We start from the raw sequence: 81,071 nt of genomic DNA, 5'->3' as shown, positions 1-81,071 counted from the left end.
CCTGGCGGGCCGCGTGGATTGATAAGGGGGCCGCGGCGGCTCCCTTATCCCGTTCACGTGTTCTGAACGAATTATTTTCTGCGGGTATTAAGGTGAACGGGACACTCCACCGTGCTTAACTGACAAGCATTACAACCTGCGTTGCTGTTTTGCTGTTTATCACGCGTTCTCTTTCAGCCAGTTCAACACCACGTCGTGGTGATTGCTGGTTTTGAAGTCATCAAACACATGCTCAACTTTACCGTCAGCGTCGACCAGGAAGCTGATGCGATGAATACCGTCATAGGTTTTACCCATAAAGGTTTTCTCGCCCCAGACACCAAACTGCTCGCACACCTGGTGCTCTTCGTCGGAAAGCAGCGTGAAGTTCAGCAGCTCTTTCTCAGCAAAACGTGACAGTTTTTCTGGTTTGTCGGTGCTGATCCCCAGCACTTCCACACCGACTTTTTTCAACTCGTCCATGTTGTCGCGTATACCGCAGGCCTGTACGGTACAGCCCGGCGTCATGGCTTTCGGGTAGAAATAGACCAGAACACGCTGTCCCTGGAAGTCGGTTAAATTTACTTGCTCGCCGTCTTGATCCGGCAGGCTAAATTTCGGTGCGATGTCACCGGCTTTCAGTGGATTCATTAATCAACTCCATCTTGTTCATGCTGCGAATAATTGACGACGCTTATACTGCCTTGCGCGTTTAATTCTGTACAGAGGGCTTTAAACGCTTGCTCGATATTTGACGCATCCTGCGAGGCAGGGCAGTGCGCGGTAATCTGAATAAACAGCATTGGAAGTGCGCTGTCATCGCCGGTCTGGGTACGGGAAACCAGCTCAGCAATGTTCATCTGATGGCTGTCAAAAAGCGCGGTAAAGCGTTCAATAAGATGCGGTGAGTCAGGGACTTCAACCTGCACCCACACGGTTGCAGGCATAGCAGGACGCGGGCGAGCCGTGGTGCGTTTCATCACGATCAATAAATCCAGCTCCGCGCCTTTTAGCGGCAGGGTGGATTCAATCAGCGTAATGGCGTTCCATGTCCCGGAAAGCAACATAATAAATGTGAACTCTTCGCCCAGCATCGCCAGGCGGCTGTCTTCAATATTACAGCCGCAACTGCTTACGTGGCGGGTGATGGTGTTCACGATACCCGGCCTGTCAGCACCCAGCGCAGTGATAACCAGGTAATGTTGTGATGAGGTTGTCAAACCCGTTCTTCCTTTGCTTGGTTAAGTCTTCCTAAGGAAAGCATAAAAAAAACATGCATACAACCGCCTGAGAGCCTCAGGTCGCTTGCTTTTATTACAGTTCCAAACGTAACATTGAGGCTCTTGTTCGCACAGAGGATGGCCCATGTTCACGGGAAGTATTGTCGCGCTTGTTACACCGATGGATGAAAAAGGTAATGTCTGCCGGTCAAGCATGAAGAAGCTCATTGATTACCATGTCGCCAATGGAACCTCGGCGATCGTTTCGGTAGGGACTACCGGTGAATCTGCAACGCTGAGCCATGAAGAGCACGGCGATGTGGTTATGCTGACCCTGGAGCTGGCCGATGGACGTATTCCGGTCATCGCAGGAACGGGCGCTAATGCAACCGCAGAAGCTATCAGCCTGACCAAACGTTTTAACGACAGCGGTATTGTTGGCTGTCTGACGGTAACGCCATATTACAACCGTCCTACTCAGGAAGGTTTGTTCCAGCATTTCAAAGCCATCGCTGAACATACTGACTTGCCACAAATTCTGTATAATGTGCCGTCCCGTACCGGGTGCGATATGCTGCCGGAAACAGTTGGCCGCCTCTCGAAAGTAAAAAATATTATCGGGATTAAAGAAGCGACAGGGAACTTAAGTCGTGTTCACCAGATCAAAGAGCTGGTTTCAGATGACTTTATCCTGCTGAGCGGTGATGATGCGACCTCGCTGGACTTTATGCAGCTGGGTGGCCATGGCGTGATTTCCGTAACTGCTAACGTTGCGGCACGTGATATGGCCGAAATGTGCAAACTGGCTGCGGCCGGTCATTTCGATGAAGCTCGCGTGATTAACCAGCGTCTGATGCCGTTGCACAATAAATTATTTGTCGAACCCAATCCGATCCCAGTGAAATGGGCTTGTAAGGAATTGGGACTTGTAGCGACCGACACGTTGCGTCTGCCAATGACACCGATTACCGACCACGGTCGCGAAATCGTTGCAGCAGCGCTGAAACATGCCGGTTTGCTGTAAAGTTTAGGGAGATTTGATGGCTTATTCAGTACAGAAGTCGCGCCTGGCGAAGGTTGCGAGTGTTTCGCTTGTTATGCTGCTCGCTGCCTGTAGCTCAGATTCACGCTACAAGCGCCAGGTGAGCGGTGATGAATCCTATCTGGAAGCGACACCGCTTGCTGAACTTCACGCACCCGCGGGAATGATCCTGCCGATCCAGAACGGCGATTATAATATCCCCGTGACCAACGGGAGTGGCCAGGTCGGTAAAGCGCTCGATATTCGTCCGCCAGCTCAGCCTCTGGCTCTGGTAAGCGGGGCTCGTACCCAGTTTACCGGTGATACGGCTTCTCTGATGGTTGAAAACGGTCGTAACAATACGTTGTGGCCGCAGGTTGTTAGCGTGATTCAGTCGAAGAACTACGCGATTGCGAAACGCGATGACGCCAGTCAGACGTTAACCACTGACTGGGTTGACTGGAACCGTCTGGATGAAGATCAGCAGTACCGTGGTCGTTATCAAGTCTCCGTTAAACCTCAGGGTTACCAGCAGGCTGTTACCGTTAAACTGCTGAACCTGGAGCAGGCTGGTAAGCCGGTTGCCGATCCTTCCTCAATGCAGCGTTACAGCACCGAAATGCTGAACGTTATCGCGTCAGGGCTGGACAAAAATGCGACTGATGCCGCTAACGCCGCACAGAGCCGCAACGGTGCAACCTTCGACGTTCAAAGCGCCGCAGATGATACCGGTCTGCCAATGCTGGTGGTGCGTGCACCGTTTAACCAGACCTGGCAGCGCCTGCCAGCAACACTTGAAAAAGTGGGCATGAAAGTGACCGACAGCACCCGCTCAACGGGTAGCATGACGGCAACCTACAAGCCGCTGTCCGATAGCGCATGGCAGGAACTGGGCGCACACGATCCAGATCTGGCCTCGGGCGACTACAAAATTCAGGTAGGTGACCTCGATAACCGCAGTAGCTTGCAGTTTATTGATCCGAAAGGTCACACGCTGACCCAGTCGCAGAATGATGCGCTGGTCGCAGTCTTCCAGGCTGCATTCAGCAAATAAAAAAGAGGGCTGGTTAATCCAGCCCTTTTTATTTTAGTGCTACGCAAACGTGTGCGTGGCATAATATCCCCAGTTTTGAACACAAATCATCACACCAGGAGTAATGAAGATGCAGAAGCAAGCTGAGTTGTATCGTGGCAAAGCGAAAACCGTATACAGCACGGAAAACCCGGATCTGTTGGTGCTCGAATTCCGCAATGATACGTCAGCAGGGGATGGCGCGCGCATTGAGCAGTTCGACCGTAAAGGTATGGTGAACAACAAGTTCAACCATTTCATTATGACCAAACTGGCCGAAGCGGGCATTCCGACTCAGATGGAAGCGTTGCTGTCCGACACGGAATGTCTGGTGAAAAAACTGGATATGGTGCCGGTTGAGTGTGTTGTGCGTAACCGTGCCGCGGGCTCCCTGGTGAAGCGTCTTGGCATTGAAGAAGGTATCGAGTTGAACCCGCCGTTGTTCGACCTGTTCCTGAAAAACGATGCAATGCACGACCCGATGGTCAACGACTCTTACTGCGAAACCTTCGGCTGGGTGAACAAAGAGAACCTGGCGCGCATGAAAGAGCTGACCTACAAAGCCAACGACGTGCTGAAAAAACTGTTTGATGATGCTGGCCTGATCCTGGTCGACTTCAAACTGGAATTCGGTCTGTTCAAAGGCGAAGTGGTGCTCGGCGATGAATTCTCTCCGGACGGCAGCCGTCTGTGGGACAAAGAAACGCTGGATAAAATGGACAAAGACCGCTTCCGTCAGAGCCTGGGTGGCCTGATTGAAGCCTATGAAGCGGTTGCTCATCGTTTAGGCGTTAAGCTCGACTAATACCTGCCTCTGCCAAAGGATGTACGTATCCTTTGGCGTCTTACCTTTGTTTCCTATGGTAATCTTGCCGTTAACCGCCTACGATCATAGCTATTGTTAATGGAATAGTTCGAGGTGGTTATGCGCTGGCAAGGGCGTCGTGAAAGTGACAATGTAGAAGACAGGCGCAGCGGCGGCGGCGGTGGCCCGATGATGGGTGGCCCCGGTTTCCGTTTACCTGGCGGGAAGGGCGGCATTATTTTGCTGGTCATCGTGCTGGTTGCGGGCTACTACGGCGTCGATCTTACCGGTTTAATGACCGGAGAACCGCTACAACAGCAACAACAAACTCAGCGCTCCATCAGCCCGAATGAAGATGAAGCCGCTAAATTCACCTCTGTTATTCTGGCGACCACGGAAGATACCTGGGGCCAGCTTTTTGACAAGATGGGGCGTACCTATCAACAGCCAAAACTGGTGATGTACCGCGGTGCGACACGCACCGGATGCGGCACCGGCCAGTCGGTGATGGGACCTTTCTATTGCCCGGCTGACAGCACCGTCTATATCGACCTCTCTTTCTACGATGACATGAAACGCAAGCTGGGCGCCGATGGTGATTTTGCCCAGGGCTATGTCATTGCCCACGAAGTGGGACATCACGTGCAAAAGCTGCTGGGAATTGAACCGAAAGTCCGCCAGCTGCAACAAAATGCCTCTCAGGCGGAAGTGAACCGCCTCTCCGTGCGTATGGAATTGCAGGCAGACTGCTTTGCGGGTGTCTGGGGCCACAGTATGCAGCAGCAAGGTGTGCTGGAGGCCGGTGATTTAGAAGAGGCGTTAAACGCCGCGCAGGCCATTGGCGACGATCGTCTCCAGCAGCAAAGCCAGGGCCGCGTCGTGCCGGACAGCTTCACGCACGGAACATCCGAACAACGCTACACCTGGTTTAAACGCGGTTTCGCCAGCGGTGACCCGGCGCAATGCAATACCTTCGGCAAAGCACTGTAAGACATGCCTTTTGAACGTCTGACTGGCCAGTTACAGCGCAGAGGGCATCGTCATCTGGTGGTGTTGAGCGGTGATGAACACTGGGCGAATGAGCAGGCGCTGGCCTTACGCGAACAGCTGCGGGGAGACTGGCTGTGGGTGGGGCAACATGCGCCGGTTGAGCCGTACAGCGCGCCTGATGCGTTAAGCGGGCTGCTGGGGCGGGAGTTCCTTCATGCCATTTTTGATGCCCGCAGCGGCTTTGACGTATCGGCTTTTGCCGCGCTGAGCGGCACGTTACGTGCCGGTAGCCTGCTGGTATTGCTGCTTCCGCCGCTTTCCTCCTGGGCAGAGCGGCCAGACGCCGACTCTCTGCGCTGGAGCGACAGCGCAGAACCCATCGCCACCCCGCATTTTGTCCACCATTTTAGCCGGGTTATCGCGGCCGACCCGGATGTGGTGTTATGGCAGCAGCACTCGGCATTGCATCTTGAGTCGCTTCCCCCATCGCACGACTGGCTTCCGGCTAACGGTGAGCCACAGCGTGAACAGGCTGCGATCCTGACACAACTTCTGGCTATGCAAGAGGGCGTTGCTGCCGTCACGGCAGCGCGTGGGCGCGGGAAATCTGCGCTTGCGGGGATGCTACTGAACAGCATAGCCGGTAGCGCCGTTGTGACCGCGCCCGCCAAAGGGGCTACGGATGTCATTGCCCGTTTTGCCGGTGAAAACTATCGCTTTATGGCCCCGGATGCACTGCTGGCCTCCAGCGTTCAGGCCGACTGGCTGATTGTTGATGAAGCGGCTGCCATCCCTGGCCCACTCCTTGAAAAGCTGGTGCGACGTTTCCCCCGTGTATTGCTCACCACCACCGTTCAGGGCTATGAAGGGACGGGCAGGGGCTTTTTACTGAAATTTTGCGCCCGGTTTAGCGGGTTGCAGCGCTTTACGTTATCCACCCCGATCCGCTGGGCGGCAGGCTGCCCGCTAGAGCGAGTCGTCGCAAAAGCCTTGCTGTTTGATGACGCGCTTATTGATAGTGTTCCCAAAAGCGCGGTACGCATCAGGGCGTTAGAGCCTCAGGCGTGGGAAAGCCACCCGGAATTAACCGCCAGCGTGTATGAGCTGTTATGCGCGGCACATTATCGTACCTCTCCGCTTGATTTACGCCGCATGATGGACGCGCCGGGCCAGCATTTTACAGTGGCAGAAACCGATGATGCCATCGCCGGGGCATTGTGGCTGGTGGATGAGGGAGGGTTAACGACCGGGCTTAGCCTGGCCGTCTGGGCGGGATTTCGGCGCCCACGCGGTAACCTTGTCGCCCAGTCTCTTGCCGCACACGGCGGCTCTCCTCTCGCTGCCACCCTCACGGGCAGACGGGTCACCCGAATTGCCGTCCACCCTGCTCGCCAGCGCGAAGGTATCGGACACGCGCTTATTCACAGCGCAAAACAGCACGCGCATCAGGATTACCTGTCGGTCAGTTTTGGCTACACCGATGAACTTTGGCATTTCTGGCAGCAGTGCGGTTTTGTGCTGGTACGAATGGGCAGTCACCGAGAGGCCAGCAGCGGTTGTTATACGGCGATGGCATTACTGCCATTAAGCGACGCGGGGCATCAGCTCTGTGCGCAGGCGCATCAGCGGCTTTGCCGGGATGCGCGCGTGCTGTCGGCCTGGAATGCGGAACAGATCCCAGTGGAAGATGGCTGGGAAGCTACCCTTAATCATGACGACTGGCTGGAACTGGCAGGGTTTGCCTTTGCACATCGGCCCTTTTCCACATCAGTGGCCGCCTTAACACGTCTGTTGCTGACGGTGGAAGCTCCGCTCCCGGCACTGCGCGGCAAAATCGAAGGACAAAAGGATGATGTCACGCTCAGTGCTGAACTGGCGCTCAGCGGGCGAAAAGCGCTTCTGGCCATGCTTCGCGCTGAAACGGCGCAGATGCTGGAATATCTGGATGCCGACCGCTGCCAGCGGCTGAAGCACGACATTTTGCAATGGCAATTTTTTCAATGACTTCTTCAGTAAAGTGGCATGGTCATTACCCCCGAGAGGCGTAGAATCCAGGTCATCAATTAAGGAGACCGCCATGAAACACGACCATTTTGTTGTTCGACGTCCTGACAAACCGGCTAAACAGTTACTGCTTCTGTTTCATGGTGTTGGTGATAATGCCGCCAATATGGGTCAGATTGGCAGCTGGTTCGCGCCGCTTTTCCCGGACGCGATGATTATCAGTGTCGGCGGTGTGGAGCCGTGCGGTCCGAACGGACGGCAATGGTTCTCCGTGCAGGGCGTGACCGAGGAGAATCGTCAGGCGCGTATTGATGCCATTATGCCAACCTTTATTGAAACGGTTCGCTACTGGCAGCAAGAGAGCGGCGTGGGCGCTGAGGCCACTGCGCTTATCGGTTTCTCCCAGGGGTCGATTATGTCCCTTGAAAGCGTCAAAGCGCAGCTAGGACTGGTATCCCGCGTAATCGCCTTTAACGGCCGCTTTGCCACCTTACCGCAAAGCGCCACCACGCAGACCACTATCCACCTTATTCACGGGGGTGAAGACCGGGTGATTGAGCTTTCTCATGCGGTTGCCGCGCAGGAAGCCCTGATCCGCGGTGGTGGTGATGTGACGCTGGATATTGTTGATGATTTGGGCCACGCCATTGACGATCGCAGTATGCAGTTTGCGCTCGATCATTTGCGCTATACCGTACCGAAGCACTACTTCGATGAAGCGCTGAGCGGTGGTAAGCCGAATGACGATAATATTGTCGAATTTATGTGATGAAACTCAACGCTCTCCCCACAGGGGAGAGCGTTGAGATAGAGAGGATTACTTCTTCTGGTCTTTGTTCGGCCAGTTGTCGTCATCATCCCATTTGTCGTTAAAATCACGGTGTGGCGGGAGTTCCGGCTTGTTAGCAAGGAACTTTTTATGGTCAACACGTTTCAGATCTTTAATGACGTTGAGCAACACGCCGACCAAAAAAACCAACACCAGGATCCACCAATATTTTGCCAGCCAGTCCATTCGCTATTCCTTCTCAGAGCAATCGTCAGGCGACGAGTTGCTCCATGATACGTTGATACATGCGGGCCAACAGCTGCAAATCTGCCGCATTCACACATTCATTAATTTTATGAATGGTGGCATTCACCGGGCCCAGTTCTACAACCTGCGCACCCATCCGAGCGATAAAGCGCCCGTCTGATGTTCCGCCGGTCGTCAACAGTTGTGGCTTTATTTCATTATAGTGCGCGATAGCGTTCACCACCGCATCCACCAGTTTCCCGCGTTGCGTCAGGAATGGCTGACCCGAAAGCCACCAGTCAACCGTGTAGCGCAGTGAATATTTTTCCAGCAGCGCCACGACGCGGGCTTTGATCATCTTGTCGGTCAACTCGGTGCTGAAGCGGAAGTTGAACTGCACGTAAAAATCACCCGGAATGACGTTGTTGCTGCCCGTGCCAGCCTGCACGTTGGCAATTTGCATACTGGTCGGCGGGAAGAATTCATTGCCTTTATCCCACTCAATCGCGACCAGCTCATTCAGCATTGGTGCGGCACGGTGAACAGGGTTGTCGGCAAGGTGCGGATAAGCAACGTGCCCCTGTACGCCATGAATGGTCAGATTACAGGTCAGCGAACCACGACGGCCATTTTTCACCACATCACCGACCACTTCGGTGCTGGATGGCTCACCCACCAGGCAGTAATCCAGGCGCTCGTTACGCGCCATCAGCGCTTCAACGACCTTCACGGTACCATTGTGCGCGCTGGCTTCTTCATCAGAGGTGATCAGAAACGCGAGGCGGTTTTTATGGTCTGGATGCTGGGCGACAAAGCGTTCCGCTGCAACGACCATTGCCGCCAGCGAGCCTTTCATGTCTGCCGCGCCACGGCCAAACAGCATTCCGTCGCGGATAGTCGGTTCGAACGGTGGGTTGATCCAGCGGTCTGCATCCCCGGCGGGAACCACATCGGTATGCCCGGCAAAGGCCAGCGTTTCACCCTGGCCGCGCCAGGCCCAGAAGTTCTGCGTATCGCCAAAATCCATACGTTCGACGGTAAAACCGATCGCACGCAGGCGCTCAATCATTAATGCCTGACAACCTGCGTCGTCCGGGCTGAGGGAAGGACGGCGAATAAGCTGCTGAGTCAGCTCAATGACCGGGCATGACATAGACTACACCTCAACGAAAAAAGTCTGATAAAGAGAATCACTAAAGCCCAGCAGCATAGGCTGCCCGGGCGCACAGAGCAATGGGCGTTTGATAATTGCTGGCATTTCCAGCATCAGTTTAACCGCGCTGCTCGCGTCGTTGATACTGGCACGCAGCGATTCGTCCAGTTTTCTCCAGGTCGTGCCCCGGGTATTCAGCAGTGCTTCCCAGCCCAGTTCAGCGATAGCGGTATGCAGAAATTCTGCATCAAGACCGTCGGTGCGGTAATCATGAAAACGATACTCCACACCGTGCGTTTCCAGCCAGCGGCGTGCTTTTTTGATGGTGTCACAATTTTTAATGCCGTACATCACAACCATGTTGAATCCTTTTGTTCTTATGATGGTTAAACGTTCAATTATTTCGAGGATATATCCTTAAGTGGAATATAACACATTCAGAATATCGCTGATTTACAATTCTTCTTAATTCAACTCACACCTGTAAGCTGAATATTCTTTCATCATTTAAGCATAGATGTCCATATTGTTTAAATTCCTAATAAAGTCAGCGATTAATTTAATTCTCACCCGCGCGTATGGTTATTTCAAAATATTGCTATTGGTCACATAAAATTTAGGGTTCTGCGCTCATATTTAGCCTAAGTCCTGATGAGACGCGGGGCTTATCACAGTAATTGGTTAAAATGTCTTCACAGTGATGATGGGTTTACGTAGAATGCGCATAATAATAAGAGAGGTAGTTATGATTGAACGTGAACTGGGGAACTGGAAAGATTTTATCGAAGGTATGCTTCGTAAATGACTTTCAGCAGAAAATGCAAGAGCACTAAAATAACTAAAATAACCATAGTGTGAATTAATCACACAATAAAAAGGCGGCCTTAAGAGCCGCCTTTTTTATACCCGTTATGCGTTATTCCGGACGTGGCTTCAGCGGGAAGCGGCGACGTACCAGAACAAAGAACAGCGGAACAAAATAGATGGCCAGGATGGTGGCTGAAATCATGCCGCCCATCACGCCTGTCCCTACCGCATGTTGGCTGCTTGAACCTGCGCCTGAGCTGGTCGCCATCGGCAAGACGCCGAACACAAACGCCAGTGAGGTCATCAGGATCGGGCGTAAACGCTGACGGCAGGCGTGCAGTGTGGCCGACATCAGATCGTGACCCTTCGCATTCATCTCGTTGGCAAACTCAACAATCAGAATGGCGTTTTTCGCAGACAAGCCAATTACGGTGAGCAACCCAACCTGGAAGTAAACATCGTTTTCCAGCCCGCGCATCCAGGTCGCCAGCAGTGCGCCAATTACGCCAAGCGGTACAACCAGCATGACGGAGAACGGTACAGACCAGCTTTCATAAAGCGCAGCCAGGCAGAGGAAGACCACCAGCAACGAGAGTGCATAAAGGGCAGGGGCCTGGGCACCAGACAGCCGTTCCTGGTAAGACATAGCCGTCCACTCAAGACCAAACCCGCTCGGGAGCTGCTGCACCAGTTTTTCCATGGTGTCCATCGCGGTCCCTGTACTGACACCCGGTGCGGCTTCACCGACGATTTCTACCGCAGAATAGCCATCGTAACGCTCCAGGCGCGGAGAGCCACTTTCCCAGTGCGAGCTGGAGAACGCAGAGAAGGGCACCATGCTGCCGGCATTGTTACGCACAAACCAGCGGTTGATATCATCCGGTAACATTCGGAACTGGGCATCGGACTGGACGTAAACCTTTTTCACACGCCCCCTGTCCATAAAGTCGTTCACGTAGCTGGAGCCCCACGCCGTTTGCAGCGTGTCGTTAATATCGTCGATGGAAACACCCAACGCCTGCGCCTTACGCTGGTCAATATCGACCTGTAGCTGTGGGCTGTCATCAAGGCCGTTATGGCGAACTCGGGTCAGGGTTGTGTCTTTGCCTGCCAGTTCAAGCAACTGGTCACGCGCCGCCATTAACGCCGTGTGTCCTGCACCGGCATGGTCCTGAAGCTCCATATCAAACCCGGCGGAGCTACCCAGCCCGCTGATGGCCGGTGGGCTGCTGGCAAAGACGCGCGCTTCCTTAATTTTGTTAAACGCTTTGGTGGCGCGTTCGATAATGGCAAACGACGTGCCCGTTTTCGTGTCACGCTCATCCCAGTCTTTCAGGCGCACGAACATGCGCGCCACGTTTTGACCGTTGCCGCCAGGCCCGGAGCCAACGGTTGAAAACACCGACACCACGTTGTCTTTCTCTTTGGTGAAGAAGTAGTGCTCAACCTTTTCGACCACTTTCAGCGTCTGCTGTTGCGTTGCCCCACTCGGGAGCTGCACAGACGTGGTGAACATACCGCGGTCTTCCATCGGCAGGAATGACGTAGGAAGATGCAGGAACAGCCAGACCATGCCGCCCAGAAGCACCACGTAAATCATCATCCAGCGCAGGCTTCGGTGCAGCACACGGCCAACACCCGCTTCATAACGCGCCGCGTTACGATTAAACATGCGGTTAAACCAGCCGAAGAAACCTTTCTGGCCGTGATGTTCACCTTTATGCAGCGGTTTGAGGATCGTGGAACATAAGGCCGGGGTGAGGATCATCGCCACCAGCACCGAAAGCACCATTGCCGACACAATGGTGATGGAGAACTGGCGATAGATTGCACCGGTTGTGCCGCCAAAGAACGCCATCGGAATGAATACCGCCGAGAGCACCATCGCGATACCCACCAGCGCGCCCTGAATTTGCCCCATCGATTTACGCGTGGCGTCACGCGGCGAGAGCCCTTCCTCGCTCATGATTCGCTCGACGTTTTCGACCACCACGATGGCGTCATCCACCAGCAGGCCTATCGCCAGCACCATCGCAAACATGGTCAGGGTGTTGATACTGTAGCCAAACGTGTAAAGCACCGCGAAGGTACCCAGCAGCACCACCGGCACCGCAATGGTCGGGATAAGCGTGGCGCGGAAGTTTTGCAGGAACAGATACATCACCAGGAACACCAGCGCGATGGCTTCGAGCAGGGTTTTCACCACGTCCTCAATTGAGGCCTTCACGAAGGAGGTGGTTTCGTAGGCGACTTTGTATTCCAGCCCGTGCGGGAAATACTGCGAAAGCTCGTCCAGACGATCTAACACCAGCTTCGCGGTGGCCATTTCGTTCGCCCCGGAGGCCAGTTTAATCCCCAGACCGGACGCCTGATTGCCGTTAAAGCGGCTCAGGTAATCATATTTTTCCGCCCCCATTTCTACCGTGGCGACATCTCCCAGGCGCACTTCAGAGCCGTCCTGATTCACGCGCAGCGTAATATTGCGGAACTGGTCAGGCGTTTGCAGTAGCGACTGTGAGTTGATGGTGGCGTTCAGCGCCTGCTTATCAACGGAAGGGGTACCGCCCAGTTGCCCGACGGCGATTTGGGCGTTCTGGGATTTGATGGCGTCAGTGACGTCTGTCGCGGTCATCTGGAAGCTGTTCAGCTTGTTGGGATCCAGCCAGATGCGCATGGAATATTGCGAGCCATAGGCATCGATATCGCCGACACCGTTGATACGGCTAATAGGATCCTGAATATTACTGGCAACGTAGTCCGCAATATCCTGCTTATCCATTGAACCATCGGTGGAAACAAACGCAATGGTCAGAATGTTGGTATCGCCGGTTTTACGCACCGTGACGCCCTGGTTCTGGACCGCCTGAGGCAGCTTACGCATGGCCGATTGCAGCTGGTTTTGCACCTGCTGGACGGCTTCATCCGGGTCAGTACCGGCGGTAAAGCTCAGGGTAACCGTCGCCTGCCCGGTGGCGCTACTTTGCGAGGACATGTACATCAGGTTATCGAGCCCGGTCATGTTCTGCTCGACGACCTGCGTCACGGTATTTTCCAGCGTCTGTGCCGACGCACCAGGATAGTTTGCCGTGATACGTACGTTTGGCGGTGCCAGATCGGGATATTGCTCAACAGGAAGTGAAGTAATTGCCAGGACGCCAGTCAGACACAAAATAATTGCTAGCACCCAGGCAAAAATGGGGCGATCGATAAAGAAATTCGCCATGAAAATGTGACCTCTTTTTGCAGCACGTCATTATTGTATATTGCCCGCATCACTCTAGCGGTAAGGCGAGAGCCAAACGTGGAGAAATAAAGGAGATATTGTAAATTATCATGCCCTTTTACAGCGTTCCTCCCCGAAGGCGTAACGGCAAGTATCACGCATGACAGTGGCGTGATGGTGACAATAGTCTTTAATTTACCGTTATTTACCCGCAAGGCTCATCGGCGTTCTGAATGTTACGCTGACCTGGGTTCCGCCATTCGGTGGCTGAGAAAAGTGCAGGGTGCCGCCCAGCCTGCCAGCGCGCTCACGCATAATGTTCAGACCGTAGTGTCCTGGTGGCTCGCTTGCCTCGCCAATACCAATCCCGTTATCGCGAATATTGACGCTGTGCGTCCCGTCAGTGGAGGTCACACAGCTAACGGTTATCTCGCTCGCCTGGGCATGTTTAATGGCATTCAGCACCGCCTCACGGACTATCTGTAACAGGTGCACCTGTTTTTGCGCATCCAGCGCCAGCGAAGACAGACGGCAGTCGAGGATCAGTCTGGCCTGTGTCTGGCTTTGTAGGCTATCCAGCGACTCCTGTAACGCCCCCGGCAGGTTGGCGTGGTTGAGCGTCAGGCGGAAGGTGGTAAGCAGCTCGCGCAGCTGATGCCACGCATTGTTAAGCTCGCGGGAAAAGTCAGAAATAATGGTTTGTGCCGGGGCGTTTTCTTCCGGCACAGCATGCCTGAGCAACGTCAGCTGGATACGTAAATACGAGAGTACCTGCGCCAGCGAATCGTGCAGCTCGCGAGCGATGGTGGCGCGCTCCTCCATTAACAGCAGCTGTTGATAATGTTTTTGTGCCTGGTTGAAGTAAAGCCCGCGGCCCAGCATCGTGGCCACGCTTTTCATCAGAGGAACCGGAACCGTCCCGGTTTCGCTTTGCCAGCGCAGCTCGCCGTAAAGCGTATCCTGCATCAGTACCGGCAGGTTTTGCATCTTTAGTGCCTCCTGCTCACTGCCTTCGCAAAGCTGCCAGTCGTCGCTGGTGCGCAGCTCCAGGTAACTCATCTGCGTGTACTCATGCACAATCTGCAAAATATGGCGGAAGCAGTGGCTGTCTATCTGGCCGGTATTCAGCGCCTGCGAGCACTTGAATAACATTTCGAGCTGCTGATGAGCTTCATTCAGATGTTGGGTTTTTTCCGCAACCGAGTGTTCCAGAGAGCGATACAGCGAATGTAGCTCTGCCGACATATGATTGAACGCGCGGGATAATTGGCCCAGTTCATTAGTCAGGTGGGTATTCGGGACAGGGGTACTAAAATCGCCCTGTTCGATACGTTCACTCGCCTCAACCAGATGGTTCAGCGGTGCCACAACCTGACGGCGGATGCCCCGCAGGGTAATGAGGGCGAGCAGTAAAATACCCAGCCCACCGGCGAGTGAAATCAGGATAACCAGCTGGATCTTGTGTTCCGTATAGTGCTGAAGCGCCAGCACGAAGGCGTCGATACGGCCGACAAAGTCCTGAATATGCGTCTGATACCAGGCCGTGTCCCCTTTTGCTATCTGTCTGTCCATCTCTTGCCAGCCAAGATGCAGCTGCTGGTAGCGCTGTTTAACGTTGTCCGGCACATACCAGCGGTCGAGCTTTTGCAGCGCGGGCGCACTCAGGGTCTGCTGCCAGGACTGGCGGTGTTTTTGCAGCTCCGGGCTTGCCCGCTGCATTTCGTAGCCCAGTCGATAGCTCTGCATTCGCAGAGAACCCGCAATGTTAATGGCCTCGGCGTCACGCTGGCTGCTGGCAAGCGTCAGCAGCGCGATGGCGCAGGTGAAAACGGACAGCAACACTATCGAAAAAAAAGCCCGAGCCAGGCTTCTGGAAACAGGTCGTTTAACGGTCACAAAACAGCTTCCTGAAAATAAAGGTAATCAGATGAAACGCAATTTCATCCCGAATGAAATAAATTGATCTTCCACAGGTTCACTGTAAATAGTTTGGCTTCCTGGGCATTTGAACATTGCCTGATAACACTGCACTCGGTAAATACAATATTCATATAAAGAATAAGGTTATTGAAGCCAAAACAGGTGTAGTTATGAATCGTTTTATTATGGCCAACAGCCAGCAATGTATCGGATGTCGTGCTTGCGAAGTCGCCTGTGTTATGGCGCACAACGACGAGCAGCATGTCCTGAGCGAGCGCCATTTTCATCCCCGCATTACGGTACTCCGGTCCGGCGCCAGAAAAAGCCCCGTTACCTGTCATCATTGTGAGAATGCACCCTGCGCGCAGAGCTGTCCTAACGGCGCTATCAGTAAAAACCATGACAGCGTACAGGTGAATCAACAAAAATGCATTGGTTGCAAAGCCTGCGTGGTGGCCTGCCCGTTTGGCACGATGGAAATCATCGTTACGCCGCTGAACAACGGTAGCGTGAAGGCCACGGCCCACAAGTGCGACCTCTGCGTGCAACGTCCGCAAGGCCCGGCCTGCATCGAAAATTGCCCGGCGGATGTCCTGACGCTCGCCACGCCTGGCGTGCTGGATAACCTGGCGAAATCGCGTCGCCAGCGCACCGCAAGGCTCGAAGCGCAGCCCTGGCATAGCGAGGCGGCACAGCGCCAAACGCCACCCACAAAATTGCAGCAGATGCAGGCCCTGGTACCCCGCGGCGAGCCGGACAAGCTTAGCCCTGAAGCACGCGCCTGCCATTTTAACGAGATCTACCTGCCATTCCGGGCAGAGCAGGCGCATCGCGAGGCCTCACGCTGCCTGAAATGCGGCGAACACAGTATCTGCGAATGGACATGCCCGCTGCATAACCACATCCCTCAGTGGATTGAACGCGTAAAGGAAGGAGACATCACCGGTGCGGTGGCGCTCTCTCATCAGACCAACTGTTTACCTGAAATTACCGGCCGGGTCTGCCCGCAGGACCGATTATGTGAAGGCGCCTGCACGGTGCGGGATGAATCTGGCGCGGTGACGATTGGCAATATCGAACGCTATATCTCCGATCAGGCGCTGGCCATGGGCTGGACTCCGGACATGACCGGGGTTGTCCCGGTAGATAAACGCATCGCCATTATTGGCGCTGGCCCCGCCGGGCTTGCCTGTGCAGACGTGCTGGTGCGCCACGGGGTGAACGTCACCGTGTATGACCGACACCCGGAAATCGGCGGATTACTGACCTTCGGCATCCCGGCCTTCAAGCTGGACAAATCGCTGCTGGCACGCCGCCGGGAGATCTTTACCGCCATGGGGATCCACTTCGAGTTGAACTGCGAAGTGGGCAAAGACGTGTCGATGTCTCAGTTGTTGAGTGACTACGACGCCCTGTTTATCGGCGTTGGCACCTATCGTTCGATGAAAGCGGGTATTCCTCACGAGGATGCGCCTGGTGTGTACGATGCGCTGCCGTTTTTAGTGGCCAACACGCGTCAGGTGATGGGGCTTGAACCGACAGCCGCCGAGCCGTACATCAACACACAGGGTCTGAACGTGGTGGTGCTGGGCGGGGGCGATACGGCGATGGACTGCGTGCGTACTGCATTACGCCATGGCGCGGCGAAAGTGACCTGCGCCTACCGCCGCGATGAGGCCAATATGCCGGGCTCGAAAAAAGAGGTGAAAAACGCGAAGGAAGAGGGTGCCGAGTTTGAATTTAACGTGCAGCCGGTTGAGCTGACGCTGGCGAAGAACGGGCAGGTGAACGGGATCCGAATGCTGCGCACTGAACTGGGCGAGCCTGATGCTCAGGGACGGCGGCGGCCGGTTCCGGTGGCGGGCAGTGAGTTCGTGATGCCTGCGGATGCGGTCATCATGGCATTTGGCTTTAACCCGCACGCCATGCCGTGGTTACAGGCCCAGGGGGTTAACACCGACGACTGGGGACGGATTGTGGCCTCAGTTGACAGCCCTTATCGCTACCAGACAACCAACCCGCAAATTTTCGCCGGTGGTGATGCGGTGCGCGGTGCGGATCTGGTGGTTACCGCGATGGCGGAAGGACGTCATGCGGCGCAGGGCATGATGGACTGGCTTGGGGTTCGCGCGCCAAAAACGCACTAAATCAGGCGGGCGACAAAGCGGGTTTCGCGGCGTAGTATAAGCACATTCATTGCGCCGTGGAGCCCGTATGACCCTGAAAATAGACGTTATCAAAGACAAAATCCTTTCTGAAAATTACTTTGTCCTGCGTAACATCACCTATGATTTAACACGTAAAAACGGTGAGGTTATCCGTCACAAGCGTGAGGTCTACGATCGCGGTAACGGCGCGACCATCCTGCTGTATAACCGTGAAAAACAGAGCGTGGTGTTAATTCGCCAGTTCCGGGTTGCGACATGGGTAAACGGTAATCTGGACGGACGGCTCATTGAAACCTGTGCCGGTCTGCTTGATGACGACGAGCCGGAAGTCTGTATCCGCAAAGAGGCCATTGAAGAGACAGGCTTTGAAGTGGGCGAAGTGAAAAAAGTCTTTGAGTTATTTATGTCGCCAGGCGGCGTCACGGAATTAGTGCACTTCTTTATTGCAGAATACAGCGATGCGCAGCGCACTCACCGGGGCGGCGGTGTGGATGACGAAGATATCGAAGTACTGGAAATCCCTTTTTCTCAGGCATTAACAATGCTGCGTTCAGGGGAGATCAAGGACGGTAAAGCGGTGATCTTATTGCAGTATTTGCAAACAACCGGGTTAATGAGCGGCGCTTTCGAACGGTAGTCTGATGAGTTTCGGATAAATCTATCCGATAAATCCGATTGAGCCCGCCTGGTTGTAACACGAAGATACTGCCCAGATTTGCGTTTTTGTTTCCGGGATTGTGCCATCCATGCGCTACTGCGTTTTTATTCTCTCGTTATGTTGCGTGCTACGCGCGCCTTTGGTGTGGGCAGCGCCTGCACAGCAGTCTTTTTCTGACTGGCAGGTGACCTGTAACAACCAAAACTTTTGTGTTGCACGCAATACCGGTGAACATCATGGGCTGGTGATGACGCTCAGCCGCAGTGCTGGCGCGAAAACAGATGCCACGCTGCGTATCGACCTGGGAGGGCTTGATTCCCCGTCGGTTAAAGAGCCTGACATCGCGCCGCGCCTGCTTCTGGATAACATCCCATTAAAGCTGGAACCTCTGCACTGGCAGGTGACTCCGTGGCATTTAATGACGGATGACGCCACAACTATTACCGCCTTTTTGAAAAGCATTCAGGAAGGCAAAGCGCTGACCCTGAAAGGGGGAAGACAGATTATCTCTCTGGACGGGCTGAAGGCCGCTCTGCTGTTTATTGATGCCCAGCAAAAGCGCGTGGGGAGCGAAACCGCGTGGATTAAAAAAGGCGGAGAGCCGCCGCTGAGCGTGCCGCCTGCGCCCGCCCTGAAAGAAGTGGCGGTCGTGAACCCCACGCCGACACCGCTTTCCCATGATGAACTCAACGATCTGCTGGATTATGGCACCTGGCGGATGAACAACAGCCAGTGCTCACTTGATCCTAATCGCCGGGAAGTGCGGGTGACGGCATTAACCGACGACAAAGCGCTGTTGATGGTAAGCTGTGAAGCCGGGGCCTACAACACCGTCGACCTCGCCTGGCTGGTATCACGTAAAAAGCCCTTTGCCGCCAGAAGCGTCAGGCTGCGACTGCCGTTTACGCCATCGAGCGACAGCAGTGAAATGGAGCTGATGAACGCCAGTTTTGACGAGAAAACCCGTGAGCTGAGCACGCTGTCGTTAGGGCGGGGGATTGCGGATTGTGGCATTCAGACCCGCTGGCGTTTTGACGGCCAGCGTTTTCGCCTGGTGCGGTATGCCGAAGAGCCAAGCTGCGATAACTGGCATGGGCCAGATGCCTGGCCCACGCTCTGGATCACGCGTTAATCTTTACGGAAAAAGTCGTTATACAGCATGTACAGATGCGCCGCGCTCCACGAAAAGTTAGGTGCGCCTTGCTGCGCTCCGGTCAGTGGATTGTAGTTTTCCTGAATCGGGCCGTCGGACGTGAGCCCTTTCGCATGATTAAAGAACGCCTGTGCCAGATGCTGTGCTTGCTGGCGATAACCGTAACGCTCCATTCCTTTTAAGCCAAACCAGAACTGATCTACCCAGACGCGGCCACGCCAGTAAATATCCGGGCCGAACGCCGGGTTTGTCAGCGCGGCAGTCCCGAGCGGCACGTAAGTGTTGAACTCTTTTTCATCCAGCATCACTTTCACCACGGCATCCGCCTGTTGCTGCGTGGCTGCGCCGTTAAACAGCGGTGACCAGCCTTCCGGCCCTTTACCACGCTCGACGATGGGTTTCCCCGAGCAGCCGTTTGCCAGCGGTTTGTCTTCGATACGAATGTCATAGTAAAAGCCGCTTGCGGCGTCGAACATGCAGGTATTGATATAGTTCGCGAGCTTATCTGCCAACTGGCGATAGTGGGTTGCGTCCTGGGTTTTGCCCAGCACAGTCGCCATTTGCGCCAGATAGTGATTGTCGCTGTACATATAGCTCGCCTGATCGACAGACTCCTGCAACAGTGAATAGCCCAGTAGAGTCCCTTCTTTACTGCGGTTCTCTGCGAATTTCACCGTCCAGTCGCTGCGTTTCCCGCCGTTTTTCACATATGCATCCAGCTGTTCTTTATCAATAAAGCCGAATACGGCGGCGTCATCGCGCCCGGATTCCCAGGAGGCGGCCACCTGCGCCGGAATTTCAAGGCTGTCGTAATGGCCATTGCTGACCACACTTTCGTACTTATCAAGGCCTGAAAGCGACTCTTCTTTTTCGCCTTTTTTGACCATAAACAGCATCTCACCGCCCGGGGTGTTATGGGCTTTGTCCCGGGTTGCGCCATATTCCGGCACGCCGTTGCCGTTATGATCCCGGTTACGCAGCCACCAGTCATGATACGCCGTCAGTTTTGGGTACATCTCGGCAAGCCAGGCTTTATCATGCGTGACGTTGTACACCTCCATCACCGACCATGCCGCCAGGCTCGGTTTGGTATTGCGTTCGTTCCAGTTGCCGCCATCGCCGCCGCGTTCCGGGCTCAGGTTCCAGGCAATGAGATCGGGCACAAAACCGGCGTCCTGTGGGCGCACCGGATCGTCGGGTTTGATTTGCCAGGAGAAGACCGCGCGGATGTTCTCTTTGGCGATATCCGGGTTGAAGTGCGACATGGCAAAGGCCTGCTTCCAGGTATCCCACGGCCAGGTCTGGTTGCCAGAGAACCAGCGCCCGGTCACGGACGGTGTGACCGTGTTGTAGTGCACTGCGCCGCCCGGTGAGCGCCAGTTACCGTTGAGGGTTTCAATGGCTTTAACCGCCACACGAGTCTGCTCTGGCGTGGCGTTCGGATTGCTTAACCCCTTTTGCAGATACGCTTCCCAGCGCGTTTTTGCGGCGCTCATAAAGACGGCGGGGCGCGCCAGAATATCGCGGATTTGTGGTTGTTCGCGTTGTACTTCATCGGCATTCAGCAAATGGGAGTAGGTGGTGTAAAGCGTGGTGCTGCCGGAAATGTGCGCCTTGCTGATAAAGCGGTGGCCATTCACGCTGGTCTGCGTGGCTATCGATTTATGGATCTGATATTCCGAACTGCCGGAGGTGAGCAGATCCCAGGTGGAACGCACTTTGCCGAAGGTGACTTTCAGCCCATCGCGGGTCGGCACAATCTGGCGATGATAATCCGGGAACGCGCCGTCAATGGTTTTATCTGAGAGCGGCTTGCCACTTTTGGCTTCCAGTTTTTCCAGCAGTTCGCCGTCCCACACCAGGTCGAGCGGGGTGCTGCTGGTGATTCGGGTTTCCAGCAGTGAGGTACGCGAAGAGGCGAAGCGCAGCGTCATCTCAATCTGCACATCTTTGGCGGTGAGTTTTTGCACCAGCGCGCCGGGGAGGCTGTAAGCCTCAAGCGTAAAGTCCACTTTTTTACCGTTTTGCCAGACGCTCAGGCGGTCAAAATTGGTCGCCATAAAGTTAATGTACTCTTCGGTGAGTAGCGCTACGCCGGGAAATCCCCCCTGGGTCTGCGGCCCGTCCGGCAACAGATGACCATGCCAGGCACCCAAATCGAAAAAGGGGTTAAAGCGCTGGTGGTCGTCATCATCGAAATCGTGCATGTATGCCGGTGCGCCGGTACGGTTTATGACATTTTTAAACGCGTCGGCCGTGGCGGCGTGCGCGGAGAAACTCAACGCGAGCGCGCAGGCCAGCGGGGTCAGACAGGTCGATATTTTCATTGGCGGCGGTTCCCTTTTTACCAGTAGAAATATTGCATCAGGAAGACCCGGTCGCTCGGATCGCCAGAGGCATTTTTCATATAGAAGCGGCTATCGGCAGCGGTGGCGAAACGCCCCCCGCCGTATTCGTACCAGATACCAAACTGCATAAACGAGGTGGTTTCGTCGGCAGCGTTGTCCGGGCGATGCCGTGCGTAGCTGTAGGCGGTGGAGAGATAGACACCCTTAAGCGCCTCTACCATGGCGCTGACCATGTACCCCGATTCCGTGCCGGAGGTGTCCTTGCCGCTCGCTCGTCCGGTATGGTGCCAGGCGCGAGCTGCCAGGTTAGGGGACAGAATGCCGGTCAGAAAGAGTTGGCCTGTACCATCGGTAAGTTCCAGTCCGTTCATCCAGGTGACGTCTTTAACGATGTCATACTGGATATAGCCGTTCGCCATTGCCGGGTAGGTGTACTTATCGTCATAGCGGTCGTACTTGCCAAAATGCAGCCAGGCCTTGCTTTCGTCATGGTGCCCCGCAGGCGTGGCGGTCACGCTGTAGCGCAGATTACCCGAGCGATTCTGCACCTTGAGGGCGTACATGATGTCGCGGGTATTGGGGATCACATATCCCATGTCCGGCGTGAAATCGCCCCACCATTGCAGGTCATCAAGCGAGGAGTCCTGTCGCACGCTGAGCATGATTTCGGTGTCGTTATTGGTTTTATAACCGCCGTATAAACGGTTAAGCCCGCCTTCAAAACCGCCCCAGCTGTGATCGGGGACCCAGGCATTGCCCTGGCTGTCGGCCTGCACCGTCCAGCCTTCGCCGTAAATCAGCCCAAACCAGTTGCCCTGTTTTATTTCCAGACCGCCCTCAATATAAGTCCCGTCACTGTATTTGTGTTTTTCCTTACCTTCCAGATCCATATATCCGCCGACACCCAGTTCGCCATAAAAGCGGTATGACGGAGAACTGATCTGCGGTGTTTTGGTGTCATCGTGCTCTGCCGGTCGCGCGTCCTCTGCGGCAAATGACGGGCAGCAGAAAGAGAGGGCAGCGAGTGCCCCAGCATAATTTGCTTTAATTTTCATAAACTCATCCCAAAGAAATAAAAAACCTGCCTGCTGTATCAAGTAATATTTGAGGCGGGTGATGCTTCAACTTCTTGTTGTTCTTTTGATAATCCCTTTACGTATTTGCTGTATTTCCACCAGGCAAAGCCGAGGAATAAAACAATACCGCCGACGTTATAGAAAATAATGGTCAGAATATTGCCGCCGGTCGGGAAGGTTGAGGCGACAAAGCCGATGGCGAAAATAACAATCAGCATCGACACCACCACCATGCCCGTGATGCGTGAGCCCATTTTGAAATCGCGCGGCAGATGATCGAGCTTACGGCGCAGGTTCAGGTACGCCAGCATGATGAACAGCGGTGGCAGCATAGAGGCCGCGGCGGTCATATTAATGACGGTGTTCATCAGATCCTGCGCGGTGTTTGAGCCCATAGTCGGGATAATCATCAGCGGGATGACAATCAGAAACTGTATCCAGGCCGCGCGTGCCGGTACGCCATTCTGGTTCAGGGCCACGGTTTTCGGGCCAAAAATACCGGTTGGGATTTCCGAGAAGAAGATTTTAACCGGTGTTGCCGTCCACATTAGCAGCGAGCCAAACATCGCGGTAAAGGAGACCAGGCCCACAAAACGGTTCATCAGCACTTCTGGCAGACCAAACCAGACCGCCAGGCCGTGAAACACCTGTACCGAACCACCGGTAAATTTCAGCTCCTTGCTGCTGATAAAGACGTTAATCAGCACCGAAGAGATGGAGTACAGCACGCCGATAAAGATCCCCGCCAGGATGATGACCTTAACGAAAGATTTTGAGCCGCCCTTCACGTCGTTAACGTATACCGCCACGGACTCCGCGCCACCGGCGGCCATAAAGATCCAGGTGGTAATACCGAGGAATGCCCAGTTGAAATGCGGGATCATCGCATCGACGGTAATCGGGTCGGCGGGTTGCACGCCGCCCATCAGCGCAGCACCGGCCAGCAGGATATAAGAGAGCGTCAGCAGCAGCATCAGCGTTGAGGTTACAGAAGTAATGGGCCCCAGCATTTTCGCCCCGTTGGTGGACACCCAGGTTGAGAAGGCAAAAAGCACCATGCTCAGTACCGTGGTGGCAAACGGCGTAAGAATGTACTCATAGCCCAGAAAGGCGTAAGAGGCGTAGGCGATAACGCGTGGTAATAATGAGGTGAAAAAGAACAGGTTAACAAACCAGTAGGTATAGGCGGTGATAAATGCCCAGCGCCCGCCAAGTGAACTTTTCACCCAGGCATAAACCCCGGCTTCGGAGTTTTTATTCAGCGACACAAACTCCGCGATGATTAAACAAAACGGAATGAAGTAGAACAGCGTCGCTAAAAAGAACATCGGGGCCGAAGCGAGCCCCAGTTCGATATTATTATTGATAACGTTGTTAAAACTAAAAACGGCGGCAAACGTCAGCGACAGCAGGCCGAATTTGCCGATGGTATTACGCTTGATTGTTTCAGACATAACGTTTCTCCGGGTACGAGGAGGATAGCGGTGCTGCGTTGGCACCGCTCGTGTTTTTTATTTGTTATGGAAGTAACCGTCTTCAATGGTCACATTGAGGACGACTTTTTTTACCGGCTCTTCACTGATGAAGCGGTAGGCTTCATGGTTTTCACAGATGACGAGTTGTCCTTCGTGCACCTGTTGGGTCTTGCCGACACCTTTCAGGTACTCGCGGTCAGTGTCGTCGCGATAACATTCAACGGGCTGGAGTTCCTGCCGGGGGGCATACTCAATCTTTTGTCTCCCTTGCAGGTAGTAATGCACCTCGAAATAGCGACGATGCCTCACGAACAATGCGTCCGTGGTGGTATCGCGGGTCACACGGTAGGCCAGCGAATCCCCAATCGAGTGGGCAACGCCTGCCGGGATGTTGTCGATGTTATTAATGGCTTCCACGCAGCGTTGCCATTTGCGGCCTGCGCGATAAAGCTGCTGAAACTGTTCCAGGCTATCGAGAACGATCATTGGTCTGCCTCGCTGTGCGAATTCGTCGAAAAGAAACCTGCGCCAAACTGATGCTGCGCCAGTATGCGTGACGCGCTTTGCCCGCCCTCCAGCGGCAGCAGGGTAAATCCGTAGCTAAACGGCCTGAACCAGACGCGCCAGGAGTCCAGCACTTCGCTGCCCCAGGAATTTGAACCTAACCCCAACAGCTGGTGGTCAAGATTCAGGGTGATGTCATCGCTGCGTTGCAGTTCATTGCAGTGCTGCGCCGCGTGAATGTTCTCCGGGGTGTAGTGCCACGCGCTGAAGTGAATAGGCTGCTCGGGAACGACCAGCACTCCGCTGCCCTGACGGTTCGCCAGGGATGCCCAGCGCACCTGCTGGCGGTTGCCGTTGTTCTGCGGGAGGGGATAATTTTCAAACATCTCATCCACCGTGGTGTGCCACAGATCGATGGTGCTGGCCTGCTGGCTGTCCGGGTAGTTTTCGCCCGGCCCGCGGCCATAGTAGGTCACCTGGTCGAACGCTCCGTTGATACCGAGGGTGACGCCGATGCAAGGAATAATGTGCGGGTAGTCGCCGTAACGCTCGCCGCTCAGCTCGACGTTGATCTGCCCGTCAGCCGCCACCCGCCAGCGATAGGTGCAGCGCATCCCAAAATCGAATACCGGCGGTGCAATTAGCGTGCGGGTGGTGATCACCACTTCGCTGTCGCAGGCTTCTGTCTCAAAGCCGCGAAGATGCTCCTGTAAGATGTGCAGATGATTGGGCTGCCACAGTCCTTCGAACTCTTGTTTGTGGTTATCAATCATCGGCTTGAAGAAATTAATCTTCGGATCGCGGGTCAGTTTTTCTTCCCCGTTCACCTGCCAGGCGCTGAGCTTTCCGGTCAGTTTTGAGAAGCTCACGCGGAAGTTATGGCCGGTAACCGTGCAGCTCAGACGATCCTCTTCAAGCTTCAGCGGGGTGGCGTTGCGATCGATAAATGGCGTTGCGCTGGCGGTACGCGCTTTTAGCGGGAACTGGTAGGTAGCGATTTCATGCCCGGCCTCGCTGTACAGCGTGCGGCTGTTCTTGCGAACGTGAGCGGTGAGAAAAGCTTCCCGTTCATCCAGCTCCGGCAACGCGACGGCAAGGGTGTGCGTGCTGTTCGGGGTAATCCCGGCCAGGCTCAACTGCTGGCTGTGCAGCGTTTCCCCCTCTGCGCGCACCTCGAGATGCAGGCTGTAGTCATCCAGGGTGGTGAACCACAGTTTGTTTTCAACCCGCAGCGCGCTGTTGTGCCAGGCCAGTTTCACCGGCGCGATAACTTGTTTGTACTCGCGCAGGCCCGGCCCCGGGGTTTGATCTGAATAGATAAGCCCGTCGAGGCAGAAATTGTAGTTGTTCGGGTAATCGCCAAAGTCGCCACCGTAGGCGTAGAACGTCCTGCCGCTGGCATCGGTTGTCTGAATACCGTGGTCGCACCACTCCCAGACATAGTGCCCCTGAATACAATCGTGGCGATCGAACACGTTCTGGTATTCGGTTAACCCGCCAGGACCGTTACCCATTGCATGTGCGTATTCGCAGATGATGCGGGGTTTCGGGTGCGGGTATTCGCCAAACAGATTCATCAGCGGCACGCGGGTGTACATGGTGGAAATAATATCCACCACTTCGGCATCGCGATCTTCCTCGTAATGAAGCAGGCGGGTATCGTCCAGCGCTTTCGCTGCACGCGCCATCGCGCGGATATTACAGCCATAGCCGGACTCGTTGCCGAGCGACCAGATGATGATGGACGGATGGTTTTTCTGGGCGTGAATGTGGCGCACGATGCGCTCGACGTAAACATGCTCCCATACCGGATCGTCAGTGATGCGGCTCAAATCACCTACGTTGGCAAAACCGTGGGATTCAACATCCGTTTCTGCCATGACGAACAGGCCGTAGATATCGCACAGCTCATAGAAGCGAGGATCGTTCGGGTAGTGGGCGGTTCGCACCGAGTTGATGTTGTGCTGCTTCATCAGGACGATATCGCGCTCGACGCGATCCATCCCCACGGCGCGGCCTTTCTGATGATCGTTGTCGTGGCGGTTGACGCCGTGCAGCTTCAGGTAGTGGTTGTTGACGTAAAACAGGCCATTTCGCACGGCGATATCACGAAAACCGATGCGCTGAGGGATCACTTCCAGCGTTTGCCCCTGCTCATCTTTCAGCGTGATCACCAGGTGATACAGGTAGGGTGATTCCGCTGACCACTGATGCGGCTGCTTAACCGCGATGCTAAACCCGGTTTCCTCTGTGCGGGTGAGCGTAAGGCTGCGGGTTGAGCCCTGATGCAAGACCACATCACCGTCATAGAGGGTATATTCCAGCGTCACATTAACCGGCTGCATGGCGAGGTTTTCCAGCGCAAGCTGGCAGGAGAGGGTTGCATCCTGGTAGTCTTCATCAAACGTCGTTTTGACCGTGAAGTCCTGCACGTGTGCCGGATTTTTGCCGACCAGATAGACGTCGCGGAAAATGCCCGCCGTCCACCACATATCCTGATCTTCAATGTAGGTTGAGTCAGCCCACTGCATGACGCGCACGCACAGCAGGTTTTGCCCGGTCACCACCGCATCGCTGATGTCGAACTCGGCGGTCAGCCGGCTACCTTTGCTAAAGCCGATATAACGGCCATTAACGTAAACCTCGAAATAGGTTTCTACGCCGTCAAATTTAATCAGGGTCTGTTTGTCCTGCCAGCCGTCAGACAGGGTGAAAAAGCGCTGATACGCGCCGGTCGGGTTATCGGTGGGCACCCAGGGCACATCAACCGGGAAGGGGAAACCTTCATCGGTATATTGAAGATTACCGTGGCCTTCCATCTGCCACATGGCTGGCACAGTTATCGCGCCCCAGTTGGCCATATATTCAGAGGTAAAGTTTTCAGGTACCAGCAACGGGTTGGTGAAAAAGCGAAAATTCCACTGGCCGCTTAAGGACAAAAAGTGGCTGCTGGCTTCACGGGCAAAGGTGCGCGCCTGCGCAACATCGTCATACGAAAAGAAGTACGCACGCGGGGCAAGCCGGTTCTCATGCGTGAGTTGAATATTTTCCCAGCGATTCATGTTATCTCCCTGTGGGGTAAAACATCATTGCTGAGTATTTTAGTAAAAATTTTACTAAATAAAATCAGTAAAACCTATTTGCTTTAACTCGATCACGAAATAAATCGCTGCCGGGCGAACCCGGCAGCGTGTGGGGCAGGACGAAAAACGAGGGAATTAGCGTGTGGTGCCGCGCAGTTTGAGCACGCTCGGAACAAAGACCTGAAGCGGCAGGGCGCGGCCATCGCGGGATTTTTCCAGCAGCAGGTTTACGCCCTGGCTGCCCATCATTTCGGAATGAATACGCACGGTGGAAAGCGGCGGGAAGGTGAAGCGGGCAGTCGGGATATCGTTCACGCTAATGAGCGAGATATCCTGCGGGATAGCCAGCCCTTTTTCATGAATGGCACGCAAAACCCCAATGGCAATGGAGTCAGACGCTACAAACAGCGCAGAAGGCCAACTTTTCTGTGAGAGCATTTTTTTCGCCAGCTCATAGCCGGAAGAACTGGAAAAACCGCCGCGCCAGATATCGTCTTCAGAGACCACGCCTTTCAGACGCCCGTATTCCACGAATGCCGCTTCACGGATATCGGCTTTACCGGGTTCATCTTCACCGCCAATAAACCCGATACGGTCAACGCCTTGCTGAATAAAGAAGTCGACGATTTGCTTGCTGATGCGCGAAAGATCGATATCAACCGCATCGTACTCGCTGCCCGGTTCGTGAAAATCAATAAAGCAGACGTTGTCACTCAGCGCGGTGGCGGCGCGGCGCACGGCGGGGGTGGGTTTACCGACAATCAGCACGCCGGTGAGTTTTTTCGTCTCTGGCAGCGTGGCATTGGCGTAGCAATTGGTCAGCTCAACGCCGAGCTTTTCACACTGAGTTTCGATGCCGTGGCGAATAGCAAGGTAGTAAGGATCGTTGATTTCCAGCTCTTGCAGATAGCTGTAAAGCGCCAAAATGTGCTGTTGCCCCACGGCACCTGACTGCATCTTGCGGGAGGTGCTGCTTTTGTATTCCAGCTTTTCGGCAATCTCCAGAATACGGTGTTTTGTCTCTTCTTTTACATTGAGCGTTGGGTCGTCGTTTAATACCCGGGATACCGTCGCCAGCGAGACACCCGCTTCTGTTGCAATATCTTTGAGCGTTGCCATATTTGTCCTTATTCCCCACGTGATGTGCCCATTGTAAAGGATGCGTTCGCACATGCATCCGTTTTTAGTAAATATCCCACCTGTTGTTGATCGTAAATACCGTGCTAGTATTTAGTAAAATTTTACCAAGGAGAAAATATGGAAACGGTAGCATACGATGATTTTGCAAAGCTTGAGATCCGCGTCGGGACCATTGTTGACGTTAAACGCCATGCCAACGCCGATAAACTCTACATTGCGCAGATTGAGGTGGGCGGTAAAACGCTGCAAACCGTTACCAGCCTGGTGCCGTATTACCGCGAAGAAGAGCTGATGGGAAAAACGGTTGTTGTGCTGTGCAACCTGGCGAAAGCCAAAATGCGCGGCGAAACGTCCGAGTGCATGTTGCTGTGCGCAGAAACCGATGACGCCAGCGAGAGCGTATTGTTAACACCGGAGCGGGTGATGCCGGCAGGGGTAAGAGTGGTGTAAAAAAGCCGGGTGGCGGCGACGCCTACCCGGCTTACAAAGCTTGTGCATTAAATAATGCTCAACGCTTTCTCCACCACGTTCTCAACGGTAAAGCCGAAATACGGGAACAGTTTGTCGGCCGGGGCCGATTCGCCGTAGCCGTGCATCCCGACTATTGCCCCTTTCAGCCCGACATATTTGTACCAGTAGTCAGCGATCCCCGCTTCGACGGCCACGCGGGCGGCCACATTCGATGGCAGAACCGATTCGCGGTATGCCTCATCCTGGGCATCAAAAATATCCGTTGAGGGCAGAGAAACCACGCGCACCGCATGTCCTTCGGCGGTCAGTTTCTCTGCGGCTTTAACCGTGATTTCAATCTCTGATCCTGTCGCAATCAGAATAACATCAGGCTTGCCGCCACTGTCTTTCAGGATATAGCCGCCGCGCGCGATGTTTTTCACCTGCTCCGGCGTGCGCTCAATTTGCGCCAGATTCTGCCGCGACAAAATCAGCGCCGTTGGCCCGTTGTGGCGCTCCACGGCCAGCTTCCAGCCCACCGCTGCTTCAACCTGATCGCACGGACGCCAGGTGCTGAAGTTTGGCGTCAGGCGCAAGCTTGCCAACTGTTCAACCGCCTGGTGCGTTGGCCCATCTTCGCCAAGCCCGATGGAATCATGGGTGTAGACCATGATCTGCCGCGCCTTCATCAACGCTGCCATACGCGCCGCGTTGCGGGCATACTCCACAAACATCAGGAAGGTGGCGGTGTAGGGCACAAACCCACCGTGATGGGCGATGCCGTTGGCAATCGCGGTCATCCCGAACTCACGCACGCCGTAGTGAATGTAATTCCCGGAAATGTCTTCTTTCAGCGATTTCGAGCCCGACCAGATTGTCAGGTTGCTGGGCGCCAGATCCGCAGAGCCGCCCAGCAGTTCCGGCAGAATGGGGCCAATGGCGTTGAGGGTATTTTGTGATGCTTTACGGGTGGCAATTTTTGCCGGGTTGGATTGCAGATTTTCGATCAATGCCTGGGTTTTGGCTTCCCAGTCGTCCGGCAATCCGCCACTCATGCGGCGGGTAAACTCCTGGGCCAGGTCCGGGTGCGCCTGCTTATAGGCGGCAAATTTGTCGTTCCAGGCGTGTTGCGCTTTTTCGCCTGCCTCACGGGCATCCCAGGCGTGGTAGATCTCTTTTGGGATTTCGAATGCCGGGTATTTCCAGCCCAGTTTTTTCCGGGTCAGCGCCACTTCCTCTTCACCCAGCGCGGCACCGTGCGCCTCTTCTTTCCCGGCTTTATTCGGGGAGCCGAAACCAATGACCGTGCGGCAGATAATCAGCGACGGTTTATCCTTCACGCTCTGGGCTTCGAGGATCGCTTTTTTCACCGCCTCAGGATCGTGGCCGTCAATTTCATGCACCACATGCCAGTGGTATGCCTCGAAGCGTTTTGCCGTGTCGTCGGTAAACCAGCCTTCGGTTTCGCCGTCGATAGAAATGCCGTTGTGATCGTAAAAGCCGATCAGCTTGCCAAGACCCAGCGTGCCCGCCAGCGAACAGGCTTCATGCGAGATGCCCTCCATCAGACAGCCGTCGCCCATAAACACATAGGTGTAGTGATCGACAATGTCATGCCCTGGCTGATTGAACTGCGCACCCAGCGTGCGTTCTGCAATCGCCATCCCTACGGCATTTGCTAACCCCTGGCCGAGCGGGCCGGTGGTGGTTTCCACGCCTGGCGTATAGCCGAGCTCCGGGTGGCCTGGCGTTTTCGAGTGCAGCTGGCGGAAGTTTTTCAACTCCTCGAGTGGCAGATTGTAGCCGGTTAAATGCAGCAGGCTGTAGAGCAGCATCGACGCATGGCCGTTGGAGAGAATAAAGCGGTCTCTGTCGGCCCAGGTGGGGTCATTGGGGTTGTGTTTCAGAAAGTCATTCCACAACACTTCGGCAATATCTGCCATGCCCATGGGGGCGCCAGGGTGGCCGGAATTGGCTTTTTGCACGGCATCCATGCTGAGGGCGCGAATGGCATTGGCGAGCTCTTTACGGGACATAATTCACTCCATGGCAAGGTTAAAGTTTGGCGGCGAGCAGATCTTCAAGTTTGCGCTGGTCAACGGCGAACAGACGGATGCCTTCCGCCAGCTTGTCGACGGCCATTGCGTCCTGATTGTGCTCCCAGCGGAACTCCGCTTCCGTCATTGCTTTTGGTTTCGGTAACAGGGTTGACGTCGGTATCAGCTTACGGACGACGGGTTCTTCTTTTTCCTGAAGTTCTTTCAGCAGAGCGGGTGAAATGGTCAGACGATCGCAGCCTGCCAGCGCGAGGATCTGCTCGGTGCGGCGGAAACTGGCGCCCATGACAATGGTTTCGTAGCGGTGTTGTTTGAAATAGTCGTAGATATTACGCACGGACTTGACGCCGGGGTCTTCATCAACGATGTACGGATCCATCGGCTGTCTGGACTGATACCAGTCGTAGATGCGCCCGACAAACGGCGAGACCAGAAATACGCCGGCCTCAGCGCAGGCACGCGCCTGAGCAAAGGAAAAGAGCAGGGTCAGATTGCAGTTGATCCCCTCTTTTTCCAGCACTTCCGCCGCGCGAATACCTTCCCAGGTGGAGGCCAGCTTAATCAGGATGCGTGATTTATCGATACCTTGCTCCTGATACAACTCAACCAGCCTGCGGGCCTTGGCGATGCTTTTTTGCTGGTCAAAAGAGAGGCGGGCGTCCACCTCGGTTGAAACCCGACCCGGGACGCTTTTCAGGATCTCCACGCCAAAGTTCACCGCCAGCTTGTCGCTGGCTTCGGCAACATGCTGCTCCTGGGTTTTACCGCGCTGCTTGCCGTAGGCGATGGCGTCATCGATCAGGTGGCTGTAATGCGCAAGTCCGGCGGCTTTCAGCAGCAGAGAAGGGTTGGTGGTCGCATCTTCGGGCTGATAGTGGCGAATAGATTCAATATCACCACTGTCGGCGACGACGGTGGTGAATTGTTTGATGCCGTCTAATTGGTTCATTGAAATTACTCCTTTGGAATAAAAGAGTTAGATGAGTGCGTTAGTTCACACTTCTGCGAAATACGAGAGGTACTTAACAAAAAAGCATAGCAGACGAGGGAGGCATTGCTTTCTGCGACGGGTAACATGATTGTTATAAATTGATAACAATTTTTGCTTTCTGATGGTGAGAGTTTGGCAGCCTTCAAAGTTTGTCGCGCCTGCATTGGCGATACTAGCCGGCATTCCTGGGTGAGCATCAGGAGAGTTATTACGCCACCCTTTATGAACGATACGTGAAAGGAACGATAAGATGGACGATCAGTTAAAACAGAGTGCCCTCGATTTTCATGAGTTTCCTGTTCCGGGCAAAATCCAGGTTTCCCCTACCAAGCCGCTGGCAACCCAGCGCGATCTGGCGCTGGCCTATTCGCCAGGCGTTGCCGCGCCATGCCTTGAAATCGAAAAAGATCCGCTGGCGGCCTACAAATACACTGCGCGCGGTAACCTGGTCGCGGTTATTTCTAACGGCACGGCGGTGCTGGGTTTAGGTAACATCGGCGCGCTGGCCGGTAAGCCGGTCATGGAAGGGAAAGGGGTGCTGTTCAAGAAATTTGCCGGTATCGACGTATTCGATATCGAAGTCGATGAGCTCGATCCCGATAAATTTATCAACGTGGTGGCGGCACTTGAGCCAACGTTTGGCGGTATCAACCTGGAAGACATCAAAGCGCCGGAATGTTTCTACATTGAGCAGAAACTGCGTGAACGTATGAACATTCCCGTGTTCCACGACGACCAGCACGGTACGGCGATTATCAGCACCGCAGCCATTCTGAACGGCCTGCGGGTGGTAGAAAAAAATCTTTCTGACGTGCGCATGGTGGTGTCCGGTGCGGGCGCCGCTGCCATTGCCTGTATGAACCTGCTGGTGGCGCTTGGAATGCAGAAGCACAACATTGTGGTCTGTGATTCCAAAGGTGTGATCTACAAAGATCGTGAACCAAACATGGCCGAAACCAAAGCGGCCTACGCGGTGGAGGACGACGGCAAGCGCACCCTGGATGATGTGATTGACGGTGCGGATATCTTCCTTGGCTGTTCTGGCCCGAAAGTGCTGACCCAGGAGATGGTGCAGAAGATGGCGCGCGCGCCAATGATCCTGGCCCTGGCTAACCCGGAACCGGAAATTCTGCCGCCGCTGGCAAAAGCGGTGCGTGAAGATGCCATTATCTGTACCGGGCGTTCTGACTACCCGAACCAGGTGAACAACGTGCTGTGCTTCCCGTTCATCTTCCGTGGCGCACTGGATGTGGGCGCAACGGCGATTAACGAAGAGATGAAACTGGCGGCCGTTCACGCCATTGCTGAGCTGGCTCATGCTGAGCAGAGCGAAGTGGTAGCTTCGGCTTACGGCGACCAGGATCTGAGCTTTGGCCCGGATTACATCATTCCAAAACCGTTCGACCCGCGCCTGATTGTTAAAATCGCACCTGCCGTGGCGAAAGCGGCGATGGATTCCGGTGTGGCAACGCGTCCGATTAAGGATTTCGATGCTTACGTCGATAAGCTCACTGAGTTTGTCTACAAAACTAACCTGTTCATGAAACCTATCTTTTCTCAGGCTCGTGCGGATGCAAAACGCGTGGTGCTGGCCGAAGGGGAAGAGGCGCGCGTGCTGCACGCCACGCAGGAGCTGATCTCACTGGGGCTGGCGAAGCCAATCCTGATTGGTCGCCCGAGCGTTATCGAAATGCGTATTCAGAAACTGGGCCTGCAAATCAAGCCGGGTGCGGATTTTGAAATCGTAAACAACGAATCCGATCCGCGCTTTAAAGAGTACTGGAACGAGTACTATGCCATCATGAAGCGCCGCGGCATCACCCAGGAGCAGGCGCAACGGGCGGTTATCAGCAATACTACGGTGATCGGAGCCATCATGGTGCATCGCGGTGAGGCTGACGCGCTTATCTGCGGCACGATCGGTGATTACCACGAGCATTTCAGCGTCGTGCAGGAGATCTTCGGTTATCGTGAAGGGGTACACACCGCCGGGGCAATGAACGCACTGCTGCTGCCAAGCGGTAACACCTTTATTGCCGATACCTACGTCAACGACGATCCAACCCCGGAACAGTTGGCGGAGATCACCGTGATGGCGGCTGAAACCGTACGCCGCTTCGGCATTGAGCCAAAAGTGGCGCTTCTGTCTCACTCCAACTTCGGTTCATCTAAATCCCCGGCGGCGTGCAAAATGCGTCAGACACTGGAGCTGGTGCGCGAGCGTGCGCCGGAGTTGATGATTGACGGCGAGATGCATGGTGATGCGGCTCTGGTGGAGAGTATTCGTAACGAGCGGATGCCGGACAGCCCGCTGAAAGGCTCGGCTAACGTGCTGATTATGCCAAACGTGGAAGCGGCGCGAATCAGCTACAACCTGCTGCGTGTGTCCAGCTCTGAAGGGGTGACCGTGGGGCCGGTACTGATGGGCGTGGCGAAACCGGTGCATGTGTTAACACCGATTGCATCCGTGCGTCGTATTGTGAACATGGTGGCGCTGGCGGTGGTTGAGGCCCAGACGCAGCCTCTGTAATTAACCCCACCCCTCACCCTAACCCTCTCCCCTGAGGGGAGAGGGGACTGCTCCGAGCCGTCTTTTCACCCTCGCCCTTTTGGGGAGAGAGCCGGGGTGAGGGGGAAGGGTTACAACCAGTCCCGAACCTGAATAAACTCTTTTAAGGCGGCCTCCGGGCTGCCTTCTTTTGGCTCGAAACTGTACTCCCAGCGCACCAGCGGCGGCATCGACATTAAAATCGACTCCGTGCGTCCACCCGTTTGCAGGCCAAACAGCGTACCGCGATCCCACACCAGGTTGAATTCCACATAGCGCCCGCGACGATAGAGCTGGAACTCGCGTTCCCGCACGCCGTAGTCGGTGTTTTGACGGCGTTCAACAATCGGCAGATAGGCATCGGTATAACCCTGGCCGACGGCCTGCATAAAGCGGAACGCGGTGTCAAAATCAGGCGTGTTCAGATCGTCAAAGAACAACCCGCCAATACCTCGTTGCTCGTCGCGATGCTTGATGTAGAAGTAGTCATCGCACCACTTTTTGTATTTCGGGTAAACATCTTCACCAAACGGCAGGCACAGGTCGCGTGCGGTGGTGTGCCAGTGCACGGCGTCCTCTTCAAAACCGTAGAATGGCGTTAAGTCGAAACCGCCGCCAAACCACCACACCGGGTCGGCACCGGGTTTTTCGGCAATGAAAAAGCGCACGTTAGCGTGGCTGGTCGGGACAAACGGGTTAAGCGGATGCACCACCAGAGAAACGCCCATCGCTTCAAAGCTACGGCCAGCCAGTTCAGGACGATGTGCCGTGGCGGAAGCGGGCATGGCATCACCGTGAACATGAGAAAAATTGACGCCCGCCTGTTCAAAGATGCTGCCGTTACGCAGCACACGGCTGCGCCCGCCGCCACCGGCTTCTCGCTGCCAGTTATCTTCCTGGAATTCAGCGCCGTCAACGGCAGCCAGTTTCTGGCAAATCTCATCCTGCAAGTGCAGCAGAAATTCTTTTACCCGCTCAGCATTGGGTTTCATTAACGTTTCCTGGAGTGCGCTTTCTGGTTATCGAACCAGTTGAAATAACTAATGATCCCGGAGGCGATCGCGTTGGCGATTTTCTGGCGAAACGCCGTGGTGCCAAGCAGACGCTCTTCGTCCGGGTTAGTAATAAAGGACGTTTCGACCAGCACCGACGGAATTGACGGTGATTTCAGCACCACAAATGCCGCCTGCTCGGTGCCTTTACTGTGCAAACGGTGGACGGGCTTAATCTTTTTCAGAATGTGCGACCCGAGCGTAAGGCTGTTTTTAATGGTGTCGGTCTGGACTAAATCGAACAGCACCTGTTGCAGCAGATGGTCTTTGTCAGTGGCTTTTTTCCCGGCGACTTCATCCGCGCGGTTTTCGCGGTCTGAGAGGTATTTCGCCATGGCGCTACTGGCCCCACGGTTAGAGAGCGCAAACACCGATGCTCCGGCCGCAGAGGGATTAGTAAAACCGTCAGCGTGAATCGACATAAACAGATCCGCGCCGTGCTGATGGGCAATCTCTACGCGATCGTAGAGCGGGATAAAGGTGTCACCAGAGCGCGTCAGACGGGCGTCAATGCCGTTGCTGCGTAAAATCGAGCGCACGTTTTTTGCAATCGCCAGTACGACATGTTTTTCTTTAGAGCCATTTTTACCGATGGCGCCGGTATCAATACCACCGTGGCCCGGGTCGAGCATGACAATGCGCTTCCCGCCCGCTTTTTTAGCTTTTGGCTTACTGTGTCCGTTACTGGTTTTCAGCGCGGTCTCTTCTTTTGCCTGCGCCTGTGAAGCGATGCCCGTTAATGTTAAGGCCGCCAGCCCCGCTTTGAGAACCTGACGACGCGATGTGAGTGCTTTTAATGGTTTGAATGTGCTCATGCGGCCTGAATTGTAAAAAATTGGGGTCCTGGTGTTATATCGTATCGCGTTTCACGTTACGACAGTCCTTGTTGAGAATTGTTTTACTTTTCATTTCAATACGTGACAGAGTGACATTATGCCAAATTTTAGTGGGATTTTCGCCGGTTATTGGCTATTGGCGGCGTTCGCGCCATAATCACTGTTTTTAAACCTGAAAAGGCGGTTAATACCATGGAGATACGCGTTTTTCGCCAGGAAGATTTCGAAGAGGTGGTCACCCTTTGGGAGCGCTGCGATCTGTTGCGTCCGTGGAATGACCCGGAAATGGACATTGAACGTAAGGTGAACCACGACGTCAGTCTGTTCCTGGTTGCCGAAGTGAACGGCGAAGTGGTTGGTACGGTGATGGGCGGTTACGATGGTCATCGCGGCTCTGCTTATTATCTGGGTGTGCATCCGGAATACCGTGGTCGCGGCATCGCCAATGCGCTGCTCAATCGTCTGGAAAAGAAATTGATTGCCCGCGGCTGCCCGAAAATTCAGATCATGGTGCGGGAAGATAACGACGTGGTGCTGGGCATGTATGAGCGCCTGGGTTATGAGCATTCTGATGTGTTGAGTTTAGGTAAGCGCCTGATCGAAGATGAAGAGTACTGAGATCCATCCGGCAGACTATGATGCGCAAGGGCGTGTCAGGCTGCCGTTTTTGTTCTGGTGTGTTTTGCTGTTGCAGGCCCGCACCTGGGTGTTGTTTGTTATGGCCGCGGCATCACGCGGGCAGGGCGATACGCTGCTGACGCTTTTTTACCCCGATCACGATGCCTTCTGGCTGGGATTGTTGCCTGGCGTACCGGCGGTGGTGGCGTTTCTGTGCAGCGGGCGACGCCATCTTATCCCGCGGCTCTGGCAGGCGCTTCGTTGGCTGCTGATTGTGGCGCAAATTGCGCTGCTGTGCTGGCAGCCCGTACTCTGGCTCTATGGCGAGCCGCTCACCGGGCTGGGGATTGGGTTGCTGGTGGCGGATATCGTGGCGCTGATGTGGCTGCTAACTAACCCCCGTCTTCGCGCCTGTTTTACGCCCGAGAAAGATTAAGCGGCACTTTTTGCCGATGCTGCACTCCAACAAGCGTTGATTTAACAAGTAAGGACGTTTCAATGAAATCGCTGCGTTTACTTTTATGCGCTCTCCCGCTGGCATTAACCGGCTGCTCAACGCTCTCCTCAATTAACTGGTCGGCCGCGTATCCGTGGAACTGGTTTGGTTCTTCAACAGAAGTGACCGAGCAGGGCGTGGGCAAAATCACCGCGTCGACGGCGCTGGATCAGGACGCTATTCAGTCTGCGCTGAGCAGTGACTATCGCCTGCGTAGCGGCATGAAAACGGAAAATGGCACCATCGTGCACTATTTCGAAGCGCTGAAAGGTGACAAGCTGGCGCTGGTGATTAACGGTGATAAAGGCACGGTAAACCGCGTTGCGGTACTGGACGAAGATATCCCGGCGGCAAGCGGTGTGAAAGTCGGTACGCCATTTAGCGAGCTCTACAAACAGGCCTTCGGCAACTGCACCAGCGTGCCATCCGACGACAGCGTGGCGGTGGAGTGTAAAGCAGAAGGCAGCGCGCACATCAGTTACCTCTTTACCGGCACCTGGAGCGGCCCGGAAGGGTTAATGCCGTCTGACGATACGCTGAAAAACTGGAAAGTGAGCAAAATTATCTGGAAGCAGTAATTTGCGTCTGAACAAACCGCCTCGCTGAAATCCAGGTATAATAGCCGCCATGAATGCCACGTTGTCGTGGCATCTTTATTTCAGGAGGAGCGATGTCTCAGGTTCAGAGTGGCATTTTGCCAGAACATTGCCGCGCGGCGATTTGGATTGAAGCCAATGTAAAAGGGGACGTGGATGCCCTGCGTGCGGCCAGCAAAGTATTCGTTGATAAACTGGCTTCCTTCCAGGCCAAATTCCCTGACGCCCACCTGGGCGCGGTTGTTGCCTTCGGTAATAACGTCTGGCGTCAGCTGAGCGGCGGCGAAGGGGCAGAAGAGCTGAAAGACTTTATCCCTTACGGTAAAGGTCTTGCGCCAGCGACCCAGTACGATGTACTGATTCATATTCTCTCTTTACGTCACGACGTGAACTTCTCTGTTGCGCAGGCGGCGGTAGCAGCGTTTGGCGACAGCATCGACGTGCAGGAAGAAGTGCACGGTTTCCGCTGGGTAGAAGAGCGCGATCTGAGCGGCTTTGTCGACGGTACTGAAAACCCGGCGGGTGAAGAGACGCGCCGTGAAGTGGCGGTCATCAAAGACGGTGTGGACGCAGGCGGCAGCTATGTGTTCGTGCAGCGCTGGGAGCACAACCTCAAGCAGCTTAATCGCATGAGCGTGCACGACCAGGAGATGATGATCGGTCGTACCAAAGAAGCCAACGAAGAGATCGACGGCGACGACCGTCCGGTTACGTCTCACCTGACCCGTGTTGATCTGAAAGAAGACGGCAAAGGCCTGAAGATTGTTCGCCAGAGCCTGCCGTATGGCACGGCAAGCGGCACGCATGGCCTGTACTTCTGCGCGTACTGCGCACGTCTGTACAATATCGAACAGCAACTGCTGAGCATGTTTGGCGATACCGACGGCAAGCGCGATGCGATGCTGCGTTTCACCAAACCGGTAACCGGCGGCTACTACTTCGCGCCGTCCGTTGAGCGCCTACTGGCGCTGTAATGACCTTTCTCCCTCTCCCTGTGGGAGAGGGCTGGGGTGAGGGCATCAGGCCGCACCCTTATTCTCTTTTCTGCTTGTAAATCACCAAACGGTATATAAAACCGTTACTCCTTTCGTACTCGTTATAAATATTATGACCATTAGATAGTCATCACATTTATAAGGGTGCTCAATGGCCGTTACTGTACTGAAAAAAGGATCTCTGGCGCTGGCAGGTTTACTGCTGGTGGCACAGGCGCAGGCAACTGAGCTGTTGAACAGTTCTTATGATGTGTCCCGCGAGCTGTTTGCCGCCCTGAACCCACCGTTTGAACAGCAGTGGGCAAAAGAGAATAACGGCGACAAGCTGACCATCAAACAATCTCATGCGGGCTCGTCCAAACAGGCGCTGGCGATCCTTCAGGGCCTGAAAGCGGACGTGGTGACCTACAACCAGGTGACGGACGTGCAGATCCTGCATGACAAAGGCAAGCTGCTCCCGGCGGACTGGCAGAGCCGTCTGCCGAATAACAGCTCGCCGTTCTACTCCACCATGGGTTTCCTGGTGCGTAAGGGCAACCCGAAAAATATTCACGACTGGAACGACCTGGTGCGTTCTGACGTAAAACTGATTTTCCCGAATCCGAAAACCTCCGGCAACGCGCGTTATACCTATCTGGCGGCGTGGGGCGCGGCGGACAAAGCTGACGGTAACGATAAAGTTAAAACCGAGCAGTTCATGACCCAGTTCCTGAAAAACGTCGAAGTGTTTGATACCGGCGGTCGCGGCGCGACCACCACCTTCGCGGAACGCGGTCTGGGCGATGTGCTGATTAGCTTTGAATCGGAAGTGAACAACATCCGTAAGCAGTACGAAGCGCAGGGCTTTGAAGTTGTTATCCCGAAAACCAACATCCTGGCCGAGTTCCCGGTGGCATGGGTGGATAAAAACGTTGTAGCCAACGGTACAGAGAAAGCGGCGAAAGCCTACCTCAACTATCTGTACAGCCCGCAGGCGCAGACCGTTATCACTGATTATTACTACCGTGTGAATAACCCGGAAGTGATGAACAAACTGAAGGACAAATTCCCGCAGACCGAGCTGTTCCGCGTGGAAGACCATTTCGGCTCCTGGCCTGATGTGATGAAAACACATTTTGCCAGTGGCGGTGAGTTGGACAAGTTGCTGGCGGCGGGGCGTAAGTAATGTTTGCAGTTTCTTCCAGACGTGTGCTGCCGGGCTTTACCTTAAGCCTCGGGACCAGCCTGCTGTTCGTCTGCCTGATTTTGTTGTTGCCGCTGAGCGCGCTGGTGATGCAGCTCGCGCAGATGAGCTGGTCGCAGTACTGGGAAGTGGTCACCAACCCTCAGGTCGTGGCCGCCTACAAAGTGACGCTGCTGTCGGCGTTTGTGGCCTCGATTTTCAACGGCGTGTTCGGTCTGCTGATGGCGTGGATCTTAACCCGCTACCGTTTCCCGGGCCGTACATTGCTCGACGCGTTAATGGATTTGCCCTTTGCCCTGCCGACGGCGGTAGCCGGTTTAACCCTGGCATCGCTCTTTTCCGTGAACGGTTTTTACGGCGAATGGCTGGCGAAGTTTGATATCAAAGTGACCTACACCTGGCTTGGTATTGCCGTGGCGATGGCCTTTACCAGTATTCCGTTTGTGGTGCGTACCGTTCAGCCTGTGCTGGAGGAATTAGGCCCGGAATACGAAGAAGCGGCTGAAACACTGGGCGCGACGCGCTGGCAGAGCTTCCGAAAAGTGGTATTGCCAGAGCTGTCTCCGGCACTGCTGGCGGGCGTGGCGCTGTCGTTCACTCGCAGTCTTGGTGAGTTCGGCGCGGTTATCTTCATCGCCGGGAACATCGCGTGGAAAACAGAAGTCACCTCGCTGATGATTTTTGTGCGTTTGCAGGAGTTTGATTATCCGGCAGCCAGCGCTATCGCGTCGGTGATCCTGGCCGCATCGCTGCTGCTGCTGTTCTCGATTAACACTCTGCAAAGTCGCTTTGGTCGACGTGTGGTAGGTCACTGATGGCGGAAGTTACTCAATTGAAGCGTTACGACGCGCCCCGCATTAACTGGGGAAAATGGTTTCTGATTGGTACGGGCGTGCTGGTGTCTGCGTTCATCCTCGTCGTGCCAATGGTCTATATCTTCGTTCAGGCGTTCAGCAAAGGGCTGATGCCAGCGCTGGAAAACCTTGCTAACCCGGACATGCTGCACGCCATCTGGCTGACCGTGCTGATTGCGCTTATCACCGTGCCGGTCAACCTGGTGTTCGGTACGCTGCTGGCCTGGCTGGTGACGCGCTTTAACTTCCCGGGGCGTCAGCTTCTGCTGACCCTGCTGGATATCCCGTTTGCCGTGTCACCTGTGGTGGCCGGTCTGGTTTATCTGCTGTTTTACGGCTCCAATGGCCCGCTGGGCGGCTGGCTTGATGAGCACAACCTGCAGGTCATGTTCGCCTGGCCGGGCATGGTGCTGGTGACGGTGTTTGTGACCTGTCCGTTTGTGGTGCGCGAGCTGGTGCCGGTGATGTTGAGCCAGGGCAGCAATGAAGACGAAGCGGCGGTGCTGCTGGGCGCATCCGGCTGGCAGATGTTCCGCCGTGTGACGCTGCCAAACATCCGCTGGGCGCTGCTTTACGGCGTGGTACTGACCAACGCCCGCGCGATTGGCGAGTTTGGTGCGGTGTCGGTGGTATCCGGATCGATCCGCGGCGAAACTCTGTCGCTGCCGTTACAAATTGAATTACTGGAACAGGACTACAATACCGTCGGTTCCTTTACCGCCGCAGCGTTACTGACGCTGATGGCTATTTTGACCCTGTTTTTGAAGAGTGTGGTGCAGTGGCGTTTAGAGAATCAGGAAAAACGTCAGCATCAGGAGGGAAATCATGAGCATTGAGATTGCCAATATTAAGAAGTCTTTTGGTCGCACCCAGGTGCTGAATGATATCTCGCTGGATATCCCTTCCGGACAAATGGTGGCGCTGCTGGGGCCGTCTGGCTCCGGTAAAACCACATTGCTGCGTATTATCGCCGGGCTTGAGCATCAGTCCAGCGGGCACATCCGTTTCCACGGCACCGACGTGAGCCGTCTTCATGCCCGCGACCGTAAGGTGGGTTTTGTGTTCCAGCATTACGCGCTGTTCCGCCACATGACGGTGTTCGATAACATCGCCTTCGGCCTGACCGTGCTGCCACGCCGTGAACGCCCGGACGCTGCCACGATTAAGGCGAAAGTCACCAAGTTGCTGGAGATGGTGCAGCTGGCCCATCTGGCCGATCGCTTCCCGGCGCAGCTGTCTGGCGGGCAGAAACAGCGTGTGGCGCTGGCGCGTGCGCTGGCAGTAGAGCCGCAGATCCTGTTGCTGGATGAGCCGTTTGGCGCGCTCGATGCACAGGTGCGTAAAGAGCTGCGTCGCTGGCTGCGTCAGCTGCATGAAGAACTTCAGTTCACCAGCGTCTTCGTGACCCACGACCAGGAAGAGGCGATGGAAGTGGCCGACCGCGTGGTGGTGATGAGCCAGGGTAACATCGAGCAGGTTGATGAACCAGAACAGCTCTGGCGCGAACCGGCGACCCGTTTCGTGCTGGAATTTATGGGCGAAGTGAACCGTTTGCAGGGCACCATTCGCGGGGGGCAATTCCACGTCGGCGCGCACCGCTGGCCGCTGGGCTATACCTCTGCGCATCAGGGGCCGGTTGATTTGTTCCTGCGCCCGTGGGAAGTGGATGTGAGCCGTCGCACCAGTCTCGACTCACCTCTGCCGGTACAGGTGCTGGAAGCTAGCCCTAAAGGTCACTACACCCAATTGGTAGTACAACCTCTGGGCTGGTACACCGAGCCCCTGACCGTGGTTATGCGTGATGAAGAGCCGCCATTCCGGGGCGAGCGCCTGTTTGTTGGCTTGCAACATGCGCGGATTTACCACGGTAACGAGCGTATTGAAACGCGCGAGGATATTGCTCTGGCGGAGTCAGCCTGATAGGTTAAGATCACGTAGTTTTGCCGGGTGGCGCTGCGCTTACCCGGCCTACAATCGTGCTCTCTGTAGGCCCGGTAAGCGAAAGCGGCACCGGGCTTTTTATTGGGCAACGAGCATGAGTACATTAGAACACACGATCGGCAACACCCCTCTGGTCAAACTTCAGCGTATGGGGCCTGGCAACGGCAGCGAAATCTGGGTCAAACTCGAAGGTAATAACCCGGCGGGCTCCGTCAAGGACAGAGCGGCATTGTCGATGATTGTCCAGGCGGAAAAGCGCGGCGAGATTAAGCCCGGCGACGTGCTGATTGAAGCAACCAGCGGCAACACAGGCATCGCCCTGGCGATGATCGCCGCGCTGAAAGGCTATCGCATGAAGCTGCTGATGCCGGATAACATGAGCCAGGAACGCCGCGCTGCTATGCGTGCTTACGGCGCGGAACTGATTCTGGTGACCAAAGAGCAGGGGATGGAAGGGGCGCGTGACTTAGCGCTGGAGATGGCCGAACGCGGCGAAGGGAAGCTGCTCGATCAGTTCAACAACCCGGACAACCCGTACGCGCACTACACCACTACCGGCCCGGAAATCTGGCAGCAAACCGAAGGGCGCATCAGCCATTTTGTCTCCAGCATGGGTACTACGGGCACCATTACGGGGGTTTCCCGTTTTCTGCGTGAGCAGGCTAAACCCGTCACCATTGTTGGACTGCAGCCGGAAGAGGGGAGCAGTATTCCCGGTATTCGCCGCTGGCCTGCTGAATACATGCCGGGGATTTTTAACGCACAGCTTGTGGATCAGGTACTGGATATTCACCAGCGCGAGGCGGAAAATACCATGCGCGAGCTGGCTGTCCGTGAAGGTATCTTTTGCGGTGTCAGTTCGGGCGGCGCGGTAGCGGGCGCGATCCGGGTTGCTCAGGCAAATCCGGGCGCAGTGGTGGTAGCGATTATCTGCGATCGCGGAGATCGTTATCTGTCTACCGGTGTCTTTGGTGAAGAGAGTTATTCGCAGGGGGCGGGGATTTAAGCATCATGGAGATGGTTTTATTTCGGGACACATCCCGGGCGCAGCAAACCGATATTGTCGCGGTGCAGTCGCAGGTCGTGTACGGCAGCGTGGGTAACAGCATTGCGGTGCCTAACATCAGAACGCATCAGCTAAACGTTACCGCCGTGCCGACGGTCCTGTTCAGCAACACGCCGCATTACGACACCTTTTACGGCGGCGTGATCCCCGATGAGTGGTTTAGCGGCTATCTTAAAGCGCTGGAAGAGCGTGACATCCTGCGCGAATTAAAAGCGGTTACCACTGGCTACATGGGCAGCGCCAGCCAGATTGCGCTGCTGGCCCAGTGGCTTAACGCCATCAAGGTACAGCATCCTGATTTACTGGTGCTGGTCGATCCGGTGATTGGCGATACCGACAGCGGTATCTATGTTAAGCCCGACATTCCAGACGCCTACCGTCAGCATCTGCTGCCCCTGGCGCAGGGCATCACGCCAAATGTCTTTGAGCTTGAAATCTTAAGCGGTAAACCGTGCCGGACGCCTGAAAGCGCCATTGAGGCTGCGCAGGGACTGTTGTCAGAGACGCTGAAATGGGTGGCGATCACCAGCGCTCCGGTAGCTGACGACCCTGAAAACATTCATGTTGTGCTGGTGACCAAAGAGAGCGTGACGGTCAGTGCGCACCCGCGCGTAGAGACTGACCTGAAAGGCACGGGCGACCTGTTCTGCTCTGAGCTGGTGAGCGGCATTGTCGGGGGCAAAACGGTGGCGGATGCGATTCGCCGAGCGGGCGATCGCGTCACGGACGTGATGACTTATACGCAGTCGAAAGGATACGACGAGCTTATCTTACCTGCATAAACAAAAATGGCGCCCGAAGGCGCCATTTTTCTGTGCGGCAAGAATTACTTCTTGATGCGGATAACCGGGGTTTCACCCACGGTAACGCTGCCAGACAGTTTGATCAGTTCTTTGATTTCGTCCATGTTGGAGATAACAACCGGAGTCAGGGTAGACTTGGCTTTCTCTTCCAGCAGTGGCAGATCGAATTCAATGACCGGGTCGCCAACTTTAACACGCTGGCCTTCTTCCGCGATACGTTTGAAGCCTTCGCCTTTCAGTTCAACGGTGTCGATACCGAAGTGAACGAACAGTTCGATACCGCTATCAGATTCGATAGAGAACGCATGGTTGGTTTCAAAAATTTTACCGATGGTGCCGTCAACTGGAGCAACCATTTTGTTGCCAGTTGGTTTGATAGCAATGCCATCACCAACGATTTTCTCAGCAAACACTACATCCGGCACGTCTTCGATGTTGACGATCTCGCCGGAGAGCGGAGCAACAATCTCAATAGTTCCGGAGTCTTTCTTATCATCAGAAACCAGAGATTTCAGTTTATCGAACAAACCCATGATCTTCTCCTAAGCAGTAAATTGGGCTGCATCTCGTGGATTAGCAGATTGTTTTTTCTTCAATGAACTTGTTAACCAGCGTCATTAACTCGTCCGTTGTCGGTTGAGCAAGAGCTTGCTCTGCTAATACCTTCGCATCTTCGAAGTTCGTGTTACGGATAATCTTCTTAATGCGAGGGATGGAAATGGCGCTCATAGAGAATTCGTCCAGACCCATACCCAGCAACAGAAGTGTAGCACGTTCGTCGCCTGCAAGCTCACCACACATGCCTGTCCATTTACCTTCTGCATGAGAAGCATCAATAACTTGCTTAATAAGCGTCAGTACGGACGGTGACATTGGTTGGTAGAGATGTGAAATCATATCATTACCACGGTCAACTGCCAGGGTGTACTGCGTTAAATCATTGGTACCGATACTAAAGAAATCAACTTCTTTGGCTAAATGACGCGCAATGGTCGCCGCAGCAGGTGTTTCCACCATCACGCCAACTTCGATTGCTTCATCAAAGGCTTTACCTTCGTCACGCAGTTCCTGTTTGTAGATTTCGATCTCTTTCTTCAGTGCACGCACTTCTTCAACAGAGATGATCATTGGGAACATGATGCGCAGTTTACCGAAAGCGGAAGCACGCAGGATAGCGCGAACCTGGTCACGCAGGATCTCTTTGCGATCCATGGCGATACGCACTGCACGCCAGCCCAGGAACGGGTTCTCTTCTTTCGGGAAGTTCATGTACGGCAGCTCTTTGTCGCCACCGATGTCCATAGTACGGACAATAACTGCCTGAGAGCCACAAGCTTCAGCAACAGCTTTGTACGCAGCAAACTGTTCTTCTTCAGTTGGCAGCGCGTCGCGGTCCATGAACAGGAATTCAGTACGATACAGACCTACACCTTCCGCACCGTTGCGCTCAGCGCCGTCAACGTCACGTACGGTACCGATGTTCGCGCACACTTCTACCTGATGGCCGTCCAGCGTAATGGCTGGCAGGTCTTTCAGTTTAGCGAGTTCCGCTTTCTCGGTGGCAACCTGCTCCTGAACGGCACGCAGTTGCTCGATCTCTTCGTTTGTTGGGTTGACGTAAACCAGGTTGTTTACGGCATCCAGAATCAGATAGTCGTCGTTTTTCACCTGAGCGGTAACGCTACCGGTGCCCACGATGGCTGGCAGTTCCAGAGAACGCGCCATGATAGAGGTGTGGGAGGTACGTCCGCCTGCGTCAGTGATGAAACCCAGCACCTTGTTCAGGTTCAGCTGTGCGGTTTCAGATGGCGTCAGGTCAGCAGCAACCAGGATAACTTCGTCCTGAATTGAGCTCAGATCGATGATGGCCAGACCCAGGATGTTGCGCAGCAGGCGCTTACCGATGTCACGTACGTCAGCCGCACGCTCTTTCAGGTATTCATCATCCAGTTCTTCCAGGGCAGTCGCCTGACCTTCGATAACTTCATGCGCAGCCGCATCGGCCGTCATGCCTTTATCTTTAATCAGGGCTATGATTTCCTGCTCCAGCTCCTCATCTTCGAGCAACATGATGTGCCCTTCGAAGATGGCTTCTTTTTCTTCACCGAAAGTTTCGCCAGCTTTAGTTTTGATCGCTTCCAGTTGCGCAGATGCCTTGGCACGACCGCTCAGAAAACGTTCAACTTCCTGATCAACCTTGTCGGCAGAAATTTTTTTCCGGTCAATGACGATTTCGTCTTCTTTCAGCAGCAGTGCTTTGCCGAAAGCGATACCCGGGGATGCTAAAATGCCTGAAATCATAACCCTACCTTACTTGTGACTGATATTTAAAAGAACCCGGAAACTTACTCGAGCTCAGCCATCAGTTTTACCAGATGCTCAACTGCTTTCTGCTCGTCTTCACCTTCCGCAGAGATGGTGACTACGGTGCCTTGAGTCAGGCCCAGAGTTTGCAGTTTGAACAGGCTTTTTGCGCTAGCGCTTTTGCCGTTGGAAGTCACAGTGATTTCAGAAGTGAAGCCTTTCGCTTCTTTAACAAACTGAGCAGCAGGGCGGGTGTGCAGACCGTTCGGAGCGGTAATGGTAACTTCTTGCTGGAACATTGTATTTCCCCAACTTATAGGTTTAGTGTTGTGGAACTAAAGTCTAGCCTGGCGACTGAACTTTAGCCTGTATTGTTAGCGCTGACGTTTCGATCGTCATTAAACATTATGCAGTGAAAGCAAGACTTGAACCAAATCATAAAATCGATTCAGCAAGGCTATTTCGTTCACTGATTAATTTCACGCATCAAAATAATTGCTGGTTTAAATACCAGACCCAACGAGGTGAATCAATGCCAGGAGGGGTAAAAGTTTGAAGCAGGCCACAAAAAAGCACCCAGAAAGGTGCTTTTTTACGCGTTTTTAACATGCTGGCATTACTGTTGCAGCTCTTTCTCAGTGAAGAGGTCGGCAAACAGTGCAGTGCTTAAGTAACGCTCACCCGAGGAAGGAAGGATAATCACAATATTCTTATTGGTAAAGGTTTCATCTTCCTGAAGTTTGAGTGCAGCGGCTACAGCAGCACCGGAAGAGATACCGGCCAGAATACCTTCTTCATCCATCAGACGACGGGCGGTAGAGATGGCTTCTTCGTTGGTGATAGCAACAACTTTATCGATCAGTTTCAGATCCAGGTTACCTGGAATAAAACCAGCGCCGATACCCTGGATTTTATGTGGGCCAGGTTTGAGCTCTTCGCCTGCCAGCGCCTGGGCAATAACAGGGGAGTCAGTTGGCTCTACGGCAACGGTAATCAGGTCTTTTTTACCTTTTGTGCCTTTAATATAGCGGCTAACACCGGTCAGCGTACCGCCAGTACCCACGCCAGAGATAAACACATCTACCTGACCGTCAGTATCTTCCCAGATTTCCGGGCCGGTGGTCTTTTCGTGAATTTCAGGGTTGGCTGGGTTGCTAAACTGCTGAAGCAGCAGATATTTCGCTGGATCGCTGGCCACAATTTCTTCGGCTTTCTGGATGGCACCTTTCATGCCTTTAGCGCCTTCGGTCAAAACCAGGTTTGCACCCAGGGCTTTCAGCAGCTTGCGACGTTCAATACTCATGGTTTCAGGCATGGTCAGCGTCAGCTTATAGCCGCGCGCGGCTGCAACGTAGGCCAGTGCAATACCGGTGTTGCCGCTGGTTGGCTCAACCAGTTCTACGCCAGGCTTCAGAACGCCACGTTTTTCAGCATCCCAAATCATGTTTGCACCGATACGGCATTTTACGCTGAAGCTTGGGTTACGTGATTCGACCTTCGCCAGAATGCGTCCATTACCGATACGGTTCAGTCGAACCAGGGGCGTATGACCGATAGTCAGCGAGTTGTCTTCATAAATCTTACTCATGGCCTGTCCTTAACTGTATGAAATTGGGATACCGACCCAGCATACCTGTTGAATAAGTATGGGGAAGTAAGGAATTCGCATATCTATATGCTGCAAGGAAATAATGGGGATCAGTATGGAATAAGGGGCGGCATAAGCCACCCCTTGTTTACACATTTTTGCATTACTTCCATAACGCGTGCTTAGCACGGTAGCAGTCTACCCACATCGCTGTTGCCCCGCAGACGGCCACCGGCATGATGAACAGGTTGAGAACGGGGATCATGGTAAATAGACTGGCGAGCGCGCCGAACTGCATATTGGCAACTTTCTGGGTGCGCAGGGCAGTGCGCATCTCTTTAAACGGCACTTTGTGGTTATCGAACGGGTAATCACAGTACTGGATTGCCAGCATCCAGGCGCTGAACAGGAACCACAGTACCGGGGCCACCGTCTGGCCGATGCCAGGCACAAAATAAAGGATAAGCAGCACAATTGCGCGCGGCATATACCAGGCCAGCTTCTGCCACTCGCGCTTCATGATGCGCGGAATATCTTTCATTATTCCCAGTACGCCGGTATCTGGCGGTGTGGCACCGGTAAGACGCGCTTCTAATTGTTCTGCCAGCAGGCCGTTAAAAGGCGCGGCTATCCAGTTGGCAATTGTTGAGAAGAAGTAGCCAAACACCAGCAGCACCGAGATAACGACAATGGGCCACAGCAGATAGCTTAACCACTGGAGCCAGTCCGGAACGTGGCCCATGATGGCCGGGACCCAGCTTTCCAGTTTCGTGAATAGCCACCAGAACGCGCCACCCATCAGAAGGATGTTGATTAATAGAGGCAAAATCACGAAGCGGCGGATGCCCGGCAGAGAAACGAGTTTCCAGCCCTGAGAAAAATAGTGAACGCCGCTGCGAGGGGCGGATGTTGATGTTGAAACCATGACCAGGCTGTACTCCTTTTTTCACAACCAGTGGAATTGCACGACTATATTATCCAGTTACGGACCAATGACCAGTTCGGAAATGTTCGAAAAAACAGCAAAAAGCACGATTTAACTCATCTTTATGCTGTGAATGCTCTGCACGTACTTGCACTTGACGTCAACGGCAAATACTCTTAGTGAGTAAATGTTTGCCGTGGTGGCAAGGTGTTAGAACAACAGAGAATATAATGATGCAGGATTTGCGTCTGATATTAATCATTGTTGGCGCGATCGCCATAATCGCTTTACTGGTACATGGTTTCTGGACCAGCCGTAAAGAACGTTCTTCTATGTTTCGCGATCGCCCACTGAAGCGCATGAAGTCCAGTCGTGACGAAGATGACGGTGAAGACGACATCGACGATAGCGAAGACGACGGCGTGGGTGAAGTTCGCGTTCATCGGGTCAATACTGCGCCCGGCGCAGGCCATGGGGAGCATGAAGCACCTCGCGCCGCGCAGCACCAGTATCAACCGCCGTATGCTTCTGCACAGCCGCGCCAGCACGCGCCGCAGCCTGTGGAAGAGCCGGTACGCCAGCCGCCGCAGCCGCAACAGCCTGCCCATCAGCAGCCTACTGCCCCGCAGCCAGTTCAACAGCAACCTGTGCAACAGCCTCAGCAGCCGGTACAGCAACCGCAGCAGCCTGTTCATGTGCAGCCTGCGCCGCAACCTGCGCCAGCGCCTGCTCCGCACGTTGAGCCTGAACCTGTTGTTGAAGAGGCCCCTGTGGTTGAAAAACCGCAGCGTAAAGAAGCCGTTATTATCATGAACGTGGCCGCTCATCATGGCAGCCATCTGAATGGCGATGTACTGCTTAACAGTATTCAACAGGCTGGCTTCAAGTTTGGCGATATGAATATTTTCCATCGTCACCTGAGCCCTGATGGTAGCGGCCCTGCGCTGTTCAGCCTGGCTAACATGGTGAACCCAGGTACGTTTGACCCGGAAATGACCGGTGATTTCGTAACGCCTGGCGTGACCATCTTTATGCAGGTGCCGTCTTACGGTGACGAACTGCAAAACTTTAAGCTGATGCTCCAGTCTGCTCAGCACATTGCCGACGAAGTAGGCGGTGTGGTGCTCGACGACCAGCGTCGCATGATGACGCCGCAGAAACTGCGCGAGTATCAGGACCGCATCCGCGAAGTTAAGGAAGCCAACGCGTAATTTCCGCGTTAACTTCAACTCCTCCTCAACCCCCGCATGTCGGGGGTTTTTTCTCATTGATGGTGCGATATGGACTCAATCGAACAACAACTGACTCAACTGCGAACCACGCTTCGCCATCATGAATATCTGTATCATGTTATGGACGCGCCGGAGATCCCGGATGCGGAGTACGATCGCCTGATGCGCGAGCTGCGCGAGCTGGAAGCGCAGCACCCTGAGCGTATTACGCCAGATTCCCCCACGCAGCGCGTGGGCGCTGAACCGCTGGGCGCGTTCAGCCAGGTACGCCATGAAGTACCCATGTTGTCGCTCGATAACGTTTTTGATGAAGAGAGTTTCCTGGCGTTCAACAAGCGCGTGCAGGACAGGCTGAAAAGCAGTGATACCCTGAGCTGGTGCTGTGAACTGAAGCTTGATGGTCTTGCCGTCAGTATTCTTTATGAAAACGGCGTGCTGGTGCGTGCCGCCACCCGTGGCGACGGTACAACCGGTGAGGACATCACCACCAACGTTCGCACCATCCGCGCCATCCCGTTAAAGCTGCGCGGCGAGAATATCCCTGCTCGCCTGGAAGTGCGTGGCGAGGTGTTTCTGCCGCAGGCAGGTTTTGAAAAGATCAACGAAGAGGCGCGTCGCACCGGCGGCAAAGTCTTTGCAAACCCGCGTAACGCAGCCGCAGGCTCTCTGCGCCAGCTGGACTCCCGTATTACCGCGAAGCGACCGCTTACTTTCTTCTGCTATGGCGTGGGGATTCTGGAAGGCGGTGAATTGCCTGATACCCATCTGGGGCGTCTGCTGCAATTCAGGGAGTGGGGGTTGCCGGTGAGCAATCGCGTGCAGCTTTGCGACTCCCCCGAGGCAGTGCTGGCGTTTTATCACAAGGTGGAAGAAGACCGCCCAACGCTCGGCTTTGATATCGATGGTGTGGTGATTAAGGTCAACTCGCTTGAATTGCAGGAACAGCTCGGCTTTGTGGCCCGTGCGCCGCGCTGGGCGGTAGCCTTTAAGTTCCCGGCGCAGGAACAGATGACTTTTGTCCGCGATGTGGAATTCCAGGTGGGCCGTACTGGGGCGATTACGCCTGTGGCGCGTCTTGAGCCGGTTCAGGTTGCCGGCGTACTGGTCAGTAATGCCACGCTGCACAACGCCGATGAGATTGAGCGTCTGGGTCTGCGTATTGGCGACAAAGTGGTTATTCGCCGTGCGGGAGATGTGATCCCGCAGGTGGTGAACGTCGTCGAATCAGAGCGTCTTGACGATACCCGCGCCATTGAATTTCCAACCCATTGTCCGGTGTGTGGATCGGACGTTGAGCGTGTGGAAGGCGAAGCGGTGGCGCGTTGTACCGGCGGGTTAATTTGCGGTGCTCAGCGTAAAGAAGCGCTGAAACACTTCGTCTCGCGTCGGGCGATGGACGTTGACGGCATGGGCGATAAAATTATCGATCAACTGGTCGAGAAAGAGTATGTCCACACGCCAGCGGATCTGTTTAAGCTGACGGCAGGTAAGCTGACCGGCCTTGACCGTATGGGGCCGAAATCGGCGCAAAACGTGGTGAATGCGCTGGAAAAAGCGAAAGAAACCACCTTTGCGCGCTTCCTCTATGCACTGGGCATTCGTGAGGTGGGCGAGGCGACAGCGGCAGGGCTGGCGGCCTATTTTGGTACGCTGGAGGCGCTGGAAAAAGCGACTCTCGACGAGCTACAAAAAGTGCCGGATGTGGGTATTGTGGTTGCCACACACGTCTTTAACTTTTTTGCCGAAGAGAGTAACCGTGAGGTGATCGGTAAGTTGCTGGAAGAGGGCATTAAATGGCCTGCGCCGGTGGTGGTGAATGCAGAAGAGATAGACAGCCCGTTCGCCGGTAAAACTGTTGTGCTGACGGGGAGCCTGAGCCAGTTGTCGCGTGATGATGCAAAAGCACGTCTGGTGGCGCTGGGGGCGAAAGTGGCGGGCAGTGTGTCAAAGAAAACCGACCTGGTGATTGCCGGAGAAGCGGCGGGCTCGAAGCTTGCCAAAGCTCAGGAACTGGGCATTGCGGTTATCGACGAAGCCGAAATGCTGCGCCTGTTAGGAGAATAATGTGGAAAAAGAACAGCTCATTGATATCGCCAACACCGAGATGCCGTTCGGCAAGTACAAAGGCCGCAGGCTGATTGATTTGCCGGAAGAGTATCTGCTGTGGTTTGCCCGTAAGGATCAATTTCCGGCCGGGCGACTGGGTGAGCTGATGTCCATCACATTACTGATCAAAACTGAGGGGCTGACGCAATTGGTTCAGCCCCTGAAACGCCCTTAAGCTTTTGCGGCGCGGGTCTCTTCCTGCGCCTGCTTTTCTGCCTGTTGCTTGTAGCGGCGTGCCAGTACCGCGCAGACCATAAGCTGGATCTGATGGAAAATCATCAGCGGCAGCACCATCATCCCAATCACTGATGTCGGAAACAGGATGTTGGCCATCGGGATGCCGTTCGCCAGACTCTTTTTCGAACCGCAGAAGACAATCGTGATTTCATCTGCTTTATTGAAGCCGCATTTGCGGGCGACGACGGTGTTGACGGCAATCACAATCGCCAGCAGCACAATGCTGACAACAACGATAAACAGTAACGACCCCACGCCAACCTTGTGCCAGATACCGTTCACAACGGCTTCACTGAACGCGGAATAGACCACCAGCAGAATCGAAGTCTGGTCGGTTTTCGAGATCCATTTCTTGTGCTTCGCTACAAATGCGCCAGTCCACGGACGGGAAAGATGCCCAAGCACAAACGGCAGCAGCAGCTGCAAACAGATTTTACCCACCTGTTCCAGGTTACCTTCCGCACCGTGCATATTCATCAGCAGACCAACCAGCAGCGGGGAGACAAAAATCCCCAGCAGACTTGATGCCGAGGCAGAACAAACGGCTGCGGCGACGTTGCCGCCAGCGAGCGAGGTAAACGCAATGGCAGACTGAACGGTCGCGGGCAGAATGCACAGATACAGGAAACCGGTATACAGCGCCGGGTCGACATTCACAGGCGCCCACCAGGCAAATAGCACGCCAAGGATCGGGAACAGAATGAAGGTGCTACACATCACCCACAGGTGGAGCCGCCAGTGGCTACCGCCAGCGATAATGGCTTCGCGGGAGAGTTTGGCCCCATGCATGAAGAACAGCAGGGCGATCGCTGCGGTCGTTAATCCTTCAAAGAAAGGGACGAAGCCGCCGCGTGCCGGGAAAAAAGAGGCCAGTAAGACGGTAACGATAAGGGTAAGCGTAAATGGATCAAGGATACGAAAGAGTTTCATAGTGACTCCTGAAAACAGATTTCGCTATTGTGCTTTTTTCTGTTTGAGAAATAAAATTGATTTATTGCATCCATTCATGAATAAAAAAGATGAATTATTCCCTACGTCAGCTTCGTATCTTTGTAACCGTGGCACATGCCCGTAGCTTTAGCCGGGCAGGAGAAATAATCGGTTTAAGCCAGTCGGCGGTCAGCCATAGCGTGAAAGAGCTTGAGATGCAGACCGGGGTGCGGCTGCTTGACCGTACCACGCGCGAAGTGGTGCTCACCGATGCAGGTCAGCAACTGGCTTCCCGGCTCGAAAGGTTACTGGACGAGCTGAACATCACGCTGCGGGATGTGGGCCGGCTCGGGCAACAACTTTCCGGCACGGTGAGAGTGGCTGCCAGCCAGACTATCTCTGCGCATCTTATTCCACAGTGCATTGCTGAAAGTAATCATCGCTATCCAGATATCGATTTTGTCCTGCATGACAGACCACAGCAGTGGGTACTGGAGAGCATTCGTCAGGGGGATGTGGATTTTGGGATCGTTATCGATCCTGGTGCCGTGAGCGATCTTGAATGCGAAGTTGTGCTTTCGGAACCATTTTTACTGTTATGTCGTGACGACGATCCGCTGGCATCGTTGCCGGAGGTAACATGGCAGGCGATGGAAGGGGCGGATCTTGTGCTTCAGGATTACGCCTCGGGAAGTCGCCCGCTGATTGATGCCGCGCTTGCGGAGCAGGGGGTCAATGCAAGGATAGTGCAGGAGATCGGTCATCCTGCCACGCTGTTTCCTATGGTTGAAGCGGGGATAGGCATTAGCGTGTTACCCGCACTTGCGCTGCCGCTGCCTCAGGGAAGCCATCTGACAGTGAAACGGTTTACACCGACTATCGACCGTAAACTGATGCTGGTCAGGCGTAAAAATCGTTCTATCTCTGGTGCGGCGCTGGCCATCTGGGAAGTGGTGCGTATGCAGGCTCAGCAATTAACCGAAGCACGGATACGCGACCCACTATTTAACCCAACCGATTATCAGATGTAGATATCAATCTGATGTTTGTCGGAAGGGCTATTAACACCTTCCTCTTTACCCTGCTTTTGATCCTGTTTTTTCTGGGCTGCTTCGGCCTGCTGGCGCTGGAGTTGCGCCAGTTGTGCCTGCAGCATTTTGATTTGCGCCTGTAGCAACTCTTGCTGCTTTTTCTTATCTTCCGCACTGCCACTTCCGTTAGCGACATCTTTTAGCTGCTGGGTCAGTTTAGTGATCTGCGATGTAATGCGACTGATCTGTGAAGAGATATCGTTACCGCCTGAGTTGCTGCTGCCTCCGCTACTGCTTGTCTGAATGGAGGGTGTTGATGCCTGAATAGTTGTCATGCTAGTTCCTCTCGCCATAAAAAAGAGATATCGGCACGGGTGACAGTAGCTTGAGAAAAACAGCCATATTTGGCGGGGAGAGCGGGGGATTGATACTGAATCTGTATCGATAGTGCCGCGAAAGTGTATTGGTGATAACCCACAGGCTCCGGATATAAGACATGCAACATGCGATCAGTGGTATCGCATTCTTCGTCCACAAGGAGCCTTTATGACCCTCTCGAATGACCCATTGTATTGTGCCGACATTATCCGTGCAGCTAAGCCGAATTTTATCCCTCGCGTTGCGTTTATTCTGGGGTCCGGGCTCGGCGCACTTGCAGACCAGATTGAAGACGCTGTGGCTCTCTCTTATGACAAGCTGCCAGGCTTTCCGGTTAGTACGGTTCACGGCCACGCGGGCGAGTTGGTATTAGGCCATCTTGCCGGGGTTCCGGTTGCTTGTATGAAAGGTCGCGGTCATTTCTATGAAGGCCGGGGCATGACTATCATGACCGACGCCATTCGTACTTTTAAGCTATTGGGCTGTGAACTGCTGTTCAGTACTAATGCGGCAGGCTCTTTGCGCCCGGAAGTCGGGCCTGGCAGCCTTGTTGCCCTGAATGATCACATCAATACCATGCCCGGAACGCCAATGGTTGGGTTAAACGATGAGCGTTTTGGCGAGCGCTTTTTCACCCTGGCTAATGCCTATGACGCGGAATACCGTGCCGTGCTGCAAACCGTCGCGGCTGAAGAGGGCTTCCCGCTGAGCGAGGGGGTGTTTGTTTCCTATCCAGGCCCGAATTTCGAAACGGCGGCAGAGATCCGCATGATGCAGATTATCGGTGGTGATGTCGTGGGCATGTCGGTTGTCCCGGAAGTAATTTCCGCGCGCCACTGTGACCTGAAAGTGGTTGCTGTATCGGCTATTACCAATCTGGCCGAAGGGCTGGGCGATGTGAAACTGTCCCATGAGCAGACGCTGGCGGCAGCAGAACTCTCACGGCAGAATTTCATCAATCTTATCTGCGGCTTCCTGCGCAAAATCGCCTGATAAAAATAAGTGGCCCTGAACAGGGCCACACCCTGCGAAAAGGAACAGGTTATGAACATCACGACCCGATTAAAGATGATGTCCTTTATGCAATATTTTATCTGGGGGAGCTGGCTGGTTACGCTGGGTTCCTACATGATTAATACCCTACATTTTACCGGCTCAGACGTGGGGCTGGTCTATAGCTCCAAAGGGCTTGCGGCGATCGTTATGCCATCCCTGGTGGGCATCATTGCTGATAAATGGCTGCGCGCAGACCGGGCCTATATGATTTGCCATCTCGTGTGCGCGGTTGCACTCTGCTATGCCGCGCATGTCAACGAACCCAGCCTGATGTTCTGGGTGATGCTGGTCAATGCGATGGCGTTTATGCCCACAATTGCGTTATCGAATACGCTCTCTTATTCCTGTCTTGAGCAGGCCGGGCTGGACACGGTGAGCCATTTTCCACCTGTACGCGTGTACGGTACGGTGGGCTTTATTGTGGCGATGTGGGCAATCAGTCTGATGGGTGTTGAACTCAGTAATGTTCAGCTCTACATCGCTGCGGGGGCCTCACTGGTGCTTGCTCTGTATTCTCTGACATTGCCCAAAATCCCGGTAGTGAAGAGCAAATCAGTCCCGACGTTTGCAAGCAAACTGGGCCTGAATGCTTTTGTGTTGTTCAGACAGCCGCGAATGGCCGTCTTTTTCTTGTTCGCGATGCTGCTGGGCGCGGTGCTGCAAATCACCAATACCTTCGGTAGCCCTTTCCTGCATGATTTTGCGCGCAACCCGGAGTATGCAGACAGCTTTATCGTTAAATATCCGTCGATATTGCTCTCCGTCTCGCAGATGTCTGAAGTTTTCTTCATTCTGACAATCCCATTTTTCCTGAAACGCTTTGGTATTAAAACCGTGATGCTGATGAGCATGGTGGCCTGGATGCTGCGTTTCGGGCTGTTTGCCTTTGGCGACCCGTCGGTGGTGGGATTTGTTCTGCTGATGTTGTCGATGATTGTCTATGGCTGCGCCTTTGATTTCTTCAACATCTCGGGCTCGGTATTTGTGGAGCAAGAGGTGACGCCGGACATCCGCGCCAGTGCCCAGGGCTTATTTATGACCATGGTAAATGGCGTTGGGGCATACGTGGGGTCGATCCTGAGCGGGATGGCGGTGGACTATTTCTCCGTTGATGGCGTGAAAGACTGGCAGACCATCTGGCTGGTATTTGCGGCTTATGCGCTGATCCTGGCCGTGGTGTTTTTCCTGTGTTTTAACTACCGACACGCGGGTAAAAACAACGCGTTGCGCACAGCGACGCATTAAAACGGGTTGTTCCTGACGCGAAAAGATTTAAGGTGGGGTATTCAGTGTTATCTCCGGGATATGTTTTGATGGAACGCGTCTACCGAACCGATCTGAAATTGCTACGCTACTTTTTGGCGGTGGCGGAAGAACTTCACTTTGGACGGGCTGCGGCCCGTCTCAATATGTCGCAACCGCCATTAAGCCTGCATATCAAAGAGCTGGAAAGCCAGCTTGGTACGCTGCTGTTTATTCGTCACTCCCGTAGCGTTGCGTTAACCTATGCCGGGAAAGTGTTGATGGAGGAGTCGCGTCGATTGCTGACCAGTGCCAATCAGGCTCTGGCGCGCGTTGAACAAATTGGTCGGGGTGAGGCAGGGCGTATTGAGCTGGGGATCGTCGGTACGGCTATGTGGAGTGAGGTACGCACGATTATGCGCGGTTATTTAAAAGCGCATCCCAATGTTGATGTGATTTTCCGGGAAAGATCTCCGGTGATGCAGATGGCGCTGCTGGAGCGGCGTGAACTGGATGTGGGGATATGGCGTATGGCAACCGAACCTTCGGCAGGTTTTAGCAGTATCCGGCTGCGTGATGCCGCATTTTTGGTTGCGATGCCCGAGGATCACCGCCTGGTGGGTGAAACGGCTATCGCGCTAGCCGATCTGCAAAATGAGTATTTTGTCACCATGCCTTCTGCCCACTCCGACTGGGCCTTTCTGCATCGCGTCTGCCAGCAGGCCGGTTTTTCACCGCTGATAGTGCGTGAAGCGGTTGAGCCTCAAACGGTACTGGCGATGATTAGTATGGGGATGGGTATTACACTCGCGGCTGACAGCTACGCGCAGATGCAATGGCCTGGCGTGGTATTCCGTCCGCTTAAAGAGCGCATACCGGCAGATTTGTATGTGGTGTATGACGAGAGGCAGGCGACGCCGGCAGTAGATAAGTTGATAGCGACGTTGATAGCAGGGTAACGCGCACATTGTTCAAATCGCATATAGCAAAAAAGCGCCTTTAGGGCGCTTTTTTACATTGGTGGGTCGTGCAGGATTCGAACCTGCGACCAATTGATTAAAAGTCAACTGCTCTACCAACTGAGCTAACGACCCGAAATGGTGGGCGATGACGGGCTCGAACCGCCGACCCCCTCCGTGTAAAGGAGATGCTCTACCAACTGAGCTAATCGCCCATTTCGGAACTGCTATCGATAAGGTGAGAATGGTGGGCGATGACGGGCTCGAACCGCCGACCCCCTCCGTGTAAAGGAGATGCTCTACCAACTGAGCTAATCGCCCATTCTCAATTCTTATCTACACTGCGAGTCTACGTGAAGTATATGGTGGGTGATGACGGGCTCGAACCGCCGACCCCCTCCGTGTAAAGGAGATGCTCTACCAACTGAGCTAATCACCCCCGCTGTGTGGAGTCGCATTATAGGGAGAGTTGAAAATGAGTCAACGCATTTTCTAAAGTTTTTATTCGTTCGTCGTAAAATTAAACAAAACGATCGCGAAATGGACTATTGCGCATGATTTCTAAACAAAAACAGCAAACTCGAACCCGATACAGGGATCAACATTGAGGAATCGCCCCACAGTGATAGAATATTGCCCATTGTTTTTTTCCCAGGATTTGCCGATTGCCGGCATCTTTATAACGTAAGGCCATTTCATGAAAATCAAAACTCGCTTCGCGCCCAGCCCGACAGGCTATCTGCACGTCGGTGGTGCACGTACTGCTCTCTATTCCTGGCTTTTCGCACGCCACAACAAGGGCGAGTTCGTGCTGCGTATTGAAGACACCGATCTCGAGCGCTCCACGCCGGAAGCAATCGAAGCCATTATGGATGGGATGAACTGGCTGAATCTGGAGTGGGATGAAGGTCCGTATTTCCAGACCAAACGTTTTGACCGCTATAACGCTGTGATTGATGAAATGCTGGTCGCGGGCACCGCATATAAATGCTACTGCTCTAAAGAGCGTCTGGATGCCCTGCGCGAAGAGCAGATGGCAAATGGCGAAAAACCACGTTATGACGGCCGTTGCCGCCACGACCACAGCGAACATGCTGCGGATGAGCCGTGTGTTGTGCGTTTTGCCAACCCGCAGGAAGGTTCTGTTATCTTTGACGATCAGATCCGTGGCCCGATCGAATTCAGCAACCAGGAGCTGGATGACCTGATCATCCGTCGTACCGACGGTTCACCAACCTATAACTTCTGCGTTGTGGTCGATGACTGGGATATGGAAATCACCCACGTTATCCGTGGTGAAGACCATATCAACAACACCCCACGTCAGATCAACATCCTGAAAGCTCTGAATGCGCCTGTGCCAGTGTATGCGCACGTTTCTATGATCAACGGTGACGACGGTAAAAAACTGTCTAAACGTCATGGCGCGGTTAGCGTAATGCAATACCGTGATGACGGTTATCTGCCAGAAGCGCTGCTGAACTATCTGGTTCGCCTGGGCTGGTCCAGCGGTGACCAGGAGATCTTCAGCCGTGAAGAGATGATCAATCTGTTCTCCCTGGGCGCGGTCAGCAAATCCGCCAGTGCGTTCAATACCGATAAACTGCTGTGGCTGAACCACCACTACATCAACACCATGCAGCCAGAGTACGTTGCGACGTACCTGCAATGGCACATCGAACAGGCAAACATCGATACCCGCACTGGCCCTGAGCTGGCGGAACTGGTGAAACTGCTTGGCGAACGTTGCAAAACTCTGAAAGAGATTGCCGAAAGCTGCCGTTACTTCTATGAAGAGTTCGACGAGTTTGATGCCGACGCAGCCAAGAAACACCTGCGTCCGGTTGCGCGTCAGCCACTGGAAGTTGTGCGTGACAAACTGGCGGCGATTACCGAGTGGACCGCTGAAAATGTTCACCACGCTATTCAGGCGACTGCCGATGAGCTGGAAGTGGGCATGGGTAAAGTGGGGATGCCGCTGCGCGTGGCAGTAACTGGCGCTGGCCAGTCACCTGCACTGGATGTCACCGTTCATGCTATTGGTAAAACACGCAGCGTCGCGCGTATTAACAAAGCACTGGGCTTTATTGCTGAGCGTGAAAGCCAGCAGTAATTGCGCAAAAGGTAAGAATAACGGCAGGGGAACCTGCCGTTTTTTATGCGTGCAATTCAGTAATGCCGAGGCGGGTAAGAAATCCCTGAAGGCCTTCCCGGGTCAGTAACGCCTGAAGTCGCTCTTGCTCAATCAGCGTTAAATTCTCAAGAGAGTCGATGATTTGAGGAAGTAAGCCAGATGATTTAGATTCCCCGTATAAAGAGGGCGCTTCTGCCAGTTGATAGATAGCCTGGCGGTTACGGATGGCCGGAATGCTCATGATATGCTCGCGAACACGGGCATCAATATGAATCAACCGCGCACGTCCGCCTTTTACCCCATTAATGCCTTCCGTTTTCCATCCTTGCTGCCGTATCCAGCGATTAACGGTTTGCCGGGCAACACCCAAACTATCGGCCAACTCTTCGGTCGTCATTTTACTGCGTAATCTTTTCATATCAGCTCTGATCGCGTATCCCTAAACGTTGCAATAATCCGGTAATCCCTTCCCGCAGTAACAGAGATGTCAGCTGCTTTTGCTCATCCGGCGTCATTTCATTTGCCAGCGTCAGAAGTAACGTGTGGAGCGAACGGTCATGGTTTTCTGGCATATCAGGTGCGTTGGACGCCCGGCGGGCGCTGTGAATAAAGTCCCGAACTTGCTCATTGACATGCACCAGCCGCGCCTTGCCACCCTGCACTCCTGGCTTTGGCGATGTAATCCAACCCTCTTTACGAACCCATTTATTGATGGTCTGGCGGCTATAGCCAGTGAGCAGGGCTAACTCTTCTGGCGTCATTCGTTCCTTGATCATGCAATTGCCTGAATAATAGTAGGGTTAATTAGTGGTTCATTTTATAGCACCGTTTTACGTGAAAACGTGACAGGCTTAACTCCTGACTGCGAGCAGGTACGCAAAGTGATTCATTTGCATGATTTTTCGGCGATTGATTCACGGCGATCAATTTTGCCGTTGACACTCCGCAGCGGAATTCATATTATGCCGCCCGTCAACATGACAGCTTTACGATGGGGCTATAGCTCAGCTGGGAGAGCGCTTGCATGGCATGCAAGAGGTCAGCGGTTCGATCCCGCTTAGCTCCACCAAACTCTGAACCCAACAGAGAGCGGTATGTAAAGTAACATGTGGGGCTATAGCTCAGCTGGGAGAGCGCTTGCATGGCATGCAAGAGGTCAGCGGTTCGATCCCGCTTAGCTCCACCAAAATTTGAACCCTCGTCGAAAGACGGGGGTTTTTTTATGCTTTTGTAACATCTACGCACGGCTTTTGTTGCAAGTAATGGTGTTTTCCTATACCTCACCTCAATCCAGCGTCAGAAAACGGTCTATTTATAGACTTGATCTTGCTTCGCGCAATTAATAAACCTATTATCCGTCCGGTCAATGAATAATAGCGGGAAATAGTTTATTCACCTTAATGAAAAGTAAAAATGTCAATAATGTAAAGATATTTATGATTGCGTTACTGCTTTGTCTGATTGCGGTTCCGTTTTCTCGTTATATCTCACCGCGAGCAATAGTTAACGGTCATGATGTTTATTTGGCATGGTTACCATTAAGTGTGATGCTGGCCGTTATTTTATTGTTTGGTCGCCGCGCAATTATTCCCATCCTGTTAAGTTTTACTGCTGCTAATATTTACAATATTAATTTAGCACCGCTACAACATTTAGTTTTGCTGTTTTGTCAGACTTTCTCTGTCTTTGCCGCTTGTGGCGTGATCCGTCTGGTGCTGGGCAAGCGCTGGCGCCACAGTGTGCCCAATAAGTACATCGGCATACGTATATTCTGGCTCGGTTTTATGGTGCCGATAGGCATTAAGCTATCGATGTATCTGGCGGGCTATTTATTTGATTTCCCGGTGACTATCTCTACATTCTTCGGCGAAGGCACTGCAATTTATAACGTTGTTGATATTCAGAGCCTGATATGTGCCGCGCTCATATTTACAATGATGTTTTACTACCCCTTAAGAATGATAATTAGTCCCCGGTATGCCAGAGCATTCTGGCGACAGAGTCTTAAACCATTACTTTTAAATAAACAACCTATTTATATAGTAATCTGGCTAATGGTTTTGGTGTTTATTGTTGCAGTTTTGTGCGCTCCACTGGAGTCACCGATAATTGCGGGTTATTTAATGCCCATCATATTTATCCTCTTTACGCTTGGGATCAGCCGCCTGAGCTACGCGCTTATCTCGCTGCTGTGGGCGACGTCGGCACTGTTACTGCTGACGTACAATTATAACTTTCTCAACGGTGTGGAATCGGGATACTCCCTCTCCTTTATCCTGTCGGTACTGATCTCTTTCGCTATTTGTTTGCTCTATATGTCGAGAATTTACCGACGCAGTGAATGGATGAAACGAGGCTGGCAGAAGAGGGCATTAACCGATCCGCTGACCGGTCTGCCCAACATTCGTGCGCTTGAGGATTATCTGCATCTTCATCCTGATGCGAAGATCTGCTGCCTGCGGATGGACAACCTCGAGTTCCTGAGCCGCCACTACGGCATTCTCATGCGCGTGCATTGCAAGCGCATGATTACGGCCTCCCTCCGGCCGCTGATGCAGAAAGATGAACAACTGTTCCAGTTACCCGGCAGTGAACTGGTTCTGGTTATGCTGGGGCCGGGAACGGCTGAGCGCTTACAGCATATGGTTGATCAGCTGAACAGCCGTAAAATCTTCTGGAACAACACCGGGCTGGATATTGAGTTTGGCGCATCCTGGGGTGAGATTGAAAACGGTGAAAATCTCCATCACACCCTGGGACAGCTGAGCTGGCTTTCTGAACAGTCCTGTGCAACGCATAATGTGCTGGCACTGACCAACAGCCTTGAAACCGTTTCAGGGCAAACCACCGACAGAGTGCTGATGTTAGGGCGTATTAAACGTGCGCTCGACGCGGGCGGTATCCGTTTGTACGCCCAGCCGATCCAGAATGCTGCCGGAAAGGGCTATCACGAGATCCTGACCCGGCTCGAGAGCGATGGCGAAATCATTACGCCTGACCGTTTTATACCGCTGATTGCCCAGTTCAACCTGAGCCATCGGTTCGATTTGAGCGTGGTAGAGAACTTACTGGCATGGCTGCGTGATAACCCGGTATCGCATGACGAAACCCGGTTTTCCGTTAACCTTATGCCGTTGACGCTGATGCAAAAAGAGGTCGCGAACGAGATTATCACGCTTTTCGAACACTATCGGGTTCCGCCTCATGCTGTTGTGATTGAGATAACCGAAGAGCAGGCATTCTCGAATTCAGGAACCAGCATCAAGAACATTCAGCAACTAAGGGATTATGGTTTCCGTATTGCCATTGATGACTTTGGCACAGGGTATGCCAATTACGAACGCCTCAAGCGCCTTCAGGCCGATATCATCAAGATTGATGGCTGTTTTGTAAAAGACATCTGTAGCGACAGCATGGACGCGATGATTGTGCAGTCAATTTGCAATCTGGCGAAAACGAAGTCGTTGTGTGTGGTTGCTGAATTTGTTGAAACGCCGGAACAGCGCGAGATGTTGCTCCGCTTTGGCGTGGACTATTTGCAGGGATACCTGCTGGGTAAACCTGTGCCGCTTAGCGAATTACAGGCATAAAAAAACCGGGAGCACAGGCCCCCGGCTTTGTTTTTGGTCTGGATTTACAGTACCAGTGCTGCGATAGAAGCAGACAGTACGCTCACCAGGGTAGAACCGTAAACCAGTTTCAAACCGAAGCGAGAAACCACGTTACCTTGCTCTTCGTTCAGGCCTTTAATCGCGCCCGCGATGATGCCGATTGAAGAGAAGTTGGCGAAGGAGACCAGGAACACAGAGATAATGCCTTCTGCGCGCGGAGAGAGCGTGCCGGCAATTTTCTGCAGATCCATCATCGCAACGAATTCGTTGGAAACCAGTTTGGTGGCCATGATGCTACCAACCTGCAACGCTTCGCTTGCCGGAACACCCATTACCCATGCAACCGGATAGAAGATGTAGCCCAGGATGCCCTGGAAGGAAATACCCAGGACCGCAGCGAACAGTGCGTTCAGTGCAGAAATCAGCGCGATAAAGCCGATCAGCATTGCCGCAACGATAATCGCAACTTTGAAACCTGCCAGAATGTATTCGCCCAACATTTCGAAGAAGCTCTGACCTTCATGCAGATTTGCCATCTGCAGGTTCTCTTCGCCTTCTTCAACACGGTATGGGTTGATCAGGGACAGCACGATAAAGGTGCTGAACATGTTCAGAACCAGAGCAGCAACAACGTATTTTGGTTCCAGCATTGTCATGTACGCGCCCACGATAGACATGGAAACGGTAGACATCGCCGTGGCTGCCATGGTGTACATACGGTTGCGGGACATTTTGCCCAGAATGTCTTTATACGCGATGAAGTTCTCAGACTGACCCAGGATCAGGGAACTTACTGCGTTGAAGGATTCCAGTTTGCCCATGCCGTTGACTTTAGACAGCACAGTACCGATTGCGCGGATAACGACAGGCAGAACACGGATGTGTTGCAGGATACCAATCAGCGCAGAGATGAAGACGATAGGGCACAGCACTTTCAGGAAGAAGAATGCCAGGCCTTCGTCGTTCATTTTACCAAAGACAAAGTTAGTCCCTTCGTTGGCAAATCCGAGCAGTTTTTCGAACATTTCGGAGAAGCCTTTCACGAAGCCAAGCCCCACGTTGGAGTTCAGGAAGAACCACGCGAGTAAAACTTCAATAACGAGAAGCTGAACAACATAGCGGATGCGGATTTTTTTGCGATCATGGCTGACCAACAACGCAAGCGCAGTAACGACAACGAGTGCCAGGACAAAGTGAAGGACGCGGTCCATATTTGCTCCAAATTTGAGGCAGGTTTAATTTCCGTGCACATTCTATGTAACAAGCGTAAAGAAAACGAGATCAAAGCCACACTATAGTCACATCCTGTGACGAGTCTCAAAAATAGTGATCAACAAGACATTTTTGTTATGTTAGGTAAATGAGTGAAAAGTTAAGTTTGTGTGCTACGCTTCACAAAAGACTGCGCGATTTCACATTCTGTGAGGCCGCACCAGCGAACCTGCCCATCTATCGTTCAAAGCTATCAGAGAAATCACACAAAACGTTTTAAATGATCTTGATAATCATTCTCATTTTGTTAGCATTAAACATAGCAAAGGCTATATTTCCAGAGGCAGAAATGACAAACAGTCGCGTAGAGGGTAGCAGTGGCAGAGCAGCGCGCAAGTTGCGGTTCGCATTAATGGGACCTGCGTTCATTGCTGCCATTGGCTATATCGATCCGGGTAATTTTGCGACCAATATTCAGGCCGGGGCGAGCTTCGGCTATAAGCTGCTATGGGTTGTCGTCTGGGCAAACCTGATGGCAATGCTGATTCAGATGCTCTCCGCGAAGCTTGGGATTGCCACGGGTAAAAATCTGGCAGAACAGATCCGCGACCATTATCCACGCCCGGCCGTCTGGCTTTACTGGGTCCAGGCCGAAATCATTGCGATGGCAACGGATCTGGCTGAATTTATCGGGGCGGCTATCGGGTTTAAACTGATACTCGGCGTTTCTCTGTTACAGGGTGCGGTGCTGACCGGGATTGCCACTTTCCTTATTCTGATGTTGCAGCGTCGTGGGCAAAAGCCGCTCGAAAAAGTGATTGGCGGCCTGCTGCTGTTTGTGGCTGCGGCTTATATTGTGGAGTTAATTTTCTCACAGCCTGATCTTGCACAGCTGAGTAAAGGGATGGTTATCCCAAGCCTGCCAACCTCTGAAGCGGTATTCCTGGCTGCGGGTGTTCTGGGTGCCACTATTATGCCGCACGTGATTTACCTGCACTCTTCATTAACGCAGCACCTGCACGGCGGGACACGCCAGCAGCGTTATTCTGCGACCAAATGGGATGTCGGTATCGCGATGACAATTGCCGGGTTTGTGAATCTGGCGATGATGGCAACCGCCGCCGCCGCGTTTCATTTTAACGGGCACACGGGGATTGCCGATCTTGATGAGGCGTATCTGACACTGGAACCTTTGCTGAGCCATGCCGCCGCCACCGTATTTGGGTTGAGCCTGGTTGCTGCTGGCCTGTCTTCGACCGTGGTCGGCACCCTGGCAGGGCAGGTGGTCATGCAGGGATTCGTGCGCTTTCACATCCCGCTGTGGGTGCGCCGTTCCGTCACCATGCTGCCATCCTTTATCGTGATCCTGATGGGGCTTGATCCAACGCGTATTCTGGTCATGAGCCAGGTACTGCTGAGCTTTGGTATTGCACTGGCGCTGGTTCCGCTGCTGATCTTTACCAGCAACAAATCTTTAATGGGCGATCTGGTTAATACCACGCTGGTGAAACGCACTGGCTGGGCCATTGTGGTTGTGGTGGTGGCGCTCAACCTGTGGTTGTTGATTGGGACAATCCTGGGGTTATAGAAATACGAAAGGAGCCAAAAGGCTCCTTTCTGTTTTAGTGGTGGTGACCATGGCCGTGGCCACGTCCCCAACCTCCGCGACGATCGTCGCGGTCGTCCCATCCTTCGCGATAGCCGCGCTCGTAGGCTTTTCGGTTATCCCAGCCACGATGGCGACCATTATCATGTTTCCACCAGCGATCTCTACGCCATTCATAATGGCGATGCCAGTAATCACGGTCGCGCCAGCCGCCACCGTCCCAGTAGTTACCATAATTATCGCGATCGCCAATTTGTAATTTTACTGATGGCAACAGGGTGATTTCGCCCGCATTTGCAACCAGCGGTGCCGCAGCCATTAAAACCGCAGCCAGAATCAGTGACCTGAACATACTCTTCTCCTTCACGATCGGGGCCGTCGTGCGGCCTGTTAACGCAATATTACGGGGCGGTAAAGCCACGTTTCATCGCCTCAACTCCTAAATCACAAGTGAGAGCACGTTTTGCTAAAAATGGTTTTAATTTGACCGGTTCAGAATATCGTCGATAGCGGCCAGCTCTTGTGCGGAGAACTGGCGATTCTCAAGCATCCCGACCGCATCATCAATTTGCGACGTTTTACTCGCGCCAATCAGTACGGACGTTACCGCATCGTGGCGCAATACCCACGCCAGAGCCATTTGCGACAGCTTCTGGCCGCGGCTTTCCGCCAGTGCGTTCAGCGCGACAACCTTTAACCGTTTTTCTTCGGTTAACTGGTCAGGGTTAAGGAACTGGCTGCCGCTGGCTGCGCGTGAGTCCTGCGGAATACCATGCAGGTAGCGGTTAGTCAACTGCCCACCCGCCAGCGGCGAGAAGGGAATACACCCGACACCTTTCTCTTTCAGGACGTCCAGCAATCCCGCTTCCGGCGCGCGCTCAAACATGGAGTATTTAGGCTGGTGGATAACACAAGGCGTGCCGAGATCGTTAAGAATATCAATCGCTTTACGCGCCAGTTCCGCTGGATAGTTGGATAACCCAACGTACAGGGCTTTCCCCTGACGTACCACGTGGTCAAGCGCTTTCATGGTCTCCTGAAGTGGCGTTTCAGGATCAGGGCGGTGGTGATAGAAGATATCGACGTATTCAAGCCCCATACGCATAAGGCTTTGATCCAGACTTGAGATCAGATATTTGCGTGAGCCCCAGTCACCGTAAGGGCCATCCCACATGGTGTAGCCCGCTTTGGTGGAAATAATTAACTCGTCACGCCAGGGAAGAAAATCTTCCTGCAAAATACGCCCGAAATTGCGCTCGGCTGAGCCAGGAGGGGGGCCGTAGTTGTTGGCAAGATCAAAATGGGTGATGCCCAAATCGAAAGCCCGCTGTAAAAGTTGACGGCTGTTTTCAATGAGCGTGGTATCACCAAAGTTATGCCAAAGCCCCAAAGAGATGGCCGGTAACTTAAGCCCTGTCTGGCCGCAACGGCGGTACTGCATTGTCTGATAACGATTTTTGTCAGGCTGATAACCCATTCTCGTGACCCCTGGCGCTGAAAAGAAAAACGAGTGTATACGTTTACACTCGCATGAAGAAAAAGAGCATAACGCAGCCTTTTTTGTAAAGCATTCTTTCCATGCCCATCTTATTGCCAATTCTGGACAGCCATCACGCTTCTTTAATACTCAAAGTGAGGTCAACATAAGAAGGATACCTGTCATGCGTACCCCATACTGCGTCGCCGATTACCTGCTGGACCGTCTAACAGATTGTGGAGCCGATCATCTGTTTGGCGTGCCAGGCGACTATAATTTGCAGTTTCTCGACCAAGTGATAGACAGCCCGGATATCTGTTGGGTGGGCTGTGCAAATGAGCTGAATGCATCTTACGCCGCCGACGGCTATGCCCGATGTAAGGGCTTTGCCGCGCTACTGACGACGTTTGGCGTCGGTGAGTTAAGTGCCATGAATGGCATTGCTGGCAGCTTTGCCGAGTATGTTCCGGTGTTGCACATTGTCGGTGCGCCGGGCATGGCTTCTCAGCAACGAGGCGAGCTGTTACACCACACTCTGGGTGATGGAGATTTCCGCCATTTTTACCATATGAGTGAACCTGTCACTGTCGCCCAGGCGATCCTTACCGAACAAAATGCCTGCTATGAAATAGACCGGGTCCTCACCACCATGCTGCGTGAGCGCCGTCCTGGCTATCTGATGTTGCCCGCCGATGTGGCAAAAAAAGCAGCCACCCCGCCTGTAACCGCTCTCACTTATAAGCCTGCTCATGCGGATAATGGCTGCCTGAAAGCATTTCGTGAGGCTGCCCAGAACCGGATCGCCAGCAGCAAACGAACGGCTCTGTTGGCCGATTTTCTGGTCCTGCGCCACGGGCTTAAGCACGCACTGCAGAAGTGGGTGAAAGAGGTACCGATGGCTCACGCAACCATGCTGATGGGCAAGGGGATTTTTGATGAGCGTCAGCCGGGCTTTTACGGTACTTACAGCGGGTCGGCAAGTGCTGATGCCGCGAAAGAAGCGATTGAAGGCGCGGATACAGTCCTGTGCATCGGCACGCGTTTTACCGATACGCTGACCGCCGGTTTTACCCATCAGCTAACTCCGGCGCAAACCATTGAAGTTCAGCCTCATGCATCCCGCGTGGGCGATATCTGGTTTACCGGTATCCCGATGATCCAGGCGATAGAAACGCTGGCCGAGCTTTGCAAGCAGCACATTACCGGGCCGGTTGCGCCTGCTACGCATCATGCATTTTCACCGGCGGCTCAGGACAGTGAACTGACGCAGGAAAGTTTCTGGAGCACCCTGCAAACCTTTATCCGTCCCGGTGACATCATCCTGGCTGACCAGGGGACCTCTGCTTTTGGTGCATTTGCGCTGCGCTTACCATCAGATGTGAATTTCATCGTTCAGCCGCTGTGGGGATCGATTGGATACACACTAGCAGCCGCGTTTGGCGCTCAGACGGCGTGCCCTCAGCGCCGCGTGATTGTGCTTACGGGCGATGGTGCCGCACAGCTGACCATCCAGGAGATGGGCTCTATGCTGCGCGATAAACAGCGGCCGATAATCCTGGTGCTGAACAACGAAGGTTATACGGTGGAAAGGGCGATCCACGGACCAGAGCAACGGTACAACGATATTGCCCTGTGGAACTGGACGCAAATCCCGCAGGCGCTCAGCCTGAATCCACAGGCCGAGTGCTGGAGAGTGAGCGAGGTCGAACAACTGGCGGATGTACTGGAAAAAGTGGCGCACCACGAGCGGCTTTCGCTGATTGAGGTCATGCTACCGAAGGCAGATATCCCGCCGCTGCTCGGTGCCATCACCAAAGCCCTGGAGGCGCGCAACAGAGCCTGATTATTTGTCGTTTCGCCAGGCCATCATCATCGGTTTGCCCGCCAGCAGGAGCCAGGCGGGCAACATCACGATACATAACAGCGGGATAAGCGTGGCGTCCGGTACCACCACGGCGGCCATAAACAGGCTGAGCCACGCATCGCGCGTCACGACCAGAACCAGCCCCAGAATAGAACAGGAAACAGTAATCGCCGCTGGGACGGCATCCACATGCTCGTGCAGCATCAGCCCCAGCGCCACGCCAATAAACACCGCCGGGAAGATTCGCCCGCCGCGAAAACCACACGCCGCTGCCACAACCAGCGCGGCCAGTTTCACCAGTGCAAACAGCAGATAATCTGACACGCTAAACACCTGGCTGAAGGCCAACTGCTGCATCTCATCCAGACCTTTAAATAGCGTTACCGGCCCGCCGATAGCGCCCAAAATGCCAAGGATTAGACCGCCGACCCCCAGCATCAGCACCGGGTGTTTAAGCTTATGCATCAGGCGGTGCAGGCGCGGAAGGCACCATACCGCGACCATCCCCAGCGCAATCGCGATGGCAACCACGATGGCACCACTGAAAATATCGGCAATCTGCATTTGCCCGTAATGGGGTAACGAGAGCGAAAAATGTGGGTGGAAAAAAAGGCTGGTGGTCAGCGCGCCTGCGGCAGCGGCCATCAGCGGGGCAAAGAGTCTGTCCCAGAGAGGCACATCGTTATTGCCACTGAGCGTCTGAGAGAAAATCAGTGCAGCAGCAACAGGCGTACCAAACAATGCGCCAATCGTGCCTGCTGATGCCAGAATCGTCCAGTCCAGCACGCCAACGCGGGGAAGGATACGTGAACCCAGAAACACCGCCAGGGCGATATTCACCGCCATAATGGGATGTTCTGGCCCCAGGCTAACGCCACCCGCAAGGCCAATAATCAGTGCAAGGAGCAGCCCCGGTAACGCTGATGGGCTGACGGGTGCGCTAATTAACGGCTCCAGAGCCGGATCGGGCCCCGCATGACCCGGGCTAAACCGAATCACCAGACCTACCGCAATACCGGTGAGCGTCAGCATCACCACTATCCACATGGGTGAATCGAAGCTGATCCCCAATTTTGCCGGAATAGCAGTCCATAACATCGTTTGCAGCACCGACGCAACCTTCATCACGACGATGAGCACAAGGCTTGAGGCAATACCAATGATGAGCGCCGGGATAGCCAATAGCAGCATGGTTCTGGCTCGCGGGTGGAGCATGATGATTTCCTTGTACAAAACGTATGGTGTTACTTTGCACAATCAACTTTGTAGCATTAGTGCAAAAGATGCTGAAACGGTAAAGTGATTCTGTGACGAAGATCGATAATCCTGGGGCAGTTGCCTTCAGGTCGTTGTTGTTATCCAGCCTTGAATTTACAGTGTCCCAAAGATTTATTCTGACTTTAGCGGAGCAGTAGAAGAATGACAAAGTATGCTTTAGTAGGTGACGTGGGTGGGACTAACGCACGTCTTGCCCTCTGCGATGTAAACACCGGTGAGATTTCTCAGGCGAAGACCTATTCAGGGCTGGATTATCCAAGCCTTGAGGCCGTGGTTCGCGTCTATCTTGATGAGCATAAGATAAGTGTTGAGGACGGTTGTATTGCTATTGCCTGCCCGATTACCGGCGACTGGGTAGCCATGACCAACCATACCTGGGCATTCTCTATCGCAGAAATGAAAAAAAACCTCGGTTTTTCGCATCTTGAAATCATTAATGACTTTACTGCGGTGTCGATGGCGATCCCGATGTTAAAGCCAGAACACCTGATTCAGTTTGGTGGCACCGCCCCAGTCGAAGGCAAACCGATTGCCGTTTATGGCGCAGGCACCGGTCTGGGGGTGTCACATCTGGTGCACGTTGATAAACGCTGGGTCAGCCTGCCGGGCGAGGGTGGCCACGTTGATTTTGCGCCAAACAGCGAAGAAGAGGGAATTATTCTCGAAGAGTTGCGTGCAGAGATTGGCCATGTGTCCGCTGAGCGTGTGCTTTCCGGTCCGGGGCTGGTGAATCTCTATCGCGCGATTGTGAAGTCTGACGGTCGTCTGCCTGAAAACCTGCAACCGAAAGACGTCACCGAACGCGCGCTGGCAGACACCTGCATCGACTGTCGTCGTGCGCTGTCGCTGTTCTGCGTCATCATGGGGCGTTTTGGCGGCAACCTGGCGCTGAACCTCAGCACCTTCGGCGGCGTGTTTATCGCAGGCGGCATCGTGCCTCGTTTCCTTGATTTCTTTAAAGCCTCTGGTTTCCGTGGTGGATTTGAGGATAAAGGTCGTTTCAGAAGCTACGTTCAGGACATTCCGGTGTACCTGATTGTGCACGATAACCCGGGCCTGCTGGGCTCTGGTGCGCACTTGCGTCAGGTTCTCGGCCAGGTGCTGTAAATCGTGTTCCCCTCTCCGATGGGAGAGGGGACAGTCCTTACAGGTGCATGAGCTGGCGAAATTCTTTCACTTTGCTGCGGCTTACCGGCACCTGAAAATCGAGATCTTTCAGACGCAAAATATAGGTGTTGTTAAACCAGGGTTCGATCTCACGAATCTTATTTAAATTCACGCAAAACGAACGGTGGCAGCGGAAAAAGTGCGCAGCCGGCAGTTTGCTGCAAAACTCGGTGATGTTCATCGCCATCACGTACGATTCGCGTCGGGTATAGACAAACGTCATCTTCTCATGCGCTTCGGCATAGTAGATATCGTCTATCGGCGTCACAATTATCCGCTCATCCTTGACCAGATTAATGGTGTCATTTTCACGCGTTGCCGGGCTTGTGTTCACGGGCACCGCCTGTTGCTGCCATGCCGCTTCCAGCTTTTGCAACATGCTCACAATACGTGACTCCTGGTAAGGTTTGAGAATGTAGTCAAACGCTTCCAGTTCAAAGGCTTCTACCGCGTGCTCTTTCCAGGCGGTAACAAACACAATAAACGGTTTATGGGCGAACTGATTGATGTTCTGCGCCAGCAACACGCCGTCAAGCGAAGGGATATTGATATCCAGAAAAATCGCGTCGACCCGGTTGTGCTGCAAAAATTTCAGCACGTCGAGGCCATCTTCAAAGGTGCCCACGATCTCCATCTGACTGTGGGTTTTAATCAGCCAGCTCAGCTCTTGTTGAGCCAGAAATTCATCTTCTACGATGATGACTTTCATGCGTTACTCCTGCCTACGGCAACAGGGATGTCGGCGCATGAACGGGTGAGCGTTCATTCGGGACGTAAAAAGCGATTTCAGTGCCTGGCTCAAGACGGTGAATGTGCAGCCCATCGCCATACAGCAGTTTGACGCGGTGGTGCACGTTCAGTAACCCAATCTTATTGCCGGGCATTTCGTTGGACTCAACGCGCTCAATCACCTTGGGATCAATGCCGTGGCCGGTATCACGCACGGAGATGCGGACGCGGTTTCCGCTCTCTGCTACGCTGATGGTCACCACACCTTTGCCTTTACACGGCTGAATACCGTGAACAATGGCGTTTTCGACTAACGGCTGGATCAGCAGGCTTGGGATCACACAGTTAACCTCTTCATCGATATCGTAGATAACCGTCAGCTTGTCGCCAAAGCGCGCCTGCTCAATGGCGATGTAATCTTTAATCTGATACAGCTCTTTTTTGATGTCGATCTGCTCATCGTCCTTCAGCTCGATGTTGTAGCGCAGATAGCGTGACAGATTGAAAATCAGCTGGCGTGCGGTGTCTGGATTCAGGCGGATGGACGAGGAGATAGCGTTCAACGCGTTAAACAGGAAATGGGGATTAATTTTACTTTGCAGTGCGCGCAGCTCTGCCTTATTTGCCATTTCGCGCAGTTGCTCGGCGCGGGAGACTTCAAGCTGGGTCGAAATGATTTGCGACAGGCCGATAGCCATCTCCTGAAGCGAGGACGTTATCTGGTGCGCATGGCAGTAGTAAATTTTCAGCGTGCCAGTCACCACGCCCTTCTCCCACAGGGGGATCACCAGCATAGAGTGAATTTCAGGGGTTCTGTAGGCTTCATCATTGTTTTTAATGATGATTTTCCCGTAATTAATCGCCTGTCGGGTGGTGGGGCTAACGGTGTCATCGTTGTCGCGATAGTTGTGCTCACCCACACCCACGTAGGCCAGCACGTGATCGATATTCGTGATCGCGACGGCATCGGCGTGAATATCGCGGCGGATAATATCGCAGACCTGGCGCAATGACTCGGCATTCACATGACGGAACAACGGCAGCGTTTTGTTGGCAATATCGAGCGCCAGCTTGGCCTGACGCGCCGCGCTGGCCTCTTTCTCACCCTCGACACTCTGTACCAGCAGCACGATAAAGCCGATGCAGACGCTACCCAGAATCATCGGAATACCGATTTTCGAGACAATATCCAGCCCCAGATCCGTGGTAGGCGCCCAGGCTACCACCAGGATCATGGTCAGCGTTTCACACGCCATACCGGCGATGATCCCCGCGCGCCAGTGCTGCTTTTTCGGGATTTTACGGTTGATACAACCGGAAAGCACCCCGGCGATAATACTGGTGATAAAGCAAGGAATCGCAGTCACGCCGCCAATATCAATCAGGTAACGATGTGTCCCTGCGATAAGGCCTGTGATAATTCCCACCCACGGGCCAAATAAGATCCCGCCGGACATAACGGCGATGATGCGCACGTTAACCAGCGAGCCTTCAACCGGGACGCCAGACCAGGTGCTGAACAGGGCGAACATCGAGAAGATGGCCGTGACGGCCAGCAGCTCTTTGGGCGAGTGAGCGGATTTATGTAAAAGCTCGCGGAACAGGCGAATACGGATCAGGAAAAACAGGCAGATCAGCATTAATGCCGCGCGGTCAAAAACCGCCAGGAGCATATCGAATATTTCGTGCACGGGTGAACCTGGGAAATCGGGAAAAAACTATGATAAAAAACCTGGCACCTAATGACCAGCTATCCATCTGCTTTATCAAATGGGGAAAAACCATAATTTACAAAGGGGATTGATAAAGGATTCCTGAATCGTGCCGGGTTTATCGCCTGTGGCAGGTTGAAGGTAACATATTTGATATCATTGTGTTAAATAACAGGTATTAAAAATGCGTATTTAGACTTTGCTGTTCCGCTTTTACACGCAGCAGCATTCCCGTTTTAGCGCGAAATCTTTTTTTTATTTTCCCTCTCGACAGCACGTTTTTTTTCAGGTTATTTTCTAAGCACGCCACATACGTGGCAGCGTCGCTCGGACGGTCCGGGCGCTAACGTGAATCTGAGGAACTTATGGCTGACTCCAGTCCTGAACGCCGTTTTACGCGTATCGATCGTTTACCCCCTTATGTTTTCAATATCACTGCTGAACTGAAAATGGCTGCGCGTCGGCGCGGCGAAGACATTATCGATTTCAGCATGGGTAACCCTGACGGCCCTACACCACCGCATATTGTCGAAAAATTATGTACGGTTGCCCAGCGTCCTGATACGCATGGCTACTCGACTTCCCGCGGTATTCCTCGTTTACGTCGTGCGATCTCCCGTTGGTATCAGGATCGCTATCAGGTCGATATCGATCCTGAAAGCGAAGCCATTGTGACCATCGGGTCGAAAGAGGGGCTGGCGCACCTGATGCTGGCAACCCTGGATCACGGTGATACCGTTCTGGTGCCAAACCCGAGCTATCCCATTCATATTTACGGGGCCGTGATTGCCGGTGCGCAGGTTCGCTCTGTGCCGCTGGTGGAAGGCGTAGACTTTTTCAACGAACTTGAACGTGCTATCCGCGAAAGCTATCCAAAACCGAAGATGATGATCCTCGGTTTCCCGTCAAACCCAACGGCGCAGTGCGTTGAACTCGACTTCTTTGAGAAAGTGGTCGCCCTGGCAAAACGTTACGACGTGCTGGTGGTTCACGATTTAGCCTATGCCGATATTGTGTATGACGGCTGGAAAGCACCTTCAATTATGCAGGTGCCTGGTGCGCGCGATGTAGCAGTCGAATTCTTCACTCTTTCCAAAAGCTACAATATGGCTGGCTGGCGTATTGGCTTTATGGTCGGCAACAAAACGCTGGTGAATGCCCTGGCACGAATTAAGAGCTACCACGACTACGGTACTTTTACCCCGTTGCAGGTGGCGGCAATTGCCGCGCTGGAAGGCGACCAGCAGTGTGTGAAAGACATTGCTGCGCAGTATAAACGCCGCCGAGATGTGCTGGTCAAAGGGCTGCATGAGGCGGGCTGGATGGTAGAAATGCCGAAGGCGTCAATGTATGTCTGGGCAAAAATCCCTGAGCCGTATGCGGCGATGGGGTCGCTGGAGTTTGCCAAAAAGATGCTGCACGACGCGAAAGTCTGTGTCTCCCCGGGCGTTGGCTTTGGTGAGTATGGCGATACCCACGTACGGTTTGCGCTGATCGAAAACAGCGATCGTATTCGCCAGGCGGTGAGAGGGATTAAGAGCATGTTCCGTGCTGATGGGCTTCTTACATCGAAGAGCGGCAGCGAGTAAGCCAGCTTGTGATGACATAAAAAAACAGGAGCCAATGGCTCCTGTTTTTTTGACTGCATTCACTTTGCTAGATCATGAGAGCAAAGGTTCCGGCCCAGACTAAAACAATCACCGAAATGCCCATAAAGAAATATTTCACGTTTCATCGCTCCGCGTATCTTATGGTACGCATTGAAAAACAGAGTCCACCTGATGTTAGAGAACTGAAATTGAGCCGCTCACAAAGCCGCTAACTTCAGCTCAGAATTCTGTGCTTTCCTGTTGCCAGACGGCGCTAATGTACGCCTAAATATGGGGGGTGACAAGAGAGATTTTTTTAAATAATTTCCGATACTTACGAGTGTCGTGGAACGGCGACAGTTTGATTTCAATACGCAATAAATTCCCGTTGAGCGACGTAGGAAAAAAACAGTTACTCAGCGTAATTACAGGTGATTGAAAAGGTTAGTTTCTTAGCGAAACTAACCTTTAAAAAGGGCTTAGATATAGAGCGAGGATTCGCCAAGCGGGCGGGTTTTAAAGCGGCGGTGCATCCACAGATATTGCTCTGGTGCACGCATGATCTCTTTTTCGATCACTTTGTTGATAAACACAGCGGCTTCGCATTCGTTTTCCGGGTAGTTAGCCATTTCCGGGGAAATGTGCAGACGATAGCCTGACTTATCCGCTTTTCTCACCATTGTTACGGTCAACATGGCTGAGCCTGACAGACGCGAAATCACGAATGTACCATTGGTGGTCGCAACGTTTTTAACCGCAAAGAATGGGGCAAAGCTGCTGCCTTTACGTCCGTAATCCTGATCCGGGGCAAACCAGACGGCTTCGCCTTTTTTCAGCGCGCCTACCATACCACGCAGGTTATTACGGCTGATCATCGCTTTATTGGAACGCATACGGCCACGCGTTTGTACCCACTCCATCAGCGCGTTGTTGTGCGGACGGTAGGTTGCCATCATTGGCTGGCAAAGACCCATGACACGGCCACCCAGTTCCAGTGACATAAAGTGTACACCTACCACCATCACGCCACGGTTCTGCGCCTGTGCGCGTTTCAGATTATCCAGACCTTCAACGTCAAACCATTTTCGCACTCGCTCATCAGGCCAGAACCAGGCCATACCGGTTTCGAGCAGCGCCATACCAATAGATTTGAAGTTTTCGGAAATGAGTTTATCGCGTTCGTGCTCATTGTACTGAGGGAAGCAAAGCTCAATATTTTTGCGGGCGATAGATTCACGACGCTTAAGGAAGTGACGCGATGCGCTGCCCAGTTTCGAACCCAGTAAACGAAGTACAGGATAAGGAAGTTGAATCAACAGCCAGAGGACGCCAAGACCAAACCAGGTAAACCAGTAACGCGGGTGTAAAAACGCGCGTTCGAATTTGGATTGAGACAAGATAGTAAAACCTATGTGAAGCCAGTAAAGGTAGCGCAGACATCGCGATACGTCGTGCCGATAAGACCATATATTGAGGTGATGGTTGCAGGCTTTACCGAACTTTACGGCGTCACCTGTCCACTGCCGATGTTGGCTGGCGGCGTAATGTAGCACCCTTATACGATCTGTGCTATTGATCGTTTTTGATTAAAAAAGCGGCAACTCTGGGCGTGCTTGATTTGGCTGGGCATAGGGCGCATTTTTTGTTCAAAAGATAGCCCACAGTAAAAACTTTCAGATTCATGCGGGCTATTTCTTACTACTGGATTATTGGTTAAACGCGCGCGTACCGGGTTGCACGTGTTTATACCAGTCCATCAGTTCTGCGGTCCCGGTTTCGCCTTCTGCGGGTGCCCAGGCGGCGAAATCCTCAGCGGCAACGGGCTGATAGCCACCGTGTTTAACTTCAAAGATCACCCCGCCATTATCCAGCGATAGCACTGCGTGCCAGGTGCCGGCTTCCATCTCAAGCGCCATGCACTCTTCGCCCAACACCACGCGACGCGTAACGTTTCCGTTGTCGTCAAAATTCAACACCACAAAACGCCCACTGAGTGGGATGAGCAGCTCAAACGTATGCGGGTGACGATGAGGGCGCACATAAGTGCCTGGCTCCATCGCAATGGCCAGACGCTGTACGGGGTCGCTCAGCTCCGGATGAAAATTGCGGTGGGCACGTAAGCGGGGGGAGTTTGCAGCCGCTTCACTTTGTTGCTTCAGATCGCTGACGGTAATTTGTTTCATGTAAGTCGCCTGAGGTGAGTTCAGTAACGGTTTCTGGAAAGTGCTGAAGAGTGTAAGTGAATGTGCGGATCTGCGGAAAGTACTTTGATGGGTATTAGGTTTTTAGAGGGAAGTTAAAGTGTCCCTGCAGGAATCGAAAATGTATCTATGGATATGTTTTATAAAGGTAATTTAAGTGGTGATTTTATCGATACCATCATGGATACCATCAAGAGATAAAAACATCTCATTAAGGCCATAGAGATCGGCCTATTCCGTCAGTTTCAATAATGAATAGATGGATGAAAAAACGACGGGGCAGGGGACTGGCAAATCTGCGAAAAGGCTGAAAAATGCGCAAAAAAAGTTATCACACCCCACGCATTATACAATGCTACTCGCAAACCAGCGCCAGCTCTGTAAGTTAGGGGTATATCACCTAAAGTATTTTTTTCACTTTCTGTATACCGGAATGACTTTAAATCGCTCACCGTCCAGCGCTATAACTGGGTTTAACGGTGTATACCATCTTCTCCTGTGATAAGACGTATTCCTATACATAAGACTGTTTTTTGACACGCTTATTGGATGTTTGTTCGTAATGAACTGTTCCTAAGGAAAAGCGTGCGAGGAATTGAATAATTGGTTGGGGGAAGATGTTATTGAAATTAAAATGTAAATATTAGATTGATTTAAGGGCCTAAAATAAAGGCCCATAATTTATTTTTTACTAAACATTAAGCCTGTGGCAGTTCGTTCGTAGTTTTCTAATTTTTCTTTCCTACTTTTGAAACTGGTTTTTATGTCTTTGAGTGTTGGCAAACCTAGATTCCCTAGTGCCACACTAGCTACAGCTAGTTCTGGCTTGTTGATTAATGCTGAAGCAATGCCAAACGCACCGTTGACTATAAAGGGGGCTACTTCCATTCCCAATATTCTTAACTTTTCTTTTTTTATTTTCTCAATGAATCGTTGATGTTGGATAAATGCTCTGTCAACATTATCGATTACCCTCTGTGATGAGGCGTTATAATCATTAGGTGATGAGTTGATCACTTCTGAAATGCCACTTGATAAGATGTCTCTTACTTCTGGCATTAATCCATTACGCCTAATTTTTAAAATGTTACTTAAAGGGATATCTCCTAGCCAGGAGAATCCACCCTGCATTCCCTTAGACAATGCATTGACCATATGTAACTCTTTTAATGAGTCATTATCAACGTTAAAATCAAGAGATTC

General features: G+C 53.5%; 71 protein-coding genes and 6 tRNA genes (1 of these 77 cut by a window edge). 37 read left to right on the top strand and 40 right to left on the bottom strand.

Annotated features, from left to right (window positions below; genetic code table 11):
- Window positions 1-159: 159 nt before the first annotated feature.
- Window positions 160-630 carry a thioredoxin-dependent thiol peroxidase gene (gene bcp / locus M987_RS22140; RefSeq protein ID WP_014071286.1) on the bottom strand — a complete coding sequence of 157 codons (471 nt, stop codon included), beginning with the start codon at window positions 628-630 and terminating at the stop codon, window positions 160-162.
- Window positions 630-1,199 carry a glycine cleavage system transcriptional repressor gene (locus tag M987_RS22135; protein WP_014071285.1) on the bottom strand — a complete coding sequence of 190 codons (570 nt, stop codon included), beginning with the start codon at window positions 1,197-1,199 and terminating at the stop codon, window positions 630-632. Before M987_RS22135 ends, bcp begins: the two co-directional genes overlap by 1 nt.
- A gap of 145 nt (window positions 1,200-1,344) precedes the next feature.
- Here M987_RS22135 and dapA point away from each other — a divergent pair, with 145 nt between their 5' ends.
- The 6 genes from dapA (at window position 1,345) to ypfH (ending at window position 7,860) form a co-directional block, all read left to right on the top strand.
- The gene (gene dapA, locus M987_RS22130; protein ID WP_014071284.1) at window positions 1,345-2,223 is read left to right on the top strand and encodes a 4-hydroxy-tetrahydrodipicolinate synthase; all 879 of its coding nucleotides are present in this window, start codon (window positions 1,345-1,347) and stop codon (window positions 2,221-2,223) included.
- 16 nt (window positions 2,224-2,239) lie between these two features.
- On the top strand, window positions 2,240-3,274 hold the full coding sequence (gene bamC / locus M987_RS22125) for an outer membrane protein assembly factor BamC (protein WP_014071283.1): 1,035 nt from the start codon (window positions 2,240-2,242) through the stop codon (window positions 3,272-3,274).
- 109 nt (window positions 3,275-3,383) lie between these two features.
- Complete coding sequence (gene purC, locus M987_RS22120) at window positions 3,384-4,097, top strand: phosphoribosylaminoimidazolesuccinocarboxamide synthase (protein ID WP_014071282.1); 714 nt, start codon at window positions 3,384-3,386, stop codon at window positions 4,095-4,097.
- A 120-nt stretch (window positions 4,098-4,217) separates the two neighbouring features.
- On the top strand, window positions 4,218-5,087 hold the full coding sequence (gene ypfJ / locus M987_RS22115) for a KPN_02809 family neutral zinc metallopeptidase (protein WP_014071281.1): 870 nt from the start codon (window positions 4,218-4,220) through the stop codon (window positions 5,085-5,087).
- A gap of 3 nt (window positions 5,088-5,090) precedes the next feature.
- Window positions 5,091-7,091 (top strand): tRNA(Met) cytidine acetyltransferase TmcA, encoded by a 2,001-nt coding sequence (locus M987_RS22110; protein WP_014071280.1) that lies wholly within the window; start codon window positions 5,091-5,093, stop codon window positions 7,089-7,091.
- A 73-nt stretch (window positions 7,092-7,164) separates the two neighbouring features.
- Entirely contained in the window at window positions 7,165-7,860 is a 696-nt protein-coding gene (gene ypfH, locus M987_RS22105) for an esterase (RefSeq protein ID WP_014071279.1), read from the top strand.
- Between the two features lie 48 nt (window positions 7,861-7,908).
- Here the strand turns inward: ypfH and M987_RS22100 are convergent, their stop codons facing one another.
- The 3 genes from M987_RS22100 to M987_RS22090 are packed head-to-tail and all read right to left on the bottom strand — an operon-like array spanning window position 7,909 to window position 9,619.
- Window positions 7,909-8,106 (bottom strand): YpfN family protein, encoded by a 198-nt coding sequence (locus M987_RS22100; protein WP_014071278.1) that lies wholly within the window; start codon window positions 8,104-8,106, stop codon window positions 7,909-7,911.
- Window positions 8,107-8,131: 25 nt separating this feature from the next.
- The gene (dapE, locus tag M987_RS22095) at window positions 8,132-9,259 is read right to left on the bottom strand and encodes a succinyl-diaminopimelate desuccinylase (protein ID WP_014071277.1); all 1,128 of its coding nucleotides are present in this window, start codon (window positions 9,257-9,259) and stop codon (window positions 8,132-8,134) included.
- 3 nt (window positions 9,260-9,262) lie between these two features.
- Window positions 9,263-9,619 carry an ArsC family reductase gene (locus tag M987_RS22090; protein WP_014071276.1) on the bottom strand — a complete coding sequence of 119 codons (357 nt, stop codon included), beginning with the start codon at window positions 9,617-9,619 and terminating at the stop codon, window positions 9,263-9,265.
- A 385-nt stretch (window positions 9,620-10,004) separates the two neighbouring features.
- Here M987_RS22090 and ypfM point away from each other — a divergent pair, with 385 nt between their 5' ends.
- Window positions 10,005-10,064: a protein YpfM gene (gene ypfM, locus M987_RS24785; protein WP_015572204.1), complete on the top strand. Its 60-nt coding sequence runs from the start codon at window positions 10,005-10,007 to the stop codon at window positions 10,062-10,064.
- A gap of 111 nt (window positions 10,065-10,175) precedes the next feature.
- Here the strand turns inward: ypfM and acrD are convergent, their stop codons facing one another.
- Together acrD and narQ are read right to left on the bottom strand one after the other, a co-directional pair.
- Window positions 10,176-13,289 carry a multidrug efflux RND transporter permease AcrD gene (gene acrD, locus M987_RS22085; RefSeq protein ID WP_014071275.1) on the bottom strand — a complete coding sequence of 1,038 codons (3,114 nt, stop codon included), beginning with the start codon at window positions 13,287-13,289 and terminating at the stop codon, window positions 10,176-10,178.
- A 201-nt stretch (window positions 13,290-13,490) separates the two neighbouring features.
- Entirely contained in the window at window positions 13,491-15,185 is a 1,695-nt protein-coding gene (narQ, locus tag M987_RS22080) for a nitrate/nitrite two-component system sensor histidine kinase NarQ (RefSeq protein WP_014071274.1), read from the bottom strand.
- A 194-nt stretch (window positions 15,186-15,379) separates the two neighbouring features.
- Between narQ and aegA the strand changes: the two genes are divergently transcribed.
- The 3 genes from aegA to M987_RS22060 all read left to right on the top strand — a co-directional run bounded on the left by aegA (window position 15,380) and on the right by M987_RS22060 (window position 19,167).
- Complete coding sequence (gene aegA / locus M987_RS22070) at window positions 15,380-17,356, top strand: formate-dependent uric acid utilization protein AegA (protein WP_014071273.1); 1,977 nt, start codon at window positions 15,380-15,382, stop codon at window positions 17,354-17,356.
- 67 nt (window positions 17,357-17,423) lie between these two features.
- A complete protein-coding gene (nudK, locus tag M987_RS22065) occupies window positions 17,424-18,014 on the top strand; it encodes a GDP-mannose pyrophosphatase NudK (protein WP_014071272.1) in 591 nt (196 codons plus the stop codon).
- Between the two features lie 109 nt (window positions 18,015-18,123).
- Entirely contained in the window at window positions 18,124-19,167 is a 1,044-nt protein-coding gene (locus M987_RS22060; protein ID WP_014071271.1) for a DUF1176 domain-containing protein, read from the top strand.
- On the opposite strand, the gene ygjK is transcribed toward M987_RS22060, so the two are convergent.
- The 6 genes from ygjK to ebgR all read right to left on the bottom strand — a co-directional run bounded on the left by ygjK (window position 19,164) and on the right by ebgR (window position 28,793).
- Window positions 19,164-21,515, bottom strand: coding sequence for an alpha-glucosidase (gene ygjK / locus M987_RS22055; RefSeq protein WP_014071270.1), 2,352 nt, complete (start codon window positions 21,513-21,515; stop codon window positions 19,164-19,166). The genes M987_RS22060 and ygjK overlap by 4 nt on opposite strands.
- A gap of 17 nt (window positions 21,516-21,532) precedes the next feature.
- Entirely contained in the window at window positions 21,533-22,591 is a 1,059-nt protein-coding gene (ygjJ, locus tag M987_RS22050; RefSeq protein ID WP_014071269.1) for a protein YgjJ, read from the bottom strand.
- Between the two features lie 38 nt (window positions 22,592-22,629).
- Window positions 22,630-24,066 carry an amino acid permease gene (locus M987_RS22045; protein ID WP_014071268.1) on the bottom strand — a complete coding sequence of 479 codons (1,437 nt, stop codon included), beginning with the start codon at window positions 24,064-24,066 and terminating at the stop codon, window positions 22,630-22,632.
- Window positions 24,067-24,123: 57 nt separating this feature from the next.
- Window positions 24,124-24,573: a beta-galactosidase subunit beta gene (locus tag M987_RS22040; RefSeq protein WP_014071267.1), complete on the bottom strand. Its 450-nt coding sequence runs from the start codon at window positions 24,571-24,573 to the stop codon at window positions 24,124-24,126.
- Window positions 24,570-27,653 carry a beta-galactosidase subunit alpha gene (gene ebgA / locus M987_RS22035; RefSeq protein WP_014071266.1) on the bottom strand — a complete coding sequence of 1,028 codons (3,084 nt, stop codon included), beginning with the start codon at window positions 27,651-27,653 and terminating at the stop codon, window positions 24,570-24,572. Before ebgA ends, M987_RS22040 begins: the two co-directional genes overlap by 4 nt.
- Before the next feature lie 156 nt (window positions 27,654-27,809).
- Window positions 27,810-28,793 (bottom strand): transcriptional regulator EbgR, encoded by a 984-nt coding sequence (gene ebgR, locus M987_RS22030; RefSeq protein WP_014071265.1) that lies wholly within the window; start codon window positions 28,791-28,793, stop codon window positions 27,810-27,812.
- 138 nt (window positions 28,794-28,931) lie between these two features.
- On the opposite strand from ebgR, the gene M987_RS22025 reads away from it, so the two are divergent.
- Window positions 28,932-29,264 carry a tRNA-binding protein gene (locus M987_RS22025; protein ID WP_014071264.1) on the top strand — a complete coding sequence of 111 codons (333 nt, stop codon included), beginning with the start codon at window positions 28,932-28,934 and terminating at the stop codon, window positions 29,262-29,264.
- Between the two features lie 47 nt (window positions 29,265-29,311).
- On the opposite strand, the gene tkt is transcribed toward M987_RS22025, so the two are convergent.
- A complete protein-coding gene (tkt, locus tag M987_RS22020) occupies window positions 29,312-31,300 on the bottom strand; it encodes a transketolase (RefSeq protein WP_014071263.1) in 1,989 nt (662 codons plus the stop codon).
- Between the two features lie 19 nt (window positions 31,301-31,319).
- On the bottom strand, window positions 31,320-32,270 hold the full coding sequence (tal, locus tag M987_RS22015; protein ID WP_014071262.1) for a transaldolase: 951 nt from the start codon (window positions 32,268-32,270) through the stop codon (window positions 31,320-31,322).
- A gap of 292 nt (window positions 32,271-32,562) precedes the next feature.
- On the opposite strand from tal, the gene maeB reads away from it, so the two are divergent.
- Entirely contained in the window at window positions 32,563-34,842 is a 2,280-nt protein-coding gene (gene maeB, locus M987_RS22010) for an NADP-dependent oxaloacetate-decarboxylating malate dehydrogenase (RefSeq protein WP_014071261.1), read from the top strand.
- A 110-nt stretch (window positions 34,843-34,952) separates the two neighbouring features.
- On the opposite strand, the gene hemF is transcribed toward maeB, so the two are convergent.
- Window positions 34,953-35,852, bottom strand: coding sequence for an oxygen-dependent coproporphyrinogen oxidase (hemF, locus tag M987_RS22005; RefSeq protein WP_014071260.1), 900 nt, complete (start codon window positions 35,850-35,852; stop codon window positions 34,953-34,955).
- Window positions 35,852-36,727, bottom strand: coding sequence for an N-acetylmuramoyl-L-alanine amidase AmiA (gene amiA / locus M987_RS22000; protein ID WP_014071259.1), 876 nt, complete (start codon window positions 36,725-36,727; stop codon window positions 35,852-35,854). The genes hemF and amiA overlap by 1 nt, the downstream gene beginning before the upstream one ends.
- A gap of 213 nt (window positions 36,728-36,940) precedes the next feature.
- On the opposite strand from amiA, the gene M987_RS21995 reads away from it, so the two are divergent.
- From M987_RS21995 to pdxK, 10 genes are all read left to right on the top strand, one after another.
- Window positions 36,941-37,366 (top strand): GNAT family acetyltransferase, encoded by a 426-nt coding sequence (locus M987_RS21995; protein ID WP_014071258.1) that lies wholly within the window; start codon window positions 36,941-36,943, stop codon window positions 37,364-37,366.
- The gene (locus M987_RS21990) at window positions 37,353-37,802 is read left to right on the top strand and encodes a DUF2919 domain-containing protein (RefSeq protein WP_014071257.1); all 450 of its coding nucleotides are present in this window, start codon (window positions 37,353-37,355) and stop codon (window positions 37,800-37,802) included. Before M987_RS21995 ends, M987_RS21990 begins: the two co-directional genes overlap by 14 nt.
- Window positions 37,803-37,864: 62 nt before the next feature.
- Window positions 37,865-38,440, top strand: coding sequence for an RpoE-regulated lipoprotein (locus M987_RS21985; protein ID WP_014071256.1), 576 nt, complete (start codon window positions 37,865-37,867; stop codon window positions 38,438-38,440).
- A 92-nt stretch (window positions 38,441-38,532) separates the two neighbouring features.
- Window positions 38,533-39,432 (top strand): Dyp-type peroxidase, encoded by a 900-nt coding sequence (locus tag M987_RS21980; protein ID WP_014071255.1) that lies wholly within the window; start codon window positions 38,533-38,535, stop codon window positions 39,430-39,432.
- Window positions 39,433-39,604: 172 nt separating this feature from the next.
- The gene (locus M987_RS21975) at window positions 39,605-40,618 is read left to right on the top strand and encodes a sulfate ABC transporter substrate-binding protein (protein WP_014071254.1); all 1,014 of its coding nucleotides are present in this window, start codon (window positions 39,605-39,607) and stop codon (window positions 40,616-40,618) included.
- Entirely contained in the window at window positions 40,618-41,451 is an 834-nt protein-coding gene (gene cysT, locus M987_RS21970) for a sulfate/thiosulfate ABC transporter permease CysT (RefSeq protein ID WP_014071253.1), read from the top strand. The genes M987_RS21975 and cysT overlap by 1 nt, the downstream gene beginning before the upstream one ends.
- Window positions 41,451-42,326, top strand: coding sequence for a sulfate/thiosulfate ABC transporter permease CysW (cysW, locus tag M987_RS21965; RefSeq protein WP_014071252.1), 876 nt, complete (start codon window positions 41,451-41,453; stop codon window positions 42,324-42,326). The genes cysT and cysW overlap by 1 nt, the downstream gene beginning before the upstream one ends.
- On the top strand, window positions 42,316-43,410 hold the full coding sequence (cysA, locus tag M987_RS21960) for a sulfate/thiosulfate ABC transporter ATP-binding protein CysA (protein ID WP_014071251.1): 1,095 nt from the start codon (window positions 42,316-42,318) through the stop codon (window positions 43,408-43,410). Before cysW ends, cysA begins: the two co-directional genes overlap by 11 nt.
- A 115-nt stretch (window positions 43,411-43,525) precedes the next feature.
- On the top strand, window positions 43,526-44,437 hold the full coding sequence (gene cysM, locus M987_RS21955; RefSeq protein WP_014071250.1) for a cysteine synthase CysM: 912 nt from the start codon (window positions 43,526-43,528) through the stop codon (window positions 44,435-44,437).
- Window positions 44,438-44,442: 5 nt separating this feature from the next.
- Window positions 44,443-45,279 (top strand): pyridoxine/pyridoxal/pyridoxamine kinase, encoded by an 837-nt coding sequence (gene pdxK, locus M987_RS21950; RefSeq protein ID WP_014071249.1) that lies wholly within the window; start codon window positions 44,443-44,445, stop codon window positions 45,277-45,279.
- A 44-nt stretch (window positions 45,280-45,323) separates the two neighbouring features.
- Here the strand turns inward: pdxK and crr are convergent, their stop codons facing one another.
- The 5 genes from crr to cysZ form a co-directional block, all read right to left on the bottom strand.
- Entirely contained in the window at window positions 45,324-45,833 is a 510-nt protein-coding gene (gene crr, locus M987_RS21945; RefSeq protein ID WP_003861316.1) for a PTS glucose transporter subunit IIA, read from the bottom strand.
- 40 nt (window positions 45,834-45,873) lie between these two features.
- Window positions 45,874-47,601: a phosphoenolpyruvate-protein phosphotransferase PtsI gene (ptsI, locus tag M987_RS21940; RefSeq protein WP_014071248.1), complete on the bottom strand. Its 1,728-nt coding sequence runs from the start codon at window positions 47,599-47,601 to the stop codon at window positions 45,874-45,876.
- A 44-nt stretch (window positions 47,602-47,645) separates the two neighbouring features.
- Complete coding sequence (gene ptsH, locus M987_RS21935) at window positions 47,646-47,903, bottom strand: phosphocarrier protein Hpr (RefSeq protein WP_000487600.1); 258 nt, start codon at window positions 47,901-47,903, stop codon at window positions 47,646-47,648.
- Between the two features lie 317 nt (window positions 47,904-48,220).
- Window positions 48,221-49,192, bottom strand: a complete 972-nt coding sequence (cysK, locus tag M987_RS21930; RefSeq protein ID WP_014071247.1) for a cysteine synthase A — start codon at window positions 49,190-49,192, stop codon at window positions 48,221-48,223.
- Window positions 49,193-49,355: 163 nt separating this feature from the next.
- A complete protein-coding gene (cysZ, locus tag M987_RS21925) occupies window positions 49,356-50,117 on the bottom strand; it encodes a sulfate transporter CysZ (RefSeq protein ID WP_014071246.1) in 762 nt (253 codons plus the stop codon).
- A gap of 230 nt (window positions 50,118-50,347) precedes the next feature.
- Here cysZ and zipA point away from each other — a divergent pair, with 230 nt between their 5' ends.
- The 3 genes from zipA (at window position 50,348) to M987_RS21910 (ending at window position 53,630) form a co-directional block, all read left to right on the top strand.
- On the top strand, window positions 50,348-51,328 hold the full coding sequence (gene zipA / locus M987_RS21920; protein WP_014071245.1) for a cell division protein ZipA: 981 nt from the start codon (window positions 50,348-50,350) through the stop codon (window positions 51,326-51,328).
- Between the two features lie 69 nt (window positions 51,329-51,397).
- Complete coding sequence (gene ligA / locus M987_RS21915) at window positions 51,398-53,413, top strand: NAD-dependent DNA ligase LigA (protein WP_014071244.1); 2,016 nt, start codon at window positions 51,398-51,400, stop codon at window positions 53,411-53,413.
- 1 nt (window position 53,414) lies between these two features.
- Window positions 53,415-53,630 carry a DUF3820 family protein gene (locus tag M987_RS21910; protein ID WP_014071243.1) on the top strand — a complete coding sequence of 72 codons (216 nt, stop codon included), beginning with the start codon at window positions 53,415-53,417 and terminating at the stop codon, window positions 53,628-53,630.
- Here M987_RS21910 and M987_RS21905 read toward each other — a convergent pair.
- Complete coding sequence (locus tag M987_RS21905) at window positions 53,627-54,622, bottom strand: bile acid:sodium symporter family protein (RefSeq protein WP_014071242.1); 996 nt, start codon at window positions 54,620-54,622, stop codon at window positions 53,627-53,629. The genes M987_RS21910 and M987_RS21905 overlap by 4 nt on opposite strands.
- An 89-nt stretch (window positions 54,623-54,711) precedes the next feature.
- Between M987_RS21905 and M987_RS21900 the strand changes: the two genes are divergently transcribed.
- The gene (locus tag M987_RS21900) at window positions 54,712-55,653 is read left to right on the top strand and encodes a LysR family transcriptional regulator (RefSeq protein WP_014071241.1); all 942 of its coding nucleotides are present in this window, start codon (window positions 54,712-54,714) and stop codon (window positions 55,651-55,653) included.
- Here M987_RS21900 and M987_RS21895 read toward each other — a convergent pair.
- Window positions 55,644-55,988, bottom strand: a complete 345-nt coding sequence (locus tag M987_RS21895) for a FlxA-like family protein (protein ID WP_014071240.1) — start codon at window positions 55,986-55,988, stop codon at window positions 55,644-55,646. The two genes, M987_RS21900 and M987_RS21895, sit on opposite strands and share 10 nt — an antisense overlap.
- A 211-nt stretch (window positions 55,989-56,199) precedes the next feature.
- Between M987_RS21895 and xapA the strand changes: the two genes are divergently transcribed.
- From xapA to M987_RS21880, 3 genes are all read left to right on the top strand, one after another.
- On the top strand, window positions 56,200-57,024 hold the full coding sequence (xapA, locus tag M987_RS21890; protein WP_014071239.1) for a xanthosine phosphorylase: 825 nt from the start codon (window positions 56,200-56,202) through the stop codon (window positions 57,022-57,024).
- 51 nt (window positions 57,025-57,075) lie between these two features.
- Window positions 57,076-58,332: a nucleoside permease gene (locus M987_RS21885; protein WP_014071238.1), complete on the top strand. Its 1,257-nt coding sequence runs from the start codon at window positions 57,076-57,078 to the stop codon at window positions 58,330-58,332.
- A 68-nt stretch (window positions 58,333-58,400) separates the two neighbouring features.
- The gene (locus M987_RS21880; RefSeq protein WP_014071237.1) at window positions 58,401-59,288 is read left to right on the top strand and encodes a LysR family transcriptional regulator; all 888 of its coding nucleotides are present in this window, start codon (window positions 58,401-58,403) and stop codon (window positions 59,286-59,288) included.
- Between the two features lie 59 nt (window positions 59,289-59,347).
- Here M987_RS21880 and M987_RS21875 read toward each other — a convergent pair.
- From M987_RS21875 to M987_RS21860, 4 genes are all read right to left on the bottom strand, one after another.
- Window positions 59,348-59,423: transfer RNA gene (locus tag M987_RS21875), tRNA-Lys, on the bottom strand.
- 4 nt (window positions 59,424-59,427) lie between these two features.
- A tRNA-Val gene (locus M987_RS21870) sits at window positions 59,428-59,503 on the bottom strand.
- A 30-nt stretch (window positions 59,504-59,533) separates the two neighbouring features.
- Window positions 59,534-59,609 (bottom strand) — tRNA-Val (locus tag M987_RS21865).
- A gap of 42 nt (window positions 59,610-59,651) precedes the next feature.
- Window positions 59,652-59,727: transfer RNA gene (locus M987_RS21860), tRNA-Val, on the bottom strand.
- Between the two features lie 258 nt (window positions 59,728-59,985).
- Here M987_RS21860 and gltX point away from each other — a divergent pair.
- Window positions 59,986-61,401 carry a glutamate--tRNA ligase gene (gene gltX, locus M987_RS21855; RefSeq protein WP_014071236.1) on the top strand — a complete coding sequence of 472 codons (1,416 nt, stop codon included), beginning with the start codon at window positions 59,986-59,988 and terminating at the stop codon, window positions 61,399-61,401.
- A 43-nt stretch (window positions 61,402-61,444) separates the two neighbouring features.
- Here gltX and M987_RS21850 read toward each other — a convergent pair whose 3' ends face one another.
- Together M987_RS21850 and M987_RS21845 are read right to left on the bottom strand one after the other, a co-directional pair.
- Entirely contained in the window at window positions 61,445-61,840 is a 396-nt protein-coding gene (locus M987_RS21850) for a YfeC-like transcriptional regulator (protein WP_014071235.1), read from the bottom strand.
- A gap of 1 nt (window position 61,841) precedes the next feature.
- Window positions 61,842-62,198: a YfeC-like transcriptional regulator gene (locus M987_RS21845; protein ID WP_014071234.1), complete on the bottom strand. Its 357-nt coding sequence runs from the start codon at window positions 62,196-62,198 to the stop codon at window positions 61,842-61,844.
- Between the two features lie 217 nt (window positions 62,199-62,415).
- On the opposite strand from M987_RS21845, the gene M987_RS21840 reads away from it, so the two are divergent.
- From M987_RS21840 to M987_RS21830, 3 genes are all read left to right on the top strand, one after another.
- Window positions 62,416-62,491 (top strand) — tRNA-Ala (locus tag M987_RS21840).
- Between the two features lie 41 nt (window positions 62,492-62,532).
- A tRNA-Ala gene (locus tag M987_RS21835) sits at window positions 62,533-62,608 on the top strand.
- Window positions 62,609-62,822: 214 nt separating this feature from the next.
- Complete coding sequence (locus M987_RS21830) at window positions 62,823-65,012, top strand: sensor domain-containing phosphodiesterase (protein WP_014071233.1); 2,190 nt, start codon at window positions 62,823-62,825, stop codon at window positions 65,010-65,012.
- 44 nt (window positions 65,013-65,056) lie between these two features.
- Here the strand turns inward: M987_RS21830 and M987_RS21825 are convergent, their stop codons facing one another.
- The gene (locus tag M987_RS21825; RefSeq protein ID WP_014071232.1) at window positions 65,057-66,244 is read right to left on the bottom strand and encodes a NupC/NupG family nucleoside CNT transporter; all 1,188 of its coding nucleotides are present in this window, start codon (window positions 66,242-66,244) and stop codon (window positions 65,057-65,059) included.
- A gap of 350 nt (window positions 66,245-66,594) precedes the next feature.
- Between M987_RS21825 and M987_RS21820 the strand changes: the two genes are divergently transcribed.
- Entirely contained in the window at window positions 66,595-67,833 is a 1,239-nt protein-coding gene (locus tag M987_RS21820; protein ID WP_014071231.1) for an Nramp family divalent metal transporter, read from the top strand.
- A gap of 34 nt (window positions 67,834-67,867) precedes the next feature.
- Here the strand turns inward: M987_RS21820 and ypeC are convergent, their stop codons facing one another.
- Complete coding sequence (gene ypeC / locus M987_RS21815; protein ID WP_014071230.1) at window positions 67,868-68,203, bottom strand: DUF2502 domain-containing protein YpeC; 336 nt, start codon at window positions 68,201-68,203, stop codon at window positions 67,868-67,870.
- 126 nt (window positions 68,204-68,329) lie between these two features.
- Window positions 68,330-69,328 carry an aldo/keto reductase gene (locus M987_RS21810; RefSeq protein WP_014071229.1) on the bottom strand — a complete coding sequence of 333 codons (999 nt, stop codon included), beginning with the start codon at window positions 69,326-69,328 and terminating at the stop codon, window positions 68,330-68,332.
- A 184-nt stretch (window positions 69,329-69,512) separates the two neighbouring features.
- On the opposite strand from M987_RS21810, the gene ipdC reads away from it, so the two are divergent.
- The gene (gene ipdC / locus M987_RS21805; protein WP_014071228.1) at window positions 69,513-71,171 is read left to right on the top strand and encodes an indolepyruvate decarboxylase; all 1,659 of its coding nucleotides are present in this window, start codon (window positions 69,513-69,515) and stop codon (window positions 71,169-71,171) included.
- Here ipdC and M987_RS21800 read toward each other — a convergent pair whose 3' ends face one another.
- A complete protein-coding gene (locus tag M987_RS21800) occupies window positions 71,172-72,407 on the bottom strand; it encodes an ion channel protein (RefSeq protein ID WP_014071227.1) in 1,236 nt (411 codons plus the stop codon).
- A 204-nt stretch (window positions 72,408-72,611) separates the two neighbouring features.
- On the opposite strand from M987_RS21800, the gene glk reads away from it, so the two are divergent.
- On the top strand, window positions 72,612-73,577 hold the full coding sequence (gene glk / locus M987_RS21795; protein WP_014071226.1) for a glucokinase: 966 nt from the start codon (window positions 72,612-72,614) through the stop codon (window positions 73,575-73,577).
- Window positions 73,578-73,614: 37 nt separating this feature from the next.
- On the opposite strand, the gene M987_RS21790 is transcribed toward glk, so the two are convergent.
- Complete coding sequence (locus tag M987_RS21790) at window positions 73,615-74,346, bottom strand: LytR/AlgR family response regulator transcription factor (protein WP_014071225.1); 732 nt, start codon at window positions 74,344-74,346, stop codon at window positions 73,615-73,617.
- Window positions 74,347-74,359: 13 nt separating this feature from the next.
- Window positions 74,360-76,057, bottom strand: a complete 1,698-nt coding sequence (locus M987_RS21785; protein ID WP_014071224.1) for a sensor histidine kinase — start codon at window positions 76,055-76,057, stop codon at window positions 74,360-74,362.
- A 386-nt stretch (window positions 76,058-76,443) separates the two neighbouring features.
- Here M987_RS21785 and alaC point away from each other — a divergent pair, with 386 nt between their 5' ends.
- A complete protein-coding gene (alaC, locus tag M987_RS21780; RefSeq protein ID WP_014071223.1) occupies window positions 76,444-77,667 on the top strand; it encodes an alanine transaminase in 1,224 nt (407 codons plus the stop codon).
- Between the two features lie 67 nt (window positions 77,668-77,734).
- On the opposite strand, the gene ypdK is transcribed toward alaC, so the two are convergent.
- From ypdK to M987_RS21760, 4 genes are all read right to left on the bottom strand, one after another.
- On the bottom strand, window positions 77,735-77,806 hold the full coding sequence (ypdK, locus tag M987_RS24780) for a membrane protein YpdK (RefSeq protein WP_099458937.1): 72 nt from the start codon (window positions 77,804-77,806) through the stop codon (window positions 77,735-77,737).
- A gap of 340 nt (window positions 77,807-78,146) precedes the next feature.
- Window positions 78,147-79,067 carry a kdo(2)-lipid IV(A) palmitoleoyltransferase gene (lpxP, locus tag M987_RS21770; protein WP_088201875.1) on the bottom strand — a complete coding sequence of 307 codons (921 nt, stop codon included), beginning with the start codon at window positions 79,065-79,067 and terminating at the stop codon, window positions 78,147-78,149.
- 306 nt (window positions 79,068-79,373) lie between these two features.
- Window positions 79,374-79,850 (bottom strand): WbuC family cupin fold metalloprotein, encoded by a 477-nt coding sequence (locus M987_RS21765; protein ID WP_014071221.1) that lies wholly within the window; start codon window positions 79,848-79,850, stop codon window positions 79,374-79,376.
- Between the two features lie 699 nt (window positions 79,851-80,549).
- A protein-coding gene (locus tag M987_RS21760; protein ID WP_014071220.1) for a hypothetical protein crosses the window boundary here: on the bottom strand, window positions 80,550-81,071 show its end. It continues 1,149 nt past the right edge of the window; 522 of the gene's 1,671 nt are visible here — the last part of the coding sequence; the start codon falls outside the window, past its right edge; it ends in the stop codon at window positions 80,550-80,552.

Origin of the sequence: Enterobacter soli ATCC BAA-2102 (assembly GCF_001654845.1) — a bacterium.
GTDB lineage: Bacteria > Pseudomonadota > Gammaproteobacteria > Enterobacterales > Enterobacteriaceae > Enterobacter > Enterobacter soli.
Note: the sequence above shows the minus strand (reverse complement) of the source record. Positions and strands in the feature narration are given on the sequence as shown.

Bases quoted from the DNA above. Each gene is read 5' to 3' on its own strand.
- bcp (WP_014071286.1), bottom strand. From the start codon at position 630: ATGAATCCACTGAAAGCCGGTGACATCGCACCGAAATTTAGCCTGCCG.
- dapA (WP_014071284.1), top strand. From the start codon at position 1,345: ATGTTCACGGGAAGTATTGTCGCGCTTGTTACACCGATGGATGAAAAA.
- bamC (WP_014071283.1), top strand. From the start codon at position 2,240: ATGGCTTATTCAGTACAGAAGTCGCGCCTGGCGAAGGTTGCGAGTGTT.
- purC (WP_014071282.1), top strand. From the start codon at position 3,384: ATGCAGAAGCAAGCTGAGTTGTATCGTGGCAAAGCGAAAACCGTATAC.
- ypfJ (WP_014071281.1), top strand. From the start codon at position 4,218: ATGCGCTGGCAAGGGCGTCGTGAAAGTGACAATGTAGAAGACAGGCGC.
- M987_RS22110 (WP_014071280.1), top strand. From the start codon at position 5,091: ATGCCTTTTGAACGTCTGACTGGCCAGTTACAGCGCAGAGGGCATCGT.
- ypfH (WP_014071279.1), top strand. From the start codon at position 7,165: ATGAAACACGACCATTTTGTTGTTCGACGTCCTGACAAACCGGCTAAA.
- M987_RS22100 (WP_014071278.1), bottom strand. From the start codon at position 8,106: ATGGACTGGCTGGCAAAATATTGGTGGATCCTGGTGTTGGTTTTTTTG.
- dapE (WP_014071277.1), bottom strand. From the start codon at position 9,259: ATGTCATGCCCGGTCATTGAGCTGACTCAGCAGCTTATTCGCCGTCCT.
- M987_RS22090 (WP_014071276.1), bottom strand. From the start codon at position 9,619: ATGGTTGTGATGTACGGCATTAAAAATTGTGACACCATCAAAAAAGCA.
- acrD (WP_014071275.1), bottom strand. From the start codon at position 13,289: ATGGCGAATTTCTTTATCGATCGCCCCATTTTTGCCTGGGTGCTAGCA.
- aegA (WP_014071273.1), top strand. From the start codon at position 15,380: ATGAATCGTTTTATTATGGCCAACAGCCAGCAATGTATCGGATGTCGT.
- nudK (WP_014071272.1), top strand. From the start codon at position 17,424: ATGACCCTGAAAATAGACGTTATCAAAGACAAAATCCTTTCTGAAAAT.
- M987_RS22060 (WP_014071271.1), top strand. From the start codon at position 18,124: ATGCGCTACTGCGTTTTTATTCTCTCGTTATGTTGCGTGCTACGCGCG.
- ygjK (WP_014071270.1), bottom strand. From the start codon at position 21,515: ATGAAAATATCGACCTGTCTGACCCCGCTGGCCTGCGCGCTCGCGTTG.
- ygjJ (WP_014071269.1), bottom strand. From the start codon at position 22,591: ATGAAAATTAAAGCAAATTATGCTGGGGCACTCGCTGCCCTCTCTTTC.
- M987_RS22045 (WP_014071268.1), bottom strand. From the start codon at position 24,066: ATGTCTGAAACAATCAAGCGTAATACCATCGGCAAATTCGGCCTGCTG.
- M987_RS22040 (WP_014071267.1), bottom strand. From the start codon at position 24,573: ATGATCGTTCTCGATAGCCTGGAACAGTTTCAGCAGCTTTATCGCGCA.
- ebgA (WP_014071266.1), bottom strand. From the start codon at position 27,653: ATGAATCGCTGGGAAAATATTCAACTCACGCATGAGAACCGGCTTGCC.
- ebgR (WP_014071265.1), bottom strand. From the start codon at position 28,793: ATGGCAACGCTCAAAGATATTGCAACAGAAGCGGGTGTCTCGCTGGCG.
- M987_RS22025 (WP_014071264.1), top strand. From the start codon at position 28,932: ATGGAAACGGTAGCATACGATGATTTTGCAAAGCTTGAGATCCGCGTC.
- tkt (WP_014071263.1), bottom strand. From the start codon at position 31,300: ATGTCCCGTAAAGAGCTCGCCAATGCCATTCGCGCCCTCAGCATGGAT.
- tal (WP_014071262.1), bottom strand. From the start codon at position 32,270: ATGAACCAATTAGACGGCATCAAACAATTCACCACCGTCGTCGCCGAC.
- maeB (WP_014071261.1), top strand. From the start codon at position 32,563: ATGGACGATCAGTTAAAACAGAGTGCCCTCGATTTTCATGAGTTTCCT.
- hemF (WP_014071260.1), bottom strand. From the start codon at position 35,852: ATGAAACCCAATGCTGAGCGGGTAAAAGAATTTCTGCTGCACTTGCAG.
- amiA (WP_014071259.1), bottom strand. From the start codon at position 36,727: ATGAGCACATTCAAACCATTAAAAGCACTCACATCGCGTCGTCAGGTT.
- M987_RS21995 (WP_014071258.1), top strand. From the start codon at position 36,941: ATGGAGATACGCGTTTTTCGCCAGGAAGATTTCGAAGAGGTGGTCACC.
- M987_RS21990 (WP_014071257.1), top strand. From the start codon at position 37,353: ATGAAGAGTACTGAGATCCATCCGGCAGACTATGATGCGCAAGGGCGT.
- M987_RS21985 (WP_014071256.1), top strand. From the start codon at position 37,865: ATGAAATCGCTGCGTTTACTTTTATGCGCTCTCCCGCTGGCATTAACC.
- M987_RS21980 (WP_014071255.1), top strand. From the start codon at position 38,533: ATGTCTCAGGTTCAGAGTGGCATTTTGCCAGAACATTGCCGCGCGGCG.
- M987_RS21975 (WP_014071254.1), top strand. From the start codon at position 39,605: ATGGCCGTTACTGTACTGAAAAAAGGATCTCTGGCGCTGGCAGGTTTA.
- cysT (WP_014071253.1), top strand. From the start codon at position 40,618: ATGTTTGCAGTTTCTTCCAGACGTGTGCTGCCGGGCTTTACCTTAAGC.
- cysW (WP_014071252.1), top strand. From the start codon at position 41,451: ATGGCGGAAGTTACTCAATTGAAGCGTTACGACGCGCCCCGCATTAAC.
- cysA (WP_014071251.1), top strand. From the start codon at position 42,316: ATGAGCATTGAGATTGCCAATATTAAGAAGTCTTTTGGTCGCACCCAG.
- cysM (WP_014071250.1), top strand. From the start codon at position 43,526: ATGAGTACATTAGAACACACGATCGGCAACACCCCTCTGGTCAAACTT.
- pdxK (WP_014071249.1), top strand. From the start codon at position 44,443: ATGGAGATGGTTTTATTTCGGGACACATCCCGGGCGCAGCAAACCGAT.
- crr (WP_003861316.1), bottom strand. From the start codon at position 45,833: ATGGGTTTGTTCGATAAACTGAAATCTCTGGTTTCTGATGATAAGAAA.
- ptsI (WP_014071248.1), bottom strand. From the start codon at position 47,601: ATGATTTCAGGCATTTTAGCATCCCCGGGTATCGCTTTCGGCAAAGCA.
- ptsH (WP_000487600.1), bottom strand. From the start codon at position 47,903: ATGTTCCAGCAAGAAGTTACCATTACCGCTCCGAACGGTCTGCACACC.
- cysK (WP_014071247.1), bottom strand. From the start codon at position 49,192: ATGAGTAAGATTTATGAAGACAACTCGCTGACTATCGGTCATACGCCC.
- cysZ (WP_014071246.1), bottom strand. From the start codon at position 50,117: ATGGTTTCAACATCAACATCCGCCCCTCGCAGCGGCGTTCACTATTTT.
- zipA (WP_014071245.1), top strand. From the start codon at position 50,348: ATGATGCAGGATTTGCGTCTGATATTAATCATTGTTGGCGCGATCGCC.
- ligA (WP_014071244.1), top strand. From the start codon at position 51,398: ATGGACTCAATCGAACAACAACTGACTCAACTGCGAACCACGCTTCGC.
- M987_RS21905 (WP_014071242.1), bottom strand. From the start codon at position 54,622: ATGAAACTCTTTCGTATCCTTGATCCATTTACGCTTACCCTTATCGTT.
- M987_RS21900 (WP_014071241.1), top strand. From the start codon at position 54,712: ATGAATTATTCCCTACGTCAGCTTCGTATCTTTGTAACCGTGGCACAT.
- M987_RS21895 (WP_014071240.1), bottom strand. From the start codon at position 55,988: ATGACAACTATTCAGGCATCAACACCCTCCATTCAGACAAGCAGTAGC.
- xapA (WP_014071239.1), top strand. From the start codon at position 56,200: ATGACCCTCTCGAATGACCCATTGTATTGTGCCGACATTATCCGTGCA.
- M987_RS21885 (WP_014071238.1), top strand. From the start codon at position 57,076: ATGAACATCACGACCCGATTAAAGATGATGTCCTTTATGCAATATTTT.
- M987_RS21880 (WP_014071237.1), top strand. From the start codon at position 58,401: ATGGAACGCGTCTACCGAACCGATCTGAAATTGCTACGCTACTTTTTG.
- gltX (WP_014071236.1), top strand. From the start codon at position 59,986: ATGAAAATCAAAACTCGCTTCGCGCCCAGCCCGACAGGCTATCTGCAC.
- M987_RS21850 (WP_014071235.1), bottom strand. From the start codon at position 61,840: ATGAAAAGATTACGCAGTAAAATGACGACCGAAGAGTTGGCCGATAGT.
- M987_RS21845 (WP_014071234.1), bottom strand. From the start codon at position 62,198: ATGATCAAGGAACGAATGACGCCAGAAGAGTTAGCCCTGCTCACTGGC.
- M987_RS21830 (WP_014071233.1), top strand. From the start codon at position 62,823: ATGAAAAGTAAAAATGTCAATAATGTAAAGATATTTATGATTGCGTTA.
- M987_RS21825 (WP_014071232.1), bottom strand. From the start codon at position 66,244: ATGGACCGCGTCCTTCACTTTGTCCTGGCACTCGTTGTCGTTACTGCG.
- M987_RS21820 (WP_014071231.1), top strand. From the start codon at position 66,595: ATGACAAACAGTCGCGTAGAGGGTAGCAGTGGCAGAGCAGCGCGCAAG.
- ypeC (WP_014071230.1), bottom strand. From the start codon at position 68,203: ATGTTCAGGTCACTGATTCTGGCTGCGGTTTTAATGGCTGCGGCACCG.
- M987_RS21810 (WP_014071229.1), bottom strand. From the start codon at position 69,328: ATGGGTTATCAGCCTGACAAAAATCGTTATCAGACAATGCAGTACCGC.
- ipdC (WP_014071228.1), top strand. From the start codon at position 69,513: ATGCGTACCCCATACTGCGTCGCCGATTACCTGCTGGACCGTCTAACA.
- M987_RS21800 (WP_014071227.1), bottom strand. From the start codon at position 72,407: ATGCTCCACCCGCGAGCCAGAACCATGCTGCTATTGGCTATCCCGGCG.
- glk (WP_014071226.1), top strand. From the start codon at position 72,612: ATGACAAAGTATGCTTTAGTAGGTGACGTGGGTGGGACTAACGCACGT.
- M987_RS21790 (WP_014071225.1), bottom strand. From the start codon at position 74,346: ATGAAAGTCATCATCGTAGAAGATGAATTTCTGGCTCAACAAGAGCTG.
- alaC (WP_014071223.1), top strand. From the start codon at position 76,444: ATGGCTGACTCCAGTCCTGAACGCCGTTTTACGCGTATCGATCGTTTA.
- M987_RS21765 (WP_014071221.1), bottom strand. From the start codon at position 79,850: ATGAAACAAATTACCGTCAGCGATCTGAAGCAACAAAGTGAAGCGGCT.